95 protein-coding genes, 2 tRNA genes and 1 riboswitch (2 of these 98 only partly in view) are annotated in these 115,343 nt (G+C 71.2%); of the genes, 37 read left to right on the top strand and 60 right to left on the bottom strand.

All coding sequences use genetic code 11. The features are described from left to right. A protein-coding gene (locus tag ACH4SP_RS30940; protein ID WP_398419785.1) for a hypothetical protein crosses the window boundary here: on the top strand, positions 1–180 show its 3' end. The gene continues 861 nt to the left of window position 1, outside the view; 180 of the gene's 1,041 nt are visible here — the last part of the coding sequence; its start codon lies beyond the left edge, outside the window; the stop codon is at positions 178–180. Positions 181–189: 9 nt separating this feature from the next. Here ACH4SP_RS30940 and ACH4SP_RS30935 read toward each other — a convergent pair whose 3' ends face one another. Continuing rightward, positions 190–510, bottom strand: coding sequence for a hypothetical protein (locus tag ACH4SP_RS30935; RefSeq protein ID WP_398419647.1), 321 nt, complete (start codon positions 508–510; stop codon positions 190–192). Between the two features lie 102 nt (positions 511–612). On the opposite strand from ACH4SP_RS30935, the gene ACH4SP_RS30930 reads away from it, so the two are divergent. Continuing rightward, complete coding sequence (locus ACH4SP_RS30930; RefSeq protein WP_398419646.1) at positions 613–843, top strand: DUF4287 domain-containing protein; 231 nt, start codon at positions 613–615, stop codon at positions 841–843. Positions 844–941: 98 nt separating this feature from the next. On the opposite strand, the gene ACH4SP_RS30925 is transcribed toward ACH4SP_RS30930, so the two are convergent. Together ACH4SP_RS30925 and ACH4SP_RS30920 are read right to left on the bottom strand one after the other, a co-directional pair. Next, positions 942–1,826 (bottom strand): Bax inhibitor-1/YccA family protein, encoded by an 885-nt coding sequence (locus ACH4SP_RS30925; RefSeq protein ID WP_398419644.1) that lies wholly within the window; start codon positions 1,824–1,826, stop codon positions 942–944. Positions 1,827–1,979: 153 nt separating this feature from the next. After that, a tRNA-Leu gene (locus ACH4SP_RS30920) sits at positions 1,980–2,062 on the bottom strand. Between the two features lie 455 nt (positions 2,063–2,517). Here ACH4SP_RS30920 and ACH4SP_RS30915 point away from each other — a divergent pair. Both ACH4SP_RS30915 and ACH4SP_RS30910 read left to right on the top strand, forming a co-directional pair. After that, positions 2,518–3,270 (top strand): ABC transporter ATP-binding protein, encoded by a 753-nt coding sequence (locus ACH4SP_RS30915; RefSeq protein WP_398419783.1) that lies wholly within the window; start codon positions 2,518–2,520, stop codon positions 3,268–3,270. An 88-nt stretch (positions 3,271–3,358) separates the two neighbouring features. Further along, positions 3,359–5,896 carry an ABC transporter permease gene (locus ACH4SP_RS30910; protein WP_398419642.1) on the top strand — a complete coding sequence of 846 codons (2,538 nt, stop codon included), beginning with the start codon at positions 3,359–3,361 and terminating at the stop codon, positions 5,894–5,896. A gap of 74 nt (positions 5,897–5,970) precedes the next feature. Here the strand turns inward: ACH4SP_RS30910 and ACH4SP_RS30905 are convergent, their stop codons facing one another. The 14 genes from ACH4SP_RS30905 to ACH4SP_RS30840 form a co-directional block, all read right to left on the bottom strand. After that, a complete protein-coding gene (locus tag ACH4SP_RS30905; protein ID WP_398419640.1) occupies positions 5,971–7,185 on the bottom strand; it encodes a phospholipase D-like domain-containing protein in 1,215 nt (404 codons plus the stop codon). 147 nt (positions 7,186–7,332) lie between these two features. Further along, a complete protein-coding gene (locus tag ACH4SP_RS30900) occupies positions 7,333–8,637 on the bottom strand; it encodes a class I SAM-dependent methyltransferase (RefSeq protein ID WP_398419637.1) in 1,305 nt (434 codons plus the stop codon). A 249-nt stretch (positions 8,638–8,886) separates the two neighbouring features. Next, a complete protein-coding gene (locus ACH4SP_RS30895; protein WP_398419636.1) occupies positions 8,887–10,293 on the bottom strand; it encodes an NAD(P)/FAD-dependent oxidoreductase in 1,407 nt (468 codons plus the stop codon). Between the two features lie 349 nt (positions 10,294–10,642). Further along, positions 10,643–11,632: an exopolyphosphatase gene (locus tag ACH4SP_RS30890; RefSeq protein ID WP_398419635.1), complete on the bottom strand. Its 990-nt coding sequence runs from the start codon at positions 11,630–11,632 to the stop codon at positions 10,643–10,645. Continuing rightward, positions 11,629–12,195: a DUF501 domain-containing protein gene (locus tag ACH4SP_RS30885; protein ID WP_398419633.1), complete on the bottom strand. Its 567-nt coding sequence runs from the start codon at positions 12,193–12,195 to the stop codon at positions 11,629–11,631. The genes ACH4SP_RS30890 and ACH4SP_RS30885 overlap by 4 nt, the downstream gene beginning before the upstream one ends. A 40-nt stretch (positions 12,196–12,235) precedes the next feature. Beyond that, positions 12,236–12,721, bottom strand: coding sequence for a septum formation initiator family protein (locus ACH4SP_RS30880; RefSeq protein WP_398419631.1), 486 nt, complete (start codon positions 12,719–12,721; stop codon positions 12,236–12,238). A 92-nt stretch (positions 12,722–12,813) separates the two neighbouring features. Beyond that, positions 12,814–14,100 (bottom strand): phosphopyruvate hydratase, encoded by a 1,287-nt coding sequence (gene eno / locus ACH4SP_RS30875; protein ID WP_398419630.1) that lies wholly within the window; start codon positions 14,098–14,100, stop codon positions 12,814–12,816. Between the two features lie 387 nt (positions 14,101–14,487). Continuing rightward, entirely contained in the window at positions 14,488–15,201 is a 714-nt protein-coding gene (locus tag ACH4SP_RS30870) for a transglycosylase family protein (protein ID WP_398419629.1), read from the bottom strand. A 2-nt stretch (positions 15,202–15,203) separates the two neighbouring features. Beyond that, positions 15,204–15,400: riboswitch (cyclic di-AMP (ydaO/yuaA leader) on the bottom strand. Positions 15,401–15,675: 275 nt separating this feature from the next. After that, entirely contained in the window at positions 15,676–16,863 is a 1,188-nt protein-coding gene (locus ACH4SP_RS30865) for a transglycosylase family protein (RefSeq protein ID WP_398419627.1), read from the bottom strand. A gap of 117 nt (positions 16,864–16,980) precedes the next feature. Continuing rightward, on the bottom strand, positions 16,981–18,267 hold the full coding sequence (locus tag ACH4SP_RS30860) for a cytochrome P450 (RefSeq protein WP_398419625.1): 1,287 nt from the start codon (positions 18,265–18,267) through the stop codon (positions 16,981–16,983). Positions 18,268–18,276: 9 nt separating this feature from the next. Then, entirely contained in the window at positions 18,277–20,172 is a 1,896-nt protein-coding gene (locus ACH4SP_RS30855) for a hypothetical protein (protein WP_398419624.1), read from the bottom strand. A 128-nt stretch (positions 20,173–20,300) separates the two neighbouring features. Then, entirely contained in the window at positions 20,301–21,365 is a 1,065-nt protein-coding gene (locus ACH4SP_RS30850) for a nucleoside triphosphate pyrophosphohydrolase (protein WP_398419622.1), read from the bottom strand. A gap of 96 nt (positions 21,366–21,461) precedes the next feature. Beyond that, entirely contained in the window at positions 21,462–22,151 is a 690-nt protein-coding gene (locus ACH4SP_RS30845) for a SurA N-terminal domain-containing protein (protein WP_398419620.1), read from the bottom strand. 66 nt (positions 22,152–22,217) lie between these two features. Next, positions 22,218–23,243 carry a glycosyltransferase family 2 protein gene (locus ACH4SP_RS30840; protein WP_398419619.1) on the bottom strand — a complete coding sequence of 342 codons (1,026 nt, stop codon included), beginning with the start codon at positions 23,241–23,243 and terminating at the stop codon, positions 22,218–22,220. Between the two features lie 123 nt (positions 23,244–23,366). Here ACH4SP_RS30840 and ACH4SP_RS30835 point away from each other — a divergent pair, with 123 nt between their 5' ends. Further along, complete coding sequence (locus ACH4SP_RS30835) at positions 23,367–26,075, top strand: YfhO family protein (protein ID WP_398419617.1); 2,709 nt, start codon at positions 23,367–23,369, stop codon at positions 26,073–26,075. 59 nt (positions 26,076–26,134) lie between these two features. On the opposite strand, the gene ACH4SP_RS30830 is transcribed toward ACH4SP_RS30835, so the two are convergent. The 5 genes from ACH4SP_RS30830 to ACH4SP_RS30810 form a co-directional block, all read right to left on the bottom strand. Continuing rightward, a complete protein-coding gene (locus ACH4SP_RS30830; protein ID WP_398419615.1) occupies positions 26,135–26,623 on the bottom strand; it encodes a GtrA family protein in 489 nt (162 codons plus the stop codon). A 10-nt stretch (positions 26,624–26,633) separates the two neighbouring features. Further along, positions 26,634–27,569, bottom strand: a complete 936-nt coding sequence (locus ACH4SP_RS30825) for a class I SAM-dependent methyltransferase (protein ID WP_398419614.1) — start codon at positions 27,567–27,569, stop codon at positions 26,634–26,636. A 169-nt stretch (positions 27,570–27,738) separates the two neighbouring features. Beyond that, positions 27,739–29,340, bottom strand: a complete 1,602-nt coding sequence (locus ACH4SP_RS30820) for a protein kinase (RefSeq protein ID WP_398419781.1) — start codon at positions 29,338–29,340, stop codon at positions 27,739–27,741. Positions 29,341–29,396: 56 nt separating this feature from the next. Next, positions 29,397–29,996, bottom strand: a complete 600-nt coding sequence (locus ACH4SP_RS30815) for a hypothetical protein (protein WP_398419612.1) — start codon at positions 29,994–29,996, stop codon at positions 29,397–29,399. A gap of 220 nt (positions 29,997–30,216) precedes the next feature. Then, positions 30,217–30,903: an HNH endonuclease family protein gene (locus ACH4SP_RS30810; RefSeq protein ID WP_398419780.1), complete on the bottom strand. Its 687-nt coding sequence runs from the start codon at positions 30,901–30,903 to the stop codon at positions 30,217–30,219. Positions 30,904–31,221: 318 nt separating this feature from the next. Between ACH4SP_RS30810 and ACH4SP_RS30805 the strand changes: the two genes are divergently transcribed. Beyond that, the gene (locus tag ACH4SP_RS30805) at positions 31,222–31,404 is read left to right on the top strand and encodes an antitoxin (protein ID WP_398419611.1); all 183 of its coding nucleotides are present in this window, start codon (positions 31,222–31,224) and stop codon (positions 31,402–31,404) included. A gap of 126 nt (positions 31,405–31,530) precedes the next feature. On the opposite strand, the gene mfd is transcribed toward ACH4SP_RS30805, so the two are convergent. The 3 genes from mfd to ACH4SP_RS30790 all read right to left on the bottom strand — a co-directional run bounded on the left by mfd (position 31,531) and on the right by ACH4SP_RS30790 (position 39,126). Next, positions 31,531–35,064 carry a transcription-repair coupling factor gene (gene mfd, locus ACH4SP_RS30800; protein WP_398419609.1) on the bottom strand — a complete coding sequence of 1,178 codons (3,534 nt, stop codon included), beginning with the start codon at positions 35,062–35,064 and terminating at the stop codon, positions 31,531–31,533. A 649-nt stretch (positions 35,065–35,713) separates the two neighbouring features. After that, complete coding sequence (locus ACH4SP_RS30795) at positions 35,714–38,305, bottom strand: ABC transporter permease (RefSeq protein WP_398419607.1); 2,592 nt, start codon at positions 38,303–38,305, stop codon at positions 35,714–35,716. Continuing rightward, positions 38,302–39,126, bottom strand: coding sequence for an ABC transporter ATP-binding protein (locus ACH4SP_RS30790; RefSeq protein WP_398419605.1), 825 nt, complete (start codon positions 39,124–39,126; stop codon positions 38,302–38,304). Before ACH4SP_RS30790 ends, ACH4SP_RS30795 begins: the two co-directional genes overlap by 4 nt. A gap of 244 nt (positions 39,127–39,370) precedes the next feature. Here ACH4SP_RS30790 and ACH4SP_RS30785 point away from each other — a divergent pair, with 244 nt between their 5' ends. Then, positions 39,371–41,056 carry an MDR family MFS transporter gene (locus ACH4SP_RS30785; RefSeq protein ID WP_398419603.1) on the top strand — a complete coding sequence of 562 codons (1,686 nt, stop codon included), beginning with the start codon at positions 39,371–39,373 and terminating at the stop codon, positions 41,054–41,056. A gap of 248 nt (positions 41,057–41,304) precedes the next feature. Here the strand turns inward: ACH4SP_RS30785 and ACH4SP_RS30780 are convergent, their stop codons facing one another. The 3 genes from ACH4SP_RS30780 to ACH4SP_RS30770 all read right to left on the bottom strand — a co-directional run bounded on the left by ACH4SP_RS30780 (position 41,305) and on the right by ACH4SP_RS30770 (position 43,960). Then, positions 41,305–42,630, bottom strand: coding sequence for a sensor histidine kinase (locus ACH4SP_RS30780; protein WP_398419601.1), 1,326 nt, complete (start codon positions 42,628–42,630; stop codon positions 41,305–41,307). Positions 42,631–42,782: 152 nt separating this feature from the next. After that, on the bottom strand, positions 42,783–43,340 hold the full coding sequence (locus ACH4SP_RS30775; protein WP_398419599.1) for an SUKH-3 domain-containing protein: 558 nt from the start codon (positions 43,338–43,340) through the stop codon (positions 42,783–42,785). An 11-nt stretch (positions 43,341–43,351) separates the two neighbouring features. Further along, complete coding sequence (locus tag ACH4SP_RS30770) at positions 43,352–43,960, bottom strand: YwqJ-related putative deaminase (protein WP_398419597.1); 609 nt, start codon at positions 43,958–43,960, stop codon at positions 43,352–43,354. Between the two features lie 611 nt (positions 43,961–44,571). Here ACH4SP_RS30770 and ACH4SP_RS30765 point away from each other — a divergent pair. The 8 genes from ACH4SP_RS30765 (at position 44,572) to pth (ending at position 54,004) form a co-directional block, all read left to right on the top strand. Then, entirely contained in the window at positions 44,572–45,564 is a 993-nt protein-coding gene (locus ACH4SP_RS30765) for an SMI1/KNR4 family protein (RefSeq protein WP_398419595.1), read from the top strand. Between the two features lie 16 nt (positions 45,565–45,580). Continuing rightward, a complete protein-coding gene (locus tag ACH4SP_RS30760) occupies positions 45,581–48,424 on the top strand; it encodes an SUKH-4 family immunity protein (protein ID WP_398419593.1) in 2,844 nt (947 codons plus the stop codon). Positions 48,425–48,653: 229 nt separating this feature from the next. Then, complete coding sequence (locus tag ACH4SP_RS30755; RefSeq protein ID WP_398419591.1) at positions 48,654–49,535, top strand: cellulose-binding protein; 882 nt, start codon at positions 48,654–48,656, stop codon at positions 49,533–49,535. Between the two features lie 143 nt (positions 49,536–49,678). After that, a tRNA-Gln gene (locus ACH4SP_RS30750) sits at positions 49,679–49,750 on the top strand. Between the two features lie 116 nt (positions 49,751–49,866). After that, positions 49,867–51,315 (top strand): bifunctional UDP-N-acetylglucosamine diphosphorylase/glucosamine-1-phosphate N-acetyltransferase GlmU, encoded by a 1,449-nt coding sequence (gene glmU / locus ACH4SP_RS30745; RefSeq protein ID WP_398419589.1) that lies wholly within the window; start codon positions 49,867–49,869, stop codon positions 51,313–51,315. A gap of 102 nt (positions 51,316–51,417) precedes the next feature. Next, entirely contained in the window at positions 51,418–52,395 is a 978-nt protein-coding gene (locus ACH4SP_RS30740; protein WP_398419587.1) for a ribose-phosphate diphosphokinase, read from the top strand. Between the two features lie 286 nt (positions 52,396–52,681). After that, positions 52,682–53,263 (top strand): 50S ribosomal protein L25/general stress protein Ctc, encoded by a 582-nt coding sequence (locus ACH4SP_RS30735; protein ID WP_398419585.1) that lies wholly within the window; start codon positions 52,682–52,684, stop codon positions 53,261–53,263. A gap of 132 nt (positions 53,264–53,395) precedes the next feature. Continuing rightward, complete coding sequence (gene pth, locus ACH4SP_RS30730; protein ID WP_398419583.1) at positions 53,396–54,004, top strand: aminoacyl-tRNA hydrolase; 609 nt, start codon at positions 53,396–53,398, stop codon at positions 54,002–54,004. A gap of 69 nt (positions 54,005–54,073) precedes the next feature. On the opposite strand, the gene ppc is transcribed toward pth, so the two are convergent. After that, complete coding sequence (gene ppc / locus ACH4SP_RS30725; RefSeq protein ID WP_398419581.1) at positions 54,074–56,806, bottom strand: phosphoenolpyruvate carboxylase; 2,733 nt, start codon at positions 56,804–56,806, stop codon at positions 54,074–54,076. 203 nt (positions 56,807–57,009) lie between these two features. Here ppc and ACH4SP_RS30720 point away from each other — a divergent pair, with 203 nt between their 5' ends. Continuing rightward, positions 57,010–58,065, top strand: a complete 1,056-nt coding sequence (locus tag ACH4SP_RS30720) for an acyl-CoA desaturase (protein WP_398419580.1) — start codon at positions 57,010–57,012, stop codon at positions 58,063–58,065. Beyond that, positions 58,062–58,769: a TetR family transcriptional regulator gene (locus ACH4SP_RS30715; RefSeq protein ID WP_398419578.1), complete on the top strand. Its 708-nt coding sequence runs from the start codon at positions 58,062–58,064 to the stop codon at positions 58,767–58,769. Before ACH4SP_RS30720 ends, ACH4SP_RS30715 begins: the two co-directional genes overlap by 4 nt. A 133-nt stretch (positions 58,770–58,902) precedes the next feature. On the opposite strand, the gene ACH4SP_RS30710 is transcribed toward ACH4SP_RS30715, so the two are convergent. The 3 genes from ACH4SP_RS30710 to ACH4SP_RS30700 all read right to left on the bottom strand — a co-directional run bounded on the left by ACH4SP_RS30710 (position 58,903) and on the right by ACH4SP_RS30700 (position 61,109). Next, the gene (locus ACH4SP_RS30710; RefSeq protein ID WP_398419576.1) at positions 58,903–59,529 is read right to left on the bottom strand and encodes a Uma2 family endonuclease; all 627 of its coding nucleotides are present in this window, start codon (positions 59,527–59,529) and stop codon (positions 58,903–58,905) included. Positions 59,530–59,633: 104 nt separating this feature from the next. Further along, on the bottom strand, positions 59,634–60,350 hold the full coding sequence (locus tag ACH4SP_RS30705) for a DUF4386 domain-containing protein (RefSeq protein ID WP_398419574.1): 717 nt from the start codon (positions 60,348–60,350) through the stop codon (positions 59,634–59,636). A 144-nt stretch (positions 60,351–60,494) separates the two neighbouring features. Further along, positions 60,495–61,109, bottom strand: coding sequence for a TetR/AcrR family transcriptional regulator (locus ACH4SP_RS30700; protein ID WP_398419573.1), 615 nt, complete (start codon positions 61,107–61,109; stop codon positions 60,495–60,497). A 125-nt stretch (positions 61,110–61,234) separates the two neighbouring features. Between ACH4SP_RS30700 and ACH4SP_RS30695 the strand changes: the two genes are divergently transcribed. Next, positions 61,235–61,456, top strand: a complete 222-nt coding sequence (locus ACH4SP_RS30695; protein WP_398419571.1) for a hypothetical protein — start codon at positions 61,235–61,237, stop codon at positions 61,454–61,456. 79 nt (positions 61,457–61,535) lie between these two features. Here ACH4SP_RS30695 and ACH4SP_RS30690 read toward each other — a convergent pair whose 3' ends face one another. The 3 genes from ACH4SP_RS30690 to ACH4SP_RS30680 form a co-directional block, all read right to left on the bottom strand. Next, on the bottom strand, positions 61,536–61,895 hold the full coding sequence (locus ACH4SP_RS30690) for a hypothetical protein (protein WP_398419569.1): 360 nt from the start codon (positions 61,893–61,895) through the stop codon (positions 61,536–61,538). A gap of 205 nt (positions 61,896–62,100) precedes the next feature. Beyond that, positions 62,101–62,475 carry a glyoxalase gene (locus ACH4SP_RS30685; protein WP_398419567.1) on the bottom strand — a complete coding sequence of 125 codons (375 nt, stop codon included), beginning with the start codon at positions 62,473–62,475 and terminating at the stop codon, positions 62,101–62,103. Beyond that, positions 62,472–63,272 (bottom strand): trans-aconitate 2-methyltransferase, encoded by an 801-nt coding sequence (locus ACH4SP_RS30680; RefSeq protein WP_398419566.1) that lies wholly within the window; start codon positions 63,270–63,272, stop codon positions 62,472–62,474. The genes ACH4SP_RS30685 and ACH4SP_RS30680 overlap by 4 nt, the downstream gene beginning before the upstream one ends. A gap of 89 nt (positions 63,273–63,361) precedes the next feature. Between ACH4SP_RS30680 and tamR the strand changes: the two genes are divergently transcribed. Next, on the top strand, positions 63,362–63,862 hold the full coding sequence (gene tamR / locus ACH4SP_RS30675; RefSeq protein ID WP_398419564.1) for a MarR family transcriptional regulator TamR: 501 nt from the start codon (positions 63,362–63,364) through the stop codon (positions 63,860–63,862). Here tamR and ACH4SP_RS30670 read toward each other — a convergent pair. From ACH4SP_RS30670 to ACH4SP_RS30630, 9 genes are all read right to left on the bottom strand, one after another. Beyond that, on the bottom strand, positions 63,818–64,627 hold the full coding sequence (locus ACH4SP_RS30670; protein ID WP_398419562.1) for a LuxR C-terminal-related transcriptional regulator: 810 nt from the start codon (positions 64,625–64,627) through the stop codon (positions 63,818–63,820). The genes tamR and ACH4SP_RS30670 overlap by 45 nt on opposite strands. A 423-nt stretch (positions 64,628–65,050) precedes the next feature. Next, positions 65,051–66,214, bottom strand: a complete 1,164-nt coding sequence (gene galK, locus ACH4SP_RS30665) for a galactokinase (RefSeq protein ID WP_398419560.1) — start codon at positions 66,212–66,214, stop codon at positions 65,051–65,053. A gap of 5 nt (positions 66,215–66,219) precedes the next feature. Continuing rightward, positions 66,220–67,191, bottom strand: a complete 972-nt coding sequence (galE, locus tag ACH4SP_RS30660) for a UDP-glucose 4-epimerase GalE (RefSeq protein ID WP_398419559.1) — start codon at positions 67,189–67,191, stop codon at positions 66,220–66,222. Further along, positions 67,188–68,240, bottom strand: a complete 1,053-nt coding sequence (gene galT / locus ACH4SP_RS30655) for a galactose-1-phosphate uridylyltransferase (protein ID WP_398419558.1) — start codon at positions 68,238–68,240, stop codon at positions 67,188–67,190. Before galT ends, galE begins: the two co-directional genes overlap by 4 nt. Positions 68,241–68,428: 188 nt before the next feature. Then, positions 68,429–69,112, bottom strand: a complete 684-nt coding sequence (locus tag ACH4SP_RS30650; protein ID WP_398419556.1) for a LuxR C-terminal-related transcriptional regulator — start codon at positions 69,110–69,112, stop codon at positions 68,429–68,431. A gap of 286 nt (positions 69,113–69,398) precedes the next feature. Beyond that, positions 69,399–71,372, bottom strand: coding sequence for a PQQ-binding-like beta-propeller repeat protein (locus ACH4SP_RS30645; RefSeq protein ID WP_398419554.1), 1,974 nt, complete (start codon positions 71,370–71,372; stop codon positions 69,399–69,401). 218 nt (positions 71,373–71,590) lie between these two features. After that, positions 71,591–73,432, bottom strand: coding sequence for a PQQ-binding-like beta-propeller repeat protein (locus tag ACH4SP_RS30640; protein WP_398419552.1), 1,842 nt, complete (start codon positions 73,430–73,432; stop codon positions 71,591–71,593). Between the two features lie 339 nt (positions 73,433–73,771). Further along, the gene (locus ACH4SP_RS30635) at positions 73,772–75,589 is read right to left on the bottom strand and encodes an ABC-F family ATP-binding cassette domain-containing protein (RefSeq protein ID WP_398419550.1); all 1,818 of its coding nucleotides are present in this window, start codon (positions 75,587–75,589) and stop codon (positions 73,772–73,774) included. Positions 75,590–75,691: 102 nt separating this feature from the next. Beyond that, positions 75,692–76,561 (bottom strand): hypothetical protein, encoded by an 870-nt coding sequence (locus ACH4SP_RS30630; protein WP_398419548.1) that lies wholly within the window; start codon positions 76,559–76,561, stop codon positions 75,692–75,694. Between the two features lie 246 nt (positions 76,562–76,807). Here ACH4SP_RS30630 and ACH4SP_RS30625 point away from each other — a divergent pair, with 246 nt between their 5' ends. Next, positions 76,808–77,308: an FBP domain-containing protein gene (locus ACH4SP_RS30625; protein WP_398419546.1), complete on the top strand. Its 501-nt coding sequence runs from the start codon at positions 76,808–76,810 to the stop codon at positions 77,306–77,308. Positions 77,309–77,321: 13 nt separating this feature from the next. On the opposite strand, the gene ACH4SP_RS30620 is transcribed toward ACH4SP_RS30625, so the two are convergent. From ACH4SP_RS30620 to ACH4SP_RS30610, 3 genes are all read right to left on the bottom strand, one after another. Continuing rightward, positions 77,322–78,230 (bottom strand): 4-(cytidine 5'-diphospho)-2-C-methyl-D-erythritol kinase, encoded by a 909-nt coding sequence (locus ACH4SP_RS30620; protein ID WP_398419544.1) that lies wholly within the window; start codon positions 78,228–78,230, stop codon positions 77,322–77,324. Beyond that, a complete protein-coding gene (rsmA, locus tag ACH4SP_RS30615; RefSeq protein ID WP_398419542.1) occupies positions 78,227–79,096 on the bottom strand; it encodes a 16S rRNA (adenine(1518)-N(6)/adenine(1519)-N(6))-dimethyltransferase RsmA in 870 nt (289 codons plus the stop codon). Before rsmA ends, ACH4SP_RS30620 begins: the two co-directional genes overlap by 4 nt. Positions 79,097–79,274: 178 nt before the next feature. Next, positions 79,275–81,035 (bottom strand): dolichyl-phosphate-mannose--protein mannosyltransferase, encoded by a 1,761-nt coding sequence (locus tag ACH4SP_RS30610; protein WP_398419540.1) that lies wholly within the window; start codon positions 81,033–81,035, stop codon positions 79,275–79,277. A 61-nt stretch (positions 81,036–81,096) separates the two neighbouring features. Here ACH4SP_RS30610 and rsmI point away from each other — a divergent pair, with 61 nt between their 5' ends. The 8 genes from rsmI to ACH4SP_RS30570 all read left to right on the top strand — a co-directional run bounded on the left by rsmI (position 81,097) and on the right by ACH4SP_RS30570 (position 89,707). Beyond that, the gene (gene rsmI, locus ACH4SP_RS30605; RefSeq protein WP_398419539.1) at positions 81,097–82,026 is read left to right on the top strand and encodes a 16S rRNA (cytidine(1402)-2'-O)-methyltransferase; all 930 of its coding nucleotides are present in this window, start codon (positions 81,097–81,099) and stop codon (positions 82,024–82,026) included. A 130-nt stretch (positions 82,027–82,156) separates the two neighbouring features. Further along, the gene (locus ACH4SP_RS30600) at positions 82,157–82,594 is read left to right on the top strand and encodes a hypothetical protein (RefSeq protein ID WP_398419537.1); all 438 of its coding nucleotides are present in this window, start codon (positions 82,157–82,159) and stop codon (positions 82,592–82,594) included. Between the two features lie 64 nt (positions 82,595–82,658). Continuing rightward, a complete protein-coding gene (locus ACH4SP_RS30595; protein WP_398419536.1) occupies positions 82,659–83,537 on the top strand; it encodes a TatD family hydrolase in 879 nt (292 codons plus the stop codon). 160 nt (positions 83,538–83,697) lie between these two features. Next, positions 83,698–85,263, top strand: a complete 1,566-nt coding sequence (locus tag ACH4SP_RS30590; RefSeq protein ID WP_398419535.1) for a ubiquitin-like domain-containing protein — start codon at positions 83,698–83,700, stop codon at positions 85,261–85,263. Between the two features lie 151 nt (positions 85,264–85,414). After that, positions 85,415–87,073 (top strand): penicillin-binding transpeptidase domain-containing protein, encoded by a 1,659-nt coding sequence (locus ACH4SP_RS30585; RefSeq protein ID WP_398419533.1) that lies wholly within the window; start codon positions 85,415–85,417, stop codon positions 87,071–87,073. Between the two features lie 71 nt (positions 87,074–87,144). Then, positions 87,145–87,675, top strand: coding sequence for a YbaK/EbsC family protein (locus ACH4SP_RS30580; RefSeq protein ID WP_398419531.1), 531 nt, complete (start codon positions 87,145–87,147; stop codon positions 87,673–87,675). Further along, on the top strand, positions 87,672–88,523 hold the full coding sequence (locus ACH4SP_RS30575) for an EamA family transporter (protein ID WP_398419529.1): 852 nt from the start codon (positions 87,672–87,674) through the stop codon (positions 88,521–88,523). The genes ACH4SP_RS30580 and ACH4SP_RS30575 overlap by 4 nt, the downstream gene beginning before the upstream one ends. A 188-nt stretch (positions 88,524–88,711) precedes the next feature. After that, complete coding sequence (locus ACH4SP_RS30570; protein ID WP_398419779.1) at positions 88,712–89,707, top strand: methyltransferase; 996 nt, start codon at positions 88,712–88,714, stop codon at positions 89,705–89,707. 76 nt (positions 89,708–89,783) lie between these two features. Here ACH4SP_RS30570 and ACH4SP_RS30565 read toward each other — a convergent pair whose 3' ends face one another. Both ACH4SP_RS30565 and ACH4SP_RS30560 read right to left on the bottom strand, forming a co-directional pair. Further along, positions 89,784–90,455, bottom strand: coding sequence for a molybdopterin-dependent oxidoreductase (locus ACH4SP_RS30565; RefSeq protein WP_398419528.1), 672 nt, complete (start codon positions 90,453–90,455; stop codon positions 89,784–89,786). Positions 90,456–90,584: 129 nt separating this feature from the next. Further along, positions 90,585–90,995 carry a PPOX class F420-dependent oxidoreductase gene (locus ACH4SP_RS30560; protein ID WP_398419527.1) on the bottom strand — a complete coding sequence of 137 codons (411 nt, stop codon included), beginning with the start codon at positions 90,993–90,995 and terminating at the stop codon, positions 90,585–90,587. A 102-nt stretch (positions 90,996–91,097) separates the two neighbouring features. Between ACH4SP_RS30560 and ACH4SP_RS30555 the strand changes: the two genes are divergently transcribed. Both ACH4SP_RS30555 and ACH4SP_RS30550 read left to right on the top strand, forming a co-directional pair. After that, entirely contained in the window at positions 91,098–91,553 is a 456-nt protein-coding gene (locus tag ACH4SP_RS30555) for a hypothetical protein (protein ID WP_398419525.1), read from the top strand. A gap of 196 nt (positions 91,554–91,749) precedes the next feature. Then, positions 91,750–92,592 carry a D-alanyl-D-alanine carboxypeptidase family protein gene (locus ACH4SP_RS30550; RefSeq protein ID WP_398419777.1) on the top strand — a complete coding sequence of 281 codons (843 nt, stop codon included), beginning with the start codon at positions 91,750–91,752 and terminating at the stop codon, positions 92,590–92,592. Between the two features lie 74 nt (positions 92,593–92,666). On the opposite strand, the gene ACH4SP_RS30545 is transcribed toward ACH4SP_RS30550, so the two are convergent. The 4 genes from ACH4SP_RS30545 to ACH4SP_RS30530 all read right to left on the bottom strand — a co-directional run bounded on the left by ACH4SP_RS30545 (position 92,667) and on the right by ACH4SP_RS30530 (position 96,835). Then, positions 92,667–93,827 (bottom strand): serine hydrolase domain-containing protein, encoded by a 1,161-nt coding sequence (locus tag ACH4SP_RS30545; RefSeq protein ID WP_398419523.1) that lies wholly within the window; start codon positions 93,825–93,827, stop codon positions 92,667–92,669. A 344-nt stretch (positions 93,828–94,171) separates the two neighbouring features. Further along, positions 94,172–94,945: an energy-coupling factor ABC transporter ATP-binding protein gene (locus ACH4SP_RS30540; RefSeq protein ID WP_398419521.1), complete on the bottom strand. Its 774-nt coding sequence runs from the start codon at positions 94,943–94,945 to the stop codon at positions 94,172–94,174. After that, positions 94,942–95,706, bottom strand: a complete 765-nt coding sequence (gene cbiQ / locus ACH4SP_RS30535; protein WP_398419519.1) for a cobalt ECF transporter T component CbiQ — start codon at positions 95,704–95,706, stop codon at positions 94,942–94,944. The genes ACH4SP_RS30540 and cbiQ overlap by 4 nt, the downstream gene beginning before the upstream one ends. A 1-nt stretch (position 95,707) precedes the next feature. Then, on the bottom strand, positions 95,708–96,835 hold the full coding sequence (locus tag ACH4SP_RS30530; protein WP_398419517.1) for an energy-coupling factor ABC transporter permease: 1,128 nt from the start codon (positions 96,833–96,835) through the stop codon (positions 95,708–95,710). 198 nt (positions 96,836–97,033) lie between these two features. Here ACH4SP_RS30530 and ACH4SP_RS30525 point away from each other — a divergent pair, with 198 nt between their 5' ends. Continuing rightward, the gene (locus ACH4SP_RS30525) at positions 97,034–97,417 is read left to right on the top strand and encodes an SsgA family sporulation/cell division regulator (protein WP_398419515.1); all 384 of its coding nucleotides are present in this window, start codon (positions 97,034–97,036) and stop codon (positions 97,415–97,417) included. A 68-nt stretch (positions 97,418–97,485) separates the two neighbouring features. Then, on the top strand, positions 97,486–100,809 hold the full coding sequence (locus tag ACH4SP_RS30520; RefSeq protein WP_398419514.1) for a S41 family peptidase: 3,324 nt from the start codon (positions 97,486–97,488) through the stop codon (positions 100,807–100,809). 253 nt (positions 100,810–101,062) lie between these two features. On the opposite strand, the gene ACH4SP_RS30515 is transcribed toward ACH4SP_RS30520, so the two are convergent. From ACH4SP_RS30515 to ACH4SP_RS30505, 3 genes are read right to left on the bottom strand one after another with little or no spacing between them, the layout of a single operon-like run. After that, positions 101,063–101,941 (bottom strand): SDR family oxidoreductase, encoded by an 879-nt coding sequence (locus ACH4SP_RS30515; RefSeq protein WP_398419512.1) that lies wholly within the window; start codon positions 101,939–101,941, stop codon positions 101,063–101,065. Beyond that, a complete protein-coding gene (locus ACH4SP_RS30510; RefSeq protein ID WP_398419511.1) occupies positions 101,938–102,852 on the bottom strand; it encodes an alpha/beta fold hydrolase in 915 nt (304 codons plus the stop codon). The genes ACH4SP_RS30515 and ACH4SP_RS30510 overlap by 4 nt, the downstream gene beginning before the upstream one ends. Next, positions 102,849–104,372: a flavin-containing monooxygenase gene (locus ACH4SP_RS30505; protein WP_398419509.1), complete on the bottom strand. Its 1,524-nt coding sequence runs from the start codon at positions 104,370–104,372 to the stop codon at positions 102,849–102,851. Before ACH4SP_RS30505 ends, ACH4SP_RS30510 begins: the two co-directional genes overlap by 4 nt. A gap of 285 nt (positions 104,373–104,657) precedes the next feature. On the opposite strand from ACH4SP_RS30505, the gene ACH4SP_RS30500 reads away from it, so the two are divergent. After that, positions 104,658–105,278: a MerR family transcriptional regulator gene (locus tag ACH4SP_RS30500; protein ID WP_398419775.1), complete on the top strand. Its 621-nt coding sequence runs from the start codon at positions 104,658–104,660 to the stop codon at positions 105,276–105,278. A gap of 52 nt (positions 105,279–105,330) precedes the next feature. Here the strand turns inward: ACH4SP_RS30500 and ACH4SP_RS30495 are convergent, their stop codons facing one another. Continuing rightward, on the bottom strand, positions 105,331–106,128 hold the full coding sequence (locus tag ACH4SP_RS30495) for an exodeoxyribonuclease III (RefSeq protein WP_398419507.1): 798 nt from the start codon (positions 106,126–106,128) through the stop codon (positions 105,331–105,333). 66 nt (positions 106,129–106,194) lie between these two features. On the opposite strand from ACH4SP_RS30495, the gene ACH4SP_RS30490 reads away from it, so the two are divergent. Next, complete coding sequence (locus ACH4SP_RS30490; protein ID WP_398419505.1) at positions 106,195–106,671, top strand: GNAT family N-acetyltransferase; 477 nt, start codon at positions 106,195–106,197, stop codon at positions 106,669–106,671. Between the two features lie 20 nt (positions 106,672–106,691). Here ACH4SP_RS30490 and ACH4SP_RS30485 read toward each other — a convergent pair whose 3' ends face one another. Both ACH4SP_RS30485 and ACH4SP_RS30480 read right to left on the bottom strand, forming a co-directional pair. Next, complete coding sequence (locus ACH4SP_RS30485; RefSeq protein WP_398419503.1) at positions 106,692–109,604, bottom strand: FAD-binding and (Fe-S)-binding domain-containing protein; 2,913 nt, start codon at positions 109,602–109,604, stop codon at positions 106,692–106,694. A 137-nt stretch (positions 109,605–109,741) separates the two neighbouring features. Further along, positions 109,742–110,908: a pyridoxal-phosphate-dependent aminotransferase family protein gene (locus tag ACH4SP_RS30480; RefSeq protein WP_398419502.1), complete on the bottom strand. Its 1,167-nt coding sequence runs from the start codon at positions 110,906–110,908 to the stop codon at positions 109,742–109,744. A gap of 97 nt (positions 110,909–111,005) precedes the next feature. Between ACH4SP_RS30480 and ACH4SP_RS30475 the strand changes: the two genes are divergently transcribed. Continuing rightward, positions 111,006–111,767, top strand: coding sequence for an IclR family transcriptional regulator (locus ACH4SP_RS30475; protein WP_398419501.1), 762 nt, complete (start codon positions 111,006–111,008; stop codon positions 111,765–111,767). Positions 111,768–112,744: 977 nt separating this feature from the next. Next, complete coding sequence (locus ACH4SP_RS30470; protein WP_398419499.1) at positions 112,745–114,199, top strand: SLC13 family permease; 1,455 nt, start codon at positions 112,745–112,747, stop codon at positions 114,197–114,199. Positions 114,200–114,292: 93 nt separating this feature from the next. Here the strand turns inward: ACH4SP_RS30470 and ACH4SP_RS30465 are convergent, their stop codons facing one another. After that, the gene (locus tag ACH4SP_RS30465) at positions 114,293–114,931 is read right to left on the bottom strand and encodes a PadR family transcriptional regulator (RefSeq protein WP_398419498.1); all 639 of its coding nucleotides are present in this window, start codon (positions 114,929–114,931) and stop codon (positions 114,293–114,295) included. Positions 114,932–115,053: 122 nt separating this feature from the next. Here ACH4SP_RS30465 and ACH4SP_RS30460 point away from each other — a divergent pair, with 122 nt between their 5' ends. After that, on the top strand, positions 115,054–115,343 hold the start of the coding sequence (locus ACH4SP_RS30460; protein ID WP_398419496.1) for an ATP-binding cassette domain-containing protein. 649 nt of this gene lie beyond the right edge of the window; the window shows 290 of its 939 coding nt (coding positions 1–290); it begins with the start codon at positions 115,054–115,056; the stop codon falls past the right edge of the window.

Raw genomic sequence — 115,343 nt, 5'->3', positions numbered from 1 at the left:
TGCATGACCCCCGGCCACCGCGAGACGGCGGAGCTGCTCGCGCAGTCGCTGCGCGACGGGAAGCCCCCGGTGCTGCTCGGCGGCTCCGGCATCTCCGGTGCGTACGCGCTGACGTTCTCGTGCGGCGAGGAGAACGTCTACATCCTCGCGGACCGCGTCATCGCCTCGTACCCCGCCTGAGAACCCCGCCTAGAACCCCTGCAGCCGCTTCTCGGCGGCCTCCACCAGCGCCACGGCCCCGTCCAGTTCACCGGACGGGGCCGTTCCCACGACCAGTGCCAAATCCCGTCCGGCGACGGCAAGTTGATCGGCGACGGCGAAGATGCCCGCGTCCGGCATCGGCAGCGGCTCGCGGTCGGGGAACTCCAGGCGCTGCGCCCGCAGCGCGAATTCCCTGGCCAGCGCCAGTCCAACGGCCGCCGCACCACGGCGCAGCCTGCTCTCGGGGGTGGCGCGCAGCCGGTCGGCGAGCCGCTCCACGGCGGTCAACAAGGGTGTCGTATCCAGCACATCGCGACCCTACGCGCCTCTCCGGGACTGTTGCCAACAGGCCAACACTCAGGCACGGTGACGTGAAGGACCAGCACCGCGCAAAGCCTTCCGGAGGCGCCGATGTCCCAAGTCTTCTCCGAAGAGACCCATCGCAACCTGCTCTCCCGAATCCCCCACTGCACCGGTCGTGAAGTGTCCGACTGGTTGCGCACCGTCGACGACGGGCCCTCCCTCTTCCGCTTCGAGGAAAAGGTGAGCTGGCTCCGCAGCGAGCACAACCTGGCCCACGGTCACGCCAAGGCGATCATCCACGAGTACGACCTGAGGCGCGCCGCCAGAAAGTTCCTCTGACCCCTACCCCCCTCCAGTACGCGGAAGGGCCCGCAGACCGTACCTACGGTCTGCGGGCCCTTCGCTGCGAGTTCGACGAACTCCGCGAACCGGCTCTGCTAGTCGTCGCCGCTCAGGATCGAGACGAGACGCAGCATCTCCAGGTAGATCCACACCAGGGTCATGGTGAGGCCGAAGGCCGCCATCCACGACTCCTCGCGCGGGGCGCCGTACGCGATGCCGTCCTCGACCTGCTTGAAGTCCATGGCGAGGAAGAACGCGCCGAGCAGCACGCCCACGACGCCGAAGACGATGCCCAGGCCACCGCTGCGGAAGCCGAGGCCGTCACCGCCGCCGAACACCATGAACAGCAGGTTCACGGCGGTGAGCACCATGAAGCTGATCGCGGCGATCATCACGAAGCGCGTGAAGCGGGCCGTGACCCGGACGATCCGGGTCTTGTACAGCACGAGCATGGTGACGAAGACCGCCATCGTGCCCAGTACCGCCTGCATCGCGGCGCCCTGTGCGACCCACGTGTTGACGTAGTTGCTGATCGCGCCGAGGAAGAGGCCCTCGAAGGCCGCGTACGCCAGGATCAGCGCCGGGACGGGCTTCTGCTTGAACGACTGGATCAGGCCGAGCACCATCGCGACGACGGCCGCGCCGATGGCCAGACCGAGGCTCATCTGCGTGACCCACGCGACGGTCGCGCCCGCGACCACGAGGCCGAGCGTGATGGCCGTGCGCGTGACGACGTCGTCCATCGTCATGACGCTGCCGCGCGGCGGTGCCACCGGGGCGCCGTACTGGTCCTGCTGGGCGTACGGGTTGGTCGCGTACGGGTTCGTCGCGTCCTGGGCGTACGGATTGCCCTGGGCGTAGGGGTTGCCCTGGGTACCCACGGCGGGGCCCCCGGCCTGCGGCTGCTGCGCGTTGAAGCCCGCGTAGCCGTTGTCGCGGCTGAACCCCCGTCGCGAGAAGACCGGGTTGCTGCTCCTCATCTCACTCCTCCATGGCCACCGTGTGCGACCTTGCTGTCAAGGGTAATGGGGGCGCAAAGAAACCACCCCTGTACCAGAGGAGGATCTTTCCCCGATCCTGACAGCCGAGGTGCCGGCCGAGGTATTCCCCGGAAGGCTCCGGCAGGCGAAATGTGCCCGGAACCGGACTCGAACCGGTACGCCCCCGAGGGGCAGCGAGGTTTAAGCTCGCCGTGTCTGCATTCCACCATCCGGGCAGGGCGCGAGGCCGCGACAATGGCTCAGAGCCTATCCGCAGAGATCCCCCGAACAGCCGTACATCGGCCCAACGCTGTCTTATTTTATGGGCGCTTGATGGAGTGTCAGTGGAGCCGGAAGGCGGTCGTCAGGCTGGCCGGGGCAGGCCGGGGCCGGTTGCGCCCCGTGTCTGACCGTGCACGGGATTGACGGAAACTCGACCTCTTGTGCCCGGGTCGGGACCCATGACTGCCGTTCCGCAGGACCGGTCGGGGGCCCGTTCCCGGCGTAGTCCCGGTCTCGGGGTCGCCGTCATACTCAAGGAGGACGGGGCCCCGGGTGGGTCAGACCGGAGGCTGTCACGGGAACCGCCATGCGGAGGGACTCGCGGACGTAAAAGCGACGTGAGGATAAGAAGCGTCCCCCCAAGCGTCCCGACAGGAGCTCCACCGTGACCACGTACCCCCAGCAGTCCATGCACCGCGCCACCGCGGTGGCCGCCCGCGCCACCGAGCTGTCCAAGGTCTACGGGCACGGCGAGACCCAGGTCGTCGCGCTGGACCGGGTGACGGTCGACTTCCGGCAGGGCGAATTCACCGCGATCATGGGCCCGTCCGGCTCCGGCAAGTCGACGCTGATGCACTGCGTGGCCGGTCTGGACAGCTTCAGCTCCGGTTCGGTGCGGATCGGTGAGACCGAGCTCGGGACGCTGAAGGACAAGCAGCTCACTCAGCTGCGCCGGGACAAGATCGGCTTCATCTTCCAGGCGTTCAACCTGCTTCCGACGCTGAACGCGCTGGAGAACATCACGCTGCCGATGGACATCGCAGGCCGCAAGCCCGACAAGGCATGGCTGGACAAGGTCATCGAGATGGTCGGGCTCTCCGCGCGGCTGAAGCACCGTCCGTCCGAGCTGTCCGGCGGCCAGCAGCAGCGCGTGGCCGTGGCCCGTGCCCTGGCCAGCCGCCCGGAGATCATGTTCGGCGACGAGCCGACCGGAAACCTGGACTCCAGGTCCGGTGCGGAGGTGCTGGGCTTCCTGCGCAACTCGGTACGGGAGCTGGGACAGACCGTCGTCATGGTGACGCACGACCCGGTGGCCGCCTCGTACGCGGACCGCGTGATCTTCCTGGCCGACGGCCGGATCGTCGACGAGATGCTGCACCCCACCGCGGACGGCGTCCTCGACCGGATGAAGGACTTCGACACCAAGGGCCGTACGAGCTGACCCCGCGCTCCGCCCCTTCCCCGGGGCGTCGAGCCGAACGCGCTCCGTCCCGTACCCGCAAACCTCACCCCACCAGGACGTAACCCCCATGTTCCGCACCGCCCTGCGCAATGTGCTCGCGCACAAGGCCAGGCTGCTGATGACCGTGCTCGCCGTCATGCTCGGCGTCGCCTTCGTCTCCGGCACCCTGATCTTCAGCGACACCCTCCACAACGCCTACCGCCAGCAGTTGAGCAAGGGGCTCGACAACGTGGCCGTCGGCATCACCGACTACGGCACCCGCCCCGACGCCGCCGAGCAGCGGCCCGGTGTCAGCCAGGCCCAGCTCGCCAAGGTCGCCGCCGCGCCCGGCGCGGCCGAGGCCACCGGTGTGGTCGGCGGCTTCGCGGGCGCAGCCGACCGCGGCGGCAAGCTCATCGCCCAGGGCTGGTCCAACAACGGCGGCAACTTCTTCCCCGGCAAAGACGGCCAGGACTGGCGCTACCGCTTCGCCGGCGGCCACGGCCCGGCGAACTCCGGGGAGATAGCCCTCGACAAGCAGACCGCCGAGAAGGGCGGGTACAAGGTCGGCGACAAGGTCCGCATCGCCACCAACCGTCCGGTGAAGGAGTACACCCTCAGCGGTGTCTTCACCTCCGACCAGGGCTCCGTCAACTCCGGTGGCAGCCTGGTGCTGTTCGACAACAGGACCGCGCAGGAGCTCTTCCTCAAGCCCGGCTACTACTCCTCGGCCGTCGTGACCGGCAAGCCCGGCACCGACCAGAGCGCGCTGCGGGACGCGATCGTGCCGCTGGTGTCCAAGGACGCCACCGTGCAGACGGGCCGGCAGCTCGCCGCCGAAGAGGAGCAGATGGTCTCGGAGTCGACGAAGACCCTCACCCAGGTGCTGCTGGGCTTCGCCGGGATCGCGCTGTTCGTCGGGGTCTTCCTGATCTCCAACACCTTCACCATGCTGGTCGCCCAGCGCACCAAGGAACTCGCCCTGATGCGCGCGGTGGGTGCCTCGCGCAAGCAGATCACCCGCTCGATCCTGGCCGAGGCAGGGCTCGTCGGTCTGATCGCCTCGGTGATCGGTTTCGCCCTCGGCGCGGGCATGGCCTCGGGTCTGAGCCCGGTGATGGACTCCATGGGCGCCCAGCTGCCGTCCGGCCCGCTGGTCGTCGGCGTGACCCCGGTGGTCGCCTCGCTGGCCGTCGGCGTACTGATCACGATGTTCGCCGCCTGGCTGCCCGCCCGCCGGGCCGCGAAGATCCCGCCGGTCGCCGCGATGAGCAGCGTGCACGCCACGCCGACCATGAAGTCCCTGGTCGTACGGAACGTCCTCGGCGCCATCGTCACCGGCATCGGTGCGGCCACCGTCGTCGGCGGCGCGGCCATGGGCAAGGAGACGGGCCGGATCCTCATCGGGGGCGGCGCGTTCCTGGCCCTGATCGGCATCATCATCCTGATCCCGCTGCTGTCGCGGCCGGTGATCGCCCTGGTGCGCCCGCTGCTGCACCGCGTGTTCAAGGTCTCCGGCAAGCTGGCCGGGCTGAACTCGGTCCGCAATCCGCGCCGCACCGGCGCCACCGCCTCCGCGCTGGCCATCGGCCTCACCCTGGTCACCGGTCTGACCGTGCTCGGCGTGACCATGGGGCAGGCCATCGACCGCCAGACCACGGAAGTGGTCAAGGCCGACTACATGGTCTCCATGGCCAACAAGTCCTCCATGGACAAGTCCGTCATCGAGACGATCGCCGGGGCGAAGGGCGTCGCCGCCTCGTCGCCGCAGCAGTTCGGCTCCCTCAAGGGACCGGGCGACAACTTCCAGAACGCGGTCGGCGTCACCCCCGGCGATGTCGAGAAGGTGCTGAACCTCTCCGTCGTGAAGGGCTCGCTGGACGGCCTGGCCCGCGGTGGGATCGCGGTCGACGAGAAGACCGCCGAGAGCGAGGGCTACCGGGTCGGCCAGACCCTGGACATGGCCTTCGAGGACGGCAAGAAGACCAAGCTCACCGTCGGCGGCATCTACGCCCGCAACGAGTTCATCAGCGGCATCATGATCGACTCCAAGACCCTGGCGAAGCACACCCAGGAGCCGATCATCTACTCGGCGTACGTCGCCATGGACGGCGGTCCGAGCGCGGCCAACGAGCAGTCCCTGATCGACTCGCTCGGCAAGAACCCGGCGATCGTCATCCTGGACAGCGACGACATCCGCAACGAGTACGGCGGCGTCGTCAACCAGATGCTCAACATCATGTACGGCCTGCTCGCCATGGCCCTGGTCATCGCCGTGCTCGGTGTCGTCAACACCCTCGCGATGTCCGTCTTCGAGCGTCAGCAGGAGATCGGCATGCTGCGGGCGATCGGCCTGGCGCGCACCAAGGTCAAGACCATGATCCGCCTGGAGGCCGTGGTGATCTCGGTGTTCGGCGCGGTGGTCGGTGTGGTCCTCGGCACCTTCCTGGCCTGGGCCATCGGCCAGACCGTCAAGGACCAGGTCACCGGCTACTCGCTGGTCATTCCGTGGGACCGCATCGGCATCTTCCTGGTGCTGGCCGGCGTCGTCGGCGTACTGGCCGCCATGTGGCCGGCCCGCAGCGCGGCGAAGCTGAACATGCTCTCCGCCATCAAGGCCGAGTAGCCCGGGCCCCAAGGGACGGGGCGGCCCCCACGACGTGCGTACGTCGTGGGGGCCGCCCCTTTTCCGTCCCGCGGTCACGAGCCCTTGCAGTAGCTCATGATCTTCGCGTGGTTCTCCTTGAACTGGTCGTAGAGCGCCGCGTTGTCGATCTTCAGCAGCGTCTCGTCGTTGGCGCGCAGCGCCGCGTAGCTGTAGTTGTGGCTGCCGGTGAAGACCAGCTTGCGGCCCGCCTTGCCCTCGTAGGTGCCGTTCACCAGAACGTACTTGGAGTGCAGCCCGACCGGGTTCTTGCCCTCGCGCTTCTCCGCGCACTCGACGCGGTCGGCGATCTTCCCGGCGAGGATCTTGCGGACGTCGTCGCTCATCGAGGCACCGCCGTCGTTGGCGAGGCGCACCTTGCAGCCGGCCCCCTCCATCGACACCAGCTTCGTCGCGACCTCACGGCGCGAGAAGAGGTTGGCGGCCACCCGCACCTCGGTGCCGGCCTTGCAGTCGACGTTGCCGAGGATGAGCGAGACGGTGTCGGTGGACGCGTCGCTGTTCCACTTCTTGCCGTCCGCTTCCTTGCGCGGGAAGAAGTACGTCTTGTAGGCGCCCGCGGACGGGGTCTTGTAGTAGTCGTTGTTCACCTTCCGCTGGGCGAGGTCGGCGAAGTAGCCCTGGTAGACGCCGTAGAGGCCGGCGTCGACGATGGTGACCGCGTTGTTGAACAGGTCGGTGCGCTGCAGGCTCGTCATGTTCGCCGAGGCCTGCACGACGACGTTCTTGGTGCCACCGGTCTCGGAGAACAGCCAGAACTTGTTGTGGTTGATCGAGCCGTCCTCGGAGCCGTCCACCAGCTCGCGCGAGCCGATGCAGCCGCGGTTGACGCCGCAGTTGGTCACGAAGGAGCCCTTGGACTGGTCCGTGCCCAGCGCCGCCTTCAGGGCGTCGTACTGGCCGTCCTTGCCGGTCGACGCGTTGTCGATGACGATCTTGACGTTGACGCCCCGCTTCTTGGCGTCCGCGAGCGCGCCCGAGACCTGGGTGTCGGTGAAGGAGTAGAGGCCGGCGGTGATGGTGCTGCCCTCCTTCGCCCCCTCGATCAGACCCTTCACGTGGTCGCGGATCCGGCTCTGGGCCGCGGTGTCGCCCGCCGGGTCGTTGAACGTCGCGGTCGTCGTCACGGCCGCCGCTGCCTCGGGCGCGGCGCCTGCGAAGGCCACGGCCGGGACCGCGAGGGCGGCGACCGCCGCTCCCGTCCCCCACAGCCACATCCGCTTGGTACGCGTGCTCTTGCGGTGCTGCACGTCTTTCCCCTCATTCCTTGACGTGTCCGTACGTGACTCCGTACGTGACGAAACTCCGTGCCCTGACCCGGAGGTCTGCGCACGGAGTTCCGCAAAATCTCAACGTATCGTCACGCCAGGAGAGTTCAAACGCCCTCCCTCAGGTGGTCACTCACTCCCCCCACTCCACACACGGGACCGCAGCGGCATCCCGGACGCCCCGGAGTCGGTCGGGCGGACGGCCAGGATCTGGTTGACGCCGATCTTGTTGTGCTCGAAGGAGAGCGCGGAGGCCGCCATGTAGAGCCGCCAGACGCGGGCCCGGCCCGGGGTGACCATCCGCAGGGCGGCGTCCCGGTGCTTCTCCAGGTTGGCGACCCAGTGACGCAGGGTCAGGGCGTAGTGCTCGCGGATCGACTCCAGGTCGCGGACCTCGAAGCCGGCCTCCTCCAGGAGTCCCGCGGTGCGGCCGACCGGAGCCAGCTCGCCGTCCGGGAAGACGTAGGAGTCGATGAACTCGTCGACGTGGTACGCGCCTTCGTCGGCGATCGGCCGCCGGGCGATCTGGTGGTTGAGCAGCCTACCGCCCGGCTTGAGGAGGGCGTACAGGTCGGCCGCGTACTCGGCGTACTGGACGGCGCCGACGTGCTCGGCCATGCCGATCGAGGAGATCGCGTCGTACGGACCGTCCCGCACGTCGCGGTAGTCCTGCACCCGGATCTCGATGCGGTCGGCGAGGCCCTCCTCGGCGATCCGCTTGCGGGCGAAGGCGGCCTGCTCGGTGGAGAGCGTCACGCCGGTGACGTGGACGCCGTACGTACGGGCCGCGTGGATCGCCATGGAGCCCCAGCCGCAGCCCACGTCGAGGAGCCGCTGTCCCGGCTGCAGGTCGAGCTTGCGGGCGATCAGGTCGAGCTTGTCGCGCTGGGCGTCTTCGAGGGTGGAGTCGGGGTCGAGGAAGTAGGCACAGGAATAGACCATGGACGGGCCGAGGACCAGGGAGTAGAAGTCGTTGCCCACGTCGTAGTGGTGGCTGATCGCCTCCTTGTCCCGGCGCTTGGTGTGCAGCCGGCCGGTGCGGCGGCGCAGTTCCTCGGGCGGTGCGGGCGGCGGCGGGAACGGGCCGCCGAGCTTCAGCAGGCCGCGGGCAGCGGCCCGCAGCTTGGGGTCGCGGACCGGGTGCACGGCGTCCTTGATGTCGCCGTCGCGCTCCCAGATCAGCCCGGCGAGCAGGTCCAGGGCCTCGTACAGGTCCCCGTCCACGTCGATCTCACCGGCCACCCAGGCGCGGGCCAGACCCAGCTCCCCGGGCTTCCAGAGCAGCCTGCGCAGCGCCCGGCGGCTGCGTATCGCGAGGACCGGGGCGCCGGGCGGGCCCGCCTCGCTGCCGTCCCAGGCCCGGATGCGGACCGGGAGCGGGGCGGAGAGGAGTTCTTCGGCAAGACTGGTCAGCCGCAGCGCGGCATCAGTCATGGTGCACACCTCCATGTCGTTGAGACGTACAGCTTCGAGTGCGTACAGCTTCGAGTGCGTCCAAGAGTCGACGTACTACTGGGATTAACACCCGCCGATGGCTGCCGCATCCCGAATTCGCATCACAAGACGGCAAAATGGATGGCGTTTACATCTACATATGTACGGATACGCCGAAGGGGCCGTCCGCACCACGGATGGCGGACGGCCCCTTCGGGATCAGAACTCTTGACTGCTGCGGGAGACCCGTCAGGAGGCCTTGGCCTCGGTCTTCTTCGGCTCGGCCGCGGCCGGAACCTTCACCGCGTCGACCGGGGCCGGCGCGGGCTTGGCGGCCTCGTAGAACTCCTCGCGGGGAGTCTCCATGGCGCCGAGCGAGACGACCTCGCGCTTGAGGAACATCCCCAGCGTCCAGTCGGCCAGCACGCGGATCTTGCGGTTGAACGTCGGCATCGCCATGCCGTGGTAGCCGCGGTGGGCGTACCAGGCGAGACGGCCCTTGAGCTTGATCTTCATCTTGCCCATGACGATCATCGCGACGCCCTTGTGCAGGCCGAGACCCGCGACGGCGCCCTTGTTCGCGTGGCTGTACTCCTTCTGCGGGAAGCCCCGCATGCCGGAGACCACGTTGTCGCCGAGGACCTTGGCCTGGCGCAGCGCGTGCTGTGCGTTCGGCGGGCACCAGGCGTTCGGGTTGCCGGCCTTGCGGCCGACCAGGTCCGGAACCTGGGCGTTGTCGCCACCGGCCCAGATGTAGTCGCTGCCCTGCACCTGGAGGGTGGCCTGGGTGTCGACGTGGCCGCGCGGGCCGAGCGGCAGGCCGTAGCGGGCCAGTGCCGGGTTGGGCTTGACGCCCGCGGTCCACACGATGGTGTTGGAGTCGACCTCAAGGCCGTTCTTCAGCACGACGTGACCGTCGACGCAGGAGTCCATCGACGTCGAGAGGTGAATCTCGATGCCGCGGCTCTCCAGGTGCTCCTTGCCCCAGCGGCCCAGGTCGGGGCCCACCTCGGGAAGGATCTTGTCGGCGGCGTCGACGAGGACGAACCGCATGTCGTCGCGCGAGACGTTGCTGTACTGCTTGGCCGCGTCGCGGGCCATGTCCTCGACCTCGCCGATGGTCTCCGCACCTGCGAAGCCACCGCCGACGAAGACGAAGGTCAGCGCACGGCGGCGGACCTCTTCGTCGGTCGTGGAGTCGGCCTTGTCGAGCTGCTCGACGACGTGGTTGCGCAGGCCGATGGCCTCCTCGACGCCCTTCATGCCGATGCCCTGCTCGGCGAGGCCGGGGATCGGGAAGGTGCGGGAGACCGCGCCGAGCGCGACGACCAGGTAGTCGAAGGGCAGCTCGTAGGCCTCGCCGACGAGCGGCGAGATCGTGGCGACCTTGCGGTCCTGATCGATGGTGGTGACCCGACCGGTGAGCACCTCGGCCTTGGGAAGGACGCGTCGCAGTGGTACGACGACGTGCCTCGGCGAGATGTTGCCGGCGGCGGCTTCGGGCAGGAAGGGCTGGTAGGTCATGTACGAGCGCGGGTCGACGACCGTGACGGTCGCTTCCGCATAACGCATCTTCTTGAGAATGCGTCGTGCCGCGTACAGGCCTACGTACCCACCGCCTACTACGAGGATCCTGGGACGCTCCGTGGTGCTCATGCAATCGAGTATCCACCCCTCACCGGGGGGTACCTCGTGAGCCCCTTCACAAGGTCTGCGGGACCCTCTGCTACACTCCGCGGCCCACGTGACTGAGGTCATGGCCCGAAGGGGGAACCACCGGGCGTCGAGGGTCGTTGAAAACCCCTTCCCAACTGGCCTGATGGCCCCTTCCGTGGACTGGACCACTTACGCGTTTCATACATCCGTTACACGCCCGGAACCGTCCGTTATGCACGCACTCGGGGGCGCCGCACCGCCCGATCGGCTCCGGGACGTGAAAAAGGGGCCCAACGGGCCCCTTTTCCTTGTGAAGAACTTCACGAAGTTCGTTCGGCGCGCTCTCGCGTCAGGCGACGGACCACCCGATGCCGTCCAGAATGTCGTGTTCCGAGACGACGACCTCGGCGGCTCCCGCGCGCTCCATGAGGGCGAGCAGGATGAGCGATCCGGCGACGATGACGTCCACCCGGCCCGGGTGCATGACGGGGATCGCCGCCTTCTCGTCGTGGGTGGCACCGATCAGCATCTCGGTGACCTCCCGGACGCGCTCGTACGGGATCCGGGCGTGGTGGATCGCCGAGGGGTCGTACGTGTCGAGCCCCAGCGCGATCGCCGCGACGGTGGTGACGGACCCGGCGAGGCCGACCAGGGTGCGGGAGCCTTCGGCACCCTCGGGGCCCTGTGCGAAGGGCACCGTCCGCGCGGCCAGGTCGAGGGCCGCCTCGATGTCCTCGCGGATCGCGGCGACCTGCTCGGGCGTTGCCGGGCTGGACGGCTGGTGCCGCTCGGTCAGCCGTACGCAGCCAATGTCGACGGAGCGGGCGGCCTGGACCGTGTCGCGGCCGGTGACGAGCTCGGTGGAGCCGCCGCCGATGTCGGCGACGAGGTAGTCCTCGCCCGCCCGTCGCCCACCACCACCCTTCCAAGGAAGGCGCTCCGCGCCCTTTTCATCTCCCGCCAGCTCCTTCGTGGCGCCCGTGAAGGAGAACTCGGCCTCCTGGTCGCCGGAGATCACCTCGGGCTCGACGCCCAGGATGTCCAGGACGCCGCTGACGAACTCGTCGCGGTTCTCGGCGTCCCTGGAGGCGGAGGTGGCCACGAAGCGGACCTTCTCCGCGCCGTGATCCTTGATGATCTGCGCGTACTCGCGGCAGGCCGCGAAGGTGCGCTCCAGCGCCTCGGGGGCGAGGCGGCCGGTGCGGTCCACGCCCTGGCCGAGCCGGACGATGGTCATCCGGCGGTCCAGATCGACCAGCTCGCCGGTGGCGGGGTCCGCGTCGGCGACGAGCAGGCGGATGGAGTTCGTACCGCAGTCGATGGCGGCGATACGGGTCACTTGGCGGCCTCCTCGGCCTGGTCCGCGGCCTTGTCGGCGGCCTTGTCCGTGCACGGCGTCACACACGGGCCCTTGGCCCACCACTCGGGCAGCAGCGCCAGCGCCTCGTCGCCGAAGGGGTTCACGCCGGGTCCTGCGACCAGGGAGTGGCCCACCAGCACGTGCAGGCACTTCACCCGGTCGGGCATCCCGCCGGCGCTGGGGAAGCCCACCAGCTCCTCGATCTCGTCGCGCCGCTTGAGGTAGTCCTCGTGCGCGGCCAGGTAGGTGTCCGCCAGCTCCTGGTCGGTGGACAGCCGCGCCTGCATCTCCTTCATCAGGCCGGAGCCCTCCAGAGTGCCGATGGCGCCCGTGGCCCGCGGGCAGGTCATGTAGTAGAGCGTGGGGAACGGCGTGCCGTCCTCCAGCCGCGGAGCCGTCTCGACCACGTCCGGGTTGCCGCAGGGGCAGCGGTGCGCGATCGCGCGCAGCCCGCGCGGCGGACGGCCGAGCTGGAGCTTGAACGCCTCGATGTCCTTGTCGGTGGGCTCGGTGCGCGGCGTGGTCGGGGGCGGGGTGTCCATGCGTGCCTTCTGTCGGTCTGTTTTCGTACGGAGAGTGGTTCTACGGTTCCCGGCGGTCGGCCTCGTCGACGCCGCCCCAGACGTTCGAGTACCAGGGCTGGTCGGCCGCGCCGCCCTCGCCCGGCCGCTCGGAGGCGCCGGACGCGTCCGGGTCGTACATGGTGAAGCCCGTCTCGCCGGGCAACACGTAGTGCAGGTGCTCGCGGGACAGCCGCACGATGTACGCGTCGTCCTGCAGCCGGGCCTTGGCGTCGCGGAGCTCCTCGACGCGCCGGTCCGCCTCGTCCCTGGCCTGCTCCTGGTCGGCGATCTCGGTGCGCTGCGAGAAGTAGCTCCGTATCGGGTACGCGAGAGCCACCACCAGCGTGCAGACCACCAGGACGAGCAGCGCCGCCCGGCCCGTGAGCCGGGAGCGGCGGGCCTGGCGGCGGGTCTGGGAGCGGTAGACGCGGGCGGCGGTCTGCTCGCCGAGCAGTCGCAGCCTGGTCGTGGTGGAGAACCGGTCGCGGTTGCCCTTCGCGGCCATCCGTTGTCCCTCCCCGTTACGCACCGACGTCCCCGCACACGGTACGGGACCGGGTACGGGGACGTACGGAGGCTTAAACCTTCAGCGAGGAATCAGCCCTTGAAACGGGGGAACGCGGAGCGGCCCGCGTACACCGCGGCGTCGTCGAGGATCTCCTCGATGCGCAGCAGCTGGTTGTACTTGGCGACGCGGTCCGAGCGGGCCGGGGCGCCGGTCTTGATCTGGCCGCAGTTCACCGCGACGGCGAGGTCGGCGATGGTGACGTCCTCGGTCTCGCCGGAACGGTGCGACATCATGCACTTGAAGCCGTTGCGCTGGGCCAGCTCGACGGCGTCCAGCGTCTCGGTGAGCGAGCCGATCTGGTTAACCTTGACGAGCAGGGCGTTCGCGGAGCCCTCCTCGATGCCGCGGGCCAGACGCTCCGGGTTGGTGACGAAGAGGTCGTCGCCGACGATCTGGACCTTGGAGCCCAGACGGTCGGTGAGGGTCTTCCAGCCGGCCCAGTCGTCCTCGTACAGCGGGTCCTCGATGGAGACCATCGGGTACGCGGAGACGAGCTCCTCGTAGTACTCGGTCATCTCGGCGGCCGAGCGGGACTTGCCCTCGAACTCGTACTTGCCGTCCTTGTAGAACTCGGAGGCGGCGACGTCGAGCGCGAGCGCGATCTGCTCGCCGGGGATGTAACCGGCCTGCGTGATGGCCTCGACGATGAGGTCGAGGGCGGCGCGGTTGGACTCCAGGTTCGGGGCGAAGCCGCCCTCGTCGCCGAGGCCGGTGGACAGGCCCTTGGTCTTCAGCACCTTCTTGAGGGTGTGGTAGACCTCGGCGCCCCAGCGAAGGGCCTCGGAGAAGGACTCCGCGCCGATCGGGGCGATCATGAACTCCTGGATGTCGACGTTGGAGTCGGCGTGCGACCCACCGTTGAGGATGTTCATCATCGGGACGGGCAGCAGGTGCGCGTTCGGACCGCCGAGGTAGCGGAACAGCGGCAGGTCGCTGGCCTCGGAGGCGGCGTGCGCGACGGCGAGGGAGACGCCCAGGATGGCGTTGGCGCCGAGGGAGCCCTTGTTCTCGGTGGCGTCGAGGTCGAACATCGCCTGGTCGATCAGGCGCTGCTCGGTCGCGTCGTAGCCGACGAGCTCCGGGCCGATCTGCTCGATGACGGCGAGAACGGCCTTCTCGACACCCTTGCCGAGGTAGCGGTTCGGGTCACCGTCGCGAAGCTCGATGGCTTCGAAGGCACCGGTGGAGGCGCCGGACGGAACAGCAGCACGGCCGGTGCTGCCGTCGTCGAGGCCGACCTCGACCTCGACCGTGGGGTTGCCTCGGGAGTCCAGGATTTCCCGGGCTACGACGACGTCGATGGACGGCACGAGCATCTCCTTATGGGATGTGACGCTGAGGGGTGCGCCCGCTGACGGGGCGCGGCGCAGGGTCGCTTTCGGCCTTGCGACATGAGCCTAACCGGATCGCAGGCATCAGCCAGCCGATGGACCGCCCGCTGGGACGAAAAGATGCCCGAATGCCTGTAATACAGGACGAAGGACCTGAAGGCCGTCGCCGTGTGTTACGGACCTGTTCACCCAGCGTGCGTACGGGCTCTGCCCATACGAGGGGACGTGGACGCAGAAGGGCCCCGGCCCGGGCGCGTACAGGGGGAAGTCGCGCCCGGCCGGGGTCCAGGTGTGCGGAGCGGACGGGGGTGGGCCGTCCGCTCCACTGCGCGGGGACCGGGCGGGGGTGGGCCGCCGGGGTCTCCGCGGGGGTCAGCTCAGGTGGAGCTGCTGACCCGGGTAGATGAGGTCGGCGTCGACGACGACTCCCTCATTCAGGTCGAGGATGTGCTGCCAGCCGCCCTTGACGTGCTTCGCCTCGGCGATCTTCGCGAGGGTGTCGCCGGACTTGACCTCGTACTCGCCGTCACCCTTCTGGATCGGGGCGGACGGCTTGGCTGCCGTCTTGGGGGCCTCGGACTTCGGGGCCGCGGACTTCGGGGCCTGGCGGGCCTCGGAGCGGGAGGCGGTCGGGGCCTCGGAGCGGTGCTGCTTCTTCGGGGCGGACTTCTGCGTGCCCGAGCCGGTGCTGACGCCCGGGTCGACACCGTCGTTGCTGAGGTTGCCGGCGCCCGCGCAGGCCCAGGCGCCGGGGCCCTGGATCTTGAGGAGCTGCTCGGCGACGGCTATCTGCTGGCCCTTGGTGGCCTGGTCGGCGCGCGGCGCGTACTTGGTGCCGCCGGCGGCCGCCCACGAGGAGTTCGTGAACTGCAGGCCGCCGTAGTAGCCGTTGCCCGTGTTGATGGACCAGTTGCCGCCGGACTCGCACTGGGCGACGGCGTCCCAGGTGTCGACGGAGGCGGCGGAGGCCGAGGAGGCCCCCATCAGCGGAGCGGCGACCGCGACACCGGTGACACCCGCGAGGGTGGCGACACGGGTGGCCTTGGACGGACGGCGGTGCTTGCCCTTGCCAGTGAACAGCGACATGGATATCCCCTCACCGACGCCTTCGAGGTGAGCTGTCGGGTTCGGGCTGTGAGTTCGCCCGGCCTCCGGTCGGGACCGCGGATCTCTCCCGCGTTCCGTCTCGGCGGCTTCACCCCAAGCCGTTCCTCGTCCGTCTCTCAACGTCCGGGCCCGGCACTTACCTTGGGTCCCCCGCTCCTGCCTACGGCGCTTTCGCGACGACTGCTGCCGAGGCCCGCCGGCAGGATTCGGCGTGCGGGCTCCGGTGCCCACCGGTGGCGAGCGAGGACGACCGTAATCACAGGAGTCCCCGATGTTCAAAGAGGCCCATCGGGGACATTCAGCCCCTACTTGCCCTCCCTGCACGGTTGTTTACGCAGGTCAGAGGGGGCACGGCGGGACCTTCCAGCAGGGACACGCCAGTTGGGGCAGAGAGACTCATGTCTCACTTGCGCAGAACCGGACATAAGGTCCCGAACTACCTGTGTTCTGGGCCTACTTTTCGCTCAATTCGAGGCTCTGGCCAGGCTTGATGAGGTCCGGATCGTCGCCCAGGGCCTTGCGGTTCGCCTCGTAGAGCGCGGGCCAGCCGCCGGGCACGTGCGCCTCGTCGGCGATGTGCCAGAGGTTGTCGCCGGGGCGCACGGTGTAGTCGCCGGGACCGGGTGCGCCGTCCGCACCCTTGTCGCCGTCACGGGAGGCGTGGCGGCCCTCATCGCGTCCGTCGGTCCCGTCCGGGGTGGACGAATTGTCCGGTACGGGAAGGGAGTTCTCCGGCGCGGGCTCGCCGCGGTGCTTGCCCTGGCCTCCGTCCGCGGGGTCGGTGGCGCCCGGGGTGGCGGGCGTACCGGGAGTGGCGGGCGTGCCGGGCGTGACCGACGCGTCCGGGGACTCGATGCCCGGGGTCTGCGTGCCCGGGGTCTGCGTGCCGGGGGCCTGCGTACCGGGCGTCGTGCCGCCGGGGAAGGGCAGTTCGGTGCCCGGGGTGGTCGGGCCGGTGCTGGGCTCGATGCTGGAGCCGGGGGTCGGCTCGGCGGGATGGCCGCTGCCCGGGATGGCGGGGGTGGTCGGAGTGACGGGGGTGGCCGGGGTGGTCGGCGCCTTCGCACCCGGATCCGTACCCGCGTCCTTACCCGCACCCGTGCCCGCGTCCGCACCCGTGCCCGGGGTGTCCTGGTGGGCGCTCTCGCCGGGGGTGTCCGGCTTCACGGAGCCCGCCGGGGGCTTGGGCGGTGCACCGGTGTCCGTGCCGGGATCGGCGGCGTCGACCCCGCCGGACGCGGAACCGGAACCGGAATCAGCACCGCCGCCCGGGGCGAGCCCGGAGACGCCGGCGCAGCTCGGCCAGCCCTGCGGGCCCTCGGCGGCGAACACCTTCTCGGCGACCTTGATCTGCTGCGAGCGGCTGGCGAGGTCGGGCCGCGGGGCGTACGCACCGCCGCCGTACTGGTCCCACTTCTCCTGCGAGAACTGGAGCCCGCCGTAGTAGCCGTTGCCGAGGTCGGCACTCCACATGCCGCCGCTCTCGCACTCGGCGACGCGGTCCCAGGTGTTCGACTCGACCGCGCTGGCGCTGGTCGCGCCCAGGAGCGGAATCGCGAGTGCGGATCCGGTCACCCCGGCCGCGACGATGAGAGCGGGTGCCTGACGCGGGCGGCGGTGTTTACCGTTCCCGGAGCGCATGCGGTTGCCTTTCAGCTGACGGTGACCCGGCTTCTGGCCGTAACTGCTGGGTCGTCCGTGAACGTAGCCGCAGTCGAACACCCGTCACAAGTCGATGCAGTGGAGATCACGCGAAGGTCACATTGCTGACGCGCCGTCAGCTTCGGGTGCCCTTACGGGTTCCCCGAACTCGACCGGGAGGGTGCGCAGTCCGCGCATGATGAGGCCGCCACGCCACCGCAAATCGGCAGGATCTTCCGCGAGTTGCAGGTCAGGGAGACGGGTCAGCAGGGTCGCGAGGGCCGTCTGCGCTTCGAGCCTGGCGAGCGGGGCGCCGAGGCAGTAGTGGATGCCGTGGCCGTAGCCGAGGTGCTGGTTGTCCCGACGGCTGAGATCCAAGGTGTCCGGATCCTGGAACCTTTCGGGGTCCCGGTCGGCGGCGGCAAGCACGACGAGCACGGGGTCGCCCGCGGAGATCTCCTCGCCGCCGATGCTCAGGTCCTCGGTCGCGTACCGCCAGGTGGCGAGCTCCACCGGGCCGTCGTAGCGCAGGAGTTCCTCGACGCCGGTGGCGAGGAGTCCGGTGTCGCCCTCGGCGAGGGCGGCTTGGAGGCGCTCGCGCTGCTCCGGGTTGCGGAGCAGCGCGTACGTCCCGTTGCCGATCAGGTTGATGGTCGTCTCAAAACCGGCAAACAGGATGATGAAGGCCATGGCGGCGGCCTCGTTCTCCGTCAGGTGCTCTCCGTGGTCGCTGGCCCGGATGAGGTTGGAGATGAGGTCGTCGCCGAGGTCCTCGCGCTTGCGGTGGATCAGCTCGACGAGGTACGCCCGGATCTTCTTCACCGAGCGCGCCACTCCCCCGCGCGGCCCGCCCCCGTGCCGGATCATCATCCCCGCCCAGTCGCGGAAGTCGTCCTGGTCCTCGCGGGGTACGCCCAGCAGGTCGCAGATCGCGTAGATGGGGAGCGGGAAGGCGAACTCGTGGATGAGGTCGGCGGACCCGTTGGGCTCGAACGCGTCGATGAGCCGGTCGGTCAGCTCCTGCACGCGGGGGGCGAACTCGGCGACCGTGCGCGGGGTGAATGCCTTGGAGACGAGCCGTCGCAGCCGGGTGTGGTCCGGCGGGTCGATGTTCAGCAGATGCGTCATCAGGTCGGCACTGCGCTCGCCGGGGATGCCGGTCTTGCCCTTGGCGTGCGCGGAGCCGGTGTGGTTCGCCGGATTCTTGCTGAGCCGCTGGTCGGCGAGGGCCTGCCGGGCATCCACGTACCGCGTCACCAGCCAGGCCTCGACGCCGCTGGGCAGCTTGGTGCGGTGCACGGGCGCGTGCTCGCGCAGCCAGGCGTAGGCGGGGTACGGGTCGGTGGCGAACTCCCAGGTGAAGAGGGTGGGGGCGGGAGATTCGGCGGCGGGGGGATTGGTCACGCTTTGACGTTAACCCGGGGCGGACCCGGGGGTGTTTTCGCGGGGTCTCGACGGAGGCTCGGAGAGAGAACCGCCGGGCAGGTACCAGGCCTGGGGCGAGTAGTCGACCGGGGGCGAGTAGTCGATACGGAACGGGGCCGGCTCGGCGGGCGGGCCGTCCGTCCCTGCGCCGACGGTCGCCTCCGGCGGGTCCAGCAGACTCCGGAGCGCCGTCGCCTCGGGGGCACCCGCGACACCCAGCCAGTGTCTGGCCCGGTCGAGGAGGAAACGGCCGAGGACGGCGGCGGAGGGGTGGTGTCCGCCCCTGGCGGCGGCCTCCAGGTATTTGACCGCTTCGGCCTCGCTGCCGTCCAACTCGCTGAGCAGTTGCCCCAGTTCGGCTGCCGCGGCCACGCTTCCGGCGTCGGCGGCACGGCGGTACCAGGTGAGGGCCTCGGTGAATTTGGGAGCCAACCGGCCGAGCCGGACCATGGCGGCCAGGTCTCCGGATTCCGCCCGCGGGCGCAGTACGTCGCAGTAGGACCGCTCCAGGTCGTCGCTGTCGATGTCCTCCTCGTCCTGCGTCTCGCGCAGGATTCTTTCCCGCACCTCGTCGGTGACCGGCCACTCCCCCGCCACCAGCGCCCCGTGCGCCCGCCAGAACCCCGGCCCCCTGGCCGGGGCGAGCAGGCTGAAACCCGGGATGCCGAAGTGCTCCGCGGTCGCCCAGGCGAAGGCTTCCTCGTACGACTCCTTCGCCACGCCGTCGGCCTCTGCGGCGTACCCCTCGCACAGCCGCCTCAACAGGCTCTCCGGCACCGGTGTTCTCACCCCGCATCCCGCCAGCTCGACGGCGGCCCGCACCAGCAGGTGTCCGCGCGGGTGGGCGGTGCGGGTGCCGGGGCGGTGCCACTCGTCGCGCAGCAGGTGGCCGAAGGCGAAGTGGGCGGCGACGTGGGCACGGTCGCCGTGCTCGTAGATCTCGGCCACGCAGCCGTCCTGGACGAACGGCAGGAGGCGGGCGAACTCCCGGTCGCTCCACTCGCGTTCGAGTTCCACGGTGTGTGCGGCCGCCAGGACGCGTTCGGTGCGGCGGGCGTAATGGGCGTCGGGGTCCATGGTGGCGAGGACCACGACACCGAGGGCGGTGAGGCGTCCCAGCAGGCTGTGCGTGAGGCCTCCGGCGCCGAGGTGGTCCGTGATGTCGTCGAGCCACAGGACGTACTTGCCGCGCTCGTTCTTCAGGTCCGCCGGAAGCGTGCGGAGGTCGGTGCCGGGCTCGGGGGCGTACAGCCGGTGCCCGTCCATCTGTGTCACCGCGTTCCAGGCGGTGTGCGAGGTGCCGGCGAGGGGCTTGGCGAGGATGAGGACCAGGCCGGTGTGGGCCAGCCACTCGGCGAGTTCGCGGTCACGGTCCCGTTCCGCGTAGGGCGGTGCGTCGCGGAGGTGGACGCGCCGGGTGGGCCGCACACCGAACTCGATCGGGCCCACCTCCCGTACGGGCCGCCAGTCGTGGGCGGTGGGCGGGGCGTGGTGGACGGTCTGGACGCCGATGACCTGGCCGTTGATGGTGTTGCCCGTGAGGTCGACGTTGTCGCCTGCTACGTGGCGGTTCTGGTGGAAGGAGCCGACGTGGCCGACCTGGATCACAGGGCCGTCGACGGTGGCGTCGGAGAGGGTGTTGGTGATGCGGTCGATGGTGGTGCGGCCGTTGTCGGGTTTATGGGTGAGGTCCCCCTCGGGCCACCCCGGAATGCCGGAGTCGAGTGCGACCTTGGCCAGGACTTCCCATACTTCGGCGATCCCCCCGCTGTCGTCCGCTTCGAGGCACGCCAGCCAGCGGCGCCACATCCTCAGCGTGATGCTCCGGCCGTCGCTTGCGACGAAGTGGTCCGAGGCACGATCGCCATACCTGGGCGTGACCACGGCATCCAGTGCACGGCGGACGTGTTCCCACCGGTCGGTGAGTCCGGCTCGTGCCAGCAAGCCCGCAAGTTCGTCCAACTCCGTTGCCACGCACGCCCCCACACCTCTAGAACGGCCCTACCGCAACACTACTGAGCCCCCGCCTTCTCCGCCGCGACGATCGCGTCCCGGTACGCACGCGATGCCGCTCGCAGTGCGGTCTCCGGATCCACGCCCGCCGCTTCGGCGCGGGCCGCGAGGGCCAGGAGTTCGTAGCCGATTCCGCCGTCGCCCGCCGGCGGTGCCACGTCGAGGCCGCCGGACCGCACCCGCGACGCCAGTTTCGCCGCGAGGGCCAGGGCGGGCTGGGTGAGGGGGATGCCCTCCGTCACCGAGTCGCGCTGCTTCTCGATGGCCTTGGTGCGCAGCCAGTGGGCCTTCACGTCGGCCGGGGTCTCGGCGGTCTCGTCGCCGAAGACGTGCGGGTGGCGGTGGATGAGCTTGTCGATGAGCGTGGCCGCGACGTCGTCGATGGAGAAGGGGCCGTCGCCCGCTTCACCGTCCTCCTCCTCGCCGGTGGCCTCCTGCGCGATGCGGGCGTGGAAGACGACCTGGAGGAGTACGTCGCCCAGCTCCTCGCGGAGTTCGGTGCGGTCGCCCGCCTCGATGGCCTCGACGAGTTCGTACGCCTCCTCGATGCCGTACTTGGCGAGGCCCTCGTGGGTCTGCCGGGACGACCACGGGCACTCGCGGCGGATCCGGTCCATGACGTCGACCAGGTCGAGGAGGCGGGCGCCGGGGAGGTCGTACGAACCGGGGAGGAGTTCGAGGTCGGGCATCTGGACGCGGTTCGAGCCCGCCAGGCGGGCGAGGCCGTCGGTGAGGCGGGCGTCGCCCTCGCCGGATGCTCCGGTGGGGAGGACCACGACGGTGCGTCCGCCCGCGCAGAAGGCGACCAGCTCGTCGGCGGTCGGCACGTCGTGCTCGACGGTGACGCCCGCCTCGTACAGGTACGGCAGCTGCGGGTGCTGCGCGTCCGCGCACAGCACCCGGTCGGCGCCGCGCAGCGTCTGCCAGGCCGGCCACGACAGCAGGCCGGGGGCGACCCGGTGGCTGGCGGTGAGCAGGACGATGCGGCCGGGGGCGGGGGCCGCGGCGGGCGACGCCTCGGAGGATTCGGGTGCGCCGGGTGCTCCGGGTGCTTCTGTGGTCACTCCTCGACGGTACCCGGGAGGTACGACAGCGCCGGTGCGCGGCCCGGCAGGGCGACCTGTCGGGGCGGCCCCGCCGGGCTGCGGGCCCCGTCGGGACTACTGCGTCTCCGGGACGCCCGCCTGCTCCGCCGCCTGGGCCTCCGCGTTCTTCGTCTTCTGGGTGATCCAGGGGGTGCGGCGGTCGGTGAGGCCGATCTTCTCGTTGTCCCAGGTGCCGTAGCGCGGGTTGACCGAGATGTGCAGGTCCTTGGACGCCTTGGCGAGGACCTGGGTGACCTTCGCCTGGCCGTCCGGGGTGGTGAGGTTGGCCCGGTTCGCGGCGGCGATCTTGTTGAGGAGGAGCTCCTCGCGTACGGCCTGCTCGATCTGGTCGGGGGCGACACCGCGCCTGACCAGCATCTCCGCGAGCTTCTCCTCGCCCTGGTACTGCTGGACGGCCGCGGCCCGCGCCTGCTGGATCTCCTTGCGGCTGACCTCGATGCCCGCGTCGGACGCGGCGCGCTCCACGACCTTGCCGAAGAGCATGCTGTGCAGCTTGGCGCGGTTCATCTGGCCGGTGCTGCTGATCAGCTGGGCGCCCTGGGGGGCCTTCGCCTGGGCCGCCCGCACGTCCTTGACCTGGTTCTGGACGGAGGACGTCTCGATGCGTTCGCCACCCACGAGGGCTGCCGCGCCGGGGTGGGACTGGCTGCCGCAGGCGGTGAGTACGGGGACCGCGGCGAGCAGGCCGGCGGAGAGGAGCAGCGTGGTGCGGGTGCGGGCGCTGGTGTGCGTACGGCGGTGCAAAGGGTGCCTCCCGGGGCGGTGATCGTGCGGCATTGCAACGAACAACAAGCCTTGCGGTTGTTGATGTTAGGCAGCCGGAGTGGTCCGGGCCACTGGTTCGACCAACGAGTCGTTCATGAGTTGGGATGCGGCGGCCGTGGGGCGGGGTGCGGGGCCGGGGCCCGTGTTCGTCTCGCCGATCAGGAAGTGCGGGCGTCGCTTGGCCTCGTAGTAGATGCGGCCGACGTATTCGCCGACGACGCCGAGCAGCACCATCTGCACGCCGGAAAGGGCCGTCACGGCCACGAGCAGGGTCACATAACCGGGGGTTTCCACGCCGTTGACGAGCGCGTCACCGACAATCCATGCGGTGTACGCGGCGGCAATGGCGAGCAGGAACAGGCCGAAGTAGAGGGCGGCCCGCAGTGGTTTGTTGTTGAAGGAAATGACGCCGTCGAGGCCGTAGTTGAGGAGTTTGCCGAAGGTCCATTTTGAGTCGCCCTGTTCGCGCACCGCGTTCTCGTACTCGAATGTCGCCGTCGGAAATCCGATCCAGGCGAAGATCCCTTTCGAGAAGCGGTTGTATTCGGTCAGGCTGAGCACGGCGTCCACGGCGCGCCGGGACAGCAGCCGGAAGTCGCCGACGCCGTCGACGAGTTCGACGTCGACGAGGCGGTTGACCAGGCGGTAGTAGGCACGGGCGGTGAGGGTGCGGGTGACGCGGTCGCCGGCCCGGGTTCGGCGCGCCACGACCTGGTCGTGGCCCCGGTGGTGCAGGTCGACCATGCGGGCGACGAGCTCGGGCGGGTGCTGGAGGTCCGCGTCCATGATCACCACGGCGTCGCCGGTGGCGTGCCGCAGACCGGCCAGCATGGCGGCCTCCTTGCCGAAGTTGCGGCTGAAGGACACGTACCGGACGCGGGGGTCGGCGGTGGCGAGCGACCTGAGGTGGTCGAGCGTCGCGTCCCGGCTGCCGTCGTCGACGTACACGAATTCGAATTCTGTGGCCGGATCGGACAGGGCGAGCGGTGCGATTTCCCGTGACACATGGGCGTGGAATCGCCGGACGATCTCCGCCTCATTGAAACAGGGCACGACGAGGGAGATGAGCATGTGCCATGGCAGCGCGGGCAGATGACATTTCCTCAGGCGTTGTGTGACGGACGGAGGGCGGTTCGGTTAACGGAATTGCGCGGTGCTGGTGAAGTGCCTGGCAGGGTGTTTACGGTCGGCCTCATGCTGAATCGTCCGCGCCGGCCGCTGCGCCCGTCCCTCGCCTCGCGCCCCGTCGCCGCACGCGTCGCCGCACACCCCGTCGCCGCGTCCTCGCTGCTCGCCGCCGTCGCCGCCGCGCTCGCGCACTGTCTGGGGTCCGCGCTCGCGGGCAGCCAGCCCTTCGGGCGGATGAACCGGAATGTGAACGACCTGGGCACGCAGTTCGTCCCCTTCCACGCCCATCTGTGGGACGTCCTGCACGGCCGTGCGGACGGCGGCTGGCTGATCAACTGGCAGTCGGGGTACGGCTCCAGCTTCCTGCCCGACGTGGGCACCTATCTGTCGAGCCCGTTCGCGCTGCTGGTCGCGCTCTTCCCGAGGGAGCAGATCGACCTCGCGGTGTACGTGTCGTCGGTGGCGCGGATCGGGGTGGCGGCCGCGGTGATGGCGTGGCTGCTGCTGGCGCTGCGTCCGGGCGGACGGTGGTGGCTCGCCGGGACGCTCGGGGCGGCGTACGCGCTGTGCGGGTGGGCGGTGATCGAGGCGTCGTACAACCCGATGTGGCTGGACGGTCTCATCGGGTTCCCGCTGCTGTGCCTGGTGGGCGAATGGGTGCGTACGGGGCGCAGGTTCCGGGTGTGGTTCGGGGCCGGGGTGCCGCTGGTCGCGCTGGTCTGGACGGCGAACTTCTACACCGCGTACATGGCGACCGTCGGGGCCGGGCTCGTACTGGGGGTGCGGCTGCTGACGGAGGGAGCGGGTGCGCCGCCTGCCGAGGGCGAACGGGGCGGAATGCGTCTCGTGCGTACCGCCGTACGGGCGTGCGGGGTGGTGGCGCTCGGGATAGGTCTGTCGGCGCCGGTGCTGTTCACGGTGTTCGCGGGGACGCGGCACGCCTATCCGGGGATGGGGCTGAGCTTCCGGCAGGCGGGGTGGGGAGATGTGCTGGCGCGGTTGCTCCCCGCCACGTACAGCTTCAACTCGCCTGCCATGTATGTCGGTTCGGCCGTTCTCGTACTGGCGTGTGCGCTGCCGTTCCACCGGGGGATCGCGGTGCGGGTGCGGGTGGGGTGGAGCGTGCTGGTGGTGGCGGTGCTGGTGTCGATGCAGTGGGGGCCGACGCATCTGGCGTGGCACGCGTTCGCCGAGCCGAACGGGAGCTCGTACCGGCAGACGTTCGTACTGAGCGGGGTGCTGGTAATCGCGGGGTGGCTGGCCGCCAGCCATCTGCGGGTGCCGCGGCGGGCGTTGACGGGCGGGCTGCTGTGCGTGGCGCTGCTGGCGCTCGCCGGTCTCGGCAGTGCCTTCACGGGGCGGTGGGCGTGGCTCGGGGCGGGGGCGGGGCTGGTGACCGTGGCCTGCGCGCTGGTGCTGCTGGGGCGTACGCGACGCGGGTACACCGCGGTGGCCGCGGTGCTGCTGGTCGGCTGCACGGTCGGCCAGTCCGCCCTGACGACGGCGTGGGCGGCGAAACGGCGGGTGGCCGCGCAGGACGACCACGCCCCGTACGGCGCACGGCAGGACGCGCAGCGCGCGGTGATCGCCGGGGTGGCCGACTGGCCCCGCCACCGCACCGAACCGGGTCGCGCGCAGACCGTGCACAACGACGCGATGGTCGTGGGAGGCCAGGGCGCCTCGTACTACAGCAGCATGACCTCGGACGTGCTGACCCGGACCCTGGGGGCGCTCGGCGACGGCTGGAACGGCAGCGGGCGCGCGCCGCACAGCCTCGACAACCCGGTGACGGACGCGCTGTTCGCGGTCGGCACCCGGCTGCGGTCGACGTACCGGCAGGGCGCGGACACGGAGTTCACGGTGGTACGGAGGGAGGCGGCGCCGCTCGTGACGGTGCGGGGATCCTTGCCGGAGGGGACGGAGTACGGGCGCTCGGCCTTCTCCAACCAGGAGTTGCTGCTGGGGGCGAAGGTGTACGAGCGGCTGCCGGGAGCGGTGGCGACGGCGGGGACAACGAAGACGGCGGGGACGGCGGGGACGTGCACGCCGGGGGCGCCGGTCTTCCTGTGGGCGCCGGGATTCAACGGGGTGGCGCGGATGAACGCCGCGGGGACCGAGGACGTGCGGTTCGAGGCCAAGCGGGGCCGGGTGCGGGCGGCGATGCAGCAGATGGGCGTCGCCCCGGCGGACGGGCGGGTGCGGCTCACCCTGCGCGGAACGGGGTCGCGGGGCGCGGAGGCCGCATGCCTGCGCGAGGACCGGCTGACGGCGGCGGTACGGACGCTGCGCGCGGGCGGGGCGCGTGAGGTGGAAGTGGGGGACGGGTCGATTCGGGTGGGGTTGGGGGGTGGGGTGTCCGGAGCGACCGGAGCGTCCGGAGCAACCGTCGCGTCTGGGACGTCGCGGACCGCGGTGTTCGCCGTACCCCGGATCGCGGGGTGGCAGTGCGCGGTGGACGGAGGCGAACTCACCCCCGCCGGAAACTACTTGGGGCTGTTGGCGGTCCCGCTGGGCGAGGGCGGGCGGGCCTCGGAGATCCGGTGCGCGTTCCGGCCGCCGGGCCTGCGGGCGGGGGTCGGGGTGGGACTGGGGTCGGTGGGGGTCGCGGTGGCGGCGGGGGCGCTGCACCTGCTGCGACGGCGGCGTCAGCAGATGCAGCAGATGCAGCAGCCGGGAGGTGGGAGCGAGCCGGAGCGGGCGACGGCCGTGGCAGAGCCGGAGGCAGCCGTGGCGGAGCCGGGGCGGGTGGGCTTCGTGCGGGTGCGTCGTGGCTGATCGCGCAGTTCCCCGCGCCCCTAAATACCTGCCCCTCGGGCGGCTGAAGCCGCCGCCCCCTAGCCCTCTTGGGCAGCGGGGCCGCCCCCCGGGGGCGGGACGGGTGGGCAAGGGGGCGGCCCCACGCGGAGCGCACCCTCCCCCGACCGCACGCCGTCGCTTCCGCCCCGCGCACCCCCCACCAGGATCCGCCGCGACAGCAGGAACGTCGCCGGGATCGCCGCTGCCGCCGCCACCAGCGGCGCGATCCGGTCGTTCACGTCGCACCACTCCACCAGCACGAAGACGCCCACCGAAGTGACCGTGAAGTTCGTCAGGTTGGTCAGCGGGAAGAGGAGGAACTTCCGCCACGTCGGGCGGGTCCGGTACGTGAAGCGGGTGTTCAGGAAGAAGGACCCGACCATGCTCAGCACGAACGCCGCCACATAGGCCGGGTAGTACGGCAGCCACCGGTGCAGCACCAGGTACGCCCCGTAGAAGGTGGCGGTGTTCACCACCCCCACCAGGGCGAACCTCAACACCTGTGCGAGCGCCGGGCGTTGGCGCATCAACTCGTCATCAGCCCTTCCGCAGGAAGCCGGACGTGGCCACCTGCCCCAGGAAGGTCAGCCGCGGTCCTTCCGCATCCGTACCGGCGTCCGCCAGGTGCTCGTCCCAGGCCTCCTGCACCCCCGGCCACGCCGCGTCCCCGAAGTCGTCGAGCACCACGATTCCGCCCTCGGCGACGATCTCCTCCGCCCACCTGAGGTCCGCGAGCACGCCCTCCCTGGAGTGGTCGCCGTCGATGACGATCACTCCGTACTTCCGGTCGGACACCGCCGACCGCACCTCGGGGTCCTGCGAGAAGCCCTGCTGGATGCGGGTGCCCGACGCCCCGCCGGGGGCCGTTCCCGCCAGCGCCAGGTTCGCCCGTACGACGTCCTCGCGCACCGGCGTCCCCGTCGGGTCCGCGCTGTCGCGGACCGCGTCGGGCTGGAGCTGCGCGCCGACCAGCGGGTCGACGATGGTCAGCCGGGGCTCGATCCCCTCGCGGTGCAGCATCCGGGTGAGCGCGGTCGCGAACAGGCCGTGCAGCGTGCCGATTTCGAGTACGTCGGGGTGCGCGGGCGGTGCGAGCAGGGGCAGCGTGGCGAGCTTCCCGCACACGTTGGAGGTGCCGCCCGCCAGCCGCCCGACGCCGAGCGCCTCCAGCGCCACGACCGTACGGAACGCGGAGGTCACCGCCCGCCGCGCGTGCGCACTCCCGCTGACCGCCGCCACCTGGGCGACCAGGGTCGAGATCTGCCCGGCGGACGGCATCCGGTGGGCGCCCCTTCCGGTCCGGTCGAGCAGCATCTCCACGGCGTGGCTCTGCCTCTTGAGGACGTCCAGTTCGGCGCGCAGGGCGGCGATCTCGCCGCTGGTGCGGCTGGTGTGGGTGCGTACGCGCTGATCGACAAGGGCCGCGAAGGGGCGCAGGGCGCGGCGGGCGAGGGGGTGGGTCAGCAGTGGCATGGCCGGGACGCTAGACGACCCGGCCACCGGGGGCATGGCATCCGTGCGACGGCGAGGCGAACCGGGGGTGACGGGGCGCACCCGGGGCCGTGATCGATCGGGGTCCGCACCGCCCCCGCGTTCACCTCGCGCCGCCTCCCGCGTTCACCTAGCACCGCTCCCCCCGCGTTCACCTCGTGCCGCCGCCGCCCAGCCTGTGCTGCCGCTCCAGCGCCTTGCGCACGTCCACGACCAGCGGGTGGTACGCCCCGTACGCCCGCTCCGCGTCGTACAGCAGCCCCCGCAGCTGGTGCACCGCCTCCCCGTGGCCGCCCGTCGCGAGGAGCAACTGGGCGATCCTGTGCCGGAGTTCGAAGGCGCGGGCCGGGTCGCCGCCGGAGACATAGCTGTTCTCGTAGTACGGGAGGAGGGCCCGGTGCTCGGCGAGTGCGGCGGCCGGTTCGCCGAGCTGTTCCAGGCACTGTGCGGCGTCGTAGCGGAACTGGAGGGCCTGCGGGTCCGCGGGGCCCGTCTCGGCGGCCCGCTCGTCGGCGAGGCGGCGCAGCTCGGGCAGCGCCCGCCGGTACTGGCCGTCGTCGAGGAGTGTCGCCGCGTACTGCTTGCGCAGGATCCGGACGACCGACGAGCGTTCGCCGTGCTCGGCCGCGGCGGCCGGGAGGATGCTGCCGAGGATGTCGACGGCCTGGGTGATGCGGCCCTCGCCGAGGAGCTGTTTGACCTCGTCGACGGCCCCGGCGATGTCCGGCCGGGAGGGCGCGGGCACGGGCGGCTGTACCGGTACGGGCGGGGGCACGGTCGCCGCCCGGTCCGGCCACGGCGCGTGCGGGCGCAGGAAGGGACGGGTCGGGTCGAGCGGCCCGAGTGGTCCGAGCTGCCCGTGCGACCCGTGCGATCCGTGCGATCCGTGCGATCCGTGCGATCCGTGCGATCCGTGCGATCCGTGCGGTCCGATCCGGCGGGCGGGCCCGGCGGACGGTGTTCCGCGCGTCGGGAGGAGGGGCGCGAGCAGCTCGTACACCTCCTGCGCGGATCCGGGGCGGTGCTGCGGGTCCTTGGCGAGGAGGTGGAGGACGAGCGCTTCGAGCGCCTCGGGGACCTCGGGGCGCTGCCGGCGCACCGGCACCGGCGGCTCGTAGAGGTGGCGGTGCAGTGTCCCCAGGGCGGTGCCGCCCGCGAACGGGACGTCCCCGGTGAGGAGTTCATGGAGCAGGACGCCGAGCGCGTACAGGTCGGTGTACGGGCCGACGGCGCCGCCCATCGCTTGTTCGGGCGCCATGTACGCGGGCGTACCGATGGGGGTGCCGGTGTGGGTGAGGCGGGTGGTGTCCGTGTCGAGCACGGAGGCGACGCCGAGGTCGAGGACGGTGACGGTGCCGTCCGGCTTGACCATGACGTTGCGCGGCTTGAGGTCGCGGTGCACGATCGGCACCGCGTGCACGGCGGAGAGCACCGCGCACAGCTGGGCGGCGACCGAGACTGCCCACTGCCAGGGGTACGGGTCGTGCTCGGTGCGATGGTCGGCGCAGTGGCCGGCGAGGTCGGTGCCCTCGACGTACTGCATGACCAGGTAGAGGTCGTCGTCGTCGCTGCCCGCGTCGTGCACGGTGACCAGGCCGGGGTGGTCGACCTGGGCGGTGACCCGGCACTCGCGCACGAAGCGGCGGCGCATGTCCTCGGCCTCGGTGGCGGCCGCCATCCGGTCGGGGCGCAGCAGCTTGACGGCGACGCGGCGGTCGAGGCGCTGGTCGTACGCCGTCCAGACCTGGCCCATGCCGCCCTGGCCTATGAGGGCGGCCAGCTCGTAACGGCCCGCGATGACGCGTCCGTTCACCGGGGGGTGCCCCCTTGCCCGTCCTGCGGTCCCTGCCGCTGCCCGTCCTGGTCCCTCGGCTCCTTGCGGAGCAGTTCGCTCAACTCGTCGAGTTCGGCGCGGACTTGGTCGATGCGGGGCTGGGGCTGGTGCGGTTGGGGCTGGTGCGGCTGGGGCTGGTGGGGGTGGTGCTGGGGCGGGTAGCCGTACGCGGGTCCGGGCACGGGGCCCGGCTGTCCGCCGTACATGCGCGGCTGATTGGTCACCGGCATGGAGTGGAACGGTCCCCACACCGGCTCAGGCCGCCGCCGGAAGTGCCGTATGTCCGCTATCAGGAAGTGCGTCGCCGACCCGACCGACAGGGCGAACACGACCGCCAGGCACATGTAGTCGACGGCGTTGAGGTCGGCCGGGGCGTCCGGGTCCTCCGACACCGGCGCCCCGAACTCGCCGAGGATGATCAGCGTGGCGACCCCGAGGAGCAGTACGGCACCGAACAGCAGCCAGTCCGACGCCCGCTTGCGCAGGATCGCGATCCGCAGCGTCGCCGCCCAGGACAGCAGCCCGCAGGTGCACAGGGCGAGCGCCGTGAACACCACCCGGAGCGTGATCAGCACAGCGGGACTCGGCCGACTGCTCGGCGGCCTGTGGCCGGGGCCCTGCATGACTGCTCCTGGGGGACGGCAGCACGGAGGAAGACGTGCTGGAGGACGATACGACGAGCGTATACAGCGACGCCGACAACGGCCCCAGGGTTGTACGGACCGGACGAGTCGCTACCTCGTCACCTCTCCACCTCCCGACTCCCTACCTCCCGACTCCCTACCTCCCGACTCTCTACCTCCCGACCTTCGCCTCCGTCGGATTCCCCCCGCTGGGCAGCCGCTGGTCCGGGCATTCCTCCAGCACCTTCTTCATCGCGTCGCGCTCCCCCTCCGTGACCCACACCCCGTACTTCTTCTTCACCGCCACCTGCGAGGCGACGTACGGGCACCGGTACGCCTTGTTCGTCGGCAGCCAGGTCGCGGTGTCGCCGTCGCCCTTGCGCCGGTTCGCGGAGGCCTCGGCGGCGAGCAGGTTCAGCGGGTCGTTGGCGAACGCGAGCCGCTTGCCCGGCTTCCACTGCTGGGCGCCCTTCTGCCAGGCGTCGGACAGCGCCACCAGGTGATCGATGTCGACCTTGCTGGCCCCGCGCTTGTACTCGATCCGGCCGCCCGTGTACGGGTCGTTCTCCAGCACCCCGGAGGCGACCTTGCAGTTCTTGCCGTCGGAGAACTTCACGTCCTTCAGGTCGCGCTTGAGGATGTCGTCGCGGGTGCCGCACCCGTTGGCGTCGGTGTCGGCCCAGGCCCGCCCGAACGCCTTCCGCTCGTAACCGGTCTTCGCCGCCCGCCCCTTGACGGTCAGCTCCCCCACGGCGGCCAGTGCGGAGCCCGGCTTCCCCGCGGGTCCGCCCTGGCCGCCGCTCGCGCCCTTGCCCGACGATCCGCCGGTGGAGTCGCACGCCGCGCTCCCGAGCAGCAGCACCGCCCCGAGCCCCGCCGCCGAGACGGCCTTCCAGGTCTTCTTCGTCGTCTTCGTCTTCGTCGTCTTCGTCTTCGTCGTCTGGGTCGTACGAGATATCAAGACGGGCCACCCCAAGGAAAGTCCAACTCCGGCAAACGCCCCACCTTAGGAATGAGTGCCCCGAACGAACCGGCCGACCCGCGACATACCACCGGATTGTGGCCCGGTCCACATCACGCGCCGGAGGACGCGCCGGGCGGCGCCCGGCGCGCACAATCCGCAGCCCGGGCGTAGCGTCGGAAATGTCCTGTTCTCTTCTGCGGAAGGAGCCCGCCCATGGGGATCTTCGACAAGTTCAAGGACCAGGCCCGGGACAAGGCGAAGGACATCACCGACGCTGCCGGGGACGAGGTCGACGAGAAGACCGGCGGCAAGTACGCCGACAAGGTCGACAAGGCCCAGCAGAAGGCGGAAGACGTCCTCGGGCTGGGCGACAAGAAGGACGACCCCGCACCCTGAGCCGGTGCAGGTGCCGTCCGTCACCGAACGGGCCTCCTGAAACCCCCGCCCGCGAAGCCGATCGACTCGGCATCGCGGGCGGTGTGTTGCGTACGGGCCACTCGGCACGGCCCCCGTGCCCCTGGATCAGCCCAGGATCGTCGTCAGGAATTCACCCGTCCACGCCAGCAGTTCGCGGCCCACGACCGGCTTGCCGCCGATCTGGCCCGAGCTCGGACGCGGCACCAGGATCTGGTGGGCCGTGCCCTTGATGACCGTACGGGGGTAGAGCCGCTTGAGGCGCAGCTCCTGGGACTCGCGCAGCTCCACCGGGGCGAAGCGGATGTTCGGGCCCTGGAGGACGATCTCGCCGACCCCGCAGGCGCGGGCGAGCATCCGCAGGCCCGCCACCAGCAGGAGGTTCTCGACCGGCTCCGGGAGCTTGCCGTAGCGGTCGGTGAGCTCCTCGCGCACCGCGGCGATGTCGGCCTCCGTGTTCGCGGAGGCGATCGCGCGGTACGCCTGGAGGCGCAGCCGCTCGCCGGGGGCGTAGTCGTGCGGGACGTGGGCGTCCACCGGGAGTTCGATCTTGACTTCCAGGGGGGCCTCCGGCTGCTCCTCGCCACCGTCGACGGCGGCCCGGTAGTCGGCGACGGCCTCGCCGACCATACGGATGTAGAGGTCGAAGCCGACGCCCGCGATGTGTCCCGACTGCTCGCCGCCCAGCATGTTGCCCGCGCCGCGGATTTCGAGGTCCTTCATCGCCACGTACATGCCCGCACCCATTTCGGTGTGCTGGGCGATGGTGGCGAGCCTCTCGTGCGCGGTCTCGGTGAGCGGCTTCTCCGGCGGGTAGAGGAAGTACGCGTAACCGCGGTCGCGGCCCCGGCCGACGCGGCCGCGCAGCTGGTGCAGCTGGGAGAGGCCGAAGTTGTCGCCGCGCTCGACGATCAGGGTGTTGGCGTTGGAGATGTCGATGCCGGACTCGACGATCGTCGTCGAGACGAGGACGTCGAACTTCTTCTCCCAGAAGTCGACGACGACCTGCTCCAGGGCCGTTTCCGACATCTGGCCGTGGGCCGTGGCGATGCGCGCCTCGGGGACGATCTCGCGCAGCTTGGCGGCTGCCCGGTCGATGGACTCGACGCGGTTGTGGATGTAGAAGACCTGGCCCTCGCGCAGCAGTTCGCGGCGGATCGCGGCGCCGATCTGCTTCTGCTCGTACGGCCCGACGAAGGTGAGCACCGGGTGGCGCTCCTCCGGCGGGGTGGTGATCGTGGACATCTCGCGGATGCCGGTGACCGCCATTTCGAGCGTACGGGGGATGGGCGTGGCCGACATGGTGAGCACGTCGACGTTGGCCCGGAGCTTCTTCAGCTGCTCCTTGTGCTCGACGCCGAACCGCTGCTCCTCGTCGACGATGACCAGGCCCAGGTCCTTGAACTTCGTCTCCTGCGAGAAGAGCCGGTGGGTGCCGATGACCAGGTCGACGGAGCCGTCCTTGAGCCCTTCGAGGGTCGCCTTGGACTCGGTCTCGGTCTGGAAGCGGCTCAACGCGCGCACATTGACCGGGAATTGGGCGTACCGCTCGGTGAACGTGCCGAAGTGCTGCTGGACGAGGAGCGTCGTGGGGACCAGGACCGCGACCTGCTTGCCGTCCTGGACGGCCTTGAAGGCGGCCCGTACCGCGATCTCCGTCTTGCCGTAGCCGACGTCGCCGCAGATCAGCCGGTCCATCGGGACGGACTTCTCCATGTCCTCCTTCACCTCGGCGATGGTGGACAGCTGGTCGGGCGTCTCCACGTACGGGAAGGCGTCCTCCAGCTCGCGCTGCCAGGGGGTGTCGGGGGCGAAGGTGTGGCCGGGGGCCGCCATGCGGGCCGAGTAGAGCTTGATGAGATCGGCCGCGATCTCCTTCACGGCCTTCTTGGCGCGCGCCTTGGTCTTGGTCCAGTCGGCGCCGCCGAGGCGGTGCAGGGTCGGGGCCTCGCCGCCGACGTACTTCGTCACCTGCTCCAGCTGGTCGGTGGGGATGTAGAGGCGGTCGCCGGGCTGGCCGCGCTTGGCGGGTGCGTACTCGACGAGGAGGTACTCGCGGGTCGCGCCCTGGACCGTGCGCTGCACCATCTCGATGTAGCGGCCCACGCCGTGCTGCTCGTGCACGATGAAGTCGCCGACCTGGAGGGTGAGCGGGTCGACGGACTTGCGGCGGCGGGCCGGCATCCGGCCGAGTTCCTTGGTGGCGGTGCGCTGGCCCGTCAGGTCGGTCTCGGTGAGGACGGCGAGCTGGAGGACCGGGTCGACGAAGCCGTGGTCGAGGACGCCGCAGGCGACGTGCACCACGTTCGGTGAGATCTCCGTGAGCTCCGCGTCGAGGCGGGCGGCGATGCCTTCGCCGGAGAGGACCTCGACGGTGCGGGCGGCGGTGCCGTGGCCCTCGGTGATGAACACGGTGCGCCAGCCGTCGGCCAGCCAGCCCTTGGTGTCGGCGAGGGCCTTGGCGGTGTCGCCCCGGTACAGCTCCGGTGCGTGCATGCCGAGTTGGAGGGTGTCGTCCTCGTGGTCGACGTCGTCGGCGGCGAACGGGGAGACCGACCACCACATCATCCCGAGCTCGCGGGCGCGGTCGCGGACGTCGGCGATGCCCCAGAGGGAGGCGGCGCCGACGTCGATGGGGGCCACGCCGCCGCCCGCGGTGGCGGCCCAGGAGGCCTGCAGGAATTCCTGCGACGTCGCGACGAGGTCGGCGGCCCGGGTGCGCACCCGCTCCGGGTCGCAGACGACGGCCATCGACCCTTCCGGCAGCACGTCGAGCAGCAGCTCCATCTCGTCCACCAGGACCGGGGCGAGGGACTCCATGCCCTCGACCGCGATGCCCTCGGCGATCTTGTGCAGCAGCTCCCCCAGCTCGGGGTGGGCCTCGGCGAGGGCCGCCGCCCTCTCCCGCACGTCGTCGGTGAGCAGCAGCTCGCGGCAGGGCGGGGCCCACACGCCGTGCTCGGCGACCTCCAGGGATCTCTGGTCGGCGACCTTGAAGTAGCGGATCTCCTCGACGTCGTCGCCCCAGAACTCCACCCGCAGCGGGTGCTCCTCGGTCGGCGGGAACACGTCCAGGATGCCGCCGCGGACGGCGAACTCGCCGCGCTTCTCGACCAGTTCGACCCGGGAGTACGCGGCTGCGGCGAGGGCTTCGGTGAGCTCGCCGAGATCGGCGCTCTGACCGGAGCGGATGGATACGGGGACGAGGTCGCCGAGGCCCTTGACCTGCGGCTGGAGCACGGAACGCACCGGTGCGACGACCACGCTCACCGGACCCGCCGCCGGGTCGTCCTTACGGGGGTGGGCCAGGCGGCGCAGCACGGCGAGCCGGCGGCCGACCGTGTCGGAACGGGGCGAGAGCCGCTCGTGCGGCAGCGTCTCCCAGGCGGGGAACTCCGCCACCGAGTCCTCGGGAAGCAGGGTCCGCAGGGTGGCGGCCAGCTCCTCCGCCTCCCGCCCGGTCGCGGTGACGGCCAGCACGGGCCGTCCGGCGTCGCGGGCGAGGGCGGCGAGCGCGAAGGGGCGGGCGGCGGAGGGCCCGACGAGGTCGACATGCATGCGGTTGCCGTCGACGGCGGCCTTCACCGCTTCGGCGAGCGCCGAGTCTCGTACCACTGCATCCAGCAGGCCGTGCAGGCTCATGAAAGGCATCCATCCGAACGCTGAGAACACTTTGGTGGGTCGCGCAGGGGCACCTGCTCCGGTGGGACCGGTGTGACTGGTGGGGCCGGTGGGCAACGCGAGCCGCCCGACACGTCGCACGGGCCGGGGGGCTCCCAGCCTACGACGCACCACCGACAGCCGCCGTCCGAAGCACGGGACCCACCGCCCTGTTGGCCTGACATCACCCACCCCACCGGCACCCACCACCCTGCGGGCACTGCCACCGCCGCTGCCCTGCGGGCACTGCCGCCGCCGGGACTGCCACCACCACCGCCACCGCCTGTGGGACTGCCACCACCGCCGCCGTCCTGTGGGCACTGGTGCCGCCCTGAAGGGGCGGGACGGGTGGGCACAGGGCGGCCCCCTCGCCGCGGGCCGGCCCCCGTTCGGCTTGCTTGCGCTCCGGGGGCTTGCCGAACCCTGGGCGGCAGCGAGGGCACACGGTCGCGGGAAGGGAGCGCTCCGCGCGAGGGGCCGCCCCCTTGCCCACCCGTCCCGCCCCCGGGGGGCGGCCCCGCTGCCCAAGAGGGCTAGGGGATTAGGGGTTAGGGGTTAGGGGGATGGCGGCGTCAGCCGCCGGCAGGGGGCTGGGGCGGCGGGTCGCGGGACGCCCTGCCCCCCGAAGCGGTCAGTCGGTGGCTATGGCGGTCAGGATGTTCATACGCCCCGCTCGGAAGGCCGGGACCAGTGCGGCCAGGAGGCCGACGAGGGCCGAGGCGAGGAAGACCGTGAGGATGGTCGGCCAGGGGATCTCCAGGACGGATATGCCTTCCAGCGCGAGCAGCTTCTGGGCGGACGTGCCCCAGGCCAGCCCGAGCCCCAGACCGAGCAGCGCTCCGAAGAGGGCGATGACCACCGACTCCAGGCGGATCATCCGGCGCAGCTGGCGGCGGGAGAGGCCGATGGCCCGCATCAGACCGATCTCACGGGTCCGTTCGACGACGGAGAGGGCGAGGGTGTTGACGACGCCCAGGACCGCCACGACGATCGCCAGGCCGAGGAGCCCGTAGACGATGTTGAGCAGCTGGTCGATCTGGGCCTTGAGGTCTTTCTTGTAGTCGGTGGAGTTGAGGACGCGGTACTGCGGGTACTTCGCGACGGCCGCCTTGAGCGAGGCGTACGCCGCGTCCTCCTGTCCGTCCGCCGCCTTCGCGAAGACCGCCATGTCCTGCGGCATCCGGTCGGCGGGGGTGTGCGCGGCGGCGGTGGTGATGTTGAGGTAGAGGGCTCCCTTGTCGACGTTGACGTCGTCGGAGGTGATCGCGGCGATCTTCAGCCGGGCACTCTTCCCGCCGGGGAAGGTGACCTTCAGCGCGTCGCCGACCTTCAGCCCGCGCTGCTTCGCGTAGTCCTCGCCGACCGATATCGCCCCCGGTGCGTAGGCGGCGGAGAGGTCGCCCGACACCGTCTCGCGCCGTAGGTCCTGCAGGTAGGAGGGGTCGGTGGCGGAGAGCGACTTGCGCTCCGAGGTGCCGTCGGGGGCGGTCACCTCGGCGGCGACCAGTTTGTAGTGGGTGAGGCGGGCGATGCCGTCGGCCGCGGCGAGTGCCCGCTGGGCCTGCGGCAGGACGGGCTGCTGATTGCTCGACCGTACGGTGAAGTCCGCGCCCACCGACCTGTCGAGCTCCTCCGTCGCCGAGGCGACCATCGAGGAGGCGCCGACCGACAGACAGGCCACCAGGGCGAGCCCGATCATCAGGGCCGAGCCGGTCGCTCCCGTACGGCGCGGGTTGCGCAGCGCGTTGCGCTCGGCCATCCGGCCGATCGGGCCGAAGACCCGCAGCACCACGGCGCTGAGCCCCTTCACGATCACCGAGACCAGCAGCGGTCCGACGACCACGAACCCGACGAGGGTGAGGACGACGCCGACGCCGAGGAAGAGGGAACCCTCGCTCGCCTTCGCCGACCGCGCCGCCGCATACAGCCCCGCCCCGCCGAGCACGGTGAGGACCAGGCCGATGCCTGCCCGTGTCCGGCCGGACTTCGCGTCGGCGGGGACGCCGACGTCGCGCAGCGCGGCCATCGGGGACACCCGGCCCGCCCGGCGGGCCGGCAGGTACGCGGCGACGACGGTGACGACGACGCCCAGGACCAGGCCGATGACCGGGGTGGGCCACTTGAAGGTCAGGTCGCTCGTGGCCAGGTTCATACCGATCGTGCCCATGAACTTCATCAGCCCGACGGCGAGACCCACGCCCGCCGCGACCCCGAGCAGTGAACCGACGACGCCGAGCAGCAGCGCTTCGAGGAGCACCGACCGGTTGACCTGCCTGCGGCTGGAGCCGAGCGCCCGCATCAGGCCGATCTCACGGGTGCGCTGGGCGACCAGCATCGAGAAGGTGTTGATGATCAGGAAGATGCCGACGAGGAGGGCGACCCCGGCGAAGCCGAGCATCGCGTACTTCATCACGTCCAGGAACGAGCCGAGGTCGTCCTTGTTCGCCTCGCCGGCCTCCTGCTTGGTCTGGAGCGTGTACGGACCGGCCCCCGGCGCGCCGGCTCCGAGCGCCGCAGCCACCTTGGCCTTCAGTTGCTCGTCGGTCACCCCGGGCCCGGCCTCGATGTTGATTCCGGTGAACCGGTCCGGTCCGCCGAGCAGCTGCCGCTGTGCGGTCGCGCCGTCGAAGAAGACGACCGTGGCCCCGGGGTTGGTGGTCCTGAACGTCGCTATGCCACTGATCCGCGCGGTGAAGTCGCCGGTGACGGCGATCGTGCGCAGTGTGTCGCCGAGCTTCAGGCCGTGCCTGTCTGCGGTGTCGGCGTCGATCATGACGTCGGTCGGGCCGCGCGGCTCGTGCCCGGAGGTGATCTCCATGGAACGGGCGTCGCCGGCCGACCAGTTGCTCGCGAGGGTCGGGGCTCCGGTGCTGGAGCCCATGTCCTTGTTGTCGGCGTTGACGACGGTGATCGACATGCTGCTGACCGTGCCCTCGGCGGACTTCACGCCGTCCGCGCCCGCGACCGTACGCACGGCGGAACCGGGCAGGACGGCGGGACGGCCCGCGTTCTGAGCGGAGTGGTCGTACTTGTCGGTCTTCGGCGTGACGGTGACGTCGGCCGAGGTGGTGGCGAAGAGCTTGTCGAAGGTGGTGTTCATGGTGTCGGTGAAGACGAGGGTGCCGCAGACGAACCCGACCGACAGGAGGACGGCGACGGCGGAGAGCGCCATGCGGCCCTTGTGCGCGAGGAAGTTGCGCATCGAGGTCTTCCAGACGGTCATGATGTACGCCCCCGCCCGTCGAAAGCCTTCATGCGGTCCAGGACCAGGTCGGGGGTCGGGTGGCGCATCTCGTCGACGATCCGCCCGTCGGCCAGGTACAGCACCCGGTCCGCGTACGAGGCGGCCACCGGGTCGTGCGTGACCATCACGATCGTCTGCCCCAGCTCGTCGACCGAGCGGCGCAGGAAGTCCAGGACCTCGGCGCCGGAGCGGGAGTCCAGGTTCCCGGTCGGCTCGTCGCCGAAGATGATCTCGGGTCCTGCCGCCAACGCCCTTGCCACCGCGACCCGTTGCTGCTGGCCGCCGGACAGCTCGGACGGCCGGTGCTTCAGCCGGTCCGCGAGCCCGACGGTCTCCACGACCCGCTGGAGCCAGGCCGCGTCCGGCCTGCGGCCCGCTATGTCCATCGGCAGCGTGATGTTCTCGATCGCGTTGAGCGTCGGGAGCAGGTTGTACGCCTGGAAGATGAAGCCGATGCGGTCCCTGCGGAGTTGGGTGAGCTGCTTGTCCTTGAGGCCGGAGAGCTCGGTGTCGTCGAGGAAGACCTGTCCCGACGACACCGTGTCCAGCCCGGCCAGGCAGTGCATCAGCGTCGACTTGCCGGACCCGGAGGGGCCCATGATCGCGGTGTACTCGCCGCGTGCCATGTCGACGTCGACTTGGTCGAGAGCGACGACGCGGGTCTCCCCCGCCCCGTACGCCTTGACCACCTGCCGGGCCCGCGCGGCGACGGCCGTGCGCCCGCCCGTGCCCTCACGCCCGGACCCGGAGCCGCGCCCGGACCCTTGCCCCTGGCCCGAAATGCCCACTGCCGTTGTCATGCCAAGTCCCCCTATGTGGCCGGTAATTCCCCGTAAAGCCAAGCTAAGGAATCGACCCCTTCCCGCACGTCGCCCTGGGGTACGAACACCGGCCTGCACCCAGGTAGGGAGAGCGGCCCCGGACCCTCAACCCGTGGGTGGAGCGCCCCAGTAGAGCGCGTCCACCCGCTCTGCACCCTCCCCCGCCCGACCTGCGGGTGAGACGCTGTCCCAACGGAAATACGTGCAGGGGGAAGGGACTTCGGTGGGCGGCAAGGATGTAGGAGGCACGGAGGGCGCGGACAGCGCGGGGGCGATACCCGGGCCCGTACGGCGCGATCCCGGGCGGCGGGGGCCGGTCGTTGCCGCGCTCATGCTGGGGATGGCGCTCGCCGCGCTCGACGGGACGATCGTTTCCACCGCCGTCCCTCAAATCGTGGGCGATCTGGGCGGGTTCACGGTCTTCTCCTGGCTGTTCGCCGGCTATCTCCTGGCCGTCACCGTCACCCTCCCCGTGTACGGGAAGCTCTCCGACACCTTCGGCCGCAAGCCGGTACTGATCACCGGCATCGCGCTCTTCCTCGTCGGCTCCGTACTGTGCGCGCTCGCCTGGAACATGCCGGCGCTGATCGCCTTCCGGATCGTCCAGGGGCTGGGCGGCGGAGCCATCCAGGGCACCGTCCAGACCGTCGCCGCCGATCTGTACCCGCTGAAGGAACGACCGAAGATCCAGGCGAAGTTGTCGACCGTGTGGGCGGTGTCGGCCGTCGCGGGCCCCGCGGTGGGCGGGGTACTGGCCACGTACGCGGACTGGCGGTGGATCTTCCTCATCAACCTGCCGGTGGGGGCGGTGGCGATGTGGCTGATCGCCAGGTACCTGCGGGAGCCGGAACGGGTTCCGGGGCGGGAGCCGGAGCGGGAACCAGGGAGGCCGGCCGTACGTTCTCGTATCGACTGGCCCGGTGCGCTTGCCGTATTCGCCTGCGGCGGGGTGTTGTTGACGGCACTGGTGCAGGGCGGAGTGGCCTGGCCCTGGCTCTCCGCCCCGTCCCTGGCGCTGTTCGCGACGAGCGCGGTGCTGGTCGTGGTCGTCGTGACGGTCGAGCGGCGTGCGGCCGAACCCATCCTCCCCGGCTGGGTCTGGCGGCGCCGCACGATCGCCGCGGTCAACGTCGCGCTGGGTGCGCTCGGCCTGCTGATGGTCGCCCCGACCGTCTTCCTGCCGACGTACGCCCAGTCCGTGCTGGGGCTGGACCCGACGGCGGCCGGGTTCGTGCTGTCCATCATGACGCTGAGCTGGCCGGTGTCGGCGGCGCTGAGCCAGCACGTGTACCGGCGGATCGGCTTCCGGCAGACGGCGATCATCGGGATCTCGCTGGCGACGGCGATTCTGCTGGCGTTTCCGCTGCTGCCGTTCCCGGGCGCCGCGTGGCAGCCCGCGCTGATCATGCTGTTGCTTGGCGCGGCGCTCGGGATCTTCCAGCTGCCGCTGATCGTCGGGGTCCAGTCGACGGTCGGCTGGTCCGAGCGGGGAACCGCGACCGCGTCGATCCTCTTCTACCGGCAGCTGGGACAGAGCGTGGGGGCGGCGCTCTTCGGGGCGGTGGCCAACGCGACGCTGGCAGCGCGGCTGGAGTCGGCGCCGGGGGCGATCCGGGACGGTCTGCCCGGAGACCTCGACTCGGTCTCCCACGCACTGACCGACCCGGGGTCGGCGCTGGGTGCCGGGGCGGCGGACTATCTGCGCCGGGCGGTCGACACGGCGGTCGACCATGTGTACGTGGGAGCGGCGGGGGCGGGGGTGGTGGCGCTGGTGGCGTTGGTGGTGCTGGCGCCGAGGAGGTTTCCGGTGTTGGGGGAGGTGGCCCCCGGGGTGGGCCCCGGGACCGGAGCCGGTCCCGGACCTGGGCCCGGAGCCGAGGTGGGGCCTGGGGCGGGGGCCGGGCGCTGAGTGGGAGCTGAGTGGGAATAGTGCGGGGCGGTGGGTGGCTGGCGTTGCCTGCGGCGCCATCCCCTCCCCGCCCCTTCCCGCTGTGACACTTTGCGGCTCCGCCGCGTGGCGCTGGCCGCGGGGCTGGGGAGGTTCACGGCTCGCGCCGGTGGGGGCGGGTGTCCCGGGCTGCGCCCGGTGCACGGCTGCGCCGTGCGTCCTCAAACGCCGGACGGGCTGAAGTTGCCCGCCTGAGGTGCCGGACGGGCTTATTGCTCCGAGTCCCTCACCGGGAAGACCGCCGAGACTCGGAAGCCGCCCGGGTCGGTGGGGCCCGCGACGAAGACGCCGCCCAGGGTCTGGACGCGTTCGCGCATGCCGACCAGGCCGTTGCCGCCGCTGGGGAGGCCGGCCGTGGGAGCGTCGGCGTCGGAGGCGGCGTTCTCGACCTGCATGGCGATCTCGGTGCCGTCGCGGTGGGCGATGCGGACCCAGGTCTTCGCTCCCGGGGCGTGCTTGTGGACGTTGGTGAGGGCTTCCTGGACGACCCGGTAGGCGGTCTGCTCGACCAGGGCGCCGCACGGGGCGGGAATGCCGTCGACGGAGAGTTCGACGGTCATTCCGGCCGCCCGGGACTGTTCCACGAGGGCTTCCACGTCGGCGAGACCGGGGCCGTTCCCGGCCGCTTCGGCGGCTGCCGCCGCCGCTGCGGCGCCCACGGCCGCCAGCGGGACCGGGGCGGGCGGTGCGGGCGTGGTGGCTTCCGGGGAGCGCAGGACGCCGAGCATCTCGCGGAGTTCGGTGAGGGCCTGGCGGCCCATGTCGCCGACCAGGGCGGCGTTCTTGACGGCCTTCTGGGGGTCCTTGAGGGCGACCGCCTGGAGGGCCGCCGCGTGCACGACCATCAGGCTGACCCGGTGCGCGACCACGTCGTGCATCTCGCGGGCGATCCGGGTGCGCTCTTCCGTACGGGCCCACTCGGCGCGCTCCTCGGCGCGGTCGGCGAGGAGGGAGAGCTCCCGCTCCAGGGAGTCGGCCCGTTCGCGGAGGCTTTCCATCAGGCGGCGGCGGGCGCCTATGTACAGGCCGAGGAGGATCGGCGGGGCCGTCATGCCCAGGGCGAGGATGAAGGAGATGACGAGGGTGTAGCCCGTGCTGGGGTCGAATTCGCTGCCCTCTTCGCCCGCGAGGGAGCGCATGCGGACCAGGGACACGATGAGCGTGCCGGTGAACGACATGCCCGCGAGGACGGTGGTGATGCGGCGCGGGACCTCGGACGCGGCCAGCGAGTAGAGCCCGACGATGCCCAGCATGAAGCCCATCTCGGCCGGGGTCACGGCGAGCGAGATGAGGACGACGGCGATCGGCCACCGGCGTCGTACGAGAAGGGCGGAGCCCACCAGCAGACCGAGGAGCACGCCCAGTACGGCGGGCACCCCGGTATCCGTGGCGAAGGCCATGCCCTCCACCGCGCACTCGGCGGCCGAGGCGGCCGCCAGTCCTGAATCGAGCACGACACTGCGTCGCCGCTCCCACCACCAGAAGCGTGGACTGGTCAGGTCCACGTCGTTCCGGTCTGCCCCCGTAACGGTCATACGGACCAGCCTACGGGCGGTCCGTCTCCTTTTTCCTGCGACTTCTTGACGGGGTCCCGGTGCTGGTCCGGGCACTGGTCCCGGTGCTGGTCCGAGGGCTGGTTCGGGGGGGGCGTCCCGGTGCTGGTCCCGGGGCCGGTCCGGGCGTCGGCTCAGGTGGCCGTGCGGGCCGTGCCCAGGCGGTGTGGCTGGGCGCCGGTGATCAGAGTGGCGAGGGCCTGGTCGAGGGTGTGGCCCAGGAACCAGTCGCCGGTGTGGTCGAGGCTGTAGATGCGGCCTTCCGCATCGATGGCGAGGGTGGCCTGGATGTCGCCCGCCTTGCCGTTCTCCCGGCCGAGCGGGCAGACCTCGGTGTCCAGGGCGCGGCCCAGGTCCGCGAACGTACGGGCCAGGTGGAGGCCGTGGAGGGGGTCCAGGAGCGCCGGGGACGGGGCGATCTGGCGGCCGGTGCCCGGCGGGTTGATGTGCAGCCCGCCGAACTCGGCCCAGGCCTCGACCGCCGCCGGGAACACGGTGTGGCGGTGGCCCGCCGGGGAGACGTGGGCGCGGAGGGTGTCCGCCCAGTGCTCGGCCTGCCTTATGTCCCAGCGGCCCGGCTTCCAGCCCGCCTCGCGCAGCGCGGCGTCGACGGCCACCGGGAAGCGGGTGGTGCTGGTGTTGAGGTGGGGCTGCGGGTGCTGCTGGGGATGCTGCTGGGTGGTGGGGGGCATGGCGGGTCTGGTCAGCCCTTCTCGGCGGTGGGGTCTACCGGGCGTACGCCGAAATGGGCGAGGAGCGGTGCGCAGGAGCGGCAGGGCGGAGCGTAGCTGCCGTGCAGCGGGTCGCCGTCCTCACGGATGCGGCGGGCGGTGAGCTTGGAGTGCTTGAGGGAGCGGCGGGCCTCGTTCGCGGTGAGCGGCTTGCGGGAGGCGCGCTTGGACCGGCCCGTCTCGGCCGCCGAGATGTGCCGGGAGAGCAGGATCGCCTCGGGACAGCGGCCGGTGAAGCGGGTGCGCTGGACCGTGCTGAGCGTGTCGAGGAAGTCCTGCACCAGCGGGTGCAGGGAGGGCGGCTGGTCGCCCTTGCCCGCGGTGCAGGTGAGGGTGTCGGCGCCGCGTACGGAGAGGGCGGCGGCGACGGCGGGCAGTATGCCGTCGCGGCGGTGGCGGAGCACGGGCGGCGGGCTCGCCTCGGAGCTGCTGCTCCAGGAGAGGCGGGGGTCGCCGGAGGACGCGGAGGCGCCGGCCGCCGCGGATTCGGCGGATGCGTCCGCGGGTGCGGCCGGTGCGTGGCGATCGGCCGGCGCGGTCGGGTGGGCGGAGGCGTGCGCCGGGTCGGCCGGGGTGTGCACCGGGCCCTGTGCCGGGCCGTGTGCCGGTGTCGGTGCTGTCGCCTCGCCTACCGTGGCCGGGCCCGTCGCGGTCGGGGCGGGTCCCCTCCCCGTACCTGCGTCCGTACCCGTGCCTGATCCCGTGCCCGTCGTACCTGTCCCCGTCCCCGTACCCGTCGGTGCGGTCCCCGTCGGACCGCCCGTGCGGGGGTCGTTCGCCGTGCGCGTGGCCTTCATCGTGGCTGCCGTTGTTCCCGGTGCGCCCGCCGCCCTTGGTGCCCCCGTTGTCCTTGATGTCTGCGGTGCGTGCAGATTTCCTGTTTGTGCAGTGTGCATGGTGGTGCGTTCCCTCCCTGCAATCCCCCGAGTTGCGGGGACAGCCTGCCAAATGTGCCCTGTCGTGGGGAAGCTGGGGCACTGGTTCGGGCGCGTCCCCCAGGAGAGGGGTGCCGCAAGGGGGCACTGGGGCGGGTGTGCGTGACCGCCCGTGGAGGGTGGGTGGACCGCCCGTTACGGGGGCGCCGTGCAGGTCTCGTACAGGCAGTCGCGGCAGCGTTCCGGGGGCAGGACCCCGTGTTGCACCACCGCATAGGCTGTGGTGAACCAGCCAGACGCAGCAGGGGGCATCAGCCATGACGAAAGGTCGGCTCGGGCAGCAAGCCGCGCCACCGAACGCGGCCTACGCCGGGCAGCTCGTGAACTTCCCGGACCCCGTCCGGGCCGCCCGTCACCCCCAGGGTGTACGGGTGGACGAGGACGGCTACCCGGACTTCGCGCCCTACGCGCGCGCCGCCGCCGAGATCGCGGAACCCCCCGAGGGCTTCGGCGTGGACGAGCTCCGGCTGACCGACTACGTGTCGGCCAACGCGGCCCTGCACGCCGAGGGCCACGAGCTGTGGGAGACGATCGACCCGGTCGCCACCCCGCACGGCTGGACCTGGCACCACGTTCCGTACACCCGCCGCATGTACCTCGTACCGGTGGAGGTGAAGGCGCTGCTCCGCCACCACGGCGGGCTCGCCACGACCTCCGTCGACCAGGACAAGCGCGGCACCCGGCCGCTGCAGGAGACGCGGCCCGTCCACTTCGGGCTGCCGAAGGGGACCGTGGCCGTCTCCGAGAGTCAAGTGCTGGGCGTGGAAGAGGACTTGGGGTACCGGCTGCCCGGCGCGTACCGCTCCTTCCTGAAGGCGGCGGGCGGCTGCGCGCCCGTCGGTGCGGCGCTCGACGCCGAGCTGGGGCTGCTGGTGGACCAGCCGTTCTTCACGGTGCGCGACGAGGCGGGCGTCAACGACCTGGTCTACGTCAACAAGTGCCTGCGCGACCACCTCACCAAGGACTACCTCGGCTTCACCTTCGTCCAGGGCGGGATCCTCGCCGTGAAGGTGCGCGGCGAGGGCGTCGGCTCGGTGTGGTTCTGCGCGTACGACGACGCGCGCGACCAGAACGGCTGGTCGGTCCAGGAGCGGGTGGAGCGGCTGCTGCTGCCCTGCGGCGAGGACTTCGACGAATTCCTGCAGCGGCTGGCGGGCAACCCGCCGGAGCTGCAGACGGTGGCAAATCTGATGGTCGACGGCGGCTTCGCGCACGCCGTCGACGTATCGGATGTTTTGGACGAGGGATGACGGGGTTGACTGTCCGATGGTGACTTTCGCGCAGGCGCAGGAGCGTGCGGACGAGTGGGTCAACGGGGACGTGCCCGCGTACCAGCACCGGGAGGTGCGGGTACGGGAGTTCGACCTCGGTTTCGTGGTGTGGGCCGAGGACCGGGAGAACGGCCCGGTCTCCGACGGCGGCCGGCAGCGGCTCGTCATCGCCCGCGACAGCGGAGAGGCCACGCTCTGGCCGGAGCTGCCGGTGGGCGAGGTGATCCGGCGGTACGAGGAGGAGTACGGGGCTCCGGCGGGCGAGCCGGAGGCACCTGCTCCGGAGCCACCGCAACGCGTTGACCTGCAACAGACGTCGTTCTTGCTGACGCCGCCCGAGTGGTTGCAGGAGGCGGCGGACAAGATGGGGATTCCGGACCGGAGGTCGGGGGCCGACTCGGGCTCGGGCGCCGGGTCCGGGTCCGGCGCCGCGTCCGGCAGCGGGTCAGGCAGCGGGTCCGGGTCGGATTCGGGGTCGGCTTCCGGTGCGCCGGGTTCCGGGGGGACGGCCTGGCTGGCTCCCGGGGCTGCGGATACCGGTTCCGCATCGAATTCCGGTTCGACTCCGGGACGGGCCCCGGCTTCCCCAGTCGCCTCAGCCTCGGCCTCGGCTTCGGCCTCGGGCGAGTACGAGCCGACGTCGTCCGACGGCGTGCCCGCCTCGTCGCCGGGGAACGCGCCCAGCGCCTCCCAGAGCGCGTCCGGCACGACCGGTGCGCCGCCCGCGGGCGCGACCCCGTGGGCCGGTACGGACACCAACTCCGACGCGGGCGGCATTCCGCTGCCCGCCACCATGTTCGCGCCGCCGCTCGTCGGGGCGGACGACGACGACACCCCGCAGCCCGGGATCGCCCCCGAGGCGAAGACCTCGCTGCTGCAGGGCGGCAGCCAGCTGCCGAGCACGGCCGTGGCACCCGCCGTGCCCGACCCGTCGGCCCCACGGCCGTTGCCGGGCGCCGAACAGGGCTCCGCTTCGGGCTCCGCTCCTGGTCCCGGTGGTCCCGGTTCCCCGCGCCGCCCCGGTCTGTCCGCCGGTGCCGAGGACATCGCCGACGCCGCGACCAGCAAGGCCACCCTGCCGCCCGGCGCCCGGCGCGGCGGGGGTTCGACGACCCCGCCGCCGCCCGGTGCGCCCGGCACTCCGGGGGCCCGGCCCGGCACGACGGCGCCGCCGTCGGCTCCCGGCGCCCCGGGTGCCCCCGGTGCCCCGGCCGGGGGTTACGTACCGACGGCGATGGTTCCGCACCTGGGTGCCGAGGGTGCACCGCAGCAGCCAGGTCCGCCCGGCCCTCCGAGTCCTCCCGGCCCGCCAGGACCTCCCGGTGCCACGCCGCCGCCCGGTGGTGGCGTCCACCACGCGGCCACGATGCTGGCCGACCCGAGCCAGGGCGGCCAGAACAGCCTGGGCACCATCCAGCCGCCCGGTCCCCCCGGCCCTCCCGGTGCTCCCCGTGCTCCCGGCGCTCCCGGCGCCCCGGGATCAACTCCGCCTCCGGGCGGAGGAGTTCACCATGCGGCGACCATGCTCGCGAGCCCGCCGCCCGGCGGCCCCGGAGCCCCGCAACCCCCCGGCCCCCCTGGCGCTCCCGGTGCCCCCGGTGCTCCCGGTGGCGGCGTCCACCAGGCCGCGACCATGCTCGCCGGCCCGCCGCCGGGCGGCCCCGGAGCTCCGCAGCCCCCCGGTCCGCCCGGTCCTCCCGGTGCCATGCCGCCGCCGCACGGGCACATGCCGCCCCCGCACATGCAGCAGCAGGCACCGCCGCCGAACATGCCGCCTCCGCATGCCCAGCACCAGGCCCCGCCGCACCAGGCCCCGCCCGCGTACGGCTATCCCCCGCAGCAGCCGTCCGGGCTGCCGACGGTCGGCCCCGGCTACCAGGCCGTGCTGCGCTACCGCGCGCAGGACGGTTCCGAGCAGCAGCTCATCCGCCGCTCGGCGCCCGGCACCCCGCACCCCGAGTGGCAGATGCTGCACGAGCTGCGCGCGATGCAGGTGCCGCCGCAGCAAGTCCTGGAACTCCACACGGAGTTGGCGTCCTGCGAGCTGCCCGGCGGCTACTGCGCGCGCATGATCCGCGAGACCTGGCCGCAGGTGCGGATCACCAGCGTCGCCCCGTACGGCACGGACCACGCGTCCCGCCAGCAGGGCATGCAGCACCTGCTCACCCACCAGGGCGAGCTGCACCAGGTCGCGGACGGTCCGGCGCGCCCCGCGCCCGTACGCGCTCCGCTGCCGCACCCGAGCCAGCTGATGCAGATCCCGCCGGTTCCGCCGGAGGGTGTGGCGCACGAGCTGGTCTCGGCGTTCGGCCCACAGGCGATCTTCCGGTTCGACCAGGGCGCGGTGTCGCGCCAGGGCGTGCCCGAGGTCGTGGCGATGACGCTGATGTGGGCCGGGCTGCCGGTCGACTTCGGCCCGTTCTTCTGGGCGCAGGCGGCGCCGGGCCAGCCGGTCCCGACGCTCGCCGAGCTGGCCCAGCAGCGCGGGGTGCAGCCGGCGTCCGACGCGGGCTCGTACCTCGTCATGGGCTCGGACTTCGGGCGGGCGATCTGCGTCCAGTACGGGACGGCGAACATCGTGGCCGTACCCGTGGAGGCGGGCCCCGGCGGTCAGCCGTCGCCGCCGCAGTTCGTGAACACGGGGCTGCCGGAGTTCGTCCGCTCCCTCGCCCTCCTCGGCCGGATGTGGCGGCTGCGCTTCGGCCTCAACCCGGAGCAGGCGGGCCGCTGGACCGTCGACTTCCAGGCCCAGCTGGCCGCGCTGGACCCGGCGGCGCTGGCGTCGCCGGAGAGCTGGTGGTCGGTGCTGCTGGAACAGATGTGGGACGGGCTCCTGTAGCCCTCGCGGTCCCTTGGCAGGCCGCGCAGTCCCTTGCAGGCCTCGCAGTACGGAGCCGGCGCACCGCGGTGTCGCCGGTGTCGGCCGGGGTGCCCGACCTGTTCGCAGGCCGGGCACCCCGGCCCTTCTGCGTCTCCGACCAGGGCGGCTACCGGGCGGAGTGTCGCTTTATGGACACTGGAGTCCGATCCATCAGGATCCGCCGGAGTTCTGTAAGGGGAAAACAGGGATGAGCACATCGACGTCACCCCACGGCCTCACCACGGTCTGGGGCCGCGGCTACCACCCCGAACAGGTGGACCGCAGGATCGCCGAACTGTCCTACGACCGCGACGGCGCGTTCGAGCGGGCGGCGCGGCTGGCGGCCCTCGCGAAGCAGCTGGAGGCTGACGCGGACACGCTGCGCGAGCAGGTCGCGCAGCTGGCACCGCAGACGTACGAATCGCTGACCGAGCGGGCACGGTCGCTGCTGGCCCTGGCGGAGGAGGAGTACGAGGAGCTGCGGTCGACGACGGCGGAGAACGCCGCCGCCCTCACCGAGGCCGCCGCTGCCGCCGCCCGCAAGGTGCGGGACGACGCACGGGCGGCGTCGGACGCGCTCCGGGCGGAGGCGGAGGAAGCCGCCCGCGGACTGCTGGAGGCGTCGCAGTCCGAGGGGGACGCCCTGCGGGCCGAGGCGGCCCGGGACGCGCAGGACCGGCACGCCGAGGCCCTGGCCGGCCTGACGGAGATGCGGCAGCGCACGGAGGCGCTCCTCGCCGCCCAGGAGAAGGAGCACGCCGAGCGCTGGGAGACGGCCGGCCGCGAACTCGCCGCCCGGGAAGCGGCGGCGGACGAACGCTTCGCCGCCCTGACGGCCCGCGCCGAGTCCGTACTCGCGAAGGCACAGCGCGCCCTCGCCGAAACGGAGGAGGAGGCCCGCCACGGCCAGGAGGACGCGGAGGCCCGGGGCGCGGAACTGATCGCGGCGGCCCGCATGCAGGAGGAACGCATCGTCCGGGAGACGGAGCGCGTGGTGCGGGAGCACGAGGAGGCCCAGGAGGAAGTGCACGCACACATGACGCACGTACGGAACAGCCTGGCGGCGTTGACGGGACGCGTGGAGGAGTAGGGACCGGGGCGTCCCGCGGGTGCCTGATCATCCACGTGACCAAAAGTGCTGATCCATACCGTCGCGTGGAAGGGGCTTGGTACGGCATAGTGTGTGGAGCCAATTTGGCGACCCAATGAAATGTCTGATTCGGTCGCCTTTATTCCCCCATGGTGTAATTGGCAGCACAGTGGCTTTTGGTGCCATATGTCCGGGTTCGAGTCCTGGTGGGGGAGCTGCACTTTTTGTCGGGTCCCGACCTCACCAGGTCGGGACCCGCCCTCGTTTCCCCCTCGTAACCCCCCGGTATCCTGCGGAGGACCACCCCCCGAAGAAGCCGAAGGGCACCACCGTGAGCGCCAATAGCCCGGCAGCCGTCGTCGTCCTCGCAGCGGGTGAGGGCACCCGCATGAAGTCGGCCACCCCGAAGGTCCTGCACGAGATCAGCGGGCGCTCGCTCGTCGGCCACGTCGTCACCGCAGCACGCGAGCTGGACCCCGCCGACCTCGTCGTCGTCGTCGGCCACGCCCGTGAGAAGGTCACCGCCCACCTCGGCGAGATCGACCCCGAGGCGCACACCGCCGTACAGGAGCAGCAGCTCGGTACGGGCCATGCCGTACGGATGGGCCTTGAGGCCCTCGGCGGCAGCCCGTCCGGGACGGTCGTCGTGGTCTGCGGCGACACCCCGCTGCTGACCGGCGACACCCTGACCGCCCTCGCCGCCACGCACACCGCCGACGGCAACGCCTGCACCGTGCTGACCGCCGAGGTCCCCGACTCGACCGGGTACGGGCGGATCGTGCGGGACGCCGCGACGGGCGCCGTCACCGCGATCGTCGAGCACAAGGACGCCAGCGACGCCCAGCGCGCGATCCGCGAGATCAACTCCGGTGTGTTCGCGTTCGACGGCGAGCTGCTGGCCGACGCGCTGGGCAAGGTGCGCACGGACAACAGCCAGGGCGAGGAGTACCTCACGGACGTCCTCGGCATCCTGCGCGAGGCCGGTCACCGGGTCGGGGCCTCCGTCGCCGCCGACCACCGCGAGATCCTCGGCATCAACAACCGCGTCCAGCTGGCCGAGGCCCGCCGGCTGCTCAACGCCCGCCTGCTGGAGCGGGCCATGCTCTCCGGCGTCAGCATCATCGACCCGCAGAGCACCTTCGTCGACGCGACGGTCACCTTCGGCCAGGACGCGATCGTGCACCCGGGCACCCAGCTGCTCGGCTCCACGCACATCGCCGCGGACGCCGAGGTCGGCCCGAACACCCGCCTGAAGGACACCACGGTCGGCATCGGCGCCCGCGTCGACAACACCGTGGCGGACGGCGCGGAGATCGGCGCCGCCGCCAACGTCGGCCCGTTCGCGTACCTGCGCCCCGGCACGAAGCTCGGTGTGAAGTCGAAGATCGGCGCGTACGTCGAGACGAAGAACGCGACGGTCGGCGAGGGCACGAAGGTTCCGCACCTGTCCTACGTCGGCGACGCGACGATCGGCGAGTACAGCAACATCGGTGCGGCGAGCGTCTTCGTGAACTACGACGGCCAGACCAAGCACCACACGACGATCGGCTCCCACTGCCGTACCGGTTCGGACAACATGTTTGTGGCGCCTGTCACGGTCGGGGACGGTGCCTACACCGCCGCCGGGTCGGTCATCACCAAGGACGTCCCTGCCGGTTCACTGGCCGTGGCCCGTGGCCAGCAGCGGAATATCGAGGGTTGGGTGGCCCGCAAGCGTCCGGGCAGCGCCGCCGCCCAGGCCGCTCAGGCCGCACCCCGGGCGACCGGTGGCGAAAGCTGACCGGAAACAGGTGCTCCGCGCACCGCGTACCGTGATAGATGCACACCATTTCGGCTGGCTCGCAGGCTGCGGCGGCCAGAAACACTCTGAGGAGACCGTGCTGTGACCGGGATCAAGACGACCGGCGAGAAGAAGATGATGCTCTTCTCCGGCCGCGCACACCCCGAGCTGGCCGAGGAGGTCGCACATCAGCTGGGTATCGGCGTCGTGCCGACGAAGGCCTTCGACTTCGCCAACGGTGAGATTTACGTCCGTTTCCAGGAGTCCGCTCGCGGCGCCGACTGCTTCCTGATGCAGAGCCACACGGCTCCCATCAACAAGTGGATCATGGAACAGCTCATCATGGTCGACGCGCTGAAGCGGGCCTCGGCCCGCTCCATCACGGTGATCGTGCCGTCGTACGGGTACGCCCGTCAGGACAAGAAGCACAAGGGCCGCGAGCCGATCTCGGCCCGCCTGGTCGCGGACCTGCTGTCGACCGCGGGTGCCGACCGCATCCTCACGGTGGACCTGCACACCGACCAGATCCAGGGCTTCTTCAACGGCCCGGTCGACCACCTCACCGCGCTGCCGGTCCTCGCGGACTACGTGGGCGCGAAGGTCGACCGCTCCAAGCTGACGATCGTCTCCCCGGACGCCGGCCGCGTGCGCGTCGCCGACCGCTGGTGCGACCGCCTGGACGCCCCGCTGGCGATCGTGCACAAGCGCCGTGACAAGGACGTCGCCAACCAGGTGACCGTCCACGAGGTCGTCGGTGAGGTCAAGGGCCGCGTCTGCGTCCTGGTCGACGACATGATCGACACGGGCGGCACGATCTGCGCCGCCGCCGACGCGCTCTTCGCGCACGGCGCGGAGGACGTCATCGTGACGGCCACGCACGGCATCCTGTCCGGCCCCGCGGCCGACCGCCTGAAGAACTCCAAGGTGAGCGAGTTCGTCTTCACGAACACGCTGCCGGACCCGTCCGACCTGGAGCTCGACAAGATCACGGTGCTGTCGATCGCCCCGTCGATCGCCCGCGCGGTGCGCGAGGTCTTCGAGGACGGTTCGGTGACGAGCCTCTTCGAGGAGCAGTCGTAGCAGGAAGTACGTAGCAGGAAGGGCCGCCCGGGACTCCCGGGCGGCCCTTCCGCGTACCGTGACCGGCCCTTCCGCCTGCCCGGCCGCGCGCCCGGCTCCGTACCGTACGAAGTGATCGGATTGGGCCGTGCGTGATAGTGCGGGTAGACTTCCCCGCGTTGCTCGGCGAGGGAGGACTCTCAGGTCCTCCGTTATCGACGCGCTCTTCGTAGCAGGCTCCGCAGCGGGCCGTTCGTGTGGCCGGGTGACGACCAACCCCGTTTCCATCACTTACGAGGAGTGCATCATGGCTGAGGTCAAGCTCACCGCCGAGGTCCGTACCGAGTTCGGCAAGGGCGCCGCCCGCCAGACCCGCCGCGCCAACAAGGTTCCGGCCGTCATCTACGGTCACGGTGCCGACACGGTCCACATCACGCTGCCGGGCCACGAGCTCATGATGGCGCTCAAGACCAGCAACGCCCTGCTGAACCTGGACATCGACGGCCGCAGCGAGCTCGTCATCCCCAAGGCCGTTCAGCGTGACGCCATCAAGCGCACCATCACCCACGTCGACCTGCTCGCGGTCAAGAAGGGCGAGAAGGTCACCGTCGAGGTCTCCGTGCTCTCCGAGGGCGACCTGGCGCCGGGCTCCAACCTGCTGGAGAACGTGCTGAACACCCTCTCGGTCGAGGCCGAGGCCACGCACATCCCCGAGTCCGTCACCGTCTCGGTGCAGGGCCTGGACGCCGGTGACTCGATCCTGGCGAAGGACGTCCCGCTGCCCGAGGGCACGACCCTGGTGACCGACGCGGACGCCGTCGTCATCCAGATCGTCTCCGCGCAGGCCGAGGAGCCGACCGCGGAAGCCGCCGAGACCACCGAGGCCTGAGCCTCGTAGCGACTCAAGCGGTGCCAGCCGCCGTTCCGTGCCGCAGGGCGCGGGGCGGCGGCTGCCGCATGTGTACGGGCTCGCAGGTATGAAGGAGCCGTACGGACTCGCAGGTATGAAGGAGCCATGCAGATGACGACGCCTCCCGCCGCCCCGGACCCGTCGGCCCCCTGGCTGGTCGTGGGCCTGGGCAACCCGGGCCCCGAGTACGCGGCGAACCGCCACAACGTGGGCTGGATGGTCGCGGACCTCCTCGCCTCGCGGATCGGCGGCAAGTTCAAGTCGCACAAGGCGCGTGCGCAGGTCCTTGAGGGCCGGATCGGCCCGCCGGGCCCGTACAACCGCCGGGTGGTGCTGGCGAAGCCGCTGTCGTACATGAACCTGTCGGGCGGCCCGGTGACGGCGCTGCGCGACTTCTACAAGGTGCCGACGGCGAACATCGTCGCGATCCACGACGAGCTGGACATCGACTACGGCGTGCTGCGCCTGAAGCTGGGCGGCGGCGACAACGGCCACAACGGTCTGAAGTCGATGACGAAGTCGATGGGCCCCGACTACCACCGGGTCCGCTTCGGCATCGGCCGCCCGCCGGGCCGGATGCAGGTGGCGGACTTCGTGCTGAAGGACTTCTCCGGTGCGGAGAAGAAGGAGCTGGACTACTTCGTGGACCGGGCGTCCGACGCGGTGGAGGCCCTGGTGATCGAGGGCCTTGAGCGGGCGCAGTCGACGTACAACTCCTGAGCGGATGTACGAGGAGGGCGCCGCCGGAATCCACCGGCGGCGCCCTCTTGCACATCAACTACCCGTGGGTCAGCCGGTGTTGCGCAGCCCCGCCGCCACACCGTTGACCGTCAGCAGCAGTGCGCGGGCGAGCAGCGGGTCGTTCTCCTCGCCGGCCGCGGCCGCGTCGCGCTGGCGCTTCAGGAGCGCCACCTGGAGGTAGGAGATCGGGTCCAGGTAGGCGTCGCGGATGGCGAAGGTCTGCTGGAGGACGGGGCTGCTGTCCAGCAGTTCGGTGCCGCCCGTGATGCGCAGGACTTCCTGCACGGTCAGCTCGTGCTCGGCCTCGATGGTGGCGAAGATGTGCTTGAGCTCGTCGGGCACGAGGGTGTCGACGTAGTGGCGGGCGATCCGCAGGTCGGTCTTCGCGAGCGTCATCTCCACGTTGGAGAGGAAGTTGCGGAAGAAGTGCCAGTGCTCGTGCATCTCCTCCAGGACGCTCTCCAGACCCGCCTCGCGCAGCGCCTTGAGGCCGGAGCCGACGCCGAACCAGCCGGGCACGATCTGCCGGGACTGGGTCCAGCCGAACACCCACGGGATGGCCCGCAGGCCGTCGAGGGAGACGCCCGAACCGGGGCGGCGGGAGGGCCGCGAGCCCAGGTGCAGGTCGGCGAGCTGGTCGACGGGGGTCGAGGCGAGGAAGTACGTCGGCAGGTCCGGGTTCTCGACGAGCCCCCGGTACGCGGTGTGGGCGGCCTCGGACACGGTGTCCATGGCCGCGTCCCAGCGCGCGAGCGCCTCGTCGGACTGACGGGGCGCGGTGTGCAGCGCGGACGCCTGGAGCGTGGCGGCCACCGTCAGTTCGAGGTTCTCCCTGGCCAGCGAGGGCACCAGGTACTTGTCCGAGATGACCTCGCCCTGCTCGGTCACCTTGATCTCGCCCTCCAGCGTGCCCCACGGCTGCGCGAGGATCGCGTCGTGCGAGGGGCCGCCGCCACGGCCGACGGTGCCGCCGCGGCCGTGGAAGAGCCGCAGCCGGACCCCGTACCGGTGGGCCACGTCGCGCAGCCGGCGCTGCGCCCGGTGGATCTCCCACTGGGAGGTCGTGATGCCGCCGAACTTCGACGAGTCGGAGTACCCGAGCATGACTTCCTGCACGTCCCCGCGGAGGGAGACCAGCCGCCGGTACGACGGGTCGGCCAGCATCTCGTCCAGGATCACGTCGGCCGCGCGCAGCTCGTCCGTGGTCTCCAGGAGCGGCACGATGCCGATCTTCGCCCAGCCCGCGTGCAGGTCGATCAGTCCGGCCTCGCGGGCCAGTACGGCGGCCGCGAAGACGTCGTCGGCGCCCTGGCACATGGAGATGATGTACGACTCGATGACCTCGGGCCCGAAGCGCTCCAGCGCCTCCTTGACCGTCAGGAACACCCCGAGGGTCTTCTCGCCCGCCGCGTCCAGCGGAGCCGGCACCGGCGCCAGCGGGCGCCGCGACCTGAGCTCCTTGGCGAGGAGCTTCTGCCGGTACTCGCGCGGCATGTCCGCGTACCGCCAGGACTCCTCGCCGAGCCGGTCGAAGAGGAGGCCGAGCGCGTGGTGGTGGGCGTCGGCGTGCTCGCGCACGTCCATGGTGGCGAGCTGGAGCCCGAAGGCGGCCAGCGTGCGGATCGTACGGTCCATGCGGCCGTCGGCGAAGAGTCCGCCGCGGTGCTCGCGCAGCGAGGTCTGGATCAGCGTGAGGTCGTCGATCAGCTGGCTCGTACCGAGGTAGTCGCAGCCGGGGCGGTGCGTGGTGCCGTGGGCGAGCCGCTCGCGGGTGTTGACGAGCTTCTGGCGGATGCAGGTGGCCTTGAGCCGGTAGGGCTCCTCGGCGTTCAGCCGCTTGTAGCGCGGGCTGATCTCGGGGAGGCGCTCCAGGTCGGCCTGGAGGGACTCAAGCAGCTCGTCGGTGGCACCTGTGTACCGGATGGAGTTCGACAGCTGTCCGCGCAGCTGGTCGACCAGTTCGAGCGCGTCCGTGATCCCGTGCTCGTGCTGGAGGATCAGTACGTCCCAGGTGACGGACGGGGTGACGTTCGGGTTGCCGTCCCGGTCGCCGCCGATCCAGGTGCCGAAGGTGAGCGGCCGGGTGCCGGGCGGGATCTCGACGCCGACCCGCTCCAGCTCGGCGGCGAGGTCCTCCAGGACGTCGCCCACGGCGTTCGCGTGCAGTTCGTCGAGGTAGTAGATGGCGTTGCGCGCCTCGTCCGCGGGTTCCGGACGTACGACGCGGAGCTCGTCGGTCTGCCAGATCAGGTCGATCGACTCGGCGAGGCGCAGGTCGTGGCGGCGCCGGTCGGACGCGATGACGGGCGTCTCCAGGAGCTCCGCGATGCGGCGCAGCTTGTTGAGCACGGAGCGCCGGGCGGCCTCCGTGGGGTGCGCCGTGAAGACCGGCCGTACGTTGAGGTTCTTGACGGTCTGCTTCAGGTGCTCGGGGTCGGCGTCCTTCAGCAGATCGGCGGTGCGGGCCAGCAGCCCGCCCTCGGCGGCCCGCAGCTCGCGCATCTCGCGACCGCGGTGCACCTGCTCGGTCACATTGGCGAGGTGGAAGTATGTGGAGAAGGCGCGCACGAGGCGTGCCGCGGTCTCCAGGTCGGTGTCGCCCAGCAGCTCCGCTGCCGCTTCGCCGTCGGTACGGGTGAGGGCCCGGACCCGTTCCACGAGCTCCAGGAGCTCGGGGCCCTCCTGCCGTACGAGCGTCTCGCCGAGGAGGTCGCCGAGACGGCGGATGTCGGCTCGCAGCTCGGGGCTGGTGTTGGGGGTCGTCTGGTCGGCACTGCTCACAGGTGCGGCTCCTTGCAGTGGGGGAACGCGTCAGGCAGGAACTCGGACCGCGCTGTCCGACACGGCCCAGGATATGTGCCCCCATATTCGGGTACTCGGCGGCCTCGTCGAGCGGGCCTCACCGCTGCCATACTTACGAAGCCGTAGGTTACGGAACCGTAGCCAGGCATCACCCGCATTCCCTCACCCCACAGGGGACCTCTATGACCATCAGCCCCGATCTACTCAAGGAAGCCCCGGACGCGTCCGGGGCTTCGGGATCGTCCGGATCGGCCGCCGTCCCGGCCGCCGACCGGACAGCCGCCCCGACTCCGCTCGCGACGCGCGGCGGCGAGTCGAAGCGCTCCATCGAACAGATCGCGCTGCTCCTGTTCATCACCGTCCCCTTCGTGGCCCTCCTCGCGGCGATCCCGCTCGCATGGGGCTGGGGGGTGAGCTGGCTCGACCTGGGCCTCCTGGTCTTCATGTACTACCTGGGCTGCCACGGCATCACGATCGGCTTCCACCGCTACTTCACGCACGGCTCCTTCAAGGCCAAGCGCCCGCTCCGCATCGCCCTCGCCATCATGGGCTCGATGGCGGTCGAGGGCCCCCTGGTCCGCTGGGTGGCCGACCACCGCAAGCACCACAAGTTCTCGGACGCGGAGGGCGACCCGCACTCCCCGTGGCGCTTCGGCGAGGACCTCCCCTCCCTGATGAAGGGCCTGTGGTGGGCCCACATCGGCTGGATGTTCGACGAGGAGCAGACGCCGCAGGACAAGTACGCCCCGGACCTGATCAAGGACCCGGCGATCCGCCGCATCTCGCGCGACTTCATCTACTGGACGATGCTGTCCCTTGCCGTCCCCCCGCTGGTCGGCGGCCTGGTAACGATGTCCTGGTGGGGCGCCTTCACGGCCTTCTTCTGGGGCTCCCTGGTCCGCGTGGCGCTCCTCCACCACGTCACCTGGTCCATCAACTCCATCTGCCATGCCGTGGGCAAGCGACCGTTCAAGTCGCGCGACCGGTCAGGCAATGTGTGGTGGTTGGCGGTCCTCTCCTGTGGCGAGTCCTGGCACAACCTGCACCACGCGGACCCGACGAGCGCCCGGCACGGCGTGATGAAGGGCCAGGTCGACTCCTCGGCCCGGCTGATCCGCTGGTTCGAGCAGGCGGGCTGGGCGTACGACGTGCGCTGGCCGACGGCATCCCGCCTGGCCTCCCGCCGCAAGACCGACGAAGAATCCCCAAATAAGACCGAAGCGACAGAAACGGCATGATGGAGCCTGTGGCGACCGACGGCAGCAGCACCGGCAGTACGAACCCGAGCACGAGCGGCGACAAGCCCCGCACCGCGACGCGGCGGACCCGCCGCGTCCGGATGACCGGCGCGGAACGCCGCGAGCAGCTGCTGGACATCGGCCGCACGCTCTTCGCGGAGAAGGGCTTCGAGGGCACGTCCGTGGAGGAGATCGCGGCGAAGGCCGGCGTCTCCAAGCCCGTCGTGTACGAGCACTTCGGCGGCAAGGAGGGCCTGTACGCGGTGGTCGTCGACCGCGAGATGCGCTCCCTCCTCGACATGGTCACGGGCGCCCTGACCGCCGGCCACCCCCGCGAACTCCTCGAACAGGCCGCGTTCGCGCTGCTCGACTACATCGAGACGTACACGGACGGCTTCCGCATCCTGGTCCGCGACTCCCCGGTCGCCCAGTCGACGGGCACCTTCGCCTCGCTCATCTCCGACATCGCCACCCAGGTCGAGGACATCCTCGGCCTGGAGTTCAAGGCCCGCGGCTTCGACCCCAAGCTGGCCCCGCTGTACGCGCAGGCCCTCGTCGGCATGGTGGCGCTGACCGGCCAGTGGTGGCTCGACGTCCGCAAGCCCAAGAAGGCCGAAGTCGCCGCCCACCTGGTGAACCTCTCCTGGCACGGCCTGGAGAACCTGGAGGCGAAGCCACGGCTGATAGGGCACCGGAAGAGCTGAGACCTTGAGCGGTCGGCAGTGCACGGACCAGGTACACGGACCTTGAGCGGTCGGCAGGACGCAGACCTTGAGCAGTACGCAGTGGGCCGCCCCCGGCACGTGCCGGGGGCGGCCCACTGCGTACGTACGTGCTTCAGACCCCGGTGATGGCGTCCCCGATGACGAAGCCCTCGGCGGCCGTGCCGTCCGGGAGCTTGGCGTCCTTGCCGTACGGGACGCGGTGCTCGTCGGTGTAGACGGCCTTGGCGGGGTCGGGCGAGGTCAGTACCACGACCGCCCCGTCCCCTTCGAAGTCGTCCACGAGGACGTACACCGGAATCCCGGCACGGGCGTACTCGCGGCGCTTGCGGATGCGGTCGCGCCGGGTGCTGCGGTGGCCGGGCGAGACGACCTCGACGATCATCCCGACGCCGTGGGCGGCGACCCCGAACCCGTCCTCGTCGGGAATCTCCTCAAGGTCGAGGGGGGCGACGAAGAGGTCCGGGATCCAGGACTTGCGCCGGTGGATGACGTTGCCGCCCTGGTGGACCCCGACATCGGAGCCCGCGATGTGTGCCTCCAGCGCACGGCGGACCCGTCCGACCAATACGGCGTGACGACGGCGGCCAGTGGGTGACACCTCGATGGCCCCCTCGATGATCTCGGCCCGGTAGCCCTCGGGAAGGTCCATGGCCTTCCACGCCTCCCACAGGACTTCGTCCAGGTCGGGATCGGGGTTGTCGATCACAGCCGGGGGCACCTCGTGTGCGAGTGCGGTCATCGTGCAGCACCTCTCCCTCGGGGTGGGCGCGGGCGCCACTGCGGCACAAGCGACACCGGCAGGCTAGAACCGCAAAGCTCACGCCCGGGTGGAACGGCCGTCCGTCACGCGGACGAGTGACGGGTCCGGGTACGCGGCAGTACCGCCGCCACCCACACCAGCCAGATCAGCCCACCGAAGCGGACCACCGGCAGGGCGAACCCGAAGGGGTCGGCGAGCAGGCTGAGCGTGGCGAGCAGGCCGGCAGCTGCCAGCACACATCCCACCCGAGCAAGCGGCTTCGGCAGCAGCCCCGCCCGCAGTCCGGTGACCGCGACCCCCGCGACGAGCAGCCCGAAGGCCACCGCGTACGTCACTCCCCCGGTCAGGAACGACAGATCGGCGACCGCCCGCGCCAACGCCGGCGCGGCATCGTCCGCCAGCCGCTCCCCCGTCCATGCGAAGAGCGCGCTGAGCGTGAGGGCGAGGGAGGCCATGACCCCGCCCACCAGGGTGAGGGCGGAGCCTGGCGCGGTGATCCCGAGCGCCCGCAGCCGCCGGTACAGAACGCCCGCGAGCACGGCCAGCGGCACGGCGGAGGCCAGCAGCAGGAACGCCCCGATCCGGATCGTCGTCCCGTTCCCCTGCGTGTACGCGAGGACGTCGGCGCCGGTGGCGGTGGGCTGCGGGGTGGAGCTGTTGAGGACGACGTACGCGATCGTCAGGACGGCGAAGGAGAGGACGGGCAGGAGCAGGGGCGGGCCCGCTTGCGGGTGTCGGGTGCGGGCGGAGTCGGGCACGGTTGCGGTGCCGGTGGCACCAATGGCGCTGGTGGTGGTCAAGGTGACTCCTCGGTCGGGACGCACACCCGGAGGCCGGAGGGGCCTCCGCCGTGGTGCGCGGTCACCGGTACGACGGGGTGCCCGGCCCCGGATGTGACATCGCCGCCTCAGCCCCGGGTCGCACCACCGGCCGCGACGCTCTCCCTACCGGCCGAGCACACCCGCAAGGTGATAGTCCAGAACTCCCTTGGCGGCAGCGTGAGTTCGCATGCCGAGGGCCACGTCCACACCCAGCCCCGTGGCCACGGCCCAGCAGATGTCGGCATCGGTCCGAGGATCTCCCGCGACCTCGACCCCCCGCTCTGCCCGCGCCCCGACGATCAGCCCCGCCGTGAAGTCCAGCAGTTCGCCGTCGCTCGGGCCCAGCACGCCCGCCATCTCCGGGTCCGAGATCGCCCGCCCGAGCACGGCCACGGAAAGCTGCAGCAGCCGCACCCCTTCCTCATCCCGCATGAGCATCGCGTACAGGCATTCGCGGAGCATGACCTCGGCGCCGGGCGGGTCCTCCCCCTCCCGCTCCGCCACCGCCTTGATCGATGCCTCGATACGGGCGTTGAGCGCGGCCACGGCCCGCTTGACCGCGTCCCGCACGAGCTCTTCCCGCGACGAGTGGTAGTGCTGCACCTGCCCCATCGAGACGCCCGCCTCGGCGGCGACCTTCCGCAGCGTGACGCCTTCGAGCCCGTCCCTGAGGGTCAGCGCCCAGACGGCTTCGGCGAGCCGCTGCTTGCGGTCCTCGTGGTCCACGACCTTCGGCATGCGTGCGCCACCCTTCCCACTTCCCCGCGTTTTCCCATGCGATCGCATTGCATCCGCCCCGCCCACTCAATACAATGCGAGTGCATTGTATTAGCTCACGTCCCGCACGGCGAAAGGCAGCCCCCATGAAGTTCGACGTCCTCCAGATCCTCGGCGCGGTCCTTGTGGTGATCGGTGGCCAGGGCGCGATCCGCCTGCTGATCGACCACGACAACACGGGCCTGCTCGGCGGCCTGGGCGCCCCGTTCACGGTCACGCTCATCACGTACCTCACAGCCGTACTCTTCGGCGTGATCCTGGCGGGCTGGGCCCACGACCGCGCGAAGGCACTCGGCCGCCGGAAGTGAAGTAGCGAACCGGACCCGCGTCGTGAACCGCCGACGGGTGTGGAGGTAGGGCTCTTCCACCCGGGCCACGCCCCGGGGTTCACCGACCCTGGAGCCAGCGCTGTGCCGTCTCGACGCTGTCCCCACCACTGGTGTTGAACGCGATGGCAGCCTGGGGTGCATAGCGGCGGATCAGGTTCACGATCTGCTCGAAGAGCGGAAGCAGCTGCTCCGTCTTGCGGATCCCGGCACCGACAACCACCACGTCCCAGGCACGCTCGGCCAGCGACGCGACGAGCGTGGGCTCGGCCGACTCACCGAACGCGACCAGGGCCATGGCCGCTTCCATGTCGTACTCCGCGAACCGGGCCAACTCCTCGTCCAGGGCCGCACGAAGGCCCTCCGCGTCGACGCCGGGTATTGCCTGCGGGTCATAACCAACAACAAGTACGGAAGGCATGCAGCCAACCTACTCACGCCTCCCCGAGCATGATCCACCGGAGGGACCCTCGCTCGCTCAGTCCGCGCACGGAACCGGGTGCGTGGCGCCGCGAGGAGGGGACTGTGCGTGAGAAGGAGCGATGATGGCTCATTCGCACGCACAGTCCCCCCTGCGCGCGCGGAGATATGCGCCTCAGACGGTGTGCGGCCCCAGCCGGTCGGCTTCACGCCTCCAGGGAGTCCAGGGGCTCCAGGAACTCCAGCCTGTTCCCCACCGGATCCGTCGAGTAGAAGCGCTTGTGCCCCGGCAGGTTCTCGTCCCGGACGACCTCCGCGCCGTGCGAGGCCAGCCGCGCTCCGTACGCCTCGATCCCCACGACCCGTATCCCCGGATGCGCCTTCCTCGCCGGACGGAAGTCCTCCTCGATGCCCAGGTGGAGCTGGACCCCGCCCGCCTCGAACCAGCAGCCTCCCCGCGCCGCCAGCACCGGCGGCTTCGGGATCTCCCGCATGCCGAGGACGGTGACGTAGTACGTGCGGAGGTCGGGCTCCGAGCCGGGCGGGGCCGCGAGCTGGACGTGGTCGAGGGCGGCGATCACCGCCGGACCCCCACGGCAAAGATGCGGCGGAAGGGGAAGACCGTTCCGTCGGGACCCGGCGGGTAGGCCTCCCGGAGGGCCGTCGCGTACTCGGCCGTGAAGTCCGCCACCGCCTCCTCGTCGTCGGCCAGGGCCGTCAGGACCGGGCGCAGAGCCGTGCCCTTGACCCAGTCCAGGACCGGGTCGTCGCCGGTGAGGAGCTGCAGGTAGGTGGTCTCCCAGACGTCCGCCTCGCAGCCCAGGGAGGTGAGGAGCGAGAGGTAGTCGACAGGGGCGAGAACCGCCGCCGCGCGTTCGCCCACGCCCGACAGCCGGCTCCGCCACCTCGCCGACTCCCGCAGCTCCGCCAGGATCGTGTGGCTCGGGGCGTCGAAGTTGCCCGGGACCTGGAAGGCGAACGTCCCGCCGGGGGTGAGGGCGTCCAGCCAGGCGGGGATCAGCGAGGCGTGGTCCGGGACCCACTGGAGGAGCGCGTTGGAGACGATCAGGTCGTACGAGGCGGGGGCCGGGGCCCACGTCGACGCCTCCGCGTACGCGAAGTCGAGGCTCGGCGTCGCGTACTGGCGCGCCTTCGCCAGCATCTCGCGGGAGTTGTCGTAGCCCGTGATGCGCGCTTCGGGCCAGCGCGCGGCAAGGAGCGTCGTCACGTTGCCCGCGCCGCAGCCCAGGTCGGCGATCCGGGCAGGGGGTGAAACGGGCGCGACGCGGGACAGGAGGTCCACGAAGGGGCGGGTGCGGTGGCCCTCGTGGCGGAGGTACTGGGACGGGTCCCAGAGGGGGCGTGGGGAGGTCGTCATGGGGTTCAGGCTCCCCCTGGAAGTATCTTGATGTCAAGAGACTTGAGGTGAAGAGACTTCATGTCGACAGACGCCCTACACTGATCGCCATGGAGGACGAGGTCGACCGGCTGGTCGCAGCATGGCGCCGAGAGCGCCCGGACCTCGACGTGGAGCCCCTTGAGGTGCTCAGTCGAGTGTCCAGGCTGGCGCGCCATCTCGACCGCGCGCGCAGGCTCGCGTTCTCCGAGCACAGTCTGGAGCCCTGGGAGTTCGACGTACTGACGTCGCTCCGGCGGGCCGGGGATCCGTACCAGCTCTCCCCCGGGCAGCTGCTGACGCAGACGCTCGTGACGTCCGGGACGATGACGAACCGGATCGACAGGCTCGCCAAGAAGGGCCTCGTCGAGCGGCTGCCGGACCCCAATGACCGGCGCGGGGTGCTCGTCCGGCTGACGGACGAGGGGCGCGACCGCGCCGATCAGGCGCTCGCGGGCCTGCTGGAGCAGGAGCGGGCGATCCTCGGTGAGCTGTCGCGGGCACAGCGCGGCGAACTAGCCGGGCTGCTACGCCAGTTGACCGCCCCGTTCGACAACGTCCCCGGCAGTTAGGTCGGCCGGGCCGACCCCCGCCCGGCGGGCCAGGGCGACCGCGGCGAGGGTCGAGTGGACGCCCAGTTTGCCCAGCACGTTCTGCATGTGGGTGCGGACCGTGTGCGGGGACAGGAAGAGGCGTTCGGCGACGGCCTTCCGGCCGAGTCCTGCGACCATGCAGCGCAGCACCTCGCGCTCGCGCGGGGTCAGGGACTCCACCAGCCGCTCGCTCTCGGTGCGGTGCTTGCGGGCCGCGGTCAGCTCGCGGAGCACACCGGTGAGGAGTGCGGGCGGGAGGTGCGTCTCGTCGCGCAGTACGCCCCGGATGACGGCCAGCAGGCGCTGCAGCGAGCAGTCCTTGGCCACCCAGCCGGAGGCGCCCGCCTGGAGTGCGAGGGCGGCCCTGCGCGGGTCGTCCTTCTCCGCGAGCACGACCGTACGGACGCTGGGCTGGCCGGTGCGCACCCCTGCGACGAGGGAGATCCCGTCGACCAGGCCGTCCTGTTCCGCCCCGTTGTCCGGGACGGCGACCGCGTGCGGGTGCGGGGCGCCTCCGCCCGGCGCGAGCGCCGTGCCGAGGTCCGCGTCGATGAGCATCACGTCGAACTTGCGGCCTTCCGCCGCTCCCCGCTCCAGACACCGCAGCGCGGCGGGGCCGCTGCCCGCGGCCGCCACGTCGACGTCAGGCTCCGCCGCGAGGGCGGCTGCGAGCGACTCGGCGAAGATTCGGTGATCGTCGACCACCAGGACCCGGATACGAACCACTGCCTCTGACACCCCCATGGGTCGGAGGGCGGACCTGCGCGGACACGACTCCCGGGGCCGGGCGGAACCGTCGGTGCGCACGGCCGCCGCCGTGTGCCGATCAATGCCAACCGATCAGTGCCAACCGATCGCTACCGGCCGATCGATGACGGCCGATCCTTACCCCTGCCCCGGGCGCCGTAGTCCGACTGTCTCGCCCCCTGATCAGCACCGGCCCCCACCGGTGCTCAAGCCTCAGAGTACGGGCGGGGGCGGTGATCGGAAGGGTATTTGCAGAACTGTTTGGCCTCGGGGTCCGACGTGTGCTTACTGTGTCGCGTTGTGGCGGAAGGCGAGAGGGAATGAGCAGTTCCTGTCATTGCCGGAGGCCCGGCGGAGGTCCGGCGGAGGTCCACCGAAGCCCCGTCGGCCTCCTGCAACTGCCTTGCAATTGCGGGTAGTTCAGGACAGTCGGCGCGCACCCGCCGCCGGTGTGACCGGGAAGACGCGCGGGCTCCGGTGACCGGCCGCCTCGAACGCCTCCTCGATCGCCCGCACCAGCTCCACCACCGCCGACTCCTCCACCAGGACGATCGCGGAGCCCCCGAAGCCGCCGCCGGTCATCCGGGCGCCGTACGCCCCCGCCGCGTTCGCCGCCTCGACGGCGAGGTCGAGTTCCGGACAGGAGATGCGCAGGTCGTCCCGGAGGGAGGCGTGCCCCTCGTTGAGCACGCGGCCGATGGCACGGGTGTCGCCCGCGTCCAGGTGGGCGATCACCTGCGCGACGCGGTGGTTGTCGGTGAGGACGTGCCGGACGTAGCGCCGGACGCGCTCGTCGTCCAACTCGCCGAGTGCCGCGTCCAGTTGTCCGTACGGTACGTCGCGCAGGTGCGTGACCCCGAGGAGGCGCGCGCCCTCTTCGCAGCCCGCGCGGCGTTCCGCGTACGCCCCGTCGCCGAGGGCGTGCTGGACGCGGGTGTCGACAACGACGAGCGCGAGGCCCTGCGCGGCGAGGTCGAAGGGGACCTGACGGCGGGCGAGGTCACGGGTGTCGAGGTGGAGGGCGTGCCCCGGCTCGCAGCAGGCGGACGCCGTCTGGTCCATGATGCCGCAGGGGACGCCGACGAAGGCGTTCTCGGCGCGCTGGCAGAGGAGCGCCAACTCCGGTCGGGAGAGAGGGAGTTGGTGGAGGTCGGCGAGGGCGAGGCCCAGGGAGACCTCCAGGGCCGCCGAGGAGGAGAGGCCCGCACCGGTGGGGACGGTGGAGCGCAGGTGCACGTCCGCGCCGCCGGCCACTCCCTCGTGTCCCGCCTCGCGCAGCGCCCAGACGACGCCTGCGAGGTAGGTCCACCAACCGCCGTTGGAGGAGAGGGGCTTGAGGTCGTCGACGTGGATCTCGGTGACGCCCTCCTCGTTGTCGCCGGAGTGCAGGCGCAGCAATCCGTCGGCGCGGCGGGCCACCGCGACCCGTGCGGTGTGCGGGAGGGCGAGCGGCATCACGAAGCCGTCATTGAAGTCGGTGTACTCGCCGATGAGGTTGACCCGGCCGGGGGCGGCCCACACACCCTCGGGCTCCGTACCGTACAACTCCCGGAATTCGACTATGACTTGCTGCTCGTCACCCATTGTCGTCACTCCCCCTCGCGCCGTACGGACTCGACCCGCGCGAAGCGCCACGCGTCGCGGATGATGTCGGCCAGGTCCGTGCGCGACGGGGTCCAGCCCAGTTCGGTGCGGGCCCGGTCCGCCGAGGCGACCAGGATCGCGGGGTCGCCCGCGCGGCGGGCGGCGACGACCTCGGGGATCGCGTGCCCGGTGACCTTGCGGACGGTTTCGATCACTTCGCGGACGGAGAAGCCGTTGCCGTTGCCGAGGTTGCAGATGCGGTGCGTGCCGGGCTCGGCTGCGGCGACGGCGAGGAGGTGGGCCTCGGCGAGGTCGGCGACGTGGATGTAGTCGCGGACACAGGTGCCGTCGGGGGTCGGGTAGTCGTCGCCGTAGACCGCGATCGACTCGCGGCGGCCCTGGGCCACCTGGAGGACGAGCGGGACGAGGTGCGACTCCGGGTCGTGGCGTTCGCCGCAACCGCCGTACGCACCCGCCACGTTGAAGTAGCGGAGCGAGACCGCCGCCAGGCCGTGGGCGGTGCACTCGCCGCTGATCATGTGGTCGACGGCGAGCTTGGAGGCACCGTACGGGCTGGTGGGCGCGGTCGGCAGGTCCTCGGTGATGGGGGTGACGGCGGGTTCGCCGTACGTCGCCGCCGTGGAGGAGAAGACGAGGCGGCGCACGCCCGCGGCGCGCATCGCGGCGAGCAGGTCCATGGTGCCGCCGACGTTGTTGCGCCAGTACTTCTCGGGGTCGGCGACGGACTCGCCGACCTGCGAGGACGCGGCGAAGTGGAGGACTCCGTCGTACGTCCCGTCCAGATGGCGCGCCGCGTCCTGGATGCGCCCCTCGATGAAGGAGGCGCCCGCAGGGACGCCTTCGCGGAAGCCGGTGGAGAGGTCGTCGAGGACGGTCACCTCGTGACCGGCTTCCAGCAGGTGCGCCGCGACGACGCTGCCGACGTAACCCGCGCCGCCCGTAACCAAGTACTTCACTTCTCGCTCGCTACCTCTCGGAGTCGGGTGGCCGCGGCCTCCGGCGACACGTCGTTGACGAACGCGCCCATGCCGGACTCGGAGCCCGCGAGGACCTTCAGCTTGCCGGACGTGCGGCGGACGGTGAACAGCTCCAGGTGCAGGGCGAAGTCCTCGCGCAGCGGGTGCCTGAAGGGCGCCTGGTGCCAGGCCGAGATGTACGGGGTGGGGGGCTGGTCCGGGCCGAAGATGCGGTCGAAGCGGCGCAGCAACTCCAGGTACACGGAGGGGAATTCGGCGCGAGCTCCGTCGTCCAGGGCGCGCAGGTCGGGGACCCGGCGGGTGGGGTAGAGGTGCACCTCGTACGGCCAGTGCGCGGCGTACGGGACGAAGGCGGTCCAGTGTTCACCCGCAAGGACGACCCGGGAGCCGTCGCTGCGTTCACGTGCCACGACCTCGTCGAAGAGGTTCGTCGCGCCCCCGGTGCGGGCGGCGTGTGCTTCGAGGGAGCGGAGCATCAGGTTCGTACGGGGGGTGACGTACGGATAGCCGTAGATCTGCCCGTGCGGGTGGCCGAGGGTGACGCCGATCTCGGCGCCCCGGTTCTCGAAACAGAACACCTGCTCCACGGCCGGGAGTTGGGCCATTTCCGCCGTCCGGTCGGTCCACGCTTCGAGGACCAGGGCGGCCTGCTCCTCGGTGAGGTCGGCGAACGAGGCCTCGTGGTCGGAGGTGAAGCAGACCACCTCGCAGCGGCCCGAGTCCCCGGCGAGGGACGGGAACCGGTTCTCGAAGACGGCCACGTCGTAGTCGGCGGCCGGGATCTCGCTCTCGTGTCCCGCACGGGACGGGCAGAGCGGACACGCGTCGGCGGGCGGCAGGTAGGTGCGCTCCTGGCGGTGCGAGGCGATGGCCACCGAGTCGCCGAGCAGCACGTCGTGGCGGATCTCGGACGCGGTGGCGACCGGGGTGAGCGGGCGCAGGTCGACCACGTCCCGGACCCGGTCGTCCGCCGCGTCGAAGTAGAGGAGTTCACGACCGTCGGCGAGCCGGGTCGATGTCTTCTTCACAGTCACCTCACGCACGCACACCTGCCAACAGAATCGAACATAAGAAACCACGGCACAACAGCGGCGTCAATGGCGGGCGGTGTGCGGCACCGCTGCGACAGGGCCGGGGGCGGGGGGATTCGCGCGGGCACCTCGTGGCCGGGCGCGCCCGCGCGGCGGAGCCGCACGTCTCGTACGACCCGCGCCCCTCACTGCTCCTGCGGCGGGGCCACCGTCGCGCGGTCGAGGAGGCCCGTGCGGGCCGCGAGGGCCGCCGCCTCCAGCCGGGAGCCGACGCCCAGCTTCATCAGGACGCGCTGGACGTGGGTGCGCGCGGTACTGGGCGCGATGCCCATGCCGGCCGCGATGAGCCGGGTGTCCTCGCCGTCCGCGACCCGGACCAGGACCTCGACCTCGCGCGGGGTCAGCAGGTGCAGCAGCCGCTGGCCCTCGTCGTCGGGCTGGGCGGCCGGGTTGAGGAGTTCCGCGAAGGCGCCCTGGAGGAGCAGCGGCGCCACCGCCGCCTCCCCGGCGCGCGCCTTCACCATGGCGCGCTCGACGCCCTCTATGCGCTCGTCGTGCCGTACGTAACCGGCCGCTCCGGCCGCGAAGGCGGCGGCGATGCCGCGCGGGCTGGGAACGGGGCCCAGGACGACGACCGCCACCTGGGGCCGCTCGCGCTTGATCCGTACGATCGGGTCGAAGGTGCCCGGCAGCGCAGGGGTCGCCGTGCCGAACAGACAGACCTCCGGCGCCCGGCTGACCACCAGTTCGGCCGCGCCCGCGGTGGGCGCGGCGGCGGCGAGCACCCGGTGCCCGCGGAGCTTGAGCGCCGAGGCGAGTGCCTCGGCGAGCAGGCGGTGGTCGTCGACCACCATGAGCCGCACGCCCATCGGAAAACCCCCACATTCCCCCAGGACCAGGCCCCCCGGCCTCCTGACCCGGCAAGCTACACGCTTGTTCGACGTTGCGCGCCCCTTACCCGTAAGAAGCCGCCCGGATTGCCGAAATACCTTCCATTAGGGACTAGTTGGCGCCACCCAGGGGGTAAAGGGGGACGGCCCCGGCGGAGCGTGGTGCTCCGCCGGGGCCGTCCTTCACGCGGTCCTCGGGCTGTCGGTCCGTACGGAAATCGCTCCGCAGGGAATCGGTCCGTACCGAAATCGGTCCGTACCGAAATCAGTCCGTGCCGAAGACGACTGCCAGGTACTTCTTCTCCGAGATGCTGCTCGGCTTGCTCACCATGTCCTTCGACAGGTAGAGACGGCCGTGCTCGAACTTGACCGCCTTCATGTCGAAGGTGAAGTCGCGCTCGGTGTTGGTGACGGTGCGGTCCGCCGGGTTCTCCAGCAGGACGGTCTGCTTGAGCGTCGAGCCCTCGATGCTGGTGACCCGGCCGCCCTTGTCGTACGGCGGGGTCTTGTAGACGATCAGGTTCCCGCCGTCCATCCGCAGCGGGTACATCGAGTACCCCTCGCCCGCGTCGATGCGGTCCGAGGTCGGCTTGCCGGTGGTGAGGTCGAAGGAGACGATCTCGTTGGTGCGGCCGACCTCGGCCTTGCCCTGGTGCTGCGCCGTCGGCAGGTAGACCTTGTTGTTGCCGACGACGACCTGGGTGCAGTTCTCGATGTCGTCGAAACGGCACCTCGGTTCGTACTTCTCGCCGTCGACCGCGATCTTGGCGAGCTGCTTCCCGGTCTTCGCGTCGACCGAGAAGATGTCGGACATCCCGGAGGTGCCCTCGGCGGTGTCGCCGACGTCGGCGGAGACCACGAGGGGCTTGACCGAGAGGACCGCGGCCTTGTCGGCGCCCGTGGGCATCTTGAAGGTGCTCAGCGGGGCGCCGGTGGTCGGGTTCAGCGTCTGGACCAGGATCTGCGGGGAGTCGTAGTCACCGCAGTAGCGGAGCGCGACGAGACCGTCCGGGCCACCCGCGTATCCCTTGTCCTCGCACTGGTCGGCGGTGGGCTTGGGGCTCCACAGCTCCTTGCCCGTGAGGTCGAACGCGCCGCCGCCGGAGAGACTGCCGACCGCGACGGTGTTGCCGCTGACGGTGACGTTCTCCAGGCGGACGGTGGAGTCGCCCTCCTTGAAGTTCTTCTGCCACAGCAGCTTGCCCGCGTTGAGGTCGATCAGGCCGACCTGGGTGCACTGGGCGTACTTCTTGCCCGGCTCCTTGGGCCCCTCGAAGAGGACCGCGCCCTTGCCGCTGTCGGCGGTGAGCCAGCGGGAGTAGCCGCAGACCGCGCCGGGGAAGTCGAGCTTCCAGAGCTGGGTGCCCTTGCCCGCGTCGTAGCCGACGACGGAGTTGACCAGGGCCTTGGCGAACACCTTCTCGGTGATCCAGGTGCCCTTGACCGTGGTGACGTCGGCCACCGTCGGGTACGGGAGCTGGAACTTCACCTTGGACGCCGACGAGGCCGGGACCTGCTCCTTGCCGGGGCCGTCCGGGGCCTTGCCGCCGGTGGCCTGGCCGCCGCCCTTGTCGCCGGAGGAGTTGCCCGCGACGTCCGTGGTGTCGTCGCCGCTGGTCGCCTTGTAGACGACGCCCGCGCCGACGATCAGGACGACGGCGGCGACCGCCGCGATGATGATCTTCAGCTGGTTGGTGAGACCGCCGCCGTTGCCGCCGGGCTGCTGCGGGGCGGGCGCCTGGGGCGGGTACATGCCGTACGTGGGCTGGCCGCCGGGCTGCTGGCCCGGGGCGGGTGCACCGGGCTGGCCGGGCTGGCCCGGGAAGCCGTAGCCCGGCTGGGGCTGCTGGCCGGGCTGCTGCGGCTGCTGTCCCGGCTGGCCCGGGTAGCCGTAACCGGCCGGGGGCGCCTGGCCGGGCGGGGGCGTCTGCGGCGGCTGGCCGGGGGCCTGCGGGGGCTGGCCGGGGGCCTGGCCCGGGGCCTGCGGGTAGCCGTAGCCGGGCTGGGTCGGCTGCTGGCCGGGCGGGGTCGGGGCGCCGAAGCCGCCGGCGGGCGGCTGGGTGGGCGCGCCGAAACCACCGGCGGCCGGCGGGGGCGTCTGCGGCGGCTGGCCGGGGGCGCCCTGCGGCGGCTGCGGGGCCGGGGCCTGGTTCGGGCCGGGCTCGGGGGCCTTGCTGAACGGCGAGGGGGGCGGGGCCCCGTCCCCGTTCTGCGGGGGTTCGTTGGGCGGCTGCGTCATGGTGGCACTACCTCTGGGGACGTAGGACGGTGGCAGGGCGAAGGTCCGGGGACCTTCGGAAGTCTTCGGGGTGCGGCGGGCACGGACCGGAGCAGGAGGCCCCGGCCGACCGGACGGAGCGAGCGGACCGGCAGGAACGAGCGGACCGGCAGGACGGGGCGGAGCAGGCGGACGGGGCGGGAGCGGCCGCTGCCGGCCGGACTCCCGCCCCGTACACGTCAGTTGCCGAACGCCAGCAGGGTGTGCGGCTTCTCGTCGTCCTTGCCCGAGACCCGGTCGGGGGCGAGGAAGAGCCGGCCGCCCTCGTACCCGAGGACCTTGGAGAACATGCCGTTCTCGACGGACTGCACCGACGACGGGTTCTTCAGCACCGACACCGGGTTGCCGCCCGCGGCAGGGATCTTCACGAGCCCGCCGGGCTTGTCGTACGAGGGCTCGGTGTACGCGAAGACGAAGCCGCCCTCGGCCTTGACGGGCAGCAGCGTGACGCCCTCGCCCTTGGAGGCCCACTTGCGCTTGCCGGTGTTCACGTCGTACGCGCGGACCTCGTTGGCGCGGCTCGCGCCGACGGCGCTCTCGGCCTTGCTCGGCACGTACAGCGTGTTCGCGTCCGCGGCGACGCCCTGGCAGCCCTGGAGGTCGCGGGACATGATCGCCCAGCCGCACGTCGGGTCGGGCAGTTCCTCGCCCTTGGCCAGCTGCGCGGCGGGGGAGCCGTCCGCCTTGAAGAAGGTGATGTTGCCCGCCTCCTTCTTGCCCTTCTCCATGTACAGCACCAGCGGCTGGACCGAGAAGGCGCGCTTCACGGACCAGTCCTTGGGCACCTTCCAGGTCGACTTGGTCTTGCCGGTGGCGGAGTCCAGTTCGCGGACCTGCTCGGTCGTCGCGTCACTGGTGCCGCAGCTGTCGACCGAGATCAGCCGGGTGCCCTGAGCGGCGAACGCGGAGGCACGGCACTCGCCGATCTTCTCGTTGCCGAAGACCTTCGAGCCGTCGCTGACCTTGTAGGCGCTGCCACCGACGAAGTGCGAGACGGCGACGGTGTCACCGGCGATCGTCATCGTCTGGGCGTCGGGGGTGAGGAAGAGCCCCGCGGACTCCATCTCCTTGCGCCACCCCGCCTTGCCGGCCTTGACGTCGACCTGCTGGAGCTGGTTGCACTTGGCCTTTTCGGTGTTGTTGTTGTTCACCGCGATGACGACCTTGTCGCCCGTGCCGACCTGGCGCGGCGCGGCGCAGACCTCGTTCGGGAACGGGACCTCCCAGCGCTTCTTGCCGTCGGCGACGCCGTACGCCGTCATGGTCTTGTAGTACGTCTGGATGACGGTGTCGCCGACGTACCACATCGGCATCATCTTGCCGCCGCCCTTGGGCAGGTCGACCGCGTTGACGTGGTTCCACAGGACCTTGGAGTCGCCGGGCTGGCGGGACGAGTTGAGGTCCGTGCCCGCGTCGCGGCCCGGGGCCTCGGACTGGCCGTTGCCGCCCTTGCCGTCGCCGTTGTCGACGGCGGGGGCGCTGGTGGCACCCGTGGTCGGCTTGGCGACCGGCTTCTCCTCGCCGCCGGAGACCAGGTAGATGCCGCCCGCGATCACGATCAGCGCGGCGACGGCCGCACCGATGATGAGCAGCAGCTTCTGCTTGTTCTGCGGGCCGCCGCCGTTGGGTCCTGGGACCGGGGCGCCGGGCTGGCCCGGGTAGCCGTAGCCCGGCTGCGGCTGCTGTGCGTACGGGCCGGGCTGACCGGGCTGCTGGCCGGGCTGACCCGGGTATCCGTAGCCCTGCGTCGGCGCGGTCTGCTGCGCGTACGGGTTGTCGGCGGCCGTCGGCGGAGCCTGCGGGTATCCGTAGCCCGGCTGACCGGGCGGCGGCCCCTGCGGCGGTCCGGCAGGCGGTCCGGCCGGCGGGCCCGGCGGCGGTCCGGCCGGCATCTGCGGCGGGCCCGGCGGAGGCTGCGGAGCACCCGGAGGCGGGCCCTGCGGAGCCCCGCCCTGTGGGGCGTTCGGGTCCTGCGGGGCGCCGAAGCCCCCCTGCGGCGGCTGGTTGGGCGGCTGAGACATCAGCACTTACCTCTTCACACGGGTGGTCCGTCACCCGGTCGGTCTCCCCCGCGATTCCGGTCGGGCAAATCCTCCCGGAAAGGAGCGAATCGGGCTTGGATCCCGCAGATATACGTCAGTCGAGCGGGGCTTCTTTCTATCACTGGGAGCCCTCGAACAAGGGGCCGGTCCTGCCCCTGTTCCCAAGGGAGGACCGGCCTGTAATGCGCTCGTTATGAGCCCTCTACGTGTTCTCTACGTTGTCCCGCACGCCACTCGGGTCACCTGACGACCACCCGAGGACCACCCTGACGGCCACCGGAAGACCACCCTGACGGCCGCTCGACGACCGGCCAGGCGTCACGCGTCCTCGGCCAGCTCCAGCCAGCGCATCTCCAACTCGTCGCGCTCGCCGATGAGTCGACGGAGTTCGGCGTCGAGCTCGGCGACCTTGGCGAAGTCGGTGGAGTTCTCGGTGATCTGCGCGTGCAGATTGGTCTCCCGGTCGGAGATCTTGGTGAGCTGCCGCTCGATCTTCTGGAGCTCCTTCTTCGCGGCACGCGCGTCGCCGGACGACTTCTCCGGCTTGGCCGCGGCGGACTTCGAGGCCGCGGCGGCCGGGACCGCCGGGGCGGCCGCTGCGACGACCTGCGCGCGCCGCTCCAGGTACTCGTCGAGCCCGCGCGGCAGGTTGCGCAGCGTGTGGTCGCCGAGCAGCGCGAAGACCTTGTCCGTGGTGCGCTCGATGAAGAACCGGTCGTGCGAGATGACGACCATCGTGCCGGGCCAGCCGTCGAGGAGGTCTTCGAGCTGCGTGAGCGTCTCGATGTCCAGGTCGTTGGTCGGCTCGTCGAGGAAGAGGACGTTGGGCTCGTCCATCAGCAGCCGCAGGATCTGCAGCCTGCGCCGCTCACCGCCCGAAAGGTCGCCGACCGGGGTCCACTGCTTCTCCTTCGTGAACCCGAACTGCTCGCACAGCTGCCCCGCCGTCATCTCCCGGCCCTTGCCGAGGTCGACCCGGTCACGGACCTTCTGCACGGCTTCGAGCACCCGCAGGTTCGGGTCGAGCTCGCCGACCTCCTGCGAGAGGTACGCCAGCTTGACCGTCTTGCCGACGACGACCTTGCCCGCCACGGGCTGTACGTCGCCCTGCGAACGGGCCGCCTCGGCCAGCGCCCGCAGCAGGGAGGTCTTGCCCGCGCCGTTGACGCCGACGAGGCCGACGCGGTCGCCGGGGCCGAGCTGCCAGGTCAGGTGCTTCAGCAGCATCTTCGGACCGGCCTGGATGGTGACGTCCTCAAGGTCGAAGACGGTCTTGCCGAGCCGGGCGTTCGCGAACTTCATCAGCTCGCTGGTGTCGCGCGGCGGCGGCACGTCCGCGATCAGCTCGTTGGCGGCCTCGATGCGGTAGCGCGGCTTGGACGTGCGCGCCGGGGCGCCGCGCCGCAGCCAGGCCAGCTCCTTGCGCATCAGGTTCTGCCGCTTGGTCTCCTCGGTGGCGGCGATGCGCTCGCGCTCGGCGCGCGCGAAGACGTAGTCGCTGTAGCCGCCCTCGTACTCGTGGACGGCCCCGCGCTGTACGTCCCACATGCGCGTGCAGACCTGGTCGAGGAACCAGCGGTCGTGGGTCACGCAGACGAGCGCGGACCTGCGCGACTGGAGGTGCCCGGCCAGCCAGCTGATGCCCTCGACGTCGAGGTGGTTGGTGGGCTCATCGAGGATGATCAGGTCCTGGTCGGCGATCAGCAGCTTGGCGAGCGCGATCCGGCGCCGCTCACCGCCGGACAGCGGACCGATGACGGTGTCCAGGCCCTGCCCGAAGCCGGGCAGGTCGAGCCCGCCGAACAGACCGGTCAGCACGTCGCGGATCTTGGCGCTGCCCGCCCACTCGTGGTCGGCCATGTCGCCGATGACCTCGTGCCGGATCGTCGCGGCCGGGTCGAGCGAATCGTGCTGGGTGAGGACGCCGAGACGGAGTCCGCCGACGTGCGTGACGCGCCCGCCGTCGGCCTCCTCCAGCTGTGCGAGCATCCGGATGAGGGTGGTCTTGCCGTCGCCGTTGCGGCCGACCACACCGATCCGGTCCCCCTCCGAGACGCCGAGGGAGACGCCGTCGAGCAGGGCACGTGTGCCGTACACCTTGCTGACTGCCTCGACATTGACCAGGTTGACGGCCATGAGTGGGTGCTCCAGGGGGCGGGGACGGATAGACCTCCCAGCGTAGTCGGCGCCCGCCGTCGACCACGACGGCGGGCGCCGGACCCCTGTCGGCCGCCCTGCTTACGAGTGGTCGCCCGGGCGCGCGTTCCTGCGCCGTACGACGAGAACGGCACCGGCGGCCGCGACCGCCGCACCGCCGAGGCCGAGCACGAGGCCGGTCGCACCGCTTCCCTGCCCCTCCTCCGCACCGGCCTTGACGGCCCCGGACGGGGTGGCCCCGTCCGGGGCGGTCGGACTGCCCGAGGCGGTCGGCCTGCCCGGCACGACAGGGGCGGCCGACGGGGCGGCCGACGTCCCCGATACGGACGGGGCGGACGGTACGGGCGGTACGACCGGCGTGGCCGTGCCCGGAGAGGCGGACGTGTCGCCCGAAGCGGACGCCGACGGGCTCTCGCTCCCGGCCGGGGACTCACTGGCCGCCGGGGACTCGCCCGTCTCCGCCGCCGCGGCCGCGCCCAGCACCTTGCCGTCCGGTCCGACCAGGCTCCACACCTTGCCGTCGGCGCCCTTGAGGCCGTTGCCCTTGGTGTCGCCCGGCTTGGCGTCGTCCTTGAAGTAGTAGAGCGGCTTCTCGTCGAGGACGACCTGCTTCTTCTCGCTGCCCGCGAGGTCGATCTGGTTGGTCTGGCCCGTGACGTCCGACGACTTGGTCGGGTATCCGGTGGCGGCCGGCCAGTTCTTGGCGCAGTCGCCGGTGCAGTGGGACTTGTCCTTCGCGTCGCCCGCCCAGGCGTAGAGCGCGTTGCCGTCCTTGTCGGCCAGCGCCTTGCCCTCCGAGGTGTCGATCACGGTGAGCTCACCGGGGTCGGTCGGGGTGTCGAGCGCGACGGCGGTGCCGCTGCCCAGGGCGAGCAGCAGGGCGGCTGCCGCAGCGGCGGCGGATATGCGGGAGACCGATACGGGTACGGGTTCGGGTCCGGATGCGTGCATGGGGCGTCCTGCCTCTGGGTCGGTACCGCTGGTACGAGATCCAGCAGATCGCCGCCGCAGGGGTTCGGCCCGCCGGGAGCGCCGCGATACGGCCGTACGGGTGGGTGCCCGTGGTGCCCATGGCGTCCGTGGTGTCCACGGCCTCCACGGCCTCCGCGACCTCCGTGGCGTCCGAACAGGCACGAGGAACGCCTATGCCATTTAATCTTTTGCCTAAAGGTACTAGGCAGTCTTACTGTCGACCTCATGAGGGAAGCCACCGAAAACGACATCAGGTCGTCGTTCATCAACTGCTCGAAGGGCGAGGCCAAGCGCCTCCCCATGCCCCGGGACCTGGCCGAGCGCCCCTGGTCCGACCTGGACTTCATGGGCTGGCGAGACCTGTCCGCGCCGGACCGCAGCTATCTGGTGACGGAGGACCCGGCGGACGGCCGCCTGTTCGGCGTGACCTTCCGCTTCCCGTCCCGCCAGCGCGGCTTCCTGCACCGCAGCATGTGCGCGATCTGCATGACGACGCACTCCGGCAGCGGGGTGTCCCTGATGACCGCCCCCAAGGCGGGCCCGGCCGGCCGCCAGGGGAACTCCGTCGGCATCTACATATGCACCGACATGGACTGTTCGCTGTACGTGCGCGGGAAGAAGGCGGCGCAGCCGGGCGGCCGGTTCGAGGAGTCCCTGACCCTCGACGAGCAGATCGACCGCACCCGTACCAACCTCTTCGCCTTCCTGGCGAAGCTGACCGACTGACCCGGGGCCCGCTCTAGAGGACCGTCGCTCCCGGTGCCGGTGCCACCGCCGGGCGGGCCGCCGCGCACGTCCCGGACGCCAGCAGTGCGTCCGCGACCCGCTGTGCGGCCTCCGCGTCCTTGACCAGATAGGCCGTCGTCGGCCCCGAGCCCGAGACCAGTGCGGCCAGGGCCCCCGCGTCCGTGCCCGCCGCCAGGGCGGCCGCGAGGGAGGGGCGCAGGGAGAGGGCGGCGGCCTGGAGGTCGTTGGTCAGGGCCGCCGCGAGGGCGGTCGCGTCGCCGGTGCGGAGCGCGGCGATGAGGGTCTCGGAGGCTTCGGGCTCCGGGACCTCCAGCCCGGCCGTGAGCCGGTCGAACTCTCCGTAGACGGCCGGCGTCGAAAGCCCGCCGTCGGCGACCGCGAAGACCCAGTGGAACTCGCCGCCGACGGCCAGCGGCGTGAGCTGCTCGCCCCGCCCGACGCCGAGAGCCGCCCCGCCCACCAGGCTGAAGGGCACGTCGCTCCCCAACTCCGCGCAGATCGCGAGGAGTTGATCGGTCGTTGTCGCCGTCCCCCACAGTGCGTCGCACGCAAGGAGCGCACCGGCCGCGTCCGCGCTGCCGCCCGCCATGCCGCCCGCGACGGGGATGTCCTTGGCGATGTGCAGGTGGACGTCGGGGGCCAGGCCGTGGAGCTCGGCGAGGGCGATCGCGGCGCGCGCCGCCAGGTTCGTACGGTCCAGGGGCACTTGGTCCGCGCCGGGGCCCGTGCAGGTGATGCGCAGCTCCGGGGCGGGGGCCGCCGTCACCTCGTCGTACAGGCCGACGGCGAGGAAGACGTTGGCGAGCGGGTGGAAGCCGTCGGGGCGGACCCCGCCGACCGCGAGCTGGACGTTGACCTTGGCGGGGACGCGGACGGTGACGGAGGGCGCGGCGGTCGTCATGCCTTGGCCTCCGCGATCCTCGCGAACTCCTCCACCGTCAGGGCCTCGCCGCGCGCCTGCGGGGAGATCCCGGCGGCGACGAGCGCGGCCTCCGCCGCCGGGGCGGAGCCCGCCCAGCCGGAGAGCGCGGCGCGCAGCGTCTTGCGGCGCTGGGCGAAGGCCGCGTCGACGACCGCGAAGACCTCCTGCCGGGTGGCGGTGGTCTCGACCGGCTTCTCCCGGCGCACGAGGGACACGAGCCCCGAGTCGACGTTCGGCGCGGGCCAGAAGACGTTGCGGCCGATCGACCCGGCGCGCTTGACGTCCGCGTACCAGTTGGCCTTCACCGAAGGCACTCCGTACACCTTGTTGCCGGGCTTCGCGGCGAGCCGGTCGGCGACCTCCGCCTGGACCATGACGAGGGTGCGCTCGATGGTCGGGAAGTGCTCCAGCATGTGCAGGAGCACGGGGACGGCGACGTTGTACGGGAGGTTCGCGACCAGTGCGGTCGGCTCCGCCGGGAGCTCCTTGACCAGCATGGCGTCCGAGTGGACGAGGTCGAAGCGGTCCGCCTTCCGCGCCATCCGGGCCCGAATCGTCGTCGGGAGGGCCGCCGCGAGCACGTCGTCGATCTCGACGGCGACGACCCGGTCGGCGGTGTCGAGCAGGGCGAGCGTCAGCGAACCGAGGCCGGGGCCGACCTCCACCACGACGTCGTCGGGGCGCACCTCGGCCGTGCGCACGATGCGGCGGACGGTGTTGGCGTCGATGACGAAGTTCTGACCGCGCTGCTTGGTCGGGCGTACGCCGAGGGCGGCGGCCAGCTCCCTGATGTCGGCGGGGCCGAGAAGGGATTCGGAGGCGGAGGAGGGCTCAGGGGTACTCACCGCTCAAGCGTAAGGGGGCCGGGCGGGGGCGAGTGCCCGGGCGCGGGCCGCTCGGGAGCGGGGCGGGTGGGCGAGGGCAGGCATTTCAGGGGCGCGGGGAACTGCGCGGCCAGCCACACTCCACCCGCACATGCGCACGCACGCACGCACGCTCCCGCCCACCCGCCCGCCGATCGCCCTAGATCCACGTGTCCAGCCACATCCGGTGGCGCCACTCGGAGATCGGCATCGTCGTGCCCGTGTAGATCGGCCAGAAGTAGATGAAGTTCCAGATGATCAGGAGCACCAGCACCCCGGCCCCGATCGCCCCCACCGCCCGGCGCCTCTCGTCCGAGCCCGGTGGGCCGAGGATCGCGCCGATCATCATCGCCACCGCCAGGCAGAGGAACGGCACGAAGACGACCGCGTAGAAGAAGAAGATCGTCCGTTCCTGGTAGAGGAACCACGGCAGCCAGCCCGCCACCACGCCCGCGAGGATCGCCCCCGCCCGCCAGTCCCGGCGGAAGAACCAGCGCCACAGCACGTACAGCAGCGCGAACGCCGCCGCCCACCACAGCAGCGGCGTGCCCAGCGCCAGCACCTCGCTGGCGCACTTCTCCGTCTCCGTGGCCGGGCAGCCGCCCTGCCCCGGCTTCGGGGACTCGTAGTAGTACGAGACGGGGCGTCCGAGGACGATCCACGACCAGGGGTTCGACTGGTAGGTGTGCCCGGAGGTCAGCCCGATGTGGAAGGAGTAGACCTCGCTCTCGTAGTGCCACAGGCTGCGCAGCCACTCCGGCACCCACGTCATGTCGAACTGGGGCAGCGAAATGCCCCCGACGTGGTCCGGCGAGAGGCCCGCGCGGCCCTTCGCCCAGTCGCGGAAGTAGCCCTTGTCGGTGAGCAGCCAGCCGGCCCAGGAGAGGACGTACGTACCGATCGCGACCGGGACGGTGGAGACGAAGGCGGGCAGGACGTCGCGCTTCAGGACCGCCCGGTACGGGCGCTTGGCGCCTGCCGTGCGCCTGGCGGCCACGTCCCAGAGGACGGTCAGCAGGCCGAAAACGACCAGGGTGTAGAGGCCGCTCCACTTGGTCGCGAAGGCCAGGCCGAGGCAGATCCCGGCGGCCAGCCGCCACGGCCGCCACCCCAGCCGCAGCCCTGCCGCGATCTTCGCGTCCGGGCGCAGCACGCCGTCCTCGTCGACGGGCAGCGCGTCCGCGAGTTTTCGCCGCGCCCTGTCCCGGTCGACGACCAGGCAGCCGAAGGCCGCGAGCACGAAGAACATCAGCACCTGGTCGAGCAGCGCCGTCCTGCTCATCACGAAGTGCAGGCCGTCCACGGTGAGCAGCAGCCCCGCCAGGCAGCCGAGGAAGGTGGAGCGGAACATCCGCCGCCCGATCCGGCAGAGGAGAAGGACCGAGAGCGTGCCGAGGACGGCCACCGCGAAGCGCCAGCCGAACGGTGAGAAGTCGAAGAGCTGCTCGCCCCAGCCGATCAGCCACTTCCCGGCCGGCGGGTGCACGACGTAGCCGGGGTCGGTGGGGATCGGCACGGAACCGGGGTCCGCCAGGATGCTCTTGTCGACGTCCTTGGGCCAGCTGCCCTCGTACCCCTGGTTGACCAGCGCCCACGCGTCCTTCGCGTAGTACGTCTCGTCGAATATGACCGCGTCGGGCCTGCCCAGGTTCCAGAACCGCAGGAGTCCCGCGACGAGCGTGACGAGGAGCGGCCCGCCCCACGGGGCGAGCCGCATCAGGCGGTCGGCACCGGCGGGGGAGATCCGGAGCAGGGACCACAGGTGCGGGCCCGGCGGGCGTACGTACGGGGGTACGAGGCGGTCCCGCAGCCCGGTCGTGCGGCGGGGCACGTAGCCGAATCGGCGCAGCCGCTGCTGCCAGGAGGGCGGTTCCTGTTCGGGGGCCCGTCCGTGCTGGGCGTGGGGCGCAGTACTCGTCACCGCGCCATCGTAGGGAACGCGGCTGTGCGCGCCACCCGTCCACCCTGGGAGGATGGGCCGTGTGACTGGATCGACTGCACCCGCATCTGCCTCTGCCGCTTCCGCCGGCGGTGTCCTCGTCCTCGCCGGGACGCCCATCGGGGACGTCTCCGACGCCCCGCCCCGGCTGGCGAAGGAGCTGGAAACGGCGGACGTGATCGCCGCCGAGGACACCCGCAGGCTGCGGCGGCTGACGCAGGCGCTCGGGGTGCACACCTCGGGGCGTGTCGTGTCGTACTTCGAGGGCAACGAGTCCGCGCGCACGCCCGAGCTGGTCGAGGCGCTGGAGGGCGGGTCGCGGGTGCTGCTGGTGACCGACGCGGGAATGCCCTCGGTGTCCGATCCCGGGTACCGGCTGGTCGCGGCGGCCGTCGAGAAGGACCTCAGGGTGACGGCGGTGCCCGGCCCGTCCGCCGTGCTCACCGCGCTCGCGCTGTCCGGGCTGCCCGTGGACCGGTTCTGCTTCGAGGGCTTCCTGCCGCGCAAGGCGGGCGAGCGGCTCGGCAAGCTGCGCGAGGTCGCCGACGAGCGGCGCACCCTCGTCTACTTCGAGGCGCCGCACCGGCTCGACGACACCCTCGCCGCGATGGCCGAGGTGTTCGGCGACGAACGGCGGGCCGCCGTGTGCCGCGAGCTGACGAAGACGTACGAGGAGGTCAAGCGCGGTCCGCTGAAGGCACTCGCGGAGTGGGCCGCCGATGGCGTACGGGGTGAGATCACGGTCGTCGTCGAGGGCGCTCCCCAGGCAGGGCCCGCCGAGCTGGACGCCGACGAGCTGGTGCGCAGGGTGCAGGTGCGCGAGGAGGCGGGCGAGCGCCGCAAGGAGGCCATCGCCGCCGTCGCGCTCGACGCGGGGCTGCCCAAGCGGGAGGTGTTCGATGCCGTCGTGGCGGCAAAGAACGCGGCTCGGGCGGGGGCGCCGGGGGGCGCCGAAAGTAAAGGAGCTTCGTGAAAAGCAAAGCGAATCCCGTGCATAAGCCAACTTTCTGAGGCGCTCGTCAAATGCTCCCCACGTTTTGACAGTTCTGTCGCATTTCAGTCGGATCAGGCGTCCACTGGAAGGTGAGTGGAAAGGAGCTGGCATGAGCGAGATCGCGCAGAGCGCAGCCGGCAGCATCACCGCACAGGCCACGGCGCAGGGCACGGCGACGGCACAGGGCACCGCGACGGCACAGGAGGCGTACGCCTTCGCGTGCATGAAGTGCGGCCACGGCTGGGAGCAGGCGTACGAGATAGAGCACCACACCGACGGCTCCGGTCACCCCTTCGTCGTGTACCGCGCGAACGGCCAGCGCGTTCCGTCCCCGCTGTCCCGTCCCTCGTGCCTCAACTGCAGCGGCACCGTCGTGCGCATCATGCGTTCCGGCCAGGTGTCGTCCATCCAGGAGCTCCAGCAGCGTGCCGCGGCGACGGCCCCCGTGGCCGGTCCGCCCGTCGCCGAGGCGGGCGCCGACGTTCCGCGGCAGCGCGAGCCGCACCACTGGCACCTGTCCGACCTGCTGCACCCCTTCCGCAAGTAGGCCCGCCGGGCCCCGGCCCGGCCTGCGGCCTCCGTACGGGGCGGCTGTTCGTAGGATCGACCGCATGAGCCCGAGCCCCGACAAGAACGCCGCGCCGCCCGCACCCGAACCCCTCCGGGTGCCGGTGGCCGACTCGCACACCCACCTGGACATGCAGGACACCACCGTCGAGCAGGCCCTCGCCACGGCCGCCTCGGTCGGGGTGACGACCCTGGTGCAGGTGGGTTGCGACGTGAAGGGCTCCCGCTGGGCGGCCGAGACGGCGGCCGCCCACGAGAATGTCCACGCGGCGGTCGCCCTGCACCCCAACGAGGCCCCCCGCATCGTCCTCGGCGACCCCGACGGCTGGTCCCGCCAGGGCGCCCGCTCCGGCGGCGGGGACGGGGCCCTCGACGACGCGCTCGCCGAGATCGACCGGCTGGCGGCCCTCCCGCACGTCCACGGCGTCGGCGAGACCGGACTCGACTTCTTCCGTACGGGCGAGGACGGCATGGCCGCGCAGGAGCGGTCGTTCCGCGCGCACATCGAGATCGCCAAGCGGCACGGCAAGGCGCTGGTCATCCACGACCGCGACGCGCACGCGGACGTGCTGCGGGTGCTGGAGGAGGAGGGCGCTCCCGAGCGGACCGTCTTCCACTGCTACTCGGGCGACGCCGAAATGGCCCAAGTGTGCGCGTCCAAGGGCTACTTCATGTCCTTCGCCGGGACGGTCACCTTCAAGAACGCCCAGCCGCTGCGCGACGCGCTCGCCGTGGCCCCGCTGGAGCTGGTCCTGGTGGAGACCGACGCACCCTTCCTCACCCCCGCCCCGTACCGCGGACGGCCCAACGCCCCGTACCTGATTCCGCTCACGGTGCGGGCGATGGCGGCGGTGAAGGGCGTCGACGAGGACGCCATGGCGACGGCGATCTCGGCGAACACGGCCCGCGCTTTCGCCTACTGAGCGCGCCCCGCATCCGCACGAAGCACTCGCACGGAGGTTCGTCGCGCAACCCTGCGTAGCCGCGTCGCTTTGGAGAGTGACGGTCGCTCCGCTAATGTCCCGGCCCGCAGCACGTGGCGGCCCGGCATCCGGTCCGCCTGTCGGGCGGACCGGGAGCGACGTGAGCAATACGCAGGGTGGTGCGCTGTCCTACGACGCGCAGTACGGGTCGTCGTACGAACCGCAGCAGCCGTACGGCGGTGCGGGGACCTACGAGGAGACGGGTGCCCCGTACGGGGCCGGCGTGTCGTACGAGGTGCCGACACCGGCGCCCTCGTACGACACCTACCAGTCGGCCTACGGGACGCAGGCGCCCTACGAGCCGTACGAGTCGTATTCGTACACACCCGCCCCGGACCTGGACGGCGGCCCCGTCCCCGAGCCGGACCTCTACGACCTCGTACCCGACCCCCTCCTCCCCCGGCAGACCCCGGCGCCCGCCGCCGGCGGGGAGGCCGGCGACAGGGAGGACTTCGGCAGGGAGGACTTCGGCGGGGAGCACGGCGTCAGGGAGAACGGCGCCCCCGACACCCGCCGTTCCGCCCGCCGCCGCAAGGGCGGCACCGGCCCCGGGGCGCCGTCCGGCGGCGCCGACCACAAGCCGGACACCTTCCGGAAGCTGGTGCCGCAGGCCCTCGTGGTCGCGTTCCTGGCGGGCGGCACCTCCGCGTTCGTCGCCAACGACAAGTCGATCGAGCTGAGCGTCGACGGCGCCCCCCGCACCCTGCACACCTTCGCCGACGACGTCACCGAACTCCTGGAGAAGGAGGGCGTCGACATCGGCGAGCACGACCTGGTGGCGCCGGGCCCCGGCCAGAACCTGGCCAGCGGCGACGAGGTCGTGGTCCGCTACGGCCGCCCCGTGGTGCTCACTCTCGACGGCGAGCGCCGCCAGGTGTGGACGACGGCGCAGACGGTGGACGGGGCGCTGAAGCAGTTCGGAGTGCGGGCGGAGGGCGCGTACCTGTCGGCGTCCCGCTCCTCCGCGATCTCGCGCAAGGGCCTGTCCCTGGACGTACGCACGGAACGCACGCTGACGGTGATGGCCGACGGCCGCGAGCGCACCATCCGGACGAACGCGGCGACGGTGGAGGAGGCGGTCCAGGAGGCCGGCATCTCGCTGGGCAACCAGGACACCACCTCCGTACCCCTGGACAGCTTCCCGCGCGACGGGCAGACGGTGACGGTCATGCGGATCACCGGGTCGCGGGAGGTCCGGGAGGAGCCGATCCCCTTCAAGGTGGTCCGCAGGGAGGACCCGTCGGTCTTCAAGGGGACGGAGGAGGTCGTACGGGCCGGGGAGCAGGGCTCGCGGAAGGTCACGTACGTCCTGCGGACCGTCAACGGGGTGAAGCAGAAGCCGAAGAAGTTCTCGGAGGAGATCGCCCGGGAGCCGGTGGACCAGATCGTCAGGGTCGGCACCAAGCCGATGCCGACGTCGGTGGCCGGGGCGGACGACCTGAACTGGGACGGCCTGGCGCAGTGCGAGTCCGGCGGCCGGGCGAGCGCGACGGACCCGTCAGGGACGTACGGGGGTCTCTACCAGTTCGACCGGCAGACCTGGCAGTCGCTGGGCGGGTCGGGCGCGGCCCACGAGGCCCCGGCCTCGGAACAGACCTTCCGGGCAAAGAAGTTGTATGTGCAGCGGGGGGCGAGCCCTTGGCCGCACTGCGGACGGAAGCTGTAGGACCCGTGTCCGGCCGGTGTCCGAACTGTGTCCCACCCCACGTACCAGTCGCATAACGCAGGTCGCTCCTGTCAACCCCCACCCCGTAGAGTCACTCCCCGATAACTCCCCGGTACCGATGCCGGGGAGCTCCTGGGGAGGGGACTGCGGCATGCGGAGCGGGGCCAAGATCGCGATAGTGGGCGGAGCGTTCGTCCTGGTCGCCGGTGGGGTCGGGTACGGGGGCTACAACCTCTACTCCGGCATAACCGGCGGCAGCAGCAGCGCCGCCAAGGATCCGGGCAAGGGCGGGGCAGGCGGCGGCGAGGTCGGGACGAGGTCCGCGAAGACCGGGCCGCCCGCCACGGACGAGGTCGACACGACCTCGAAGGCGTTCTTCGCCGCCTGGTCCGAGGCCAACACCAACGGGGCCGCCCAGCTCACCAACAACGCCTCCGTCGCCTCCCAGGTCCTCGCCGCGTACTTCGAAGAGGCCCACATCTCGGGCCTGAAGATCGTCCCGGGGGCGGCACAGGGCGCGAAGGTGCCGTTCACGCTCACCGGCAAGGTCGCGTCTGACGGGCAGCAGAAGCCGATCTCCTACGCCTCGTCCCTCACGGTCGTACGCGGCAAGAGCAGCGGCAAGGCCCTCGTCGACTGGCAGCCGGCGGTCGTCCACCCGGAGCTGAAGCGGGGCGAGACGCTGAAGACGGGCACGGCGACCGCGCCGCCCATCCAGGCCGTCGACCGGAACGGCAGGGAGCTGACGAAGGAGAAGTACCCCTCGCTCGGCCCGGTCCTCGACCAGCTCCGCAAGAAGTACGGCGAGAAGACGAACGGCAAGCCGGGGGTCGAGCTCTACATCCAGTCGGCCGAGGACACGAACGCCCCCGCCCGCACCCTGCTCACCCTCTCGAAGGGCGCACCCGGCGAACTGAAGACGACGATCGACGCGGGTGTCCAGGCCGCTGCCGAGAAGGCCGTGAAGCAGCGCGGCGGATCGGTCGTCGCACTCAACCGCACCACCGGAGCGGTCCGGGCCATCGCCAACGGCGCCGGCAGCGGCAACCAGGCCATCGGCGGCGTCACCGCCCCCGGCTCCACCCTCAAGATCCTCACGGCGGCGATGTTGATGGAGAAGGGCCTGGTCAGCCCCGACAGGCCGACCGAGTGCCCGAAGGAAGCCCTCTACCAGGGCCGCACCTTCCACAACCTGAAGAACTTCGAGCTGGGCACGGTGCCCTTCTCGCTGAGCTTCGCCCAGTCCTGCAACACCGCCTTCATCAAGCTGATCGACGACGTCGGCGACGACGCCGCACTGCCGAAGTTCGCCCGCGACGTCTTCGGCGTCGGCCTGAACTGGCAGACGGGCATCGGCACCTTCGACGGCAGGATCCCCGAGGGCACCGGTGGCGAGGCAGCCGCCCAGTACATCGGCCAGGGCCAGGTCCAGATGAACCCGCTGAACGTGGCGTCGATCATCTCCACCGCCACCACCGGCACCTTCCACCAGCCCTACCTGGTGGCCAAGGGCCTCGACGACCGCGAGTTCGCGACCACGGGCCGCTCGCTCTCCCCCGCGATCGCCGCGAACATGCGGGCCCTGCTCTCCCGCACCGCCACCGACGGCACGGCCAGGAAGGCCATGTCGTCCGTCAGCGGCCCCAAGGGCGCCAAGACCGGCTCCGCCGAGATGGGCGGCCAGGCGAAGTCCGACAGCTGGTTCACCGGTTACGCGGGCGACCTCGCCGCGGCGGCGACGGTTCCGGCGGGCGGGCACGGGGGCGACTCCGCAGGACCGATCGTCGCGGAAGTCCTCAACGCCCGCTGAGAAACCACCCCGGGGGCCAGCCATCGGAACACGCTCGCATGGCCCGTACAGCTACCAGTAGCGTGCGGGCCATGAGCACATCCGAACCCACCGCTGTTCACCCGCTGTTCGCCGGGGCACTGCAGGAAATGGGCCTGAAAGCCCTCGAAGCGGATGTACGCCGCTTCCCGGACGCCACCCGCACCGCCGCCGAGGCCGCAGCCGCGCTCGGCTGCGACGTCAGCGAGATCGTCAAGTCGCTGATCTTCGAGGCGGTCTACGAGAAGCAGTCCAACGCGCCGGTCCTGGTGCTGATGGACGGCTCCTCGCGCGTCGACGTCGAGCTGGTGCGCCAGGTGCTGGGCGCGCAGAAGGTCAGGCGGGCGAACGCGGATCTCGTACGGCGGACCACCGGTTACGCGATCGGCGGCGTGCCGCCCTTCGGCCACGTCACCAGGACCCGCGTGCTCGCCGACCGGGGACTGCTCAACCACCCGGTCGTCTGGGCCGCCGCCGGCACCCCGCACACGGTCTTCCCGATGGCCCCGGACACCCTGATCGGGCACGCGGGCGCCACACTCACCGACGTACGAGAGGGCACTTCGGGCGGCGGTACCGCGTGACCCCGCTCGTCGTGGCCGCCGTCCTCGTCGCCGCCCTCACGCACGCCAGCTGGAACGCGATAGCCCACCACATCAAGGACCAGCTGGTCTCCTTCACCCTGATATCGGGCGGCGGACTCCTCATCGGCCTGGTCGGCGCGCTCTTCGTGCCGTTCCCGGCGGCGGAGGCGTGGCCGTACCTGATCCTCTCGGCAGTCCTCCACGTCGCGTACATGATGCTGCTCATGCGGTCGTTCACGCTCGGCGACTTCGGCCAGATGTATCCGATCGCACGCGGCACGGCCCCGCTCGCCGTGACCGCGCTCGCGGCGGTCTTCGCCCACGAGATCCCGTCGGGCTGGCAGCTGGCGGGCGTGGCGGTCGCCTGTACGGGCCTGGTCGGCGTCGCCCTGTGGGGCATCAAGGGCTCCGGAAAGAAGCCCCAGTGGGCGGCGATCGGCGCGGCGCTCGCCACCGGTCTCGCCATCGCGCTCTACACGACGGTCGACGGCCTGGGCGTCCGCGCGTCCGGCACGCCCCTCGGCTACATCGCGTGGCTGATGGTCCTGGAGGGCATCTCCATCCCGGTGTACGCGCTGTACCGGCGCAGGTCCCGACTGGCCGCGCAGATCAAGCCGTTCGCGGTGCGCGGCTTCATCGGCGCGGCGCTCTCCGTCGTCGCGTACGGGCTGGTCCTGTGGGCCCAGACCCGCGCCCCACTGGCCCCCATCGCGGCCCTGCGCGAGTCGAGCATCATCGTGGGCGCGGCGATCGGCGCGATCTTCCTCAAGGAACGGTTCGGCGGACCGCGGATCGCGGCGGCGGGGCTGATGGTGGTGGGCATCGGGCTGATGCTGCACGCGAGTTGAGCCAGTGACAGAAGGGAGTTGGCCGGGTTTGGGGTGCGGCAGGGATGCCCCGGTGGGTAGGGACACGAGGGTGGACACCCACGTGCACCGTCCCCCGGAAGGAAGGAACACCCGTGGACACCCCTGACACCCCCGACACCCCCGACGCTCAGGCAGCGGACTCCGTCATGGCCGACCGCGAACTGCTCATGCGCTTCGCCTTCGGAAGCATGGCCACGTACACCCTCCGCGCAGCCGTCCGGCTCAAGGTGATCGACCTGATCGGCGACCGGCGGCGCCCGTACTCCGAGGTCGCCGCCGACGCCGGTACGGACCCCCGGACCACCAACCGGCTGCTGCGCGCCCTGACCAGCCTCGGCCTGCTGACGGAACACACCCCCGGCACCTTCTCGGTGACCTCCACCGGCGCGCTCCTGGACTCCCGCCACCCCCACTCGCTCGCGCACTTCATGCAGGCCTTCACCGAGCCGTCGATGATGCGCGGCTGGGAGAAACTGGACGACAGCGTCCGTACGGGCGAGACGGCGTTCGACGCCCTGTTCGGCACCGACTTCTTCAGCTACCTCTCCCGGCACCCCGAGCAGTCGCGTGACTTCAACGCCGCGATGAGCCAGGCCACCGCGGCCACGGCAGCCGCACTGCCGCACGCGTACGACTTCGGGCGGTACACCTCGATCACGGACGTCGGCGGTGGCAACGGCACCCTCCTGGCCCGCATCCTCGACGCCCACCCCGGCCTCACCGGCACCGTGTACGACTCGGCGGACGGCTTGGCCGAGGCACCCCGGACGCTGGAGCAGCACAAGCTCACGGATCGGTGTTCGCTGATCACCGGGGACTTCTTCCGCTCCGTGCCCGAGGGCTCGCAGCTGTACCTGATGAAGAGCATCCTGCACGACTGGCCGGACGACCGGGCGGTCACGATCCTGACCCGCTGCCGCGAGGTGCTGCCGCCCGGCGGCCGAGTCCTGATCGTCGAGCCGGTGCTCCCCGAGGTCGCCGACACCGCCGCTGGAGGCCCCTATCTGAGCGACCTCAACATGCTGGTGAACGTGGGAGGTCTGGAGCGCACCCGGCAGGACTTCGAGGAGCTGTGCCTGCGGGCGGGGCTGACGGTCGCGTCCGTCACCGCGCTGCCAAAGGCCCCTCCGTTCTCGGTCATCGAGGCGACCGCGGCCCGATGACGGAACCGGGGTGGGCCGGGAAGCGGGACGTACGGCCCACCCCGGGAACAGCCCCGCCCGCGCACCCGTCCGGGGGTCACCGCCGACGCGCGATGCTCCCCCTGGCGCTCAGTGCACGGATCGGCCCGATCAGCGTCCGGTAGAACGGCCGCACCGCACGGCCGGACAGATGGCGGTGCCGTTCCTCCTTCCACACCCGCGCCCTGTCGTGCCCCGCGATGGGCGACCACCGGTCGGGGTTGGGGGGCTTGGATGTGTGGAACTCGACGCGGCACAGGTGCTTCGCGCTGACGAAGCCGTACTGACCGGGGCTGACCAGCCTCAGCGGAGCGCCGTGGTCGCTGGTGAGCGGCTGCCCGTCGAGCCGGTCGGCGACGAGCACGTCATCGGCCAGGGCGTCCTCGAACACCACCGTCGACCGGTAGCCGTCGAGCCCGACGAAGGAGAGATGGCTGACCACCGTTCCCGGTGCCAGCCGGGGCTCGACCCACGTGCGGTAGAGGTCCTCGAAGGAGACCCCCTCCCACAGCAGACCGGTCGCCGACCACCCCGCGACACAGTGGAAGTCGGCCAGCTGCTCCCGCCGCGGCAGCTTCGCGAGGTCCACCAGGGACAGGGTGACCGTCTCGGTCAGAGCCCCGGCGAGCTCGATCACCGGGTCGGCGGGGACGGGTGGGGGCGGGCGGTGGAGATGGCTGCCGAACCGCGGGAATCCTTCGACTCCACGCTGGCCTGGGGGAAGCGTCATGTCGGTCCTCCGGTGTACGTGATGTTCCGGTGTACGGTCCCGAGCCCTGGCCCCGCCATCGTAGGACGCGGCGCCCGTGCTGGCCATGCATCCGACTCCCCGTCACCCAGGGCTGTTTCGGTCCGCGCGTCAGCGCGCCGCGCTCCCCAGCACCCGGCCCACCACGACCCGCACCGTCACCCGTACGTCCTCGACGGGCAGCTGCAAGTACTCCTCGCCCGCGCCCGCCCCCTCGTACTTCTCGGCCAGTTCGACGGCGACCCGGCGGCCCTCGTCCTCGGTGACCGTCGCCAGGCCCCGGACCTCGATGTAGCTGTCGGAGTCCGCCTGGTCGTAGACGCTCAGGCTGACGCGCGGGTCGCGGATCATGTTGGTCACCTTGCGGCGGCCGGCCTGTGAGGAGATGAGCAGGTCGTCGCCGTCGCGGCCCACCCAGACGACCGAAGTCTGCGGGCTGCCGTCGGGGTTGAGCGTGGCGAGGACGGCGGGGTTGCGGCCGTCGAGGAGCTTGCGGGCGGTGTCGCTCAATGAAGTGGGCATGACCGGGATCCTAGGTCCGGACCCGCACGCTCCGCCCGCTCGAAGGGGCGGTCTGCGCACGAATCCCGGTGCCGGGGCCCGTGCTGCCGCTACGCTCCCGCCGTGAACCTCACCATGCCGCGCGGTCGCGCAACCGTCCCGCTGCTCCCCCTGCTCCTCGCCGCCGTCCTGGCGACCGGCGGCTGCACCTCGCGGGACGAGTCGGCGGGGCCCGGTGCGCCGGGGCCCGTGCGGCACTCCGCGCCGGCGTACTACGCGGACACCACGACCATCGGCCCCGTACCCCTGAAAGCCGCTCAGCGTGCCGAACGGTTCCGGAAGAGCGGCGGCGAGAAGGCCGTGCAGGGGGTGGACAGCGAGGCGGTCGCGGAGAAGGTGCCCCGGGTGACCGTGTGGTCGACGGGCACGACGAGCGACGCGGCCCGCTTCGACAAGCTCCGGACCGCGCTGATGGGTTACCTGAGGAAGCACGAGGGATTCGAGGCCCCCCAGGGGTACTTCCTCGATGTGTACGGGTCGGACGGCAAGCTCCTGCACCGCTTCGACGCCCGTCCGTAAGCGACTCTCCGGGCGTCCGAGGTAGCGAAAGGGTAAAGAGTGCGTCCACCGCGCATCCATTCACCCTTCACAGGTGTCACATGAGCAGGCGGCCCCCTCATGTGGCCCCTCTTTCAGGGTATTTGGAGCATCTACGTTGAAAACTGGATTTAAGGCGACCTGTCGCGCGGCGGCGACTCTCGTCGCGGCCGGATCCGTGCTCACCGCCGGGGCGGTCGTCGCGCCCGCCGCGCAGGCCGCGCCCGCCGCCAAGCCGAAGGTGCCGTCGATCGTCGCCAAGGGCGGCTTCCTGCTGGACGGTGCGTCGGGGCGTACGTACTACGGCAAGGCCGGTGACACCCGGCTCTCCACCGGCTCGACGACCAAGATCATGACGGCTCTGGTGGTGCTCCGCACCAAGGGGCTCAACCTGGACACCAAGGTCACGATCGACAAGGCGTACAGCGACTACATCGTGCGCAAGGGCGCGTCATCGGCGCGGCTGATCGTCGGTGACAAGGTGCCGGTGCGGGCGCTGCTGTACGGGCTGATGCTGCCGTCCGGCTGCGACGCCGCGTACGCGCTGGCCGACAAGTTCGGCACGGGCAGGACCCGGGACGCGCGCGTGAAGTCCTTCATCGGGAAGATGAACGCGACCGCGAAGAGCCTCGGAATGAAGAACAGCCGATTCGACTCGTTCGACGGGATCGGGAACGGCGCCAACTACTCGACGCCGCGCGACCTTTCGAAGCTGGCCGCGCAGGCGCTCAAGAACAACCACTTCCGCGCGGTCGTGAAGACGAAGTCGATCACTCAGCGGGTCACCACCAAGAAGGGTGGCTACCGCAACATGTCATGGACCAACACCAACAAGCTGCTCGGCAGCTACTCGGGTGCCATCGGCGTGAAGACCGGCTCGGGCCCGCAGGCCAAGTACTGCCTGGTGTTCGCCGCCACGCGCGGCAAGCGCACGGTGGTCGGCGCCGTGCTGGCCTCGTCGAACGAGGTCAACAGGACCGCCGACGCGAAGAAGATCATGGACTACGGCTTCAAGCTCTGATCCAGGGCGAAGTCCGCCGTCCCTCCGAACAATGTCTCGCTTACAGGTGTAAGCGAGACATTGTTCGGAGGGCACTACGCCAAGGCCGCCCGTACACCCGCGACGAGGGCGAGTGCGCGCGGGTCGGCGGTGACGCCCTTGCGCAGGCCGTTGGTCACGTAGCCGAGCGCGATGCCGGACTCCGGATCGGCGAAACCGAGCGACCCGCCGCGTCCCGGGTGCCCGAACGACCCCGGCCCGAGCAGCGGCGAAGCCGACCCGTGCAGCATGAAGCCAAGACCGAAGCGGGTGTTGACGACCAGGACGCGGTCGGGCCCCGATGACTCCTCGGTACGGGCCAGGGTGAGCGTGGCGGGCGCGAACAGCCGCACTCCGTTGTCGACCTGACCGATCATCGCGGCGTAGCAGCGGGCCAGGGCGCGGGCGGTGGAGATGGCGCCGGATGCGGGCAGTTCGGCGGCCCGGTAGGCGGGGTCGTTCTCGTCGGGCAGCGGATCGATGGCCCCGAAGGCACGGCGGGTGAGCGACGCCGGATCCGCGTACGCCTCGCTCACGGCCCGCTTGGGCCGGAGCTTGAGACCGCCCTCCGACGGGGGCTCGTCGATCGGTGCGATCCGCCCCACCCGGTGCGCCTCCTCCTGCGGCAGCCCGATCCAGAAGTCCAGCCCCAGCGGCCGCGCGATCTCCTCGGCGACCCACCGCCCGATGGTCCGCCCGGTCACCCGCCGCACCAGCTCGGCGGTGAGGAAGCTGTACGTCTGCGCGTGATATCCGTGCTCGGCCCCCGGCTCCCACACCGGCTCCTGCGCGGCGACGGCCCGCGCCCCCGACTCCCCGTCACACGCCTCGGCGGGCGTCAACGGCCGGTCGAGGACGGGGACTCCGGCCCGGTGCGAGAGCAGATGCCGAACCAGCACCCGCCCCTTTCCCGCCGCCTTGAACTCCGGCCAGTAGGTCCCCACCGGCGCGTCAAGATCGATCTGCCCACGCTGATGCAGGAGCAGGGGCACGGCTGCGGCTATCCCCTTCCCTGCGGACCGCACGACCTGGGCGGTGTCCAGGGCCCACGGCACGGTGCCGTCGACGTCGCGGGTGCCGCCCCAGAGGTCGACGACCTTGTGCCCGTGCCGGTAGACGGCGACGGCGGCACCGCGCTCGCCGCGCTGCTGGAAGTTACGTACGAAGGCGTCCCTGACCGGCTCGAACCCGGCTGCCACCGTGCCTTGGACGTCCACGTGCGCACCACTTCCACTCGATCGGCGTTGTACGGACTCCATGGTGCAGGGACCCCGTGAACGGGGCGGGAGCGGGGCGCCCCTTCAGGGGCGCGGGGAACTGCGCGACCAGCCACGACGCACCCGCACGACGACGACCGGCCCCGCGGCCAGCGGTTTAGGTGGAGGGGCGGGGAGGGGCCCAATCCGCGAAGCGGCCCACCGACCCGCACGGGACGCGGCCGCGAGGCCATGCGGTCGCGGGGAAGGGGCGCTCCGCGTGGGGGCCGCCCCCTTGCCCACCCGTCCCGCCCCCGGGGGGCGGCCCCGCTGCCCAAGGGGGCTGGGGGCGCGGGATGTGCCCCTCACCCCACCCGGACCGACCCCGGGTCGAAGCCGAAGGGGAGTTCCAGGCGATGCTCCCGCATCAGCTCCTCGTCCAGCAGGACGTCCTGCGTCCGTCCGTCCGCAACGACACACCCCTCACTCAGCACCACCGCCCTCCCGCACAGCTCCAACGCATAGGGAAGGTCATGCGTGACCATCAGCACCGTCACGTCCAACCCCCGCAGAATGTCCGCGAGTTCACGCCGCGACGCCGGGTCGAGGTTGGACGACGGTTCGTCCAGGACCAGGATCTCCGGCCGCATCGCCAGCACCGTCGCCACCGCCACCCTCCTCCGCTGCCCGAAGGACAGGTGGTGCGGAGCCCGGTCCGCGAACTCCGCCATCCCGACCTGCTCCAACGCCCCCCGTACGCACTCCTCCAGCTCCGCCCCCCGCATCCCGCCCGTCGCAGGGCCGAAGGCGACGTCCTCCCGGACCGTCGGCATGAAGAGCTGATCGTCCGGGTCCTGGAACACGATCCCGACCCGCCGCCGGATCTCCGCCAGGTTCCGCTTGGCGACTGGCAGGCCCGCCACCTCGACCGTCCCGGCCCCGGCCGTGAGGATCCCGTTCAGGTGCAGGACGAGGGTCGTCTTCCCGGCCCCGTTCGGCCCGAGAAGAGCGACCCGTTCGCCCCGCCCGATCCGCAGGTCCACCCCGTACAGCGCCTGATGCCCGTCCGGATAGGCATACGCGAGCCCCCGCACCTCAAGCGACGCAGCACCAACACCAACACCAACAGCAGCACTCACAGCAACACCCATCCCGTCAGACACACCACCAGCGCCGCCCCCGGCAGCACCCCCGCCCAAACCCACTGCTCCCGCGACGCACGCACCTCGTCGATCACCGGCATCACTCCCGTGTACCCCCGGCTCATCATCGCCAGGTGCACCCGCTCGCCCCGCTCGTACGACCTGATGAAGAGCGCTCCCGCCGTCTTCGCCAGCACGCCCCAGTGCCGTACGCCCCGCGCCTCGAAGCCGCGTGAGCGCCGGGCGACGGACATCCGGCGCAGCTCCCCGGCGATCACGTCCCCGTACCGGATCATGAACGTCGCGATCTGCACGAGCAGCGGCGGCAGCCTCAACCTGGCCAGTCCGTGCAGGAGTTCACGCAGCTCCGTCGTCGACGCGAGCAGTACGGAAGCGGCGACGCCCAGCGTCCCCTTCGCCAGGACGTTGAACGCGCCCCACAGCCCGGACACGCTCAGCGAGAGCCCGGCGACCTCCACCCGCTCCCCCTGCGCCACGAACGGCATCAGGACGGCGAACGCCACGAACGGCACCTCGACGAGCATCCGGCTCAGCAGGTGCCGCGCCGGTACGCGCGCCGCGTACGCGACACCCGCGAGCAGCACGGCGTACGCGGCGAACGCCCACACCGCCTCCCGGGGCGTCGACACAACGACGACCACGAAGGTGAAGACGGCGGCGAGCTTGCAGTGCGGCGGCAGGGCGTGCACGGGGCTGTGCCCGTGCCGGTAGAGCGCGTGGGCGTGGCCGGCGCCCATGTCAGACCGACGTCCTGTCCGAGGCCGCGGAGGAGTCCGGGGCGCCCGCGTCCGTACGCCGCCTGCGGACCGCCCAGAAGACGCCGCTGCCGACCGCGACGGTCACGCCGACGCCGATGACGCCCGCGAGGCCGCCGGAGAGGCGGGCGTTGCCGACGTCCTTGACGCCGTAGTCGGCGAGCGGGGAGTCGGCGGCGGCGTGCTCGCGCACGTTCTTGTCGATGCCCTGGTCGGCGGCGACCTTCTCCAGGCCGTCCGGGCTGGCGGAGGCGTAGAACGACACCACGCCCGCCAGGACGAGCGCGGTCAGCAGCCCCACGACCCAGAACTTCCGCGAGGACCGCGCGGCGACCGGCACGGCGGCCGTGTCCTTCGAGGACGGGGAGGACAAGGAGGACGGAGAGGACGGAGAGGACGGGGAGGACGGGGCCGCCGCGTCCACCAGCTCGCCCCCCACCCGCAGCTTCAGCGGCGCCGCGAGCCCGCGCGCCCCGTGCACCAGGTCGGGCCGCACCGCGAGCACGGAACTCACCGTGAGCGCGGTGATCGCCGCCTCGCCGATGCCGATCAGTACGTGCACGCCGACCATCGCGGTCAGCACCTTGCCGACGGGCACGTCCGTGGTGCCGCCGATCGCGTAGATCAGGGTGAAGAAGGCGGCGGCGGCCGGGACCGAGACGAGCGCCGCGACGAAGGCGGACACCGTCACCGAGCGGCGCCGCCCGCGCGGCAGGACCTTCAGGAGGCCGCGGAAGATCCCGTACGAGACGAGGACGGTGACGACGCCCATCACCGTGATGTTCACACCGAGCGCGGTCAGGCCGCCGTCGGCGAACAGGATGCCCTGCATGAGCAGGACCACGGAGATGCAGAGCACACCCGTGTAGGGGCCGACGAGTATCGCGGCGAGCGCACCGCCCAGGAGGTGCCCGCTGGTCCCGGCGGCGACCGGGAAGTTCAGCATCTGCACCGCGAAGACGAACGCGGCGACCAGGCCCGCGAGCGGCGCCGCCCGCTCGTCCGCCAGCTCGCGCCGGGCGCCGCGCAGGCTGACGCCGACGGCGGCGACCGCCACGACTCCGGCCGCCACGGACACGGGGGCGTTGATGATTCCGTCGGGTACATGCATGGCGGTACTCCCGAGTTCGAACCGCTACGGAGCGTTCAGAGTGGGCAACCGTTCGATGATAGGGAGTTATTGCAAAGCGGTTGCAAAAGCTCCCTGGGTACAAATACCCACACCGAGCCCGCGGCAAAATATGGGACATTAGATGGCAAATGATGCGAATGTGAGTGTTGCGTACGTACGAGGTGAGGAGGCGGGCCGATGTCCCGCACCGTCGAGAGCCCGCAGAACGCCACTTCCGAAGCGCTGACCGCCATCGAGATGGAGCTGCGCGCGGGCCTGATCACCGACGCACCCGCCCCCGTCTGCCTCCCGGTCACCCTGCGCCACGACCCCGCCCGCGACGCACGGGCGGTGAGCGTCGTGCTCCCCTCGCCAGGACCGAGCCCGGACCGGCAGGTGTGGACGTTCCCGCGCGCCCTGCTGGAAGCGGGGCTGCGCGCACCCGCCGAACAGCACGACGTACGCATCTGGCCGTGCGGGCGGGTGCAGGCGGTGCTGGAGCTGCAGGCACCACAGGGCGTGGTGCTGCTCCAGCTCGACTGCGCACCACTGGTCCGCTTCCTGCGGCGCACGTACGCATAAGAAGTTCCACCGCATAAAGATCCGCTGTACGAGTTGCCGGGCCCCCCTGGCGCGGAAAGCATGAGGGCATGCGAGTGCCCACGAACGACGACGCCCGCCCCGGTTCCGCCGCCCCCGCCCCCTCGTCCCCCGGCTACCTCCGCTTCCCGCACCTGCACGGCGACACCCTCGCCTTCGTCGCGGAGGACGACCTGTGGGTGGCGCCGATCGCCCCGGCCGGGGCGGCCCCGGGGCGGGCCTGGCGGCTCACGGTGGACCGGACCCGGGTCGGGCACCCGCGCTTCTCGCCGGACGGCACGCAGATCGCGTACACGACGTGGCGCAGCCTCGACCCGGAGGTGCACCTCGCCCCGGTGGACGGCGGGCCCTCCCGGCGGCTGTCGCACTGGGGGGCGGTCGACGCCCGCGTCTGCGGCTGGACGCCCGACGGACAGGTCCTCGCCGTCTCCTCCCACAACCAGCCCTTCTCGTACTTCTCGTGGGCGTACTCGCTGCCCACCGACGGCAGTCCCGGCGGCCGGCTGCCGTGGGGGCCGGTCTCCGACATCACGGTCTCGGACTCGCTCCCCGGCTGCGAGGGCGAGCGCCGCACGCTCCTGCTCACCGGAAGGCCGCCGCACGAACCGGCCGCCTGGAAGCGCTACCGGGGCGGCGCGACGGGCCGCCTGTGGCTGCACGGCGAACGGCTGCTGCCCGACCTGAACGGGCACCTGGACTGCCCGATGTTCGTGGCCGACGACCGGATCGCCTTCCTCTCCGACCACGAGGGCATCGGCAACCTCTACTCCTGCGCCGTCGACGGCTCCGACCTGCGCAGGCACACCGACCACGACGCCTTCTACGCCCGGCACGCCTCGTCGGACGGCACCAGGGTCGTCTACCAGTGCGCGGGCGACCTGTGGCTGGTCGACGACTTCTCGCCGACCGGGGTGCCGCGCAAGCTGGATGTACGCCTCGGCGGCCCGCGCACCGGCCGGCGCGGCTACCAGGTCCCGGCCGCCAGCAACGTCGGCGCTCTCGCGGTCGACACGACGGGCCGGGCGAGCGCGGTCTCGGTGCGCGGCAGCCTCTACTGGCTGACCCACCGCGACGGCCCGGCCCGTACGATCGCCGACACTCCGGGGGTACGGGTACGACTGCCCGAGATGCTGGGCTCCAGCGGGCAGGTCGCGTTCGTGACGGACGCCGAGGGCGAGGACGCCGTCGAGATCGCCTACCTGCCCAGGGCGGCCGGCGCACAGGCACCGCGCAGACTCGCCTCCGGCCAACTGGGCCGGGTGCACGAGCTGTTGTCGGATCCGGACGGCGGCCGGGTCGCCGTCGCCTCCCACGACGGACGCCTCCTGCTCCTCACCGTGACGGAGGGCGAGGAAAACCTGACCGAACTGATCCGCTCCATCAACGGACCGGTCCGCGACCTCGCCTTCTCCCCCGACGGGGCCTGGCTGACCTGGTCCCACCCCGGCATCGGCCGCTCCCTGCGCCAGATCAAGATGGCCCGCATCAACGACCCCGCCAACCCCCTCATCATCGACGTCACCAACGGCCGCTTCGAGGACGAGAACCCGGTCTTCACGAGCGACGGCCGCTATCTCGCCTTCCTCTCCTGGCGCGGCTTCGACCCGGTGTACGACGTGCACACCGGAGACCTCTCCTTCCCCCTCGGCTGTCGCCCCTACCTCGTGCCGCTGTCCTCCGCGACCCCCTCCCCCTTCGCGCTCTCCCCGGACGGGCGTCCGGCGGCGGGCGGACTGGACCCGGACGAGGCGGCGGAGGGCGACGGCACCGTGACGGTCGAGGTCGAAGGCCTCTCCAACCGGGTCACCCCGTTCCCCGTCTCGGCCTCCAAGTACTCCTCCCTCTCCGCGGTCAGCGGTGGCGGCCTCGTCTGGCTGCGCTGGCCGATCTCCGGCGCGCTCGGCGAGACCTTCGCCAACCCCGCCGACACCTCGGGCCGCCCCACCCTCGAACACTTCGACCTGGCGAAGGCCCGCAAGACCGAACTCGCCGACGACCTGGAGTGGTTCGCGATCAGCGGCGACGGTACGCGCCTGGTCGTCATGGAGGACGGCGAACTGCGCGCCGTACCGTCGACGGAACGCGGCGACAACGACTCGACCGTCCAGCTGGACCTGCGCCGCATCCTGCACGACGTGGACCCGGGCGCGGAATGGCGGCAGGCGTACGCGGAGGCGGGCCGCATCATCAAGGCGTACTTCTGGGAACCGCGGATGGGCGGCATCGACTGGCCGGCCGTACTCGACCAGTACCGGCCCCTGGTCGAACGGGTCGCGTCCCCCGACGAGTTCGCCGACCTGCTCCGCGAGGTCCTGGGCGAACTGGGCACGTCGCACGCCTACGTGGCAGCCGCCCGGCGCAACGAAGGCCCCCCGCACTACCAGCGCGCCATGGGCCTCCTGGGCGCCAACTTCTATGTCAAGGACGGCAATTGGACCGTCTCCCGCATCCTCCCCGGCGACTCGTCCGACTCGAAGGCCCGCTCACCCCTGGCAGGCACGGGAATCCGGGTCGGAGCCGTCCTGACCCATGTGGACGGCCGCCCGGTGGACCCGGTGGCGGGCCCCTTCCCCCTCCTCTCGGCCGCCGGAGGAACCACCGTCGAGCTGACCTTCCTCCCCGAGGTCCCTGAGGGCACGGAGGCACGTCCGCGCCGGGTGGCCGTCGTCCCCCTGGTCGACGAACGCCCGCTCCGCTACCAGGACTGGGTGGCCAAGCGCCGCGAGGTCGTCCGCGACCTCAGCGGCGGCAAGTGCGGCTACCTCCACATCCCCGACATGGGCGGCTCGGGCTGGGCCCAGTTCAACCGCGACCTGCGACTGGAAGTATCCCGCCCCGCCCTCATCGTCGACGTACGGGGCAACGCGGGCGGCAACATCAGCGAACTCGTCATCGAGAAACTGACCCGCCGCATCCTGGGCTGGGACCTGACGCGAGACGCCCAACCCGTCTCGTACGCCTCGAACGCCCCGCGCGGACCGGTGGTCGCCCTCGCCGACGAGGCGACGTCCTCGGACGGCGACATGATCACCGCCGCCTTCCGGCTCCTCTCGCTCGGCCCGGTGGTCGGCCAGCGGACCTGGGGCGGCGTCGTCGGCATGACGGGCCGCCACCCGCTGGGCGACGGCACGGTCATCACGGTGCCGATGAACGCGGCGTGGTTCGACGAGTACGGCTGGGCGGTAGAGAACCACGGCGTCACCCCCGACATCGAGGCACTCCGCACGCCGCTGGACTGGGCGGAGGGACGGTACGCAGTCCTGGACGACGCGGTCCAGGTCGCCCTCGACCTCCTGTCGGAAACCCCGGCGGCGGCCCCACCGGACTACTCGGCGGTCCCGGACAAGCGAAGACCACAGCTTCCACCGAGGTAGCAGGGCCCCGTCAGGGGCGCGGGGAACTGCGCGACCAGCCACGACGCACCCGCACGCAGACGACCGGCCCCGCGGCGAGCGGTTTAGGGAAGGGGCGGGGAGGGGCCGAATCCGCGAAGCGGCCCACCGACCCGCACGGTCTGCGGTAGCGAGCGGGGCGGTCGCGGAGGGGGCGTGCCGCAGTGGGGGGCCGCCCCCTTGCCCACCCGTCCCGCCCCAGGGGGCGGCCCCTGTGCCCAAGAGGGCTAGGGGACTAAGGACGACCCCGCCGCGCCGACTCGTCCGCCGCACCCCCGGCCCCGACCAACCCCCTGCTCACACCCCTGAGCCTCGGCTCGAACCGCCGCATCTCGCGCTGTCCCACCGTCCCGATGACCCCCGGCAGATACCCCCGCACCGACTGCATCCCCCGCAGCCACCACTGCGCGTACACGTGGGGGGAGCGCCGCTCGATCCCGGCGACGATCCGGTCGACCGCCGGACCCAGCGGATACGTCCGGTTCGAAGGCCACGGCAGCCGCTGCCGCAGTTCCCGCATCACGTCGTCCTGGTCCGCGCCCCGCACCATGTCGGTGTCGGTCCACGACAGATAGCCGACCCCGACCCGCACGCCCTTGTAGCCGACCTCGGCCCGCAGGCAGTGCGCGAAGGCCTCGACGCCCGACTTCGACGCGCAGTACGCGCTCATCATCGGCGCCGGCGTGATCGCCGCCAGCGATGCGATCTGCAGGAAGTACCCCCGGCTCTCCATCAGCACCGGCAGGAAGGCACGCGCGGTCACCGCACCGCCCACCAGATTGACCTCGATGACCCGCCGCCACGCCTCCGGGTCGGAGTCCACGAACGGTCCGCCGGACGCCACCCCCGCGTTCGCGACGACGATGTCCACCTTCCCGAACCGCTCCTTGACCTCCTGCGCGACCCGCGCCATCGCCTCGTGGTCGGTGACGTCCGCGTACCACCAGTCGCTCTCGGTGTGGAGCCGTCCCGTGACGTCCTTCAGCAGCTCGGGTTCGAGCCCGATGAGCGCGACGTTCGCACCGCGCGCGGACAGTTTCCGCGCCAGCAGCTCGCCGACGCCCCGCGCCGCTCCCGTGACGACCGCGACCTGACCCTCAAGGCTGTAGCTCATGCGACTTCCTCCCCAGTTTCCGCTCCAGCGGCGACGTACCCCAGCACCAGCTCACGGATCCTCCCGGTGACGAACTCCGGCGCCTCCACCGGCGACATGTGCCCGACCCCGGTGAGCAGCGTCAGCCCCAGCGAGTGGGGCAGCGCGGCTTCGATCCCCCGGGCGTGCACGGGCGGCGTGAGCCGGTCGTCGGCGCCCGCGACCACCGTGACCGGGACGCCCAACGCCCGTACGCCTGCGGTGACTTCGAGCTCGTCCAGCACGTGCGACCAGCCGACCCGCGCTCGCCTCGGGCACGCGTGCACGATGCGCGCGCACTCCGCGACCCGGTCCGGGGCAGCCCCGCGCCCCATCGTCGCGTACTTCAGTACGGCCTTCGAGACCGGCGTGACGGGACCCAGCGGCGCCTTCGCCCCCAGTACGGACCTGGTCAGCCGGGTCCGCAGGGCACCCGCCCTGATCGGCACCACCAGTGCCTCGGCGACCAGCCGCGCGGCCCCCGTGCTGCACAGCAGCACCGCCGCCGCGTGTTCCGCGAAACCGGCCCGCCCGGCCGCCGCCATGATCGTCATGCCGCCCATGGAGTGCCCGGCCAGCACGGCCTTCTCGCCGGGGGCGAGCGTCGCGGCGAGCACCGCTTCCAGGTCGTCGGCGAGTCCGTCCGCCGAGTACGCGCCGGAGTCGGGCGAGCGCCCGTGCCCCCGCTGGTCGTACGCGATGACCCTGAACTCCCGTGCCAGCTCCCGTATTTGGGCTGCCCAGAACTCGATCGAGCAGGTCCACCCGTGTGCCAGCACCACCGGCGGCGCGCCCTCGTCCCCGTACACCTCGACATGCAGCCGTGCCCCGTCGGCGGAGGTGACGGTCAACTCCCGTACGTCAAGCCCGAGTCCACCCACTGCGCGGCTCATGCGACGGCCTCCTCGGCCACAAGGGACTCCTCCGACGCCGTCCCGGCCCGCACCACTTCGTACTCCGCCAGATTGACCTCCCGGGTCGCCCGCCGAAACTCCGACGTCGTCCCCGGCCAGACCGTCGTGTTGCGGCCGTTCGCGTCCAGATACCAGCTGTCGCAGCCGCCCGTGTTCCAGACGGTGCGCTTCATGCGGTCCTGGACGCGGCGGTTCCACGCCCCGACGGCGGACGGCCGCACGGACAGGGCCACCCGACCTCCCAACACATCCAACTGCCGTACGTAGTCCGCCATATAGCTGAGCTGCGCCTCGATCATCAGGATCATCGAGGAGTTCCCCAGGCCCGTGTTCGGGCCGATGATCGTCATCCAGTTGGGGAAGCCGGCCGCGCTCGCACCGCGCAGCGCCTCCATGCCGCCCTTCCACGCCTCGGCGAGGGTGATGCCGTCGGCGCCCACCACGCGGTCCGCGATCGGCATGTCCGTGACGTGGAAGCCCGTACCGAAGATGATCGCGTCGACCTCGGTCTCCGTACCGTCGGACGCGACGACCGTCGAGCCGCGCACCTCGCTCAGTCCGGACGCGACGACGTCGACGTTCTCCTGCGCGAGTGCCGGGTAGTACGTGCTCGACAGCAGGATCCGCTTGCAGCCGATGCGGTACGAGGGGGTCAACTTGGCCCGCACGGCAGGGTCCTTGATGGACTTCGCCATGTTGGCCTTGGCGATGTTCTCGATGAACCCGAGCTCGTTCGGCCGCTTGGTGAACGCCTGGACCTGAAGCTCCCTGATCCCCCGCAGCATCCTGCGCCGCACCTTTCCGGTGACGGGCACCTGGCGGTGCAGCCAGCGCTCGGCCCCGCTGATCTCGCGGTCCACGCGCGGCATCACCCACGGCGGAGTCCGCTGGAACAGCGTCAGCCTCTCGACCTCGGGCTGGATCGCGGGCACGATCTGGATGGCGGAGGCGCCGGTCCCGATCATCGCGACGCGCCTGCCCCGGAGGTCGTAGTCGTGGTCCCACTTCGCCGAGTGGAAGACCTTGCCGGGGAAGGTGTCGAGGCCGGGGATGTCCGGCGTCTTCGGGTCGGACAGCGGCCCGGTCGCGGACACGACGACATCGGCGACCAGCGTCTTCCCGTTCGCCGTCTCGATCTTCCACCAGAGCTTGTCGGCGTCCCAGGCCATCATCGTCACCTCGTGGTCGAGGCGGATGTGCGGGCGCAGCCCGAAGGTGTCGGTGACGTGCTCCAGGTACGCCCGGATGTGCTCCTGGCCCGAGAAGGTGCGCGGCCACTCCGGGTTGGGCGCGAAGGAGAAGGAGTAGAGGTGCGACGGCACGTCGCACGCGCACCCCGGGTAACTGTTGTCGCGCCAGGTCCCGCCGACCGAGCCGGCCCGCTCCAGGACGACGAAATCGGTGATCCCCTCGCGGCGCAGCCGGACGGCGGCCCCCAGGCCACCGAACCCGGACCCGATCACCGCCACTCGTACATGCTCGTGCTCGAACTCGGCCATGCCCGACGCCTCCCGCACTCGACGCTCCACAACTCTGCCAGCAATCACTGGCGTGGTTGGGAGCGTAAGGCAGTAACGTACTGATCGGTAGAGGCAGAGCAGGCAAAGTTACTGACGGTACGGAATAAGGTTCGCCGAGTGGAAGAAGCACCCGAGTCCCCCGAACAGGGCGACGAACAAAGGCAGGACGGCCGACAGGCCTGCGCCCCCCGCGACGGCAGCACGGCCGACATGTCCAGCACACCCAGCACACCTGGCACGCCCACCACCCCCCGCGAGTACCGCATGGAGGAACTCGCCGAGGCGGCCGGCATCCCCGTGCGCACCCTGCGCTTCTACCGCGAGCGCAAGCTGATCCCGCCGCCGCGCCGCGAAGGCCGCATCGCCTGGTACAACGACCACCACTTGGCCCGACTGCGCACCATCGCCGCCCTCCTGGAGCGCGGCCACACCCTCACCGGCATCGCCGACCTCGCCTCCACCTTCGACAGCGGCCGCGATGTGGGCGAACTGCTCGCCCTGGGCACCCCCGGCGAACCCACCGAGGAGACCCCGGTCCGGCTCACCCCGGAACAGCTCGCCGACTACTTCGAGGGAGAGGTCACCCCCGAGAACCTCGCCTCCGCGATGGCACTGGGCTATCTCGCCGTCGACGGCGACGAGGTGGTCCACATCAGCCGCCGCCTGCTCGACGCCTCGGCGGCCCTGGTCCGCGAGGGCGTCCCGCTCACCGAGGTCATGGCCGCGGGCCTCCAGGTCCGCGAGCACGCGGACGTACTCGCACAGATCTTCATCAGCCTGGTCACCACCCACCAGGCCGACCCACAACGCCTGCGCCCGCTCGCCAAGAGCGTCGTCGAGGCGGAACTCTCCATGGCCCTGGACCGTCACTTGCCCAAGAGCTGAGACCGCCAACCACCCTTCGCTCAGGGGCAGTTGGCCGTCACCAAGGCCCGCCCTAGAGCCCGTACACCACCGTCACCGGCGCGTGGTCGCTCCACCGCTCACCGTGGCTGGCCGCCCGCTCCACCCACGCCTTCGTCGCGCGCCCCGCGAGGCCGTCCGTCGTGATCTGGTAGTCGATCCTCCAACCTGAATCGTTGTCGAAGGCCCGCCCCCGGTAGGACCACCACGAGTACGGTCCCTCCACCTCCGGGTGCAGCTTCCGTACGACGTCCACGTAGCCGGCCTCCTCGAAGACCCGGCCGAGCCACTCCCGCTCCTCCGGCAGGAACCCGGACGCCTTCCGGTTCGCCTTCCAGTTCTTCAGGTCGGCCTCCTGGTGCGCGATGTTCCAGTCCCCGCACACCACGACCTCCCGCCCGTCCGCCGCGGCCCGCGCCTTCAGGTCCACCAGGTACAGCATGAACTCGTCCATGAACCGGTACTTCTCGTCCTGCCGCTCGGTCCCGACCTCGCCCGACGGCAGATACAGACTGGCGACGGTGACGCCCGCCACGTCCGCCTCCAGGTACCGCCCGCTGTCGTCGAACTCCTCGCTGCCGAATCCGACCCGCACCCGCGACGGCTGTTCGCGCGTGTAGAGCGCGACCCCGGCCCGGCCCTTCGCCGCGGCCGGTGCGAACGTCACGTGCCATCCCTCGGGCGCCCGGACCTCCTCCGGCAGCTGCTCGGCCTCGGCCCGTACCTCCTGGAGGCACACGACATCGGCGGCGGTCTCCGCCAGCCACGGCACGAAGCCCTTCTTGGCGGCGGCACGCAGGCCATTCACATTCACAGAGGTCACAGTCAGCATCCAGAAACCCTACCGACCCACGGACCCCTCCGACCGCGCCCGCCTCGCGCTCGTACTCTCGTACGCATGGAGATAAGACCGGCCGCCTACGACCACCCCGACGCCGTCAAGCTCAACGACCAGGTGCAGCTCGAATACACCGAGCGCTACGGCGACGGCGACCTGACCCCGCTCGATCCCGCGATGTTCGCCCCGCCCCGCGGCCTCTATCTGATCGCATACGACGACGCGGGCTTCCCCGTCGCCACCGGCGGCTGGCGCACCCAGAGCGCGGGCGAGGAGAACTACGCGGACGGCGACGCCGAGCTCAAGCGCATGTACGTCGTCCCCCAGGCCCGCGGCAAGGCCCTGGCCCGCCGCATCCTCACCCTCCTGGAGGCCGACGCCCGCGCGGCCGGCCGCACCCGCATGGTCCTGGAGACCGGCACCGAGCAGCCCGAGGCGATCGCCCTCTACCTGTCGAGCGGCTACCTTCCCTCGGAGAAGTTCGGCCTCTACCGCCACACCGACGAGAGCCGCTGCTACACCAAGCCCCTGGTCTGATCCCTGGCCACGGACGGCGCTCAGAGCAGGAGCGCCTCCTTGACCAGCTGGACCGGGTGCCAGGCGTCGCGGCGCGTGCCGTGGAAGATCTGCTGCCTGCAGGAGACCCCGGTGGCGACCACGACCGTACGCTCCGGCGCCGCCTCGATCGCCGGGAACAGCCGGTCCGCGCCGACCTGCATGGACACGTCGTAGTGCTCGGCCTCGAAGCCGAAGGAACCCGCCATCCCGCAGCAGCCCGCGTCGAGTTCGACGACCTCGACCCCCGGGATGCGGCGCAGCAGCTCCATGGTCGCCGCCGTGCCCACCTCCGCCTTCTGGTGGCAGTGGCCGTGGAAGAGGAGGGTGCGGCCGTTGAGCCAGGAGTCCTCGCGCAGCTTCAGGGTGCCGTCGTCGAGGGCCTCGGTGAGGAGCTCCTCGACCTGACGGACCCGGCCGGAGATGAGCTGCTGGGCCGAGTCGCCCGGCAGCATCGCCCGGTGTTCGTCGCGCAGGGTCATCAGGCAGGAGGGTTCGCAGCCGACGACGGGCGAGTGGGCGGGGGTGGTCTCGGCGAGCAGGTGGACGAGCTTGAAGGCCTTCTCGTTGGCGTCGTCGAGCAGCCCCTTGGACAGGCTGGAGCGCCCGCAGCAGCCGCGGCTCTCCAGCCGCACCTCCCAGCCCGCGCGCTCCATCAGCTCGATCGCTGCCCGGCCGATCCCGGGTTCGGTGTAGGTGGTGAAGGAGTCGGCGAGGTACGTCACGACGCCGCGCGGCGCGGCCTTCGCACGGGTTCGCCGGTGGGCCCGACCCCCGTACCAGCGCACGAGGTTGTGGTGGACGAAGCGCGGCAGCGGGCGCCGGGACGTGATGCCGAGGAAGCGTTCCAAGAGGCGGCGCAGCAGCGGGATCCGGCCGGGGAGGTTGGAGAGCGGGGCGGCCGTCGAGCCGAGCCGGTTGAGGGCGCGGATCGAGCCGAAGACCCGTGAGCGCAGCGGGATCCCGTGCAGGTCGTGGTGGTGGGAGAGGGCCTCGGCCTTGAGGGAGGCCATGTCCACGCCGAGCGGGCACTCGCTCTTGCACGCCTTGCACATCAGACACAGGTCCAGGACCTCGTGCAGCCCCTCGTCGCCGAGCGCAGCCTTGGGGTCGGGCTCGGAGAGTGCCTTGACGAGCGCTCCGGCCCGCCCCCGGGTGGAGTCCCGTTCGTCCTTGGTGGCCATGTAGGAGGGGCACATCGTGCCCGCCCCCTCCTTGCGGCAGAGACCGATGTTCATGCAGCGGTCGGCGGCGGCCCGCATCCCGCCCACCACCTCGAAGTCGAGCCGGGTGCGCAGCGCGGGGGCGGGCGGCAGGGCGGCGTCGCGCAGGTGGTCGGTCATGGCCGGCGCGTCGACGATCTTCCCGGGGTTCATCACGTTCTCCGGGTCGAAGATCCCCTTCACCCGGCGCATCGCCTCGTAGAGTCCGTCGCCGAAGAGTTCGCGGTTGAACTCGCTGCGGGCGAGCCCGTCGCCGTGCTCGCTGGAGTTGACGCCTCCGTACTCGGTGACCAGGTCCTTGATCTCCTCGGCGACGGTGCGCATGGTCTGCTGCTGGGCCGGGTCGGTGAGGTCCAGGAACGGCCGGATGTGCAGACAGCCGACCGAGCAATGCCCGTAGAAGCCGGCCTTGAGCCCGTGCCGGTCCAGCACCTCCTTGAACCGGCCTGTGTAGGCGGGCAGATGGGCGGGGTCGACGGCGGTGTCCTCCACGAAGGCCAGCGGCCGCTTCGTCCCCTCACTGGCCGCCATGAGCAGCCCGAGCCCGGCCTTGCGCACCTTCAGCAGGGCCCCCTGCTCGGCGGCGGTGACGGCCCGCAGGGTGTGGTATCCGTGACCGTGCCGCTCCCACGACCGCACCAACCGGTCCAGCTGGCCGAGGAGTTCACCCTCCTCGTCGCCCGTGAAGGAGACGAAGAGCAGCGCGTCGGGATCGCCGTGCAGGATGCCCGACAGGGGCGCGTACTCGATCTTCTGACGGGAGAGGTCGAGGATGGTGCGGTCCATGAGCTCGACGGCGGCGGGCTCGCAGGCGAGCGCGTCCTCGGTGGCCTCGATGGCTGCGGCGACGGAGGCGAAGTGGCCGACGGCGATGACCGTACGGGAGGGCTTGGGGACGAGGGCCACGAGGGCGCGGGTGGTGACGGCGAGGGTGCCTTCGGAGCCGACGACGAAGGAGGCCAGGTCGAAGGGCTGGTCCTCGCGGGCGAGCCGGTCGAGCCGGTAGCCGCCCGCCCGGCGCCAGAAGCGCGGGAATCCCTTGGCGATGGCGTCGCTGTTCTCCCGTACCAGCGCGGGGAGTTGGGCGTACAGACGCCCTTCGAGGGTGTCGAGGGCGGCGCGGCGCAGCCGTTCCTCCTCGTCGACGGGGGCCAGGTGGGCGGTGCTGGCGTCGGCGAGGACGACGTCGAGGGCGCGGACGTGGTCGATGGTCATGCCGTAGCGCAGGGAGCCGCTGCCGGCCGAGTTGTTGCCGATCATGCCGCCGATGGTGGCGCGGTTGCTGGTGGAGGTGTCGGGGCCGAACATCAGCCGGTGCGGGGCGGCTTCCCGGTTCAACTGGTCCTGTACGACGCCGGGTTCGACGAGCGCGGTGCGGGTGGCCGGGTCCAGTTCGAGGATCCGGTTCATGTGGCGGGAGAAGTCCAGTACGAGCCCGGGGCCGATGGTCTGCCCGGCCAGGCTGGTACCGGCACCGCGCGGAACGAGGGGGACGCCGTGCTCGGCCGCGGCTGCGACGGTGGCACGGACGTCGTCGGCGTGCCGGGGGAAGACGACGCCGAGGGGGGTGATGGCATACATGCTGGCGTCGCGGGAGTAGAGGTGACGGGTGTACTCGTCGCAGCGGATCTCACCGTCGAGATCGGCGCGCAGCTTCTGTTCGAGAGAGTGACGGGCATCGGTGGTCGTCATGTGCGGCTCCAGGGTCCGGGGCGGAGGCGACTCGGGGCGAGCGAGAGGGCTGCGGAGCGGGCTTTTAGGGGCGCGGGGAACTGCGCGACCAGCCACGACGGACCCGCAGCCTGTCCACGCCTCCCTTGCCCGCGGGCTCAGGCCGTGCGCAGGAGCTCCGGAGTCGGATCCTCACCGGCCGGCGCCAACGGAACTCCGGCCAGTTCGAGCCCCGCCCGCACCCCGGCCAACGTCCCCGCCAACATCAAATCGTTGAAGCACCCCAGGTGCCCGATCCGGAACACCTTCCCCGCGAGCCGCCCCAGCCCCGACCCCAGCGACATGTCGAACCGCTCCAGGACGATCTCCCGCACCTTGTCGGCATCGTGCTCCTCGGGCAGCAGCACGGCGGTGAGCGACGAGGAGTGCTCGCGCTCGTCCGCACAGAGCACCTCAAGCCCCCACGCCCGCACGGCGGCCCGGGTGATCGCGGCGTGCCGGGAGTGCCGGGCGAAGACCGCGGGCAGCCCCTCCGCGGCGAGCAGCCGCAGCGCCTCCTCCAGCCCGTAGAGCAGATTGGTGGCGGGGGTGTACGGGAAGAAGCCGTTCCGGTTCGCCTCGATCACCGGCCGCCAGTCCCAGTACGAACGCGGCAGCCGGGCAGCGGCCGCGGCTTCAAGCGCCTTGTCGCTGACGGCGTTGAAGCTGAGGCCGGGCGGCAGCATCAGCCCTTTCTGCGATCCGGCGACGGTGACGTCGACACCCCAGGCGTCGTGGTGGTAGTCGATCGAGGCCAGCGACGAGATGGTGTCGACGAGCAGCAGCGCGGGGTGGTCCGCCGCATCGAGTGCGGCACGGATCTCGGGAACGCGGCTGGTCACACCGGTCGACGTCTCGTTGTGCACGACGCAGACGGCCTTGATGCGGTGCGCGGGGTCAGCGGCGAGGCGGGCCGCGAGGACCTCCGGGTCCGCCCCGCGACGCCAGTCTCCCGGCACGAAGTCGACGTCCAGGCCCAGCGCTTCGGCCATCGTCCGCCAGAGCGTGGCGAAGTGCCCGGTCTCGAAGCACAGCACCCGGTCCCCCGGACTGAGCGTGTTGACGAGGGCCGCCTCCCACGCGCCCGTACCCGAAGCGGGAAAGACGACCACAGGCCCCCGCGTCCGGAACACCGTTGCCAGCGCGGGCAGCAGACGGTTCGTCAGTTTCTGGAACTCGGGCCCTCGGTGGTCGATGACGGGTGCCGCCATCGCGCGCAGCACGGAATCGGGGACGTTGGTGGGGCCGGGAATCTGCAGGAAGTGGCGGCCGGTTCGAAGTGTCATCGCGAGCAACTCCTTCACCCTTGTGCCGTGTTACGGCACGATGTATCGTTCTGCGGCACGGCGGAGCATAGGCGCGTCGCCCGGAGGGAGTCAACGGATGCAGAACGTCCTCAACGCGCTCCGCGCCCTGGAGGAGGTCGCCGCCCGGCAGCCGATCGGGGTCGCGGAGCTGGCCAGAGCCATGGAACTGCCCAAGAGCACCGCACAGCGGACCCTCGCCACGCTGCACAAGGCCGGCTGGATCCAACAGACCGGCAACACCCCCACCCGCTGGGCGCTGACCACCAAGGCACTGCTCGTCGGCAGGCAGGCCACCGGCGAGCTGGGGCTGCGGGACGTCGCCGTACCGGCCATGGAGGAACTGCGCCGGCGCACCGACGAGACCGTGCACCTGGCCGTGCCCGAGGGAGACCGGGTGATCCTCATCGAGCGGCTGGAGACCAGCCGCCCGGTCCGGATCGTGCTGCCACTGGGCCAGGTCCTGCCCGGCCACGCCTCGGCCAACGGCAAGGCGGTCCTGGCGGCCCGGCCCGACGAGGCGGTGGAGCAGTACATCGCCGCCGGCCTGGCGGGTTTCACCGAGGGGACGATCACCGAACCGGACGCGCTGCGCACGGAGTTGCGGGAGATCAGGCAGCGCGGTTACGCGACCAACGGCGGCGAGTGGCGCACGGACGTCTCGGCCGTCGCGGCGGCGGTACTCGGACCGGACGGACTGCCGGTGGCGAGCATCAGCGTCAACGTGCCCACCAGCAGGATGACCCCGGAATCACGCGCCGACCTCGGGGCCCAAGTGGCGGAGGTGGCCCGCGAGGTCGGCAAATCGCTGAACCGACTGCATGCGACACAACAACGCTGAACACGCCCCCGGAACAGGGTCCGCCGGATCGACAGACCGGCACCCCGGCCGCCGGCCGACCCCTACGGGGCAGCAGACCAGCGAACTACGCCCAACCGCCTGGAAGTCAGGCAGGCGATGCCCGGAATGCGGAGGTGCACCCGAAGGCAGCCCGGAGAGGCCACCGGATCCGGCGGAACGACAGCACGGGAAGCAGCCGCCGAACCCTGCGGAGCAGCAGACTGGCGAATCGCCAGCCACCGAGCGGGAATTGGGCAAGGCGGGAACGAAGCCGAGGGCGAGGCCGGGGCCGGGGCCGAGGACGAGAGCCCAGCCGAGGAAGCGGAATGCCCCCGCAGAACGACAGCCCGGCGACCCGACCCTGCTCCCCGGAACAGCCGAGCGACCAACTACGCCCCGCCGGAGAGAAGTTCAGCAAGGCCAGGCCGAGGCCGGACCACAAGTGCGGCCGCCGTACGGGGCGACCCCGGGCAGCCCCCGGGCAGCCCCCGGGCAGCCCCCGGGCAGCCCCCGGGGAGGCCCCGGGGAGGCCCCAGCCCCGCCGAACGCCAGCCCTGGAACCAACCCCGCCCCCACAGAACCCCAGCTCACCGCCCCGCGGACCGACAGAACCGCCACCCGTCACCGACCGCACCCGGGCCACTCACACCCCTGCCCGAACCACGGAGCCCCGCACCGGACGGGCTCACCCCGGTCGACGTACCGTCACATCCGCTCCGTGTCAGACCCCTTGACGACTCTTCCGAAGCCCTCAGATACTCGCCACCAACGAAACTCCGATTCCACGATCCGGAATCGTCAATGGTGTGTGCGTACGGCATCACCTCCCGACTTCTCCCGGCCGCGCCGGCATGTGCCCGGCCGCTCCGAAGCCTGCGCCCAGCAGCCCCTCCCACCGTTCCGGCGGCCGTGGAGAGCTGCCCGGGGTGACTCCGCATGCCCGCGCATTCGGCCGTCCACCGAAGGCGAGGAACCTCGTGTCCGCTCATCTCATCGCGCTTCTCGTACTTGTGCTCGTGTTCGCCATCGCCACTTTCTCGTCCGTCCACATGGGCGTACTGGCCCTCGTCGCCGCCTTCGCGGTCGGCGCCACCGTGGGCGGCGAGAGCCCCGACGACATCTTCAGCGGGTTCCCCGGCGACCTCTTCGTCGTGCTGGTGGGGGTCACCCTGCTGTTCGCCATCGCCACCAGCAACGGCACCGTCGACTGGCTGGTGCACGCCGCGACCCGTGCCGTACGGGGCCGGATCGCGCTGATCCCCTGGGTCATGTTCCTGGTCACCGCCTCCCTCACCGCGGTCGGCGCGGTGGTCCCCGCCGCGGTGGGGGTCATCGCCCCCATCGGCATGGGCTTCGCCGCCCGCTACCGCATCAATCCCCTGCTCATGGGACTGATGATCATCAACGGTGCGAGTGCGGGCGGCTTCTCTCCCGCGAGCGTCTTCGGCAGCATCACCAACGGCGTCGTCACCCGCAACGATCTGCCGAGCAGCCCCGGGCTGCTGTTCGCCGGGTCCTTCGTCTTCAACGTCCTGCTCAGCGTGGTCGTGTTCCTGCTCTTCGGAGGCCGCGGACTGATCGGCCGCCGGGTCCACACGACCGCGGGAACCCCCGCACCCCCCGAGCAACGTGACGGCACGGCGTCCAAAACGCCCCCCGGCACCGCCCCCAGCACCCCGCCGGGCACCACACCGGGCAGCACACCCCCAAGCAATCCCGCCCCCGTGCGCGACAGCAAACCCGGCACCGCCCCCACCACCCTCACCGCACCCCCGGACGTACGAACCCCCGCACCCGGCCCCGAGCCCGTCCCCGACCCCGACCCCGACCCCCGACTCAACGGCATCCGCGCACTGACCCTCCTCGGCCTGCTCGGCCTGGTCGCCGGTGCACTCTTCCTCAAGCTCGACGTGGGGCTGATGGCGCTCACGGTGACCGTGATCCTGGCGCTGGCCTCCCCCTCGGCCGCGAAAGGGGCCGTGGAACGCTGTGCCTGGTCCACCGTCCTCCTCGTGTGCGGAGTGGTGACCTTCGTCGGCGTGATGGAGCGGATGGGCACCATCAACTGGCTCGGCGAGAGCGTCGCTTCGATCCAGGCGCCCCTGCTGGGCGCACTGCTGCTCTGCCTGATCGGGGCCTTCGTCTCGGCCTTCGCGTCGACCACCGGAATCCTGGGCGCCCTCATCCCGCTGGCCGTGCCGTTCCTGCTGGGCGGGGAGATCGGCGCGCTGGGCCTGATCACCGCGCTCGCCGTCTCGTCCTCCGTCGTCGACTCCTCCCCGCTGTCGACCAGCGGCGCGCTGGTGACGGCCAGTTCACCGGCGGAGGAACGCCAACGGGTCTTCCGCACCCTGATGACCTGGGGCCTCAGCATGGCGGTCGTCGCCCCACTGACCACCTGGGCCCTCCTGGTCGCCCCCGGCTGGCTCTGACCCACCGGACAGGAGCCAGCGGAGGTCCTCTGGCTCGGACCCACCGGACAGGAGCCAGCGGAGGCCCTCTGGCTCCGACCCGCCGGACAGGACCTAGCGGAGGTCCTCGGGATGCGGCCCCGTCGCGTAAGGATTCGGCTCGTCGTCCGCCAGCACCCCCACGAAGGGCTCGCCCTCACCTGCGAAGACGTACGCACCGCCCTCGATCCGCCCGATCAGGCTGCGCGTCCACTCCGCGCCGCTGTCGGCCAGGTGCACCCACATGTTCGTGATCTCACCGATGTGCCCCAGCTGCGCGGGCCCGCCCTCCGGCAGGTAGTACTCGACGACCCCCGCCCGCCACTGCTCAAGCCCCTTGACCCGCTCCTTGAGGAGCCCGACGGCCTCCTCGCGCGGCAGGTCGACGATGAAGCCGAGACCGGCCGAGAGCACGTCGATCTTCTGATCGTGCGAGGTCAGGGCCGAGCGCAGCAGCCCGAAGTACTCCTCGTCGCCCTTCTCGGTGATCTCGTACTCGACCCGGGGCGGACCGCCCACCGTGCTCGGCGCGATCTCGTGCGCGACGAGGAGTCCCTGCTTGGCCATCTGCTTGAGCGCGTGGTAGATCGAGCCGGGCTTCGCGTTGGACCATTCATGGGCGCCCCAGAACTCCAGGTCGTTGCGCACCTGGTAGCCGTGCGCCCGTCCGTGCTGGCGGACCGCGCCAAGGACCAGCAGCCGGATCACTGACATGAACGGCACCCTTCTCATCAACTTGGACTAGACCGTATCAGTGGTCAAGTTTGATTAATCGCGAAGCAGGGAGTACCTTCCAGGCTAATCAAGTTTGACTACTACCCCGAGGAGAGAGCGTTTTGACCGACCCCGATCCGGCGATCGTCGTCGAAGGAGTACGGAAGAAGTACGGGGACAAGCAGGCCCTCGACGGCCTCGACCTCACTGTCAGGAGCGGCACCGTCCAGGCCGTCCTCGGCCCCAACGGCGCCGGCAAGACCACGGCCGTCCGCATCATGTCCACCCTGCTGCGCCCCGAGGAGGGCCGCGTCGAGGTGGCCGGGATCGACGTGCGGACCCGGGCCGTCGAGGTGCGCTCGCGGATCGGACTGCTCGGCCAGCACGCCGCAGTCGACGAGGAACTCAGCGG

The organism is Streptomyces sp. NPDC021093, assembly GCF_044333135.1.
In the GTDB taxonomy this organism is placed as follows: Bacteria; Actinomycetota; Actinomycetes; order Streptomycetales; family Streptomycetaceae; genus Streptomyces.
This window is presented reverse-complemented; position numbering and strand designations above follow the sequence as displayed.

Bases quoted from the DNA above. Each gene is read 5' to 3' on its own strand.
- mfd (WP_398419609.1), bottom strand. From the start codon at position 35,064: ATGAGCCTGCACGGCCTGCTGGATGCAGTGGTACGAGACTCGGCGCTC.
- ACH4SP_RS30515 (WP_398419512.1), bottom strand. From the start codon at position 101,941: ATGAGCTACAGCCTTGAGGGTCAGGTCGCGGTCGTCACGGGAGCGGCG.
- ACH4SP_RS30880 (WP_398419631.1), bottom strand. From the start codon at position 12,721: ATGGCCGCGAAGGGCAACCGCGACCGGTTCTCCACCACGACCAGGCTG.
- ACH4SP_RS30700 (WP_398419573.1), bottom strand. From the start codon at position 61,109: ATGCCGAAGGTCGTGGACCACGAGGACCGCAAGCAGCGGCTCGCCGAA.
- ACH4SP_RS30490 (WP_398419505.1), top strand. From the start codon at position 106,195: ATGGAGATAAGACCGGCCGCCTACGACCACCCCGACGCCGTCAAGCTC.
- ACH4SP_RS30910 (WP_398419642.1), top strand. From the start codon at position 3,359: ATGTTCCGCACCGCCCTGCGCAATGTGCTCGCGCACAAGGCCAGGCTG.
- ACH4SP_RS30650 (WP_398419556.1), bottom strand. From the start codon at position 69,112: ATGGGCGTGCGGCTCATGGTGGTCGACGACCACCGCCTGCTCGCCGAG.
- ACH4SP_RS30680 (WP_398419566.1), bottom strand. From the start codon at position 63,272: ATGACGACCTCCCCACGCCCCCTCTGGGACCCGTCCCAGTACCTCCGC.
- ACH4SP_RS30900 (WP_398419637.1), bottom strand. From the start codon at position 8,637: ATGACTGATGCCGCGCTGCGGCTGACCAGTCTTGCCGAAGAACTCCTC.
- ACH4SP_RS30830 (WP_398419615.1), bottom strand. From the start codon at position 26,623: ATGCGCCAACGCCCGGCGCTCGCACAGGTGTTGAGGTTCGCCCTGGTG.
- ACH4SP_RS30825 (WP_398419614.1), bottom strand. From the start codon at position 27,569: ATGCCACTGCTGACCCACCCCCTCGCCCGCCGCGCCCTGCGCCCCTTC.
- ACH4SP_RS30885 (WP_398419633.1), bottom strand. From the start codon at position 12,195: ATGGACACCCCGCCCCCGACCACGCCGCGCACCGAGCCCACCGACAAG.
- ACH4SP_RS30475 (WP_398419501.1), top strand. From the start codon at position 111,006: ATGCAGAACGTCCTCAACGCGCTCCGCGCCCTGGAGGAGGTCGCCGCC.
- ACH4SP_RS30525 (WP_398419515.1), top strand. From the start codon at position 97,034: ATGTCCCGCACCGTCGAGAGCCCGCAGAACGCCACTTCCGAAGCGCTG.
- cbiQ (WP_398419519.1), bottom strand. From the start codon at position 95,706: ATGGGCGCCGGCCACGCCCACGCGCTCTACCGGCACGGGCACAGCCCC.
- galK (WP_398419560.1), bottom strand. From the start codon at position 66,214: ATGGGTGACGAGCAGCAAGTCATAGTCGAATTCCGGGAGTTGTACGGT.
- ACH4SP_RS30755 (WP_398419591.1), top strand. From the start codon at position 48,654: ATGAGCACATCGACGTCACCCCACGGCCTCACCACGGTCTGGGGCCGC.
- ACH4SP_RS30780 (WP_398419601.1), bottom strand. From the start codon at position 42,630: ATGACCGTTACGGGGGCAGACCGGAACGACGTGGACCTGACCAGTCCA.
- ACH4SP_RS30620 (WP_398419544.1), bottom strand. From the start codon at position 78,230: ATGACGACCGCCGCGCCCTCCGTCACCGTCCGCGTCCCCGCCAAGGTC.
- tamR (WP_398419564.1), top strand. From the start codon at position 63,362: ATGGAGGACGAGGTCGACCGGCTGGTCGCAGCATGGCGCCGAGAGCGC.
- ACH4SP_RS30840 (WP_398419619.1), bottom strand. From the start codon at position 23,243: ATGCTCATCTCCCTCGTCGTGCCCTGTTTCAATGAGGCGGAGATCGTC.
- ACH4SP_RS30690 (WP_398419569.1), bottom strand. From the start codon at position 61,895: ATGCCTTCCGTACTTGTTGTTGGTTATGACCCGCAGGCAATACCCGGC.
- ACH4SP_RS30720 (WP_398419580.1), top strand. From the start codon at position 57,010: ATGACCATCAGCCCCGATCTACTCAAGGAAGCCCCGGACGCGTCCGGG.
- ACH4SP_RS30530 (WP_398419517.1), bottom strand. From the start codon at position 96,835: ATGCATGTACCCGACGGAATCATCAACGCCCCCGTGTCCGTGGCGGCC.
- ACH4SP_RS30925 (WP_398419644.1), bottom strand. From the start codon at position 1,826: ATGAGGAGCAGCAACCCGGTCTTCTCGCGACGGGGGTTCAGCCGCGAC.
- ACH4SP_RS30585 (WP_398419533.1), top strand. From the start codon at position 85,415: ATGCGGAGCGGGGCCAAGATCGCGATAGTGGGCGGAGCGTTCGTCCTG.
- ACH4SP_RS30865 (WP_398419627.1), bottom strand. From the start codon at position 16,863: ATGCGCTCCGGGAACGGTAAACACCGCCGCCCGCGTCAGGCACCCGCT.
- pth (WP_398419583.1), top strand. From the start codon at position 53,396: ATGACGACGCCTCCCGCCGCCCCGGACCCGTCGGCCCCCTGGCTGGTC.
- ACH4SP_RS30520 (WP_398419514.1), top strand. From the start codon at position 97,486: ATGCGAGTGCCCACGAACGACGACGCCCGCCCCGGTTCCGCCGCCCCC.
- ACH4SP_RS30765 (WP_398419595.1), top strand. From the start codon at position 44,572: ATGACGAAAGGTCGGCTCGGGCAGCAAGCCGCGCCACCGAACGCGGCC.
- ACH4SP_RS30645 (WP_398419554.1), bottom strand. From the start codon at position 71,372: ATGACGCAGCCGCCCAACGAACCCCCGCAGAACGGGGACGGGGCCCCG.
- ACH4SP_RS30930 (WP_398419646.1), top strand. From the start codon at position 613: ATGTCCCAAGTCTTCTCCGAAGAGACCCATCGCAACCTGCTCTCCCGA.
- ACH4SP_RS30505 (WP_398419509.1), bottom strand. From the start codon at position 104,372: ATGGCCGAGTTCGAGCACGAGCATGTACGAGTGGCGGTGATCGGGTCC.
- eno (WP_398419630.1), bottom strand. From the start codon at position 14,100: ATGCTCGTGCCGTCCATCGACGTCGTCGTAGCCCGGGAAATCCTGGAC.
- ACH4SP_RS30795 (WP_398419607.1), bottom strand. From the start codon at position 38,305: ATGACCGTCTGGAAGACCTCGATGCGCAACTTCCTCGCGCACAAGGGC.
- ACH4SP_RS30625 (WP_398419546.1), top strand. From the start codon at position 76,808: ATGAGGGAAGCCACCGAAAACGACATCAGGTCGTCGTTCATCAACTGC.
- ACH4SP_RS30630 (WP_398419548.1), bottom strand. From the start codon at position 76,561: ATGCACGCATCCGGACCCGAACCCGTACCCGTATCGGTCTCCCGCATA.
- ACH4SP_RS30500 (WP_398419775.1), top strand. From the start codon at position 104,658: ATGGAGGAACTCGCCGAGGCGGCCGGCATCCCCGTGCGCACCCTGCGC.
- ACH4SP_RS30870 (WP_398419629.1), bottom strand. From the start codon at position 15,201: ATGTCGCTGTTCACTGGCAAGGGCAAGCACCGCCGTCCGTCCAAGGCC.
- ACH4SP_RS30580 (WP_398419531.1), top strand. From the start codon at position 87,145: ATGAGCACATCCGAACCCACCGCTGTTCACCCGCTGTTCGCCGGGGCA.
- ACH4SP_RS30735 (WP_398419585.1), top strand. From the start codon at position 52,682: ATGGCTGAGGTCAAGCTCACCGCCGAGGTCCGTACCGAGTTCGGCAAG.
- ACH4SP_RS30670 (WP_398419562.1), bottom strand. From the start codon at position 64,627: ATGGGGGTGTCAGAGGCAGTGGTTCGTATCCGGGTCCTGGTGGTCGAC.
- ACH4SP_RS30710 (WP_398419576.1), bottom strand. From the start codon at position 59,529: ATGACCGCACTCGCACACGAGGTGCCCCCGGCTGTGATCGACAACCCC.
- ACH4SP_RS30790 (WP_398419605.1), bottom strand. From the start codon at position 39,126: ATGACAACGGCAGTGGGCATTTCGGGCCAGGGGCAAGGGTCCGGGCGC.
- ACH4SP_RS30600 (WP_398419537.1), top strand. From the start codon at position 82,157: ATGAGCGAGATCGCGCAGAGCGCAGCCGGCAGCATCACCGCACAGGCC.
- ACH4SP_RS30570 (WP_398419779.1), top strand. From the start codon at position 88,712: ATGCGCTTCGCCTTCGGAAGCATGGCCACGTACACCCTCCGCGCAGCC.
- ACH4SP_RS30805 (WP_398419611.1), top strand. From the start codon at position 31,222: ATGGGGATCTTCGACAAGTTCAAGGACCAGGCCCGGGACAAGGCGAAG.
- ACH4SP_RS30485 (WP_398419503.1), bottom strand. From the start codon at position 109,604: ATGACGACCACCGATGCCCGTCACTCTCTCGAACAGAAGCTGCGCGCC.
- ACH4SP_RS30835 (WP_398419617.1), top strand. From the start codon at position 23,367: ATGCTGAATCGTCCGCGCCGGCCGCTGCGCCCGTCCCTCGCCTCGCGC.
- ACH4SP_RS30495 (WP_398419507.1), bottom strand. From the start codon at position 106,128: ATGCTGACTGTGACCTCTGTGAATGTGAATGGCCTGCGTGCCGCCGCC.
- ACH4SP_RS30635 (WP_398419550.1), bottom strand. From the start codon at position 75,589: ATGGCCGTCAACCTGGTCAATGTCGAGGCAGTCAGCAAGGTGTACGGC.
- ACH4SP_RS30465 (WP_398419498.1), bottom strand. From the start codon at position 114,931: ATGTCAGTGATCCGGCTGCTGGTCCTTGGCGCGGTCCGCCAGCACGGA.
- ACH4SP_RS30565 (WP_398419528.1), bottom strand. From the start codon at position 90,455: ATGACGCTTCCCCCAGGCCAGCGTGGAGTCGAAGGATTCCCGCGGTTC.
- ACH4SP_RS30715 (WP_398419578.1), top strand. From the start codon at position 58,062: ATGATGGAGCCTGTGGCGACCGACGGCAGCAGCACCGGCAGTACGAAC.
- ACH4SP_RS30820 (WP_398419781.1), bottom strand. From the start codon at position 29,340: ATGGGCCAGGTCTGGACGGCGTACGACCAGCGCCTCGACCGCCGCGTC.
- ACH4SP_RS30595 (WP_398419536.1), top strand. From the start codon at position 82,659: ATGAGCCCGAGCCCCGACAAGAACGCCGCGCCGCCCGCACCCGAACCC.
- ACH4SP_RS30895 (WP_398419636.1), bottom strand. From the start codon at position 10,293: ATGAGCACCACGGAGCGTCCCAGGATCCTCGTAGTAGGCGGTGGGTAC.
- ACH4SP_RS30480 (WP_398419502.1), bottom strand. From the start codon at position 110,908: ATGACACTTCGAACCGGCCGCCACTTCCTGCAGATTCCCGGCCCCACC.
- ACH4SP_RS30640 (WP_398419552.1), bottom strand. From the start codon at position 73,432: ATGTCTCAGCCGCCCAACCAGCCGCCGCAGGGGGGCTTCGGCGCCCCG.
- ACH4SP_RS30915 (WP_398419783.1), top strand. From the start codon at position 2,518: ATGCACCGCGCCACCGCGGTGGCCGCCCGCGCCACCGAGCTGTCCAAG.
- ACH4SP_RS30510 (WP_398419511.1), bottom strand. From the start codon at position 102,852: ATGAGCCGCGCAGTGGGTGGACTCGGGCTTGACGTACGGGAGTTGACC.
- ACH4SP_RS30775 (WP_398419599.1), bottom strand. From the start codon at position 43,340: ATGCCCCCCACCACCCAGCAGCATCCCCAGCAGCACCCGCAGCCCCAC.
- ACH4SP_RS30760 (WP_398419593.1), top strand. From the start codon at position 45,581: ATGGTGACTTTCGCGCAGGCGCAGGAGCGTGCGGACGAGTGGGTCAAC.
- ACH4SP_RS30560 (WP_398419527.1), bottom strand. From the start codon at position 90,995: ATGCCCACTTCATTGAGCGACACCGCCCGCAAGCTCCTCGACGGCCGC.
- ACH4SP_RS30695 (WP_398419571.1), top strand. From the start codon at position 61,235: ATGAAGTTCGACGTCCTCCAGATCCTCGGCGCGGTCCTTGTGGTGATC.